This window comes from Cellulomonas sp. PhB143 (assembly GCF_003752595.1).
Lineage (GTDB): Bacteria > Actinomycetota > Actinomycetes > Actinomycetales > Cellulomonadaceae > Paraoerskovia.
The window spans coordinates 110,959-225,236 of sequence record NZ_RKIJ01000011.1; the positions used below are offsets into that span (position 1 = coordinate 110,959).

The 114,278-nt window shown below is 74.9% G+C and carries 103 protein-coding genes and 2 tRNA genes (1 of these 105 running past the window's edge); 67 read left to right on the forward strand and 38 right to left on the reverse strand.

Going from position 1 to position 114,278, the window contains the following annotated elements; all coding sequences use genetic code 11:
• Positions 1-26 precede the first annotated feature (26 nt).
• On the reverse strand, positions 27-809 hold the full coding sequence (locus EDF32_RS06795; protein WP_123307782.1) for a glycerophosphodiester phosphodiesterase family protein: 783 nt from the start codon (positions 807-809) through the stop codon (positions 27-29).
• A gap of 61 nt (positions 810-870) precedes the next feature.
• Here EDF32_RS06795 and wecB point away from each other — a divergent pair, with 61 nt between their 5' ends.
• Together wecB and EDF32_RS06805 are read left to right on the forward strand one after the other, a co-directional pair.
• Complete coding sequence (gene wecB / locus EDF32_RS06800) at positions 871-2,253, forward strand: non-hydrolyzing UDP-N-acetylglucosamine 2-epimerase (RefSeq protein WP_123307783.1); 1,383 nt, start codon at positions 871-873, stop codon at positions 2,251-2,253.
• Positions 2,250-3,659, forward strand: a complete 1,410-nt coding sequence (locus tag EDF32_RS06805; protein ID WP_148061570.1) for a glycosyltransferase family 2 protein — start codon at positions 2,250-2,252, stop codon at positions 3,657-3,659. The genes wecB and EDF32_RS06805 overlap by 4 nt, the downstream gene beginning before the upstream one ends.
• Here EDF32_RS06805 and EDF32_RS06810 read toward each other — a convergent pair.
• Together EDF32_RS06810 and EDF32_RS06815 are read right to left on the reverse strand one after the other, a co-directional pair.
• The gene (locus EDF32_RS06810) at positions 3,598-4,266 is read right to left on the reverse strand and encodes a DedA family protein (RefSeq protein ID WP_233565770.1); all 669 of its coding nucleotides are present in this window, start codon (positions 4,264-4,266) and stop codon (positions 3,598-3,600) included. The two genes, EDF32_RS06805 and EDF32_RS06810, sit on opposite strands and share 62 nt — an antisense overlap.
• 211 nt (positions 4,267-4,477) lie before the next feature.
• A tRNA-Lys gene (locus EDF32_RS06815) sits at positions 4,478-4,550 on the reverse strand.
• Between the two features lie 267 nt (positions 4,551-4,817).
• Here EDF32_RS06815 and EDF32_RS06820 point away from each other — a divergent pair.
• Positions 4,818-5,090, forward strand: coding sequence for an iron-sulfur cluster assembly accessory protein (locus EDF32_RS06820; protein WP_233565802.1), 273 nt, complete (start codon positions 4,818-4,820; stop codon positions 5,088-5,090).
• A gap of 95 nt (positions 5,091-5,185) precedes the next feature.
• Here EDF32_RS06820 and EDF32_RS06825 read toward each other — a convergent pair whose 3' ends face one another.
• Genes EDF32_RS06825 through EDF32_RS06835 form a run of 3 tightly spaced genes read right to left on the reverse strand, consistent with a single transcriptional unit; the run spans position 5,186 to position 7,170 of the window.
• On the reverse strand, positions 5,186-5,950 hold the full coding sequence (locus EDF32_RS06825) for a hypothetical protein (RefSeq protein WP_123307787.1): 765 nt from the start codon (positions 5,948-5,950) through the stop codon (positions 5,186-5,188).
• On the reverse strand, positions 5,947-6,378 hold the full coding sequence (locus EDF32_RS06830) for a hypothetical protein (RefSeq protein ID WP_370449935.1): 432 nt from the start codon (positions 6,376-6,378) through the stop codon (positions 5,947-5,949). The genes EDF32_RS06825 and EDF32_RS06830 overlap by 4 nt, the downstream gene beginning before the upstream one ends.
• Before the next feature lie 51 nt (positions 6,379-6,429).
• Entirely contained in the window at positions 6,430-7,170 is a 741-nt protein-coding gene (locus EDF32_RS06835) for a M50 family metallopeptidase (protein WP_233565771.1), read from the reverse strand.
• Positions 7,171-7,466: 296 nt separating this feature from the next.
• Between EDF32_RS06835 and EDF32_RS06840 the strand changes: the two genes are divergently transcribed.
• Positions 7,467-9,032 carry a DEAD/DEAH box helicase gene (locus EDF32_RS06840; RefSeq protein WP_123307789.1) on the forward strand — a complete coding sequence of 522 codons (1,566 nt, stop codon included), beginning with the start codon at positions 7,467-7,469 and terminating at the stop codon, positions 9,030-9,032.
• Positions 9,033-9,246: 214 nt separating this feature from the next.
• Here the strand turns inward: EDF32_RS06840 and EDF32_RS06845 are convergent, their stop codons facing one another.
• Positions 9,247-10,188 carry a hypothetical protein gene (locus tag EDF32_RS06845; RefSeq protein ID WP_123307790.1) on the reverse strand — a complete coding sequence of 314 codons (942 nt, stop codon included), beginning with the start codon at positions 10,186-10,188 and terminating at the stop codon, positions 9,247-9,249.
• 360 nt (positions 10,189-10,548) lie between these two features.
• Here EDF32_RS06845 and msrB point away from each other — a divergent pair, with 360 nt between their 5' ends.
• A complete protein-coding gene (gene msrB / locus EDF32_RS06850; RefSeq protein ID WP_123307791.1) occupies positions 10,549-10,944 on the forward strand; it encodes a peptide-methionine (R)-S-oxide reductase MsrB in 396 nt (131 codons plus the stop codon).
• An 80-nt stretch (positions 10,945-11,024) separates the two neighbouring features.
• Here msrB and EDF32_RS06855 read toward each other — a convergent pair whose 3' ends face one another.
• From EDF32_RS06855 to EDF32_RS06865, 3 genes are all read right to left on the reverse strand, one after another.
• Positions 11,025-11,441: a phage holin family protein gene (locus EDF32_RS06855; protein ID WP_123307792.1), complete on the reverse strand. Its 417-nt coding sequence runs from the start codon at positions 11,439-11,441 to the stop codon at positions 11,025-11,027.
• A gap of 91 nt (positions 11,442-11,532) precedes the next feature.
• Positions 11,533-11,994, reverse strand: coding sequence for a MarR family winged helix-turn-helix transcriptional regulator (locus EDF32_RS06860; protein ID WP_123307793.1), 462 nt, complete (start codon positions 11,992-11,994; stop codon positions 11,533-11,535).
• Positions 11,995-11,998: 4 nt separating this feature from the next.
• Entirely contained in the window at positions 11,999-13,618 is a 1,620-nt protein-coding gene (locus EDF32_RS06865; protein ID WP_233565803.1) for an MDR family MFS transporter, read from the reverse strand.
• Between the two features lie 333 nt (positions 13,619-13,951).
• Between EDF32_RS06865 and EDF32_RS06870 the strand changes: the two genes are divergently transcribed.
• The 3 genes from EDF32_RS06870 to EDF32_RS06880 all read left to right on the forward strand — a co-directional run bounded on the left by EDF32_RS06870 (position 13,952) and on the right by EDF32_RS06880 (position 16,506).
• Positions 13,952-14,578 (forward strand): hypothetical protein, encoded by a 627-nt coding sequence (locus EDF32_RS06870; protein WP_123307795.1) that lies wholly within the window; start codon positions 13,952-13,954, stop codon positions 14,576-14,578.
• A 298-nt stretch (positions 14,579-14,876) separates the two neighbouring features.
• Complete coding sequence (locus EDF32_RS06875) at positions 14,877-15,497, forward strand: DUF47 domain-containing protein (RefSeq protein WP_123307796.1); 621 nt, start codon at positions 14,877-14,879, stop codon at positions 15,495-15,497.
• A gap of 4 nt (positions 15,498-15,501) precedes the next feature.
• A complete protein-coding gene (locus tag EDF32_RS06880) occupies positions 15,502-16,506 on the forward strand; it encodes an inorganic phosphate transporter (RefSeq protein ID WP_123307797.1) in 1,005 nt (334 codons plus the stop codon).
• 21 nt (positions 16,507-16,527) lie between these two features.
• Here the strand turns inward: EDF32_RS06880 and EDF32_RS06885 are convergent, their stop codons facing one another.
• The 4 genes from EDF32_RS06885 to acs all read right to left on the reverse strand — a co-directional run bounded on the left by EDF32_RS06885 (position 16,528) and on the right by acs (position 22,968).
• Positions 16,528-17,544 carry an NUDIX hydrolase gene (locus EDF32_RS06885; protein WP_233565772.1) on the reverse strand — a complete coding sequence of 339 codons (1,017 nt, stop codon included), beginning with the start codon at positions 17,542-17,544 and terminating at the stop codon, positions 16,528-16,530.
• An 11-nt stretch (positions 17,545-17,555) separates the two neighbouring features.
• The gene (locus EDF32_RS06890; RefSeq protein ID WP_123307799.1) at positions 17,556-19,817 is read right to left on the reverse strand and encodes an RNA degradosome polyphosphate kinase; all 2,262 of its coding nucleotides are present in this window, start codon (positions 19,815-19,817) and stop codon (positions 17,556-17,558) included.
• The gene (gene mshD, locus EDF32_RS06895) at positions 19,814-20,827 is read right to left on the reverse strand and encodes a mycothiol synthase (protein ID WP_123307800.1); all 1,014 of its coding nucleotides are present in this window, start codon (positions 20,825-20,827) and stop codon (positions 19,814-19,816) included. Before mshD ends, EDF32_RS06890 begins: the two co-directional genes overlap by 4 nt.
• Before the next feature lie 80 nt (positions 20,828-20,907).
• Entirely contained in the window at positions 20,908-22,968 is a 2,061-nt protein-coding gene (acs, locus tag EDF32_RS06900; protein WP_123308042.1) for an acetate--CoA ligase, read from the reverse strand.
• Positions 22,969-23,107: 139 nt separating this feature from the next.
• Between acs and EDF32_RS06905 the strand changes: the two genes are divergently transcribed.
• Positions 23,108-24,196, forward strand: a complete 1,089-nt coding sequence (locus tag EDF32_RS06905) for an NADH:flavin oxidoreductase/NADH oxidase (protein ID WP_123307801.1) — start codon at positions 23,108-23,110, stop codon at positions 24,194-24,196.
• A 218-nt stretch (positions 24,197-24,414) separates the two neighbouring features.
• Here the strand turns inward: EDF32_RS06905 and EDF32_RS06910 are convergent, their stop codons facing one another.
• Positions 24,415-25,200: an HAD family phosphatase gene (locus tag EDF32_RS06910; protein WP_123307802.1), complete on the reverse strand. Its 786-nt coding sequence runs from the start codon at positions 25,198-25,200 to the stop codon at positions 24,415-24,417.
• Positions 25,201-25,335: 135 nt separating this feature from the next.
• Between EDF32_RS06910 and EDF32_RS06915 the strand changes: the two genes are divergently transcribed.
• From EDF32_RS06915 to EDF32_RS06945, 7 genes are all read left to right on the forward strand, one after another.
• Positions 25,336-26,127: a pilus assembly protein FlpE gene (locus tag EDF32_RS06915; protein WP_123307803.1), complete on the forward strand. Its 792-nt coding sequence runs from the start codon at positions 25,336-25,338 to the stop codon at positions 26,125-26,127.
• A complete protein-coding gene (locus EDF32_RS06920) occupies positions 26,124-27,287 on the forward strand; it encodes a TadA family conjugal transfer-associated ATPase (protein ID WP_233565773.1) in 1,164 nt (387 codons plus the stop codon). The genes EDF32_RS06915 and EDF32_RS06920 overlap by 4 nt, the downstream gene beginning before the upstream one ends.
• Complete coding sequence (locus tag EDF32_RS06925; RefSeq protein WP_233565774.1) at positions 27,284-28,018, forward strand: type II secretion system F family protein; 735 nt, start codon at positions 27,284-27,286, stop codon at positions 28,016-28,018. The genes EDF32_RS06920 and EDF32_RS06925 overlap by 4 nt, the downstream gene beginning before the upstream one ends.
• Entirely contained in the window at positions 28,015-28,620 is a 606-nt protein-coding gene (locus tag EDF32_RS06930; RefSeq protein ID WP_233565775.1) for a type II secretion system F family protein, read from the forward strand. Before EDF32_RS06925 ends, EDF32_RS06930 begins: the two co-directional genes overlap by 4 nt.
• A 188-nt stretch (positions 28,621-28,808) precedes the next feature.
• A complete protein-coding gene (locus tag EDF32_RS06935) occupies positions 28,809-29,051 on the forward strand; it encodes a DUF4244 domain-containing protein (RefSeq protein WP_123307804.1) in 243 nt (80 codons plus the stop codon).
• Positions 29,052-29,128: 77 nt separating this feature from the next.
• Positions 29,129-29,443, forward strand: a complete 315-nt coding sequence (locus EDF32_RS06940) for a TadE family type IV pilus minor pilin (RefSeq protein WP_233565776.1) — start codon at positions 29,129-29,131, stop codon at positions 29,441-29,443.
• Positions 29,440-29,862 carry an Rv3654c family TadE-like protein gene (locus tag EDF32_RS06945; RefSeq protein ID WP_123307805.1) on the forward strand — a complete coding sequence of 141 codons (423 nt, stop codon included), beginning with the start codon at positions 29,440-29,442 and terminating at the stop codon, positions 29,860-29,862. Before EDF32_RS06940 ends, EDF32_RS06945 begins: the two co-directional genes overlap by 4 nt.
• A 45-nt stretch (positions 29,863-29,907) precedes the next feature.
• On the opposite strand, the gene EDF32_RS06950 is transcribed toward EDF32_RS06945, so the two are convergent.
• Complete coding sequence (locus tag EDF32_RS06950) at positions 29,908-32,388, reverse strand: DEAD/DEAH box helicase (RefSeq protein WP_233565777.1); 2,481 nt, start codon at positions 32,386-32,388, stop codon at positions 29,908-29,910.
• Positions 32,389-32,436: 48 nt separating this feature from the next.
• A complete protein-coding gene (locus EDF32_RS06955) occupies positions 32,437-33,111 on the reverse strand; it encodes a molybdenum cofactor guanylyltransferase (protein WP_233565778.1) in 675 nt (224 codons plus the stop codon).
• A gap of 143 nt (positions 33,112-33,254) precedes the next feature.
• On the opposite strand from EDF32_RS06955, the gene EDF32_RS06960 reads away from it, so the two are divergent.
• The 8 genes from EDF32_RS06960 (at position 33,255) to EDF32_RS06995 (ending at position 43,629) form a co-directional block, all read left to right on the forward strand.
• Positions 33,255-34,655 carry an MFS transporter gene (locus EDF32_RS06960; RefSeq protein WP_123307806.1) on the forward strand — a complete coding sequence of 467 codons (1,401 nt, stop codon included), beginning with the start codon at positions 33,255-33,257 and terminating at the stop codon, positions 34,653-34,655.
• On the forward strand, positions 34,655-36,856 hold the full coding sequence (locus EDF32_RS06965) for a molybdopterin oxidoreductase family protein (protein WP_123307807.1): 2,202 nt from the start codon (positions 34,655-34,657) through the stop codon (positions 36,854-36,856). The genes EDF32_RS06960 and EDF32_RS06965 overlap by 1 nt, the downstream gene beginning before the upstream one ends.
• Positions 36,841-38,409, forward strand: a complete 1,569-nt coding sequence (locus tag EDF32_RS06970; protein WP_123307808.1) for an FAD-dependent oxidoreductase — start codon at positions 36,841-36,843, stop codon at positions 38,407-38,409. Before EDF32_RS06965 ends, EDF32_RS06970 begins: the two co-directional genes overlap by 16 nt.
• Before the next feature lie 43 nt (positions 38,410-38,452).
• The gene (locus tag EDF32_RS06975; RefSeq protein WP_123307809.1) at positions 38,453-38,659 is read left to right on the forward strand and encodes a hypothetical protein; all 207 of its coding nucleotides are present in this window, start codon (positions 38,453-38,455) and stop codon (positions 38,657-38,659) included.
• 96 nt (positions 38,660-38,755) lie between these two features.
• Positions 38,756-41,380: a nitrite reductase large subunit NirB gene (gene nirB, locus EDF32_RS06980; RefSeq protein WP_123307810.1), complete on the forward strand. Its 2,625-nt coding sequence runs from the start codon at positions 38,756-38,758 to the stop codon at positions 41,378-41,380.
• On the forward strand, positions 41,377-41,736 hold the full coding sequence (gene nirD / locus EDF32_RS06985) for a nitrite reductase small subunit NirD (protein WP_123307811.1): 360 nt from the start codon (positions 41,377-41,379) through the stop codon (positions 41,734-41,736). Before nirB ends, nirD begins: the two co-directional genes overlap by 4 nt.
• Complete coding sequence (gene cobA, locus EDF32_RS06990) at positions 41,733-42,482, forward strand: uroporphyrinogen-III C-methyltransferase (RefSeq protein WP_370449936.1); 750 nt, start codon at positions 41,733-41,735, stop codon at positions 42,480-42,482. The genes nirD and cobA overlap by 4 nt, the downstream gene beginning before the upstream one ends.
• Positions 42,483-42,531: 49 nt before the next feature.
• Positions 42,532-43,629, forward strand: coding sequence for a uroporphyrinogen-III synthase (locus tag EDF32_RS06995; RefSeq protein ID WP_123308049.1), 1,098 nt, complete (start codon positions 42,532-42,534; stop codon positions 43,627-43,629).
• A 9-nt stretch (positions 43,630-43,638) separates the two neighbouring features.
• Here the strand turns inward: EDF32_RS06995 and EDF32_RS07000 are convergent, their stop codons facing one another.
• Positions 43,639-44,994 carry a M18 family aminopeptidase gene (locus EDF32_RS07000; protein ID WP_123307813.1) on the reverse strand — a complete coding sequence of 452 codons (1,356 nt, stop codon included), beginning with the start codon at positions 44,992-44,994 and terminating at the stop codon, positions 43,639-43,641.
• Between the two features lie 80 nt (positions 44,995-45,074).
• On the opposite strand from EDF32_RS07000, the gene EDF32_RS07005 reads away from it, so the two are divergent.
• The 6 genes from EDF32_RS07005 (at position 45,075) to EDF32_RS07030 (ending at position 51,164) form a co-directional block, all read left to right on the forward strand.
• Positions 45,075-45,533, forward strand: a complete 459-nt coding sequence (locus EDF32_RS07005; protein WP_123307814.1) for a MarR family winged helix-turn-helix transcriptional regulator — start codon at positions 45,075-45,077, stop codon at positions 45,531-45,533.
• Entirely contained in the window at positions 45,530-46,927 is a 1,398-nt protein-coding gene (locus EDF32_RS07010) for an MFS transporter (RefSeq protein WP_123307815.1), read from the forward strand. Before EDF32_RS07005 ends, EDF32_RS07010 begins: the two co-directional genes overlap by 4 nt.
• Positions 46,928-47,092: 165 nt before the next feature.
• Complete coding sequence (locus EDF32_RS07015) at positions 47,093-47,893, forward strand: TetR/AcrR family transcriptional regulator (RefSeq protein ID WP_158614064.1); 801 nt, start codon at positions 47,093-47,095, stop codon at positions 47,891-47,893.
• A 9-nt stretch (positions 47,894-47,902) separates the two neighbouring features.
• Entirely contained in the window at positions 47,903-48,766 is an 864-nt protein-coding gene (locus tag EDF32_RS07020; protein ID WP_148061571.1) for an alpha/beta hydrolase, read from the forward strand.
• Positions 48,767-49,068: 302 nt separating this feature from the next.
• The gene (locus EDF32_RS07025; RefSeq protein WP_158614065.1) at positions 49,069-50,457 is read left to right on the forward strand and encodes an HNH endonuclease signature motif containing protein; all 1,389 of its coding nucleotides are present in this window, start codon (positions 49,069-49,071) and stop codon (positions 50,455-50,457) included.
• Between the two features lie 326 nt (positions 50,458-50,783).
• On the forward strand, positions 50,784-51,164 hold the full coding sequence (locus EDF32_RS07030; protein WP_123307819.1) for a VOC family protein: 381 nt from the start codon (positions 50,784-50,786) through the stop codon (positions 51,162-51,164).
• Positions 51,165-51,273: 109 nt separating this feature from the next.
• Here EDF32_RS07030 and EDF32_RS07035 read toward each other — a convergent pair whose 3' ends face one another.
• Positions 51,274-52,869 carry a hypothetical protein gene (locus EDF32_RS07035; protein WP_123307820.1) on the reverse strand — a complete coding sequence of 532 codons (1,596 nt, stop codon included), beginning with the start codon at positions 52,867-52,869 and terminating at the stop codon, positions 51,274-51,276.
• A gap of 232 nt (positions 52,870-53,101) precedes the next feature.
• Here EDF32_RS07035 and EDF32_RS07040 point away from each other — a divergent pair, with 232 nt between their 5' ends.
• Both EDF32_RS07040 and EDF32_RS07045 read left to right on the forward strand, forming a co-directional pair.
• On the forward strand, positions 53,102-55,420 hold the full coding sequence (locus EDF32_RS07040; protein WP_123307821.1) for a sodium-translocating pyrophosphatase: 2,319 nt from the start codon (positions 53,102-53,104) through the stop codon (positions 55,418-55,420).
• A gap of 40 nt (positions 55,421-55,460) precedes the next feature.
• Positions 55,461-57,026 carry a methyltransferase gene (locus EDF32_RS07045; RefSeq protein WP_123307822.1) on the forward strand — a complete coding sequence of 522 codons (1,566 nt, stop codon included), beginning with the start codon at positions 55,461-55,463 and terminating at the stop codon, positions 57,024-57,026.
• Positions 57,027-57,114: 88 nt separating this feature from the next.
• On the opposite strand, the gene EDF32_RS07050 is transcribed toward EDF32_RS07045, so the two are convergent.
• The 3 genes from EDF32_RS07050 to EDF32_RS07060 all read right to left on the reverse strand — a co-directional run bounded on the left by EDF32_RS07050 (position 57,115) and on the right by EDF32_RS07060 (position 60,312).
• Positions 57,115-58,803 carry a cell wall metabolism sensor histidine kinase WalK gene (locus EDF32_RS07050; RefSeq protein ID WP_233565780.1) on the reverse strand — a complete coding sequence of 563 codons (1,689 nt, stop codon included), beginning with the start codon at positions 58,801-58,803 and terminating at the stop codon, positions 57,115-57,117.
• 1 nt (position 58,804) lies between these two features.
• A complete protein-coding gene (locus EDF32_RS07055) occupies positions 58,805-59,524 on the reverse strand; it encodes a response regulator transcription factor (protein ID WP_123307823.1) in 720 nt (239 codons plus the stop codon).
• A gap of 77 nt (positions 59,525-59,601) precedes the next feature.
• The gene (locus EDF32_RS07060; RefSeq protein ID WP_370449937.1) at positions 59,602-60,312 is read right to left on the reverse strand and encodes a TetR/AcrR family transcriptional regulator; all 711 of its coding nucleotides are present in this window, start codon (positions 60,310-60,312) and stop codon (positions 59,602-59,604) included.
• 136 nt (positions 60,313-60,448) lie between these two features.
• On the opposite strand from EDF32_RS07060, the gene EDF32_RS07065 reads away from it, so the two are divergent.
• The 8 genes from EDF32_RS07065 (at position 60,449) to topA (ending at position 73,060) form a co-directional block, all read left to right on the forward strand.
• The gene (locus EDF32_RS07065) at positions 60,449-63,052 is read left to right on the forward strand and encodes a glycoside hydrolase family 3 protein (protein ID WP_123307824.1); all 2,604 of its coding nucleotides are present in this window, start codon (positions 60,449-60,451) and stop codon (positions 63,050-63,052) included.
• Entirely contained in the window at positions 63,049-64,740 is a 1,692-nt protein-coding gene (locus tag EDF32_RS07070) for an ABC transporter substrate-binding protein (protein ID WP_123307825.1), read from the forward strand. Before EDF32_RS07065 ends, EDF32_RS07070 begins: the two co-directional genes overlap by 4 nt.
• Before the next feature lie 84 nt (positions 64,741-64,824).
• Positions 64,825-65,973, forward strand: coding sequence for an ABC transporter ATP-binding protein (locus EDF32_RS07075; protein ID WP_123307826.1), 1,149 nt, complete (start codon positions 64,825-64,827; stop codon positions 65,971-65,973).
• Positions 65,970-66,950, forward strand: a complete 981-nt coding sequence (locus EDF32_RS07080; protein WP_123307827.1) for an ABC transporter permease — start codon at positions 65,970-65,972, stop codon at positions 66,948-66,950. The genes EDF32_RS07075 and EDF32_RS07080 overlap by 4 nt, the downstream gene beginning before the upstream one ends.
• Before the next feature lies 1 nt (position 66,951).
• A complete protein-coding gene (locus EDF32_RS07085) occupies positions 66,952-68,004 on the forward strand; it encodes an ABC transporter permease (RefSeq protein WP_199734849.1) in 1,053 nt (350 codons plus the stop codon).
• A complete protein-coding gene (locus EDF32_RS07090; protein ID WP_123307828.1) occupies positions 68,001-69,107 on the forward strand; it encodes an ABC transporter ATP-binding protein in 1,107 nt (368 codons plus the stop codon). Before EDF32_RS07085 ends, EDF32_RS07090 begins: the two co-directional genes overlap by 4 nt.
• Positions 69,108-69,216: 109 nt before the next feature.
• The gene (locus tag EDF32_RS07095; protein WP_233565781.1) at positions 69,217-70,125 is read left to right on the forward strand and encodes a phosphatase PAP2 family protein; all 909 of its coding nucleotides are present in this window, start codon (positions 69,217-69,219) and stop codon (positions 70,123-70,125) included.
• A 112-nt stretch (positions 70,126-70,237) separates the two neighbouring features.
• Positions 70,238-73,060: a type I DNA topoisomerase gene (gene topA / locus EDF32_RS07100; protein ID WP_123307829.1), complete on the forward strand. Its 2,823-nt coding sequence runs from the start codon at positions 70,238-70,240 to the stop codon at positions 73,058-73,060.
• Between the two features lie 4 nt (positions 73,061-73,064).
• On the opposite strand, the gene EDF32_RS07105 is transcribed toward topA, so the two are convergent.
• Together EDF32_RS07105 and EDF32_RS07110 are read right to left on the reverse strand one after the other, a co-directional pair.
• Positions 73,065-75,689: an ABC transporter permease gene (locus EDF32_RS07105; protein WP_123307830.1), complete on the reverse strand. Its 2,625-nt coding sequence runs from the start codon at positions 75,687-75,689 to the stop codon at positions 73,065-73,067.
• 30 nt (positions 75,690-75,719) lie between these two features.
• On the reverse strand, positions 75,720-76,445 hold the full coding sequence (locus EDF32_RS07110; protein ID WP_123307831.1) for an ABC transporter ATP-binding protein: 726 nt from the start codon (positions 76,443-76,445) through the stop codon (positions 75,720-75,722).
• Between the two features lie 70 nt (positions 76,446-76,515).
• Here EDF32_RS07110 and EDF32_RS07115 point away from each other — a divergent pair, with 70 nt between their 5' ends.
• The 3 genes from EDF32_RS07115 to EDF32_RS07125 are packed head-to-tail and all read left to right on the forward strand — an operon-like array spanning position 76,516 to position 79,023.
• Positions 76,516-77,541 (forward strand): Gfo/Idh/MocA family protein, encoded by a 1,026-nt coding sequence (locus EDF32_RS07115; protein ID WP_199734850.1) that lies wholly within the window; start codon positions 76,516-76,518, stop codon positions 77,539-77,541.
• Positions 77,542-77,566: 25 nt separating this feature from the next.
• Positions 77,567-78,628 carry a Gfo/Idh/MocA family protein gene (locus tag EDF32_RS07120; RefSeq protein WP_123307833.1) on the forward strand — a complete coding sequence of 354 codons (1,062 nt, stop codon included), beginning with the start codon at positions 77,567-77,569 and terminating at the stop codon, positions 78,626-78,628.
• Between the two features lie 32 nt (positions 78,629-78,660).
• Complete coding sequence (locus EDF32_RS07125; protein WP_123307834.1) at positions 78,661-79,023, forward strand: DUF2200 domain-containing protein; 363 nt, start codon at positions 78,661-78,663, stop codon at positions 79,021-79,023.
• Here EDF32_RS07125 and EDF32_RS07130 read toward each other — a convergent pair.
• Entirely contained in the window at positions 79,018-79,695 is a 678-nt protein-coding gene (locus EDF32_RS07130) for an HAD-IA family hydrolase (protein WP_123307835.1), read from the reverse strand. The genes EDF32_RS07125 and EDF32_RS07130 overlap by 6 nt on opposite strands.
• Positions 79,696-79,718: 23 nt before the next feature.
• On the reverse strand, positions 79,719-80,096 hold the full coding sequence (locus tag EDF32_RS07135) for a pyridoxamine 5'-phosphate oxidase family protein (RefSeq protein WP_123307836.1): 378 nt from the start codon (positions 80,094-80,096) through the stop codon (positions 79,719-79,721).
• A gap of 134 nt (positions 80,097-80,230) precedes the next feature.
• Between EDF32_RS07135 and tmk the strand changes: the two genes are divergently transcribed.
• The 16 genes from tmk to EDF32_RS07205 all read left to right on the forward strand — a co-directional run bounded on the left by tmk (position 80,231) and on the right by EDF32_RS07205 (position 94,496).
• Entirely contained in the window at positions 80,231-80,920 is a 690-nt protein-coding gene (gene tmk, locus EDF32_RS07140; RefSeq protein ID WP_370449946.1) for a dTMP kinase, read from the forward strand.
• Positions 80,917-82,053: a DNA polymerase III subunit delta' gene (locus tag EDF32_RS07145; RefSeq protein WP_123307838.1), complete on the forward strand. Its 1,137-nt coding sequence runs from the start codon at positions 80,917-80,919 to the stop codon at positions 82,051-82,053. Before tmk ends, EDF32_RS07145 begins: the two co-directional genes overlap by 4 nt.
• A gap of 46 nt (positions 82,054-82,099) precedes the next feature.
• On the forward strand, positions 82,100-83,656 hold the full coding sequence (locus EDF32_RS07150) for an alpha/beta hydrolase (RefSeq protein WP_123307840.1): 1,557 nt from the start codon (positions 82,100-82,102) through the stop codon (positions 83,654-83,656).
• A gap of 92 nt (positions 83,657-83,748) precedes the next feature.
• Positions 83,749-83,821: transfer RNA gene (locus tag EDF32_RS07155), tRNA-Thr, on the forward strand.
• 139 nt (positions 83,822-83,960) lie between these two features.
• The gene (locus EDF32_RS07160; RefSeq protein WP_123308054.1) at positions 83,961-84,146 is read left to right on the forward strand and encodes a DUF6440 family protein; all 186 of its coding nucleotides are present in this window, start codon (positions 83,961-83,963) and stop codon (positions 84,144-84,146) included.
• Positions 84,147-84,353: 207 nt separating this feature from the next.
• Positions 84,354-84,500: a hypothetical protein gene (locus tag EDF32_RS14670; protein ID WP_199734851.1), complete on the forward strand. Its 147-nt coding sequence runs from the start codon at positions 84,354-84,356 to the stop codon at positions 84,498-84,500.
• 46 nt (positions 84,501-84,546) lie between these two features.
• Positions 84,547-84,726 (forward strand): hypothetical protein, encoded by a 180-nt coding sequence (locus EDF32_RS07165; protein ID WP_123307841.1) that lies wholly within the window; start codon positions 84,547-84,549, stop codon positions 84,724-84,726.
• 116 nt (positions 84,727-84,842) lie between these two features.
• Complete coding sequence (locus tag EDF32_RS14460; RefSeq protein WP_148061572.1) at positions 84,843-85,043, forward strand: hypothetical protein; 201 nt, start codon at positions 84,843-84,845, stop codon at positions 85,041-85,043.
• 26 nt (positions 85,044-85,069) lie between these two features.
• Positions 85,070-85,762: an ABC transporter ATP-binding protein gene (locus EDF32_RS07175; protein WP_158614066.1), complete on the forward strand. Its 693-nt coding sequence runs from the start codon at positions 85,070-85,072 to the stop codon at positions 85,760-85,762.
• Entirely contained in the window at positions 85,762-86,505 is a 744-nt protein-coding gene (locus EDF32_RS07180; RefSeq protein ID WP_123307845.1) for a hypothetical protein, read from the forward strand. The genes EDF32_RS07175 and EDF32_RS07180 overlap by 1 nt, the downstream gene beginning before the upstream one ends.
• The gene (locus EDF32_RS14560) at positions 86,505-88,121 is read left to right on the forward strand and encodes a hypothetical protein (RefSeq protein ID WP_158614067.1); all 1,617 of its coding nucleotides are present in this window, start codon (positions 86,505-86,507) and stop codon (positions 88,119-88,121) included. Before EDF32_RS07180 ends, EDF32_RS14560 begins: the two co-directional genes overlap by 1 nt.
• Positions 88,118-89,170, forward strand: a complete 1,053-nt coding sequence (locus tag EDF32_RS07185) for a glycosyltransferase family 2 protein (RefSeq protein ID WP_158614068.1) — start codon at positions 88,118-88,120, stop codon at positions 89,168-89,170. Before EDF32_RS14560 ends, EDF32_RS07185 begins: the two co-directional genes overlap by 4 nt.
• A gap of 31 nt (positions 89,171-89,201) precedes the next feature.
• Positions 89,202-90,185 (forward strand): hypothetical protein, encoded by a 984-nt coding sequence (locus EDF32_RS07190; protein ID WP_148061573.1) that lies wholly within the window; start codon positions 89,202-89,204, stop codon positions 90,183-90,185.
• Complete coding sequence (locus tag EDF32_RS07195) at positions 90,185-92,158, forward strand: aminotransferase class III-fold pyridoxal phosphate-dependent enzyme (protein WP_123307847.1); 1,974 nt, start codon at positions 90,185-90,187, stop codon at positions 92,156-92,158. Before EDF32_RS07190 ends, EDF32_RS07195 begins: the two co-directional genes overlap by 1 nt.
• A 59-nt stretch (positions 92,159-92,217) precedes the next feature.
• Complete coding sequence (locus EDF32_RS07200) at positions 92,218-93,342, forward strand: iron-containing alcohol dehydrogenase (protein WP_158614069.1); 1,125 nt, start codon at positions 92,218-92,220, stop codon at positions 93,340-93,342.
• Complete coding sequence (locus tag EDF32_RS07205; RefSeq protein WP_148061575.1) at positions 93,342-94,496, forward strand: YcaO-like family protein; 1,155 nt, start codon at positions 93,342-93,344, stop codon at positions 94,494-94,496. Before EDF32_RS07200 ends, EDF32_RS07205 begins: the two co-directional genes overlap by 1 nt.
• Positions 94,497-94,521: 25 nt before the next feature.
• Here EDF32_RS07205 and EDF32_RS07210 read toward each other — a convergent pair whose 3' ends face one another.
• Genes EDF32_RS07210 through EDF32_RS07220 form a run of 3 tightly spaced genes read right to left on the reverse strand, consistent with a single transcriptional unit; the run spans position 94,522 to position 96,623 of the window.
• Entirely contained in the window at positions 94,522-95,289 is a 768-nt protein-coding gene (locus EDF32_RS07210; RefSeq protein ID WP_123307849.1) for a dienelactone hydrolase family protein, read from the reverse strand.
• 27 nt (positions 95,290-95,316) lie between these two features.
• Entirely contained in the window at positions 95,317-96,003 is a 687-nt protein-coding gene (locus EDF32_RS07215) for a hypothetical protein (protein ID WP_123307850.1), read from the reverse strand.
• The gene (locus EDF32_RS07220) at positions 96,000-96,623 is read right to left on the reverse strand and encodes an alpha/beta family hydrolase (RefSeq protein WP_123307851.1); all 624 of its coding nucleotides are present in this window, start codon (positions 96,621-96,623) and stop codon (positions 96,000-96,002) included. Before EDF32_RS07220 ends, EDF32_RS07215 begins: the two co-directional genes overlap by 4 nt.
• Before the next feature lie 65 nt (positions 96,624-96,688).
• Between EDF32_RS07220 and EDF32_RS14675 the strand changes: the two genes are divergently transcribed.
• Entirely contained in the window at positions 96,689-97,744 is a 1,056-nt protein-coding gene (locus tag EDF32_RS14675; RefSeq protein ID WP_199734852.1) for a hypothetical protein, read from the forward strand.
• Entirely contained in the window at positions 97,737-98,354 is a 618-nt protein-coding gene (locus EDF32_RS07230; RefSeq protein ID WP_123307852.1) for a pentapeptide repeat-containing protein, read from the forward strand. The genes EDF32_RS14675 and EDF32_RS07230 overlap by 8 nt, the downstream gene beginning before the upstream one ends.
• A 21-nt stretch (positions 98,355-98,375) precedes the next feature.
• Here the strand turns inward: EDF32_RS07230 and EDF32_RS07235 are convergent, their stop codons facing one another.
• Both EDF32_RS07235 and EDF32_RS07240 read right to left on the reverse strand, forming a co-directional pair.
• Entirely contained in the window at positions 98,376-98,705 is a 330-nt protein-coding gene (locus EDF32_RS07235) for a cupin (protein WP_123307853.1), read from the reverse strand.
• A gap of 16 nt (positions 98,706-98,721) precedes the next feature.
• On the reverse strand, positions 98,722-99,429 hold the full coding sequence (locus EDF32_RS07240; protein WP_233565782.1) for a hypothetical protein: 708 nt from the start codon (positions 99,427-99,429) through the stop codon (positions 98,722-98,724).
• A gap of 297 nt (positions 99,430-99,726) precedes the next feature.
• Here EDF32_RS07240 and EDF32_RS07245 point away from each other — a divergent pair, with 297 nt between their 5' ends.
• Positions 99,727-102,291 (forward strand): ATP-dependent Clp protease ATP-binding subunit, encoded by a 2,565-nt coding sequence (locus EDF32_RS07245; RefSeq protein ID WP_123307854.1) that lies wholly within the window; start codon positions 99,727-99,729, stop codon positions 102,289-102,291.
• Positions 102,292-102,470: 179 nt separating this feature from the next.
• Here EDF32_RS07245 and EDF32_RS07250 read toward each other — a convergent pair whose 3' ends face one another.
• The 6 genes from EDF32_RS07250 to EDF32_RS07275 all read right to left on the reverse strand — a co-directional run bounded on the left by EDF32_RS07250 (position 102,471) and on the right by EDF32_RS07275 (position 108,260).
• On the reverse strand, positions 102,471-103,355 hold the full coding sequence (locus EDF32_RS07250) for a hypothetical protein (RefSeq protein WP_123307855.1): 885 nt from the start codon (positions 103,353-103,355) through the stop codon (positions 102,471-102,473).
• Between the two features lie 195 nt (positions 103,356-103,550).
• The gene (locus EDF32_RS07255; protein ID WP_123307856.1) at positions 103,551-104,546 is read right to left on the reverse strand and encodes an NAD-dependent epimerase/dehydratase family protein; all 996 of its coding nucleotides are present in this window, start codon (positions 104,544-104,546) and stop codon (positions 103,551-103,553) included.
• Positions 104,543-105,781, reverse strand: coding sequence for a glycosyltransferase (locus tag EDF32_RS07260; RefSeq protein WP_123307857.1), 1,239 nt, complete (start codon positions 105,779-105,781; stop codon positions 104,543-104,545). Before EDF32_RS07260 ends, EDF32_RS07255 begins: the two co-directional genes overlap by 4 nt.
• 93 nt (positions 105,782-105,874) lie before the next feature.
• Positions 105,875-106,801, reverse strand: coding sequence for an NAD(P)-dependent oxidoreductase (locus EDF32_RS07265; RefSeq protein WP_123307858.1), 927 nt, complete (start codon positions 106,799-106,801; stop codon positions 105,875-105,877).
• A gap of 24 nt (positions 106,802-106,825) precedes the next feature.
• On the reverse strand, positions 106,826-107,464 hold the full coding sequence (locus EDF32_RS07270; protein ID WP_123307859.1) for a uridine kinase: 639 nt from the start codon (positions 107,462-107,464) through the stop codon (positions 106,826-106,828).
• A gap of 19 nt (positions 107,465-107,483) precedes the next feature.
• The gene (locus tag EDF32_RS07275) at positions 107,484-108,260 is read right to left on the reverse strand and encodes an ATP-binding cassette domain-containing protein (RefSeq protein ID WP_123307860.1); all 777 of its coding nucleotides are present in this window, start codon (positions 108,258-108,260) and stop codon (positions 107,484-107,486) included.
• 140 nt (positions 108,261-108,400) lie between these two features.
• Here EDF32_RS07275 and EDF32_RS07280 point away from each other — a divergent pair, with 140 nt between their 5' ends.
• Genes EDF32_RS07280 through EDF32_RS07290 form a run of 3 tightly spaced genes read left to right on the forward strand, consistent with a single transcriptional unit; the run spans position 108,401 to position 111,058 of the window.
• Positions 108,401-109,378: a beta-ketoacyl-ACP synthase 3 gene (locus tag EDF32_RS07280; protein WP_123307861.1), complete on the forward strand. Its 978-nt coding sequence runs from the start codon at positions 108,401-108,403 to the stop codon at positions 109,376-109,378.
• Between the two features lie 10 nt (positions 109,379-109,388).
• Positions 109,389-109,988 carry an SGNH/GDSL hydrolase family protein gene (locus EDF32_RS07285; RefSeq protein WP_199734853.1) on the forward strand — a complete coding sequence of 200 codons (600 nt, stop codon included), beginning with the start codon at positions 109,389-109,391 and terminating at the stop codon, positions 109,986-109,988.
• A gap of 8 nt (positions 109,989-109,996) precedes the next feature.
• Positions 109,997-111,058: an aldo/keto reductase gene (locus tag EDF32_RS07290; RefSeq protein WP_123308058.1), complete on the forward strand. Its 1,062-nt coding sequence runs from the start codon at positions 109,997-109,999 to the stop codon at positions 111,056-111,058.
• A 9-nt stretch (positions 111,059-111,067) separates the two neighbouring features.
• Here EDF32_RS07290 and EDF32_RS07295 read toward each other — a convergent pair whose 3' ends face one another.
• The gene (locus EDF32_RS07295; protein ID WP_123307863.1) at positions 111,068-112,279 is read right to left on the reverse strand and encodes an ROK family protein; all 1,212 of its coding nucleotides are present in this window, start codon (positions 112,277-112,279) and stop codon (positions 111,068-111,070) included.
• 47 nt (positions 112,280-112,326) lie between these two features.
• On the opposite strand from EDF32_RS07295, the gene xylA reads away from it, so the two are divergent.
• Both xylA and EDF32_RS07305 read left to right on the forward strand, forming a co-directional pair.
• Positions 112,327-113,553 carry a xylose isomerase gene (xylA, locus tag EDF32_RS07300; protein WP_123307864.1) on the forward strand — a complete coding sequence of 409 codons (1,227 nt, stop codon included), beginning with the start codon at positions 112,327-112,329 and terminating at the stop codon, positions 113,551-113,553.
• Positions 113,553-114,278, forward strand: the 5' end (the start) of a protein-coding gene (locus tag EDF32_RS07305; RefSeq protein ID WP_123307865.1) for a xylulokinase. Its footprint extends 765 nt past the window's final position; the window shows 726 of its 1,491 coding nt (coding positions 1-726); its start codon is at positions 113,553-113,555; the stop codon falls past the right edge of the window. The genes xylA and EDF32_RS07305 overlap by 1 nt, the downstream gene beginning before the upstream one ends.

Consider the following 114,278-nt stretch of genomic DNA (forward strand, 5'->3'; position numbering starts at 1 on the left):
GAGCGTAGGGGCAGGAGGCCCGGCTGTCACCGGGTGGGCTGCGGCGCCCCGCCCGCGGCGACGGCCCCGCCCGCGCCGCCGTCGAGCCACCCCAGAAGCCGGTCGGGACGGTCCGTCATGATCGCGTCGACGCCCAGCCCGACGACGCGTGACCAGTCCTCGGGCGCGTTCGGGGTCCAGGTCATGACCCGCAGGCCGGCGTCGTGCAGCGCGCCGACGAGCTCGGGGTGCTCGGCCAGCAGCACGTGGCTCGGGTTGCACGTCCACGCGCCGAGCTCGACGCACGTCCGGACCGTGTCCGGCGCGTGGTGCTCGACCAGGACGCCGCGGCGCAGGTGGGGCGCGGCGTCGCGCAGCGCGGCGACGGTCGCCAGGGAGAACGACTTCGGCACGGCGCGCCCGCCCAGCCCGGCCGCGTCGAGCGCCTCGACGACCGGGCGGACCTGCTCGACGGTCCACTCGCCCTTGAGCTCGAGGAGCATCTCGAACCCCGGCTGCTCGGCGAAGAAGCGCACGACGTCGTCGAACGTCGGGACGCGCTGGCCCGCGTAGGCCGCCGAGAAGCGCACCCCCGCGTCGAGCCGGCGGACCTCCGCCAGGGTGAGGTCGGCGACGGCGCCCGAGCCGTCGGTGCACACGTCGACCGTCCGGTCGTGGATCACCACGGGGTGCCCGTCGCGGGTGAGCCGCAGGTCGAGCTCGGTGCCCGCGGCGCCCGAGCGGTACGCCGACTCCAGGGCGGCGAGCGTGTTCTGCGGGGCGACCGACGCGTTGCCGCGGTGGCCGAGGACGAGGGGGCGCGAGGTCACCGGTCCAGTGAACCAGGCTCCCCGGCCTGCGCAGCGGGGAGCGCCCTCCTACAGTCGTGCCATGACGCCGCTGAGCGGGGCACCCCGGGTCGTCGACGGCGGGCGCGTGGCCCGCGTGCTGATCGTGGTCGGTACCCGGCCGGAGGCGATCAAGGTCGCCCCGCTGGCGCGCGCGCTGCTCGACCACCCGCGGCTCGTGCCGTTCGTGGTCTCCACGGGCCAGCACCCGGGGCTGGTCGAGGAGACCATGGCGGCGGTGGGCGTCCCCGTGGACGCGAACCTCGGGATCGGGCGTCCGGGGCTGACGCTCAACCACCTCCTCGGCGAGGTGGTCGAACGCCTCGAGGAGGTGCTCCAGGAGCGGTTCGGCCCACCGACGGAGTCCGTGAACGAGCGCCACGTGGACACCTACCCCGTCTCGTGCCTGGTGCACGGCGACACCACCAGCGCGGTGGCGGCCGCCTTCGCGGCGTTCCACCTGCGCATCCCCGTCACCCACCTCGAGGCCGGGCTGCGGACCGGGTCGACGCTCTCGCCGTACCCCGAGGAGCTCAACCGGCAGGTGATCGGCAGGATCGCCGCGTTCCACCTGGCCCCGACGGAGCGGAACGCGCAGAACCTGGTGCGCGAGGGCATCGACGTCGGGCGGATCTTCGTCACGGGCAACACCGCGATCGACGCGCTGCGCGCCGCGGCCGAGCAGGCGGTGCCCTATGCGACACCGGAGATCGCGGACCTCGAGCACGACGACGCGACCCGCGTCGTGGTCGTCACGGCGCACCGGCGCGAGAGCTGGGGCGCCGGCCTGGAGCGGGTGGCCGCGGCGGTCGCCGTCCTCGCGGGCCGGTACCCGGGCACGCGGTTCGTGCTGCCCCTGCACCCCAACCCCGCCGTCGCGGGGACCCTGCGCCGGGTGCTCGAGGGGTGCGCCAACGTCTCGCTGGTGGCACCCATGGGGTACCGGCCGTTCGCGCGGCTGCTCGGGCGGGCGTACCTGGCGATCACGGACTCGGGCGGCATCCAGGAGGAGGCGCCCGCGCTCGGCACCCCGGTCCTCGTCACGCGGGAGAGCACCGAGCGCACGGAGGGCGTCGAGGCGGGCACGCTCGAGCTCGTCGGCACCGACGTCGCGCGGATCGTCGACGCCGCGGCGCGTCTGCTCGACGACCCGGACCACTACGCCCGGGTCGTGGCCCGGCCCAACCCCTACGGCGACGGGCGCGCCGTCGAGCGCATCGTGGCGGCGTTCGAGGAGCTCCTCTTCGAGGGTCCGACGCCCGCGCCGTTCGGCGCGGGCTACACGCGGGCCGCCGTGCTGGACGCCGCGGGCTACGACCGGGAGGAGATCGTCGAGGTGCCGCGCGGGCTCGTCCCCGGGCGGCCGGACGAGCCCATCGAGGGCGTCCAGCCCGCCGCGGGCACGGCGCCCTGGGCGCGGCCGTGAGGCCCCCGTGGTGGCAGCCGTACTACGGGCTGCCGACGACCCTGCAGGTGGTCCTCTGGGCGCTGCTCGTCGTGGCGGTCCTCTCGATGCTGACGGTGGTGCTGCACGCGACCGCGGCTGCGCGCGAGCGGCGGCGTCGTCCCCGCGGACCGGTGCCGGACGAGGCGGACTTCCTGTGGGTGCTCGTCGTGCCCGCGCTCGACGAGGAGGTGACCATCGCCGACTCCGTGGCGCGGCTGCGGGCGGTGCGCGCCACGCACAAGGTCGTGCTCGTCGTCGACGACGGCTCGACGGACGCGACCCCGCAGATCCTCGCCGGTCTCGCCGGACCGGACCTGACGGTCCTGCGCCGCGACCTGCCGAACGCCCGCAACGGCAAGGCGGCAGGGCTCGACGACGCGTGGCGGTACGTCGGCGAGCACGTCCTCGCCTCAGGTGCCCACGCGGGGTTCCCGCGGGACCGGGTGGTGGTCGGGGTGGTCGACGCCGACGGCCGCCTCGGGCTCGACGCGCCGGCGGCGGTCGCCGAGCACCTCGGCGACCCCGCCGTCGGCGGGGTCCAGCTCCTCGTGCGGATCTACAACCGCAGCACGTACCTGACGTGGGCGCAGGACGTGGAGTTCTCGGTGTTCGGGCACGTGTTCCAGCTCGGGCGGTCGTGGTTCGGGACGGCGAACCTGGGCGGCAACGGCCAGTTCAACCGGCTCAGCGCCCTCGACTCCGTCGTGGTCACGCGGGACCTGCCGCTGGGCGTCGACCGGGGGCCGTGGCGGGACCGGCTCACCGAGGACCAGGACCTGGGGGTGCGCCTGCTCCAGGCCGGCTGGCAGGGGCGCCAGACCACCCGGGCCGCCGTCGAGCAGCAGGGCGTCCCCCGGCTCGGTCGCCTCTACCGGCAGCGGACCCGCTGGGCGCAGGGCGGCTGGCAGGCCCTGTCCCTGCTGCGCGGGGTGCGCCGCACGCCCGGGGGCGCGGTCGCGCGGCTGGACGCCGCCGTCTACCTCCTGACGCCGCTGGTCCAGCTGGCGCTCGGCCTGGGCCTGGTCCTGGCCGTGGTGCTCGTCGTCTACCGGGTCCCGCTCTACACCCGCTACTGGCCGGTGGTGGTGTTCTTCGTCGCGCTCTCCTTCGGCCCCGGGCTGCTCGGGCTGCTGGCGCGGGGCAGCGGGCTGCGCGGCGTGCTGGGGGCGGTGCTCGGCGTCCTGCCGTACACGCTGTACTCGTGGCTGGTGTATCCCGTCGTGGCGAGCGGGATGGTCCGCCAGGCCGTCGGGCGCACGAGCTGGGCGAAGACGGCGCGCGAGTCGATCCGGCCCGTGCCCTCGGGGGCCACGCCGTCGGGGGTTACGCCCCCGACGCGTCCTGGGCCTGCTGGCGCCGGTGACGGGCCACCAGGACCCGCGTGAGGACGGGCGCGGCGAACACCGCGATGACGGCGACGAGGATGACGTCGAGGTAGGAGTCGACGAACTCGGCGACGCCGGGGATCGAGCCGAGCAGGTAGCCGAGCACGATGAGCACGACCGTCCAGGAGACCGCCCCGACGGCGTTCCACGCGGAGAACGCCCCGCGGCGCATCCGTCCCACGCCGGCCGCGACGGGGGCGAAGGTGCGCACGACGGCGACGAAGCGTGCCACCGCGACCGTCGCCGCGCCGAACCGGTCGAAGAACTGCTGGGTCCGTTCGACGCTGTCGCGGCTGAAGAGGCCGGACTCGCGGCGCTCGAACACCGCGGGGCCGCCGCGCCTGCCGATCGTGTAGCCCAGCTCCCCGCCGAGCGTGGTGGCGAGCGCGACGACGAGCAGGACGAGCCACAGCGGCTGGCTGATCTTGCCGCTGACCGTCAGCACGCCGGTGAGGAACAGGAGCGTGTCGCCCGGCAGGAGGAAGCCGAGGAGCAGTCCGGTCTCGGCGAAGACGACGCCGCACACGATGGCGAGCGCTGCTACGCCGCCGCCGTCGAGCCAGGCCGCGGGGTCGAGCATTCCCGAGGTGGCGAGAGCGTGGTGCATGGCGTGTCCGTTCGAGGAGGGCGTGGCGCGCGCCCCGTCGCGCGGTGCGGCCGGTCCCGGCCACCGGCCCGGGACGGTTCACCGTCTTTCGGGCCTCGTCGAGTCTACGCCTCTGGTTCGTCCGGTGCTAACGAGTATTCGCGGAGGGCGAAACCGGCGAGGAGGGCCCGTCCCCGACGTCCGTGGCCGACGCCTGGGACCGAGACCAGGGTGGGCCCCCCGGGGCTCGAACCCGGAACCTACGGATTAAAAGTCCGCAGCTCTGCCAATTGAGCTAGAGGCCCAGGACCCGGCGCGCGCGGCGCGGGACCCGGCGATCAGGCTACGGGATCGCCCGTCGGGCCGGAGAGCGCCCGGGACCGGGCGGCGGGTCACCGTAGGCCCTCGCTCCCGGCCTGTCACGTGCGGTCTTGCTGGGCGAGAGACACACCGCGGATCGGTGTCCAGGCTTGCCTCGGCGGCGCCGGGTTGGTTGGTTGGAGACGTCCGAGAGACCAGCGGGTCCGCCCCGCACGACTCACCCGGCAACGAGAGGAGCACTCGTGCTCACCATGACCGACAGTGCCAGCACCGCCGTGAACGACCTCGCCGCGCAGGCCGGGGTGCCCGACGGCGGCGGCCTCCGCATCGCGGAGTCCACCCCCGAGTCGGGCAGCTTCGAGCTCGCGCTCGTCCCGAGCCCGCAGCCCGACGACGCCGTCGTCGAGAACGGCGACGCGAAGGTCTTCGTCGCGCCGGCCACGGTGCCGACGCTCGAGAACCTCACGCTCGACACGGACCCGAACGCGCAGGGCCCCGCCTTCGTGCTCACGCCCCAGGCGTAGCGCGCGCAGCGCACCCCAGAGGTCCCGACGGGCCGTCCGCCACCCGGCGGGCGGCCCGTCGTCGTGCCGGCGAGGGCCGGCCGGGCTCGGCCGGGCTACGGGTGCGTGACGACGAGCGACCCGAGCCCGGCCGCGCTGCGCAGGTCGTAGTAGGGGTCCGACGTGTCCAGCCCGGGCGTCGTCAGCTCGGTCCCGGAGGAGATCCCCTGCGAGGTGTCGCCGAGGATGTCCGCCGTCCCGGCCCCGGCGGACGTCGTCCACCGCAGCCCCGCGTCGTCGGGCACCTGGATCGCCAGCGAGCTCAGGCCGGCGGTCTGCTCGAGGGGGACGACGCCGTCCGGCTCGCCGAGCAGCAGGGTGCCCGACGACGCCCCGTTCGCCAGCCGGAACCCCTCCAGCGTCGTGCCGGTCAGGTCGGCCTCGAGCTGCTCGACGCCCGCCTCGATCTCGATCGTCCAGTCGACGTCCGCGTCCAGGCGCACCGCGACCTGCCCGCCGTCGACGTCGAGGGCGTGGGTGCTGCCGACCGCGCCGTCGTCGCCGTCGACGGTGCTGAACGCCGGGTCGGACCTCGAGGCGTGGGCGGTCGCCGAGACCAACGAGCCGTCGTCGGCGTCCGTGGTGAAGGCCAGGGCCTTCGCGCCCCCGCGCACGAGCAGGTGCGCCGCGGTCTGCGACCCCGCGTCGACGGAGGCGCTGACGGTGTCGCCGTCCGGCCCGGCGCCGGCGGTGCCCGACGGGTCCGTGGCCGTGCGGTCCGCGCCCGCCGGGGGACCGTCGTCGTCCGTGCATCCGGCGAGCAGCCCGGCGGCGAGGGCGGCGAGAGCCGCGCCCGTCGCGAGGGCGCTGCGGGTCCTCACGACTCGCGGCCCTCGGCGGCGCGCGCGACGCGCAGCGCCCACACGACGAGCGGGACCTGCAGCGGCAGGCGGCTCCAGGCGACGGCGGGGCGCATGGCGACCGAGCGCGCGTCGGGCCGGGACTTGAGGGCCATCGTCACGTTGCCCGGGAAGACGCCGACGAAGAGCGCGGCGGACGCGAGCCCGCCGAGCCGCCGGGTGCGGGGCAGTGCCACGGCGGCCGCGCAGGCGAGCTCCGCGACGCCGCTGCCGTAGACCCAGGGGCGCGCGGGTCCGAGCGCCTCGGGGATCAGCGGGTCGAACGTGCGGGGCCGGACGAGGTGCAGGATCCCGGTCGTCGTGAGGGCGCCGGCCATGGCGAGGGCGGAGGCGTGCGTGCCTGCGCCGGAGCGTGGGGCGCGCGTACGTGTGCGGGAGGTGTGCGGCATGGGGTGACGGTAGCCCGAGGGCGGCGCGCCCGCAGGCAGCGCTGCGTGCGGCTAGGCAGGGGCGGCGGGCTCGAGGATCCACCAGCCGCCGAGCACCGCGGCCCCGGCCGTGACGAGGAGGAAGACCCCGACCCAGACGATCGCGGGGACGTGGGTGAGGCGCGCGAGGGCGTCGGCGTCCGAGCCGGGGGCGCGTCCGCCGGCGCGCTCCGCCTGCAGCTCGAGCACGGGGCGCACGGCGCCGAGCAGGAGGAACCAGGTGACGGCGTACGCCACGGCCGACTGCGCGTCGTCGTCCAGGAACCACGAGACGAGGACGAGGGCGGTGCCGCTGACGAGCACGGACCACAGCCCGAACCAGTTGCGGATCTGCAGCAGCAGCAGCGCGAGCAGCGCGACGAGCAGCCACAGGAGCCCGACGGCGTAGCCCTGCCGCAGCAGGGCGGCCGCGCCGAGGCCGACCAGGCCGGGCGCGACATAGCCCACGAACGTCGTCACGACCATCCCGAGCCCGCGCGGCCGGCCGACCGAGACCGTCAGGCCCGACGTGTCCGAGTGCAGGCGGATGCCGCTCAGCCGGCGGCCGGTGAGCAGCGCGGCGACCCCGTGGCCGCCCTCGTGGGCGATGGTGACCAGGTGCCGTGCGACCCGCCAGACCGGGGTCACGAGCACGACGGCGGCGGCCACCGCGGCCGCGGTGAGGGCGACGGCGGACGAGGGCGGGGCCACCGGGGTCGTCGCCGCGGTCCACACCTGCCCGACGACGTCGGCCACGTTCTCGAGGAAGCTCACGCCGCCATGCAACCACGCCCGCGTCCGGACCCGGACCCGCCGAGACGTCGAATTCGGCCCCTGGGCCGAGCGGACCAGGGGCCGAATTCGACGTCTCGGCGGGCTGGCGGCGGGCTGGCGGCGGGTGGCCCTGGTCACATGGACGGTCCGCCGGGGCGCGTCCGTGAGAGGATGAAGACCTGGGGCAGCGCACCTGCGCGCCCCGCGTCGTGGAGATCCCCCCGGATTGTCGTGCGGCGGACCCCGACCCCCGAGCAGCAGCGTCTGCTCCCACTGCCCCGAGAGGCTCTCTACCTGTGACTTCCTTTGCCGACTTCGGCCTGCCCACACCCGTCGTGCGCGAGCTCTCGCGCCAGGGCATCGACTCGCCCTTCCCCATCCAGACCGCCACGCTGCCGGACTCCCTGAACGGCCGCGACGTCCTCGGCCGCGGCCGCACCGGCTCCGGCAAGACGCTCGCGTTCTCGCTGCCGCTGGTCACGCGGCTCGACCGCTCGTCGACGTCGCGCCAGCCGCGCCGCCCGCGCGCTCTCGTGCTGTGCCCGACGCGTGAGCTCGCCAACCAGATCAACGCCACGATGGAGCCGCTCGCGAAGACGCTCGGCCTGGTGACCACCACCATCTTCGGCGGCGTCGCCCAGTCGCGGCAGGTCACCGCCCTCAACGCGGGCGTCGACGTCGTCATCGCCTGCCCCGGACGGCTCGAGGACCTCCTCAACCAGAAGGTCCTCACGCTCGACGGCGTCGAGGTCACGGTGCTGGACGAGGCCGACCACATGGCCGACCTCGGGTTCCTCCCGGGCGTCAAGCGCATCATGGCGCGCACGCCGAAGGTCGGGCAGCGGATGCTCTTCTCCGCCACGCTGGACAACGGCGTCGACCAGCTCGTCAAGCTGTACCTGTCCAACCCGGTCCGCCACTCCGTGGACGACGCCGCCTCCGCCCCGCCGAAGATGACGCACCACATCCTGGCCGTCCGCGACGCGGACGCGAAGAAGCAGGTCGTCGAGGCCCTCGCCTCCGGCACGGGCCGGCGGATCCTCTTCATGCGCACCAAGCACCAGGCGAAGAAGCTCGCGAAGCAGCTCACGGCCGCCGGCATCCCCGCCGTCGACCTGCACGGGAACCTCGGCCAGGGCGCGCGCGAGCGCAACCTCGAGGCGTTCTCGAACGGCTCCGTGCGCGTCATGGTCGCCACCGACATCGCGGCGCGCGGCATCCACGTCGACGAGATCGAGCTCGTCGTGCACGTCGACCCGCCGGCCGAGCACAAGGCGTACCTGCACCGTTCCGGCCGCACGGCCCGCGCCGGCGAGGAGGGCGTCGTCGTCACCGTCATGCTCCCCGAGCAGCGCGGCGACGTCCGCGACCTGACGCGCAAGGCGCGCATCACGGCCCAGCCCGTGCCGGTCACGCCGGGTGACGAGCTCGTCACCTCGCTCGTGGGCGAGGTCGCCCCCTACGTCAAGCCCGAGCCCGTGCACACCCAGGTCCAGCCGGCGCGCGCGCCGAAGTCCTCGGGCGCCGGCCAGGGTCGTGCCCGGAGCGGCTCGCGCGGACAGGGCGGTCGCGGGCAGACCGCGGCGCAGGCCGCGGCGGGCGGATCGGCCGGCGGCCCCGCGTCGTCGGGCGGCCAGAAGCAGGGCGGCCGCGGGCGGCGCTCCACCGGTGGAGGCCAGGGTGCTCCGCGCGCCCCGCGGGCCGCCGGATCGCAGCTCGCGTGGTCGTCCAGCACGGGCGGCTCGAGCCACGGCCCCGCCACCCCGTCCCAGACCCGGGCCGACGACGCGGCGCAGCCGCGTTCGCGCCGCGGCGGCCGGGGTCGCGCGTCGCGCGGATCGGGCGCGCCCTCGGCGCGCTGACCGGTCTACCGCTCGACTGACCGACCGCTCCACCGCTCCACCGCTCCACCGCCGAACGCGTCATCCGTGGGTCCATTCATTGATTCGGGCCGACGGATGGCGCGTTCGGCGGTGTCGTCTCGTGCCGAGCGCGTCTTGAGTGGGTCCGTTTGCCGATGTCGGCCGACGGATGGCGCGTTCGGCGGTGGGCCCGTCGCCGCTGACGGGATCGCGCTCATCCGGTCCGGTGCCTGCGCAAGAGGTTGCCGACGGCCGCCGCGATGCGTTCGGGCGCGTCGCGGCTCGTGAAGCGCAGCACCTCGACCCGCCCCGTGGCGAGGAGCGCATTCTGCCGCTCCCGGTCGGCGAACACCGCCTCCGGCGTCCCGTGGATCTCACGGCCGTCCATCTCGACGACGAGCCAGCGCCCACCCCGGATCCGCCAGCCCATGTCGGCGCGGCCGACGAACCGCCCGGCCGCGTCGCGGACGACGAGCTGCAGGGTGTCGGGCGGCAGCCCCGCATCGACGCACGCGAGCCGGCCGTACGACTCCAGCGGCGACTGGGCGCGGCCGTCGGCGATCTCCCACAGCTCGTGGTGCGTCGCGACCCCGCGTCGCCCGCGGGCGACGGCATGGGCGAGATCCAGCCCGCGGGCGTCGATCACGCCGAGCGCGAGCGCCGAGTCGAGGACGGCGAGCGCGTGCGCCCGTGGCAGCTCCGGAACCGCCTGCGCGATCGCCCAGCGGGGCGCGGCCACGCGAGCGCCGCCGACCCGCACGACCTGCATGCCGTCGTCGAACCTCCGCACCGCGACCTGGCCCCGTGACCGCCGCGCCGCTGCACCGGGAAGGGACACCTGGGCCTCGATGCGCGAAGGGAGCCCTGCCACGCCGAGCATCGCCAGCGCGCAGGGCCCGACGGCGATCGCTCCGTCGCCGAGCGCAAGCAGCCCGGTCCATGCCGCCCGGCGACGTCCGCCGTCGAGGTCCGACGGCGGCTGGGCGGGCCGGACGTCGTAGACGCCCGTCGTGACCCGCTCCCACATGCCGCGGGCGGCACGGTGCGCGGCCGCGTCGCGGCTGACCCCCCAGCGGACGCACTGCGCGACCGAGACGAGTCCTTCCTGCTCGCGCGAGAGCCGGACCAGCGGTTCGGGGACGGCGTGCCAGGGCATGGCGGCACTCGACCAGAAGGCGGGGACCGTCGTCGGGCGCGGCGACGTGACGGTGGACCGCAGGTGCGGCGGCGGCGCCTGCGGACGGGCTCGACGCCGGTATCTCCTCCGGTGTCACCGCCCAACGCGCCATCCGTCGGCCCTGACTCGCGTGGCGGCCGACGGATGACGCGCTCGGCGGTGAGTTGCCAGGTCGAACGCGTCATCAGTGGGTCGGATCGGCCCGTTCGGCCGACGGATGACGCGTTCGGCGGTGGGGGCGGCGGTGGGGGCGGCGTGGGCGGGCACGGGAATGCCCGCCCCCGCGCCACGGTTTGCCCCGGTGCTGGTCGATGCTCGACGAGAGGTAGAGGTGACGGCATGACGTACGAGGTGACGTGGACCGACGCGCAGTGGCGCGAGAAGCTGTCCGCGCAGGAGTTCTCGGTGCTCCGGCAGGCGGCGACCGAGCGGCCGTGGACCGGTGAGCTGCTCGACGAGAAGCGCGAGGGGACCTACAGCTGTCGCGCGTGCGGCAACGTCCTGTTCGACGCCGGCACGAAGTTCGACTCCCGCTGCGGGTGGCCGAGCTTCTACCAGGCGAAGGAGGGGACCGTGGAGCTGATCGAGGACCGTGCCCTCGGCATGGTGCGCACCGAGGTGCGCTGCGCGCGCTGCGGCTCGCACCTCGGCCACGTGTTCGACGACGCGCCGCAGACGCCCACGGGCGACCGGTTCTGCATGAACTCTGTCAGTCTGGAGTTCACCCCCGCCTGACCGGGCTCGAGCAGGGACGGCGAACGACGAGCGAGGCCCGGACGGATGATCCGTCCGGGCCTCGCTCGTGCGCTCGTGCGTCAGTCGTTCTCGCGCGCCTTCTCGACGCCCTCCTTGATGAGGAGCATCGGCAGCAGCAGCGTGGCGAGCATCGTCACCAGCCACACGACGACGGACCCGAGGATCCAGCCGAGGACCGTGTCGACGACCAGCCCGTCGGTGACGAGGGTCGCCACGAGCAGGGCGACGATCGTGCTGATCAGGCCCGTCGCGCCGACGAGCGCGGGGGCGTTGCGGTTCGCCACGCGCAGGATGAAGGGCGAGATGATCGCCTGGACGGCGGCGAAGATCACGACGGCGAGGATGAAGCCCAGCGGCTCCGACCAGACGACGTCGAAGCCGTCGAGGTCGAACCCGTCGAAGATCCACGACGTGACGGCGATCCCCACCGCGGCGGAGAGCAGGAAGACGAGGGTCCTGAGCAGGAACTTGATCATGGCCGGAGCATAGCCACGCACCGACGCCCGCACACCTGCCACGGCCGTGTCGCGACCGTCCCGTGATGTTCGGGCCTCGAGGGACGGGCGGTCAGTCGCGGTCGGACTGGAGCCAGCGCGTGATGTCTTGCGAGTAGCGCCCGAGCAGCCCCGCGAGACGCGAGACGTCCGCCGGGCGCCAGCCGGCCAGCGCCTCGGCGAGCGCGTCGACCCGGCCGCTGCGCGCCTCCGCGACCCGGCGGCGCCCCTCCGGCGTCGGCACGAGGAGCTGCCCGCGCGAGTCGCTCGGGTCCGTCGTCCGTGCGATGAGCCCGAGCTCTTCCAGCCGGGAGAGCTGGCGGGAGACCGTCGCCGCTCCGATGCCGAAGTGCAGCGAGAGCTCGGTCGCCCGGACGCCGGGGTTCGCCTCGACGTGCGACAGGAGCGGGTAGGCGCTCGCGTCCAGGTCGGGGTGGACCCGTCGGGCGGTGACGGTGCCCGAGGACACCGCCCGCCGGACGAGCGTGGTGATCTCGTGCTCGAGGTCCTCGAACTCCGTCGGCCGCTGGTTCATGCGGTCATGATGCCGTACCGCGACGCCCCACGTCAGGTGCCTGGGCCAGCATGTCCTCGGGGACGACGTGGTTCTCGACGGCGCCCGCCTCGAACGACTCCGCGACGAGCTCGTCCTCGAGCAGCTGCTGCACGCCGGACTTGTCGCCGAGCGGCACCTCCTTGAGGAAGCAGACGGCCACGAAGGCGACGACCGCGAGCGGGACGGCGAACAGGAAGACGTCCGCGATCCCGTCGCCGTAGGACTGCTCGATCAACGTGCGCACGGCCGGAGGGACGGCCGACAGGTCGGGGATGGAGCTCGAGGAGCCGCCCAGCGCGTCGGCCGGGACGCCGAGGGCGGCGAGCCCGTCGGTGATCGACGTCGAGACGCGGTTGGCGAGGACCGCACCCAGCGCGGAGACGCCGATCGCGCCGCCGAGGGTGCGGAAGAACGCGACGGTCGCGGTGCCGGAGCCGATCTCGGTGATGCGCAGCGTGTTCTGCACCGCCAGGACGAGGTTCTGCATGAGCATCCCGACGCCCGCCCCGAGCACGAACAGGTACACGCTGACGATGACGAAGCTCGTCCGGTAGTCGATCGTCGACAGCAGCACGAGGCCGATCGTCAGCAGCACGCCGCCGACGACCATGTAGCGCTTGTACCGCCCGGTCCGCGAGATCACCTGTCCGATGAGCGAGGAGGTCAGGAAGAGGCCGACCACCATCGGGATCGTCAGGAGCCCGGACTGGGTGGGGGTCTTGCCGCGCGCGATCTGCATGTACTGGCTGAGGAAGACGGACGTGCCGAACATCGCCACGCCGACGGCCACGCTCGCGACGACGGCGAGGACGAGGGTGCGGTTGCGGAACAGGTGCATGGGGATCAACGGCTCGGCGGTGCGCAGCTCGACGAGGACCATGACCGCGAGCACGACGAGCGATCCGCCGACCATCGCGAACGTCTGCCAGGAGATCCAGTCGTACTTGTCCCCGGCGAACGTGATCCACACGAGGAGCGTCCCGATGCCGACGGCGATGAGGATCGCGCCCCAGTAGTCGATCCGCACCGAGCGTCGCTGCACGGTCGGCAGGTGCAGGGTGCGCTGCAGCACGAGGATCGCGGCGATCGCGAACGGCAGCCCGACGAAGAAGTTGTACCGCCAGCCGATCGAGTCGGTGAGGACGCCGCCGAGCAGCGGCCCGCCGACCATGCTCACGCCCATGATCGAGCCCATCAGCCCCATGTACTTGCCACGCTCGCGCGGCGAGATGATGTCGGCGATCAGCACCGTCGCCAGCGCCGTGAGGCCGCCGGCGCCCAGGCCCTGGAAGGCGCGGAACGTGATGAGGGTGGCGACGTTGTGCGAGAGCCCGGCCGCCGCCGCGGAGACCACGGAGATCACGAGCGCGACCTGGATCAGCGTCTTGCGGTTGGTCAGGTCGGCGAGCTTGCCCCAGATCGGGGTGGAGATGCACGTCGTGAGCAGCGTCGCCACGACGACCCAGGTGTAGGACGACTGCGACCCGTGCAGCTTGTTGACGATGACGGGCAGCGACGACGAGACGACCGACGTCGCGAGGACCGCGACGAACATGCCGAGCAGGATCCCCGACAGGGACTCGAGCACCTCGCGGCGGCTCATCGCGGGCGCGGTGGACGACGACGGGGCGGGGGTCGCGACGCGCGTCGCGTCGGGCGTGGCTCCCGTGGGCTGGTCGGGCGGTGTGGTGGTCATGGGGCTCTTCCGGTGCGGGCGGGTGCGGGCAGGGCGGGCAGGGGCGGGCGGTGTGCAGCCAGGTGACCCCAGGGTAAGCAGTTGCTCTTACCAACTATTCCCGCTCGTCCACAGGCGGACGGCGTGCGGACGGCGGGCGGACGGCGTGCGGGGGCGGGCGGAGGCCGGGTCAGGGCGCAGACTGGACGGATGAGTACGCAGTCCCAGAACCCGAACGGTCGCCCGCCCCGCCGGCCCGCGATGCTCGGCCCGGCCGCCGCCGAGGCGCTCCCGGGCGGGATCGACCCGGCGCAACGCGACGCCGTCGCGCACACGACCGCCGCGGCCCTGGTCCGCGGGGCGCGCGAGGCCGAGGACCCGGCGGTCATCGACCGGCTCGTGCGGCTCGTCGAGACCGAGGGCCTCGACGCCGTCGCGGCGCTCTGGGCCGACAGCCCCGCGACCTCGCTGCCGGGCGCGCTGTGGCGGCTCTATGTGCTGCGCGAGTGGGTGCGCCGGGACGCCGGGACGGTGAGCCTGCGCTACCGGCTCGGGCTCGACGCGGCTCCGGCCGGCGGCGGACCGGCCGGGCCCACGGTCAGCGAGGTCGTCGCGGGGCTGGGGGCGGGACCGGGCCCGGAGGAGGTCGGCCGGCTGGCGGACGCCGTGCTCTCCGGGGTCTTCGCGGGGGAGCTCGACGTCGCGCTCGACCGCGCCGGCTCGTTCTGCCGGATCCTCGCGCGCGGGGCCGCGCACGACGCCGACGCCCGCGAGGCCGCGGACGCCGACGCGGCGGTGCGGATGACCCGCGGCGCCTCCGCGCTGCAGCGCACGGCGGAGGAGCTCGAGCACGCGGCCGCGCTGTGGCGCGGCGGGCTCCTCGAGTAGCCGGACCCGTGCCACCCCGCCTTGGGTCGGGCGCGCGTCGCGCGTACGATGGTCGGGCGACGTCGGGCCGCGGTAGCCCCGGGCTCCATCATGAGCCGCTTCGAGCGGCCCCGCGCCGAGAGGCGCTCCCGGTCCGGCGTCGCACCTCTTCCCGGCGCGTCCCGCCCGGCCCGCCCGGAACCGGAGCCGGCCGCCGTGCCGGCGGGCCCCCGGGCGGCGCGCGACGACGAGATGTCTTCGCGGTGAATCCTGCCCTACGCTGGGCAGGTCCCGAGCCCCTGCTGACCGGAGCCTCCCCGTGCGCATGCGTCTGACACCGCGCGACACCTCGTTCTTCGACCTCCTCGCCGCCTCGGCCGAGCACCTGGTCTCCGGGTCCAAGCTGCTGGCCGAGCTGCTCGGCGCGGACCGCCCGGGCCGCAAGGCGCTCGCGAAGCAGCTCAGCGAGGTGGAGCACGCCGCCGACGACTCGACCCACGCGATCATGCGCCGGCTGAACCAGACGTTCGTCACGCCGTTCGACCGGGACGACATCTACGAGCTCGCCTCCGCGCTCGACGACTGCATGGACTTCATGGAGGAGGCCGCCGACCTCATCGTCCTGTACCGGGTCGAGGAGCTCCCGCGGCGCGTCTCCGAGCAGGTCCAGGTCCTCGAGCGGGCGGCGGAGCTGACCGCCGAGGCCATGCCGCGCCTGCGCGCGATGGACGGGCTGCAGGACTACTGGATCGAGGTCAACCGCCTCGAGAACCAGGCCGACAAGATCCACCGCAAGCTCCTCGCCCAGCTGTTCGACGAGATCTCGGACCCGATCCTGCTGATGAAGCTCAAGGAGATCGTGGAGATCCTCGAGGAGGCGGCGGACGCCTTCGAGAAGGTCGCCAACACGGTCGAGACGATCGCGCTCAAGGAGTCCTGAGGACGTGGAGGTCGCCCTCGTCGTCGTCGTCGTCGCCGTCGCGCTGTCGTTCGACTACACCAACGGGTTCCACGACGCCGCGAACGCCATCGCGACGTCGGTCTCGACGCGCGCCCTGACCCCGCGCGCGGCCCTCGGCATGGCCGCGTTCTTCAACCTGGTCGGCGCGCTCCTCGGGACGGAGGTCGCGACGACGATCGCGGACGAGATCATCGACATCAAGGACGCCCCGGCCCACCAGGGCCTGGTGATCGTGCTCGCGGCGCTGATCGGCGCGATCTCGTGGAACCTCATCACGTGGCGGCTCGGCCTCCCGTCGTCGTCCACCCACGCGATCATCGGCGGCCTGACGGGCGTGGGGCTCGCCTCCGGGGTCACCGTGTACTGGGGCGCGATCGTCGACAAGGTCGTGCTGCCGATGATCTTCTCGCCGCTCATTGGATTCCTCGGGGCGTTCCTCGTGATGGTCGCGGTGCTCTGGCTCTTCCGCCGCGCCTCGCCCGGCAAGACGTTCCGGCGCTTCCGCCTCGCGCAGACCGCCTCGGCCGCGGCGATGGCGCTCGGGCACGGCCTGCAGGACGCGCAGAAGACGATGGGCGTGATCCTGCTGGCGCTGGTCGCGGGCGGGTACCGCGACGAGGCGCAGGGCATCCCGCTGTGGGTCAAGATCTCCGCGGCCACCGCCATCTCGCTGGGCACGTACTCGGGCGGCTGGCGCATCATGCGCACCCTCGGACGCAAGATCATCGAGCTCGACCCGGCGCGCGGGTTCGTCGCCGAGTCCGTCTCCGCGCTGGTGCTCTACGTCAACGCCTTCATCCTGCACGCGCCCGTCTCCACCACGCACACGATCACCTCGGCGATCATGGGCGTCGGGGCCACCAAGCGGCTCTCGGCGGTGCGGTGGGGCGTGGCGAAGAACATCGGCGGGGCCTGGCTCCTGACGATCCCCGCCGCCGCCCTCGTGGGCGCCGTCATGTACTGGCTGCTCTGGGCGCTGCTCGGCTGAGGGCCCTGGTCGTCCCCTGACTCAGTACAGCGGCACGGCGACCCGCTCCGCGGCGACGACGCGCGGGCCCTTCGCGGTCTGCGCGACGTGCGCGACGATCAGCTCGCCGGGCTCGAGGAACGGGTCCGTCGTCGGCAGCGCGTTCGCCACGCTGCGGCGCGCGTGCTGGCCGAGGACGTCGAGCACCGTCGGCAGGACCGGGCGGTGCGTGCACATCACCGTCGAGGTCCCGGTCTCCAGCAGCTCGCGGACGGCGGCGCCGACGCGCCCGGGGGAGCGTTCGTGCTGGGCCTCCGTGAGCCGGTCGCTGGAGACGGTGGCGAGCCCGGCCGCGCGCGCGTACGGCTCGATGGTCGCCGCGCAGCGCTGCCACCGGCTCGTCACGATGCGCCGGACGCCGTACGCGGCGAGCACCGGGACCATCGCGGACGCCTGGGCGTGGCCGATCGGGGTCAGGGGCCGGTCGTTCTCGTCGCCGTACCAGCCGGAGCGGGACCTCGCCCGCCCGTGCCGGGCGATGACGACGGCGTGGGTCGCCAGGCGCCCGCGCTCGTGCTCGGCGACGAGCGCGTCGAGCGGCACCCGGTCCGCCGCGCGGGTCAGCCGGTCCGCGGCGCGCTCGGCCGGCAGCCACACCGCGTCGTCGATCTCCTGCGGCGAGACCGGGTGCACGGGCGAGCGTGCCGCGAGGGCGGCGGCGTCGTCGGACGGGGCCGCGCGCTGCGCCGCCCAGTAGTGCACGCGCTTCACGCGGCCCTCCGCGGTCAGGTACTGCAGGCCCGGCAGGGGGGTGCCGAGGACGACCTGGTGGCCGGTCTCCTCCGCGACCTCGCGGACCGCGGCGTCCTGGAACGCCTCGTCCGGGTCGAGCTTGCCCTTGGGCCACGACCAGTCGTCGTAGCGCGGGCGGTGGATGAGCCGGACCTCGAGCGACCCGTGGCGCACCCGCCACACGAGGGCGCCGGCGGTCTCGATCACCGGCGCGTGCTCGACGTGCGTCGCGCCGAGCACCGGCCGCAGCGGCGCGGCCCGCTGCACGGCCCCGACCATCAGCGTCCCGCGCTCATGCGCCGGCGCTGGCGGTTGACGAGGGAGGCCTGCAGGTCCAGGTAGGGCCCGGCGTCGTCCGCGTTGCGGCGCACCCACGTCGTGTCGTGCAGGTGCCAGGTGGCCGTGCGCTCGTCCATGGAGGTGTCGAGCAGGTCCATGAGCTCCGTGACCTGGTCGGGGTCGGCGATGCGGATGAGCGCCTCGACGCGCCGGTCGAGGTTGCGGTGCATGAGGTCGGCCGAGCCGATGAAGATCTCCGGGCCGTCGGTCGCGCCCTCGCCGATCTGCTCGCCCTGGCTGTTCGCGAACGCGTAGATGCGCGAGTGCTCCAGGAAGCGGCCGAGGATGGACCTGACGCGGATGTTGTCGCTGAGGCCGGGCACGCCGGGGCGCACGGCGCAGATGCCGCGCACGACCATGTCGACCTGCACGCCGTCCTGCGAGGCCCGGTAGAGCGCGTCGATCGTCTGCTCGTCGACCGCGGAGTTCACCTTGATCTTGACCCAGGCCTCCTTGCCGGCCCGCGCGGCCCGCGCCTCGCGCTCGATGCGCTCGATCAGGCCGGTGCGCACCGTCCGGGGCGCGACGAGGAGCCGGTGGAAGCGCGACTGCGGCGCGTACCCGGAGAGCTGGTTGAACAGCCGGGTCAGGTCCTGGCCCACGTCGGGGTCGCAGGTCAGCAGCCCGTGGTCGGTGTACAGGCGGGCCGTCTTGGGGTGGTAGTTGCCGGTGCCCACGTGGCAGTAGCGCCGCAGCCCGTCCGACTCCTGGCGCACGACCAGCGAGAGCTTGCAGTGCGTCTTGAGGCCGACGATCCCGTAGACGACGTGGACGCCGGCCTGCTCGAGCTTGCGCGCCCAGGAGATGTTCGCCTGCTCGTCGAACCGCGCCTTGATCTCCACCAGGGCCAGCACCTGCTTGCCGGCGTCGGCGGCGTCGATGAGGGCATCGACGATGGGGGAGTCGCCCGAGGTCCGGTAGAGCGTCTGCTTGATCGCGAGGACGGCCGGGTCGGCGGCGGCCTGCTCGAGGAACGTCTGCACGGACGTGGAGAAGGAGTCGTACGGGTGGTGCAGCAGGATGTCCCGCGAGCGGATCGCCGCGAACACGTCCGTCGGCTGGGCGCTCTCCACCTCGGCGAGGAACCGGTGCGTCGTCGGGACGAACGACGGGAAGTGCAGGTCGGAGCGCTCCAGGTCGGCGATCACGTTCAGCCCCGTGAGGTCGAGCGGCGCGGGCAGCTCGTACACCTCGGGCTCGGTGACGCCGAGCTCGCGGACGAGCAGCTCGCGGATGCGCGGGCTGATGCCGTGGGCGAGCTCGAGGCGGACCGGCGGGCCGAAGCGCCGCCGCAGCAGCTCCTTCTCCATGGCCTGCAGCAGGTTCTCGGCGTCGTCCTCCTCGACCTCGACGTCCTCGTTGCGCGTGACCCGGAAGGTGTGGTGCTCACGCACCTCCATGCCGGGGAAGAGCTGGTCGAGGTGCTGGGCGATGACCTCCTCGAGCGGGACGTACGACGTCGGCCCCTTGCGCGCCGTGCCCGACGTCGGGGTCGGGGAGGACGGCCGGCCCTTCGCGTCCACCGCGATGAACCGGGGCAGCAGCGGCGGCACCTTGACCCGGGCGAAGTGCTCCTTGCCCGTCGCGGGGTTCGCCACCACGACGGCGAGGTTGAGCGAGAGCCCGGAGATGTAGGGGAACGGGTGCGCCGGGTCGACCGCGAGGGGCGTGAGCACCGGGAAGATCTGCTTGCGGAAGTACTTGTGGATCCGCTCCTGCTCGCGCGTCTCGAGCTCGTCCCAGTGGACCAGCGTGATTCCCTCCTTGGCGAGGGCCGGCTGCACGTCGTCGCGGAACACCTCGGCGTGGCGCGCCATCAGCTCGTGGGCGCTCGCGCTGATCGCCGCCAGCACCTCGCGCGGGCTCAGGCCCGAGGCCGCCGTGACGGCGAGCCCCGTCGCGATGCGGCGCTTGAGGCCGGCGACCCGGACCATGAAGAACTCGTCGAGGTTCGAGGCGAAGATGGCGAGGAAGCGCACGCGCTCCAGCAGCGGCTGGCTTGGGTCCTCCGCCCACTCCAGCACGCGCTCGTTGAAGGCGAGCCAGCTGACCTCGCGGTCCGCGAAGCGGTCCGCGGGCAGCGGGGCGAGCGGGCGGTGCTCCTCCTCCGGCTCGACGTGTTCCGGCTCCTCGGCGATGTGCTCGGCGATGTGTGCCGCGAGGTCGGGCGGGAGCGGGCGCTGGGTGATCGACTCGGTCATCGGTCCATCGTGGCACCACTTGGTGAACTCGGGGTGACGGGCGTCGCGTACTGCACGTCGACCGCGTCGCGCCCGAACCCGGCGCGCTCGTAGGTGCGCACGGCGGGGGTGTTGTCGCCGTCCACGTACAGCACGGCGCGCGCGCACCCGGCGGCGGCCAGGTGCGCGAGACCGGCGGCCGTGAGCAGCGTGCCGAGGCCCTCGCCCTGGGCCGCAGGATCGATGCCGACGACGTAGATCTCGCCCTCGCGCGCCCCCGCGGGCTGGTCCGTGGGGATCTTCGTCCAGCAGGAGCCGACGAGCGCCGCGGCGGCGTCGTGGCTGCCGTTGCCGCCCCGCTCGCCGGTCCGCTCGAGGAGCAGCAGGCCGGCGGGGTCGAACCAGTCCTCGTCCTGGCGTGCGCGCAGGTCGCCGAGCGTCATCCGCCCCTGCTCGGGGTGCTGGGCGAAGGCCCGGGCGTTCAGCGCGAGCCAGGCGTCGTCGTCGTCCCCGGGGGAGAAGGCGCGCAGGACGAGGCCGTCGGGCAGGCGCGGCGGCGGGACGTGACTGGCGGGACCGTCGCCCAGGTCGAGACCGAGCCGCAGGAGCTCGCGGACCGCGACGAGGCCGGCGTCCTGTGCCAGCGCGCGGGCCGGCGGAAGGTCGCCGTGCGCCCACACCCGCAGCGGCTCGCGCCGCGCGGGCGCACCGGACCGGCTGGGGAGCGTCGCGTCGCGCTGGGCCGTCCGCAGCAGGATCCGCCCGACGCCGTGCCGCCGGGCGCCAGGCGCGACGACGATCTCGGCGGTCGCCGCCTCCCCGCGGCGGTCGACCTGGGCGTAGCCCACGACGCCCCGGTCCCCGTCGTGGGCGAGGACGTGGGTGAGGTCCGCGTCGTCGTCCCGCAGGTCGAGGAGGGTCTGCTCGGAGAGCGGCGCGACGCCGTCGGCCTCGCGCGCCGACCGCGCGAGGCCGCGGACGGCGTCGGCCGCCTCGTCGTCCGGGGTGCCGATGGCGAGGAGCGTGCGCATGGTCGTATCTCACCACGCCGCCCCGGCCGGCGGCCACGCCTGCGCGGGGCGGGCCGGGGCGGCGTGGAGTACCGGTGCGGTCAGTCCTCGGAGGAGGACGGCTTGGCCAGGCCGGTCTGGATGAGGTCCATCACGGAGGAGTCCGCGAGGGTCGTGGCGTCGCCGACGGCCCGGTTCTCGGCGACGTCGCGCAGGAGCCGCCGCATGATCTTGCCGGAGCGGGTCTTGGGCAGCTCGGGGACGACGAGGATCTTCTTCGGCTTGGCGATCGGCCCGATCTGCTGGGCGACGTGGTCGCGGAGCGTCTTCTCGATCGCGGCGGACCCCTCGTCCGTCTCGGCCTCGGACGCGTGCTCACCCCGGAGGATGACGAACGCGACGACGGCCTGGCCGGTCATATCATCTGCGGCGCCGACGACGGCGGCCTCGGCGACCAGCTCGTTCGACACGAGCGCCGACTCGATCTCGGTGGTCGAGAGGCGGTGGCCGGAGATGTTCATGACGTCGTCGACCCGGCCGAGGAGCCAGATGTCCCCGTCGTCGTCCTTCTTCGCCCCGTCGCCGGCGAAGTAGATGCCGGGGAACCGGGACCAGTAGGTGTCCTTGAACCGCTCGAGGTCGCCCCAGATGCCGCGCAGCATCGACGGCCACGGCTCGGAGAGCACGAGGTACCCGCCGCCGCCGTCGGGCACGGGGTGAGCATCGTCGTCGACCACGTCGGCGACGATGCCGGGCAGCGGCACCTGGGCGGAGCCGGGCTTGGCGGCCGTGACACCCGGCAGCGGCGAGATCATGATGGCACCCGTCTCGGTCTGCCACCAGGTGTCGACGATCGGGGCCGTGTCGCCGCCGATCACGCGGCGGTACCACATCCACGCCTCGGGGTTGATGGGCTCCCCGACCGACCCGAGCACGCGCAGCGACGACAGGTCGAACCGGTCGGGGATCTCCGAGCCCCACTTCATGCACGCGCGGATCGCGGTGGGCGCGGTGTAGAGGATCGAGACGCCGTACTTCTCGACGATCTCCCACCAGCGGCCCTGGTGCGGCGTGTCGGGGGTGCCCTCGTAGATCACCTGCGTCGCGCCGTTCACGAGCGGGCCGTAGGTGACGTACGTGTGGCCGGTGACCCAGCCGATGTCGGCGGTGCACCAGTACACGTCGTCCTCGGGCTTGAGGTCGAAGACGTTGCGGTGCGTGTACGCCGCCTGGGTGAGGTAGCCGCCCGTCGTGTGCAGGATGCCCTTGGGCTTCCCGGTGGTGCCGGACGTGTAGAGGATGAACAGCGGGTGCTCGGCGTCGACCCACACCGGCGTGTGCTGGACGTCGGCCGCCTCGACGGCCTCGTGCCACCAGACGTCCGTGTGGTCCGTCCAGGCCACGTCCTGGCCGGTGCGCCGCACGACGAGCACGTGCTCGACCGTGGTGGGCTTCGCGCCCTCCTTCGGCGCGATCGCGGCGTCGACGGCCGGCTTCAGCGCGGACGCCGCCCCCCGCCGGTAGCCCCCGTCGGCCGTGATGACGAGCTTCGCGCCGGCGTCGGCGATGCGGCTGCGCAGCGCGTCGGCGGAGAACCCGCCGAACACGACGGAGTGCGGCGCGCCGATGCGCGCGCAGGCGAGCATCGCGACGACGGCCTCGACGATCATCGGCAGGTAGACCACCACGCGGTCGCCGGTCTCGACGCCGAGCGCGGACAGGGCGTTGGCGGCGCGGGAGACCTCACGCTGCAGCTCGGCGTACGTCACCGTGCGCGTGTCGCCCGGCTCGCCCTCGAAGTGGATCGCGACGCGGTCGCCGTGCCCGGCCTCGACGTGCCGGTCCACCGCGTTGTACGCCGCGTTGAGCCGCCCGTCGCCGAACCAGCGGGCGACCGGGGCCTGCGACCAGTCGAGCACCTCGGTGAACGGGGTGCGCCACGAGACGAGGTCCGTCGCCTGCTGCGCCCAGAACCCGAGCCGGTCCTCGCGCGCCTGGTCGTACAGGCCGGGCTGCGCGTTGGCGTGCGCGGCGAAACCGCTGCTCGGCGGGAAGGCCCGCGTCTCGTGCAGGAGGTTCTCGAGACCCGCCGGAGCGTCGCCCGGACCCGTCCCACCCGTCCGTTCGCCCGTGGTCGCAGTGGTCGGCTCGTTCTGGGGCACGTGGTCCTCCGGTTCGCATCGGCTCTGGTGCGCCCCGGGCGGCCGGGAGCCGGCCGAGGTCGTGACGCGGGCCACTCTAGTCCCGCGGGCGAGGGCCGCAGGTCGGAATGTCGGTGCCGCGGGACGCGTTCGCCCCGGCGTGACCCACCTCTTCCAGCCGCTGACGCTGCGCGGCCTGACGATCCCCAACCGCATCTGGCTCGCGCCGATGTGCCAGTACTCCTCCGTCGACGGGCTGCCCGGCGACTGGCACCTCGTGCACCTCGGCGCCCGCGCCGGCGGGGGGTTCGGGCTGATCCTCACCGAGGCCGCCGCCGTCGTCCCGGAGGGCCGGATCTCGCCGCAGGACGCGGGGATCTGGGACGACGCGCAGCGCGACGCGTGGGCGCGCGTCGTGGCGTTCGTCCAGGAGCGCGGGTCGCGCATCGGCGTCCAGCTCGCGCACGCCGGCCGCAAGGCGTCCACGTACCGGCCCTGGGCGCAGCAGCGCGGCTCGGTCGCGCCCGACGACGGCGGGTGGGCGACGCAGGGGCCGTCGCCCGAGCCGTACCCCGGGTTCGCGGACCCGCAGGAGATGAGCCCGAAGGAGATCGCCGCGGTCCCGCGGCAGTTCGCGGACGCCGCCCGCCGGGCGGACGAGGCCGGGTTCGACGTCGTCGAGGTGCACGCCGCGCACGGATATCTCCTGCACCAGTTCCTCTCGCCGCTGTCGAACCTGCGCGAGGACGGGTACGGCGGGACGCTCGAGAACCGCTCCCGTCTCCTGGTCGAGGTCGTCGACGCGGTCCGCGCGGCGTGGCCCGAGGACAAGCCCCTGCTCGTGCGGCTCTCGGCCACCGAGTGGCGCGACGACGGCCTGGGCGTCGACGACGTCGCCGCCGTCTCGCGGGTGCTCGCTGAGCACGGGGTCGACCTCGTGGACGTCTCCTCCGGCGGGAACGTGCCGGCGCAGATCCCCGTCGGCCCGGGCTACCAGGTGCCGGCGGCGCGTCGCGTGCGCGAGGGCGCGGGCCTGCCCGTGAGCGCGGTGGGGCTGATCACGACGGCCGCGCAGGCGGAGCAGACGCTGGTGACGGGGGCGGCCGACGCGGTGATGATCGGCCGGGAGGGGCTGCGCGACCCGATGTGGCCGCTGCGGGCCGCGGCCGAGCTGGGGGTCGTGCCCGGGGACGGTGCCGGCGCACGGGTCCCCGTGCCGCAGCCGCAGTACGCGCGGGCGCCGTTCTAGCCGGACGCACCGACGGCGCCCCGCGCAGGGACGCCGTCGATACCGGCGGGACGGGGGATATCAGGCGTGCACTCTCGCTGCCGTCCCGGGACGAGCCCGCTCGGCAGGTCCTTGTCGTGGACCGGTCGCGCGTGGGTTCCCACCGTCGTGTCGTCCCTCCATGAGACGCCCGGGCCGGCGGGCGCGCAAGCGGCGTGCCACGCCCCCGGGCGTGTCGCTCAGCGCCGTCGGAGCAGGCGCCAGCCGAGCACGGCGGCGCCCAGGACGGCCAGGCCGGCACCGGCCGCGAGCACCGGCGTCGGCGGGACCAGGCGCGAGCGGAGGTGGACGGGCCGGGAGAACGTGAGCACGCCCCAGCCGCGCTCGACCGCGAGCCGCCGCAGCGCGCGGTCCGGGTTGACGACGAAGGAGTTGCCGACCGCCTCCAGCATCGGGGTGTCCGTCACCGAGTCGGAGTACGCGTAGGACGCCTCGAGGTCGTACCCCTGCTCCGCCGCGATCTCGCGGATGCCCGCCGCCTTGTTCTCGCCGTAGGCGTAGAAGTCGATCGCACCGGTGTAGGCGCCGTCGGCCACCGTCATCCGGGTCGCGATCGCGTGGTCCGCCCCGAGGACGGCCGCGATGGGCTCGACCAGCTCGGCCCCGGACGCGGAGACGACGACGACGTCGTGCCCCAGGCGGTGGTGGTGGTCGATGAGCTCCACGGCCTCGGAGTAGACGACGGGGTCGATGTGCTCGTGCAGGGTCTCCGCGACGATCTGCGAGACCGTCGCGACGTCCCAGCCCGTGACCATCGCCGACAGGTGCGCGCGCATGCGTTCCGTCTGGTCGGCGTCCGCGCTGCCGAGCATGAAGAGGAAGTGGGCGTACGCGCTGCGCAGCACGTCGCCGCGGGAGATGAGGCCGCCCGCGAAGAAGGGCCGCGAGAACGCGGCCGCGGAGGACGTGGCGATGATCGTCTTGTCGAGGTCGAAGAACGCCGCGGCGCGCGGGGGCTGGCTCACGCGGTGAGCCTAGTCACCCTCCGTGCTCGCCAGCACCTCCCGCGCGGCGGTCCACAGCCTCCGCATCGAGGAGCGGCGTGCACAGGTGCCCGGAGGACGCCGAGGTCGGGCCGCCCGGTCGTCGACCCTGGCGGCATGACGAGGAGCGAGGACGCGCGGTGCGTCGCGGTCGTGGGCGCGTGCGGAGGAGCCGGGACGAGCACGGTGGCGGCGCTGCTGGCGCACGCGGAGCACCGCGGAGCCCGCCCCGCGGTGCTCGTCGGGCTGGACCGAGGCGGGGGCGGGCTGGACGTGGTCCTCGGGATCGAGGACCTGCCGGGCGCGAGATGGCCGGACCTCGACGGGGTGCGGGGCGACATCGACGGGCGCGCCGTCCTCGCGGCGCTGCCGGTGTGGCGGGGGGTCGGCGTGGTCAGCGCGGACCGGACGCGGCCGGTGCGGTCCCCGGGGGAGCCGGGGGTCGTGGCGGACGTGCTGCGGGCGCTGCGCGGCGCCGCGGGCCTCGTCGTCCTCGACGCCGGGGTGGCGGGCGCCGCGGCCCCCGACCTCCTCGGCGCCTGCGACGCCGTCGTCCTCGTGGTCCCCCTCGAGGTGCGTGGGGTGGCCGGGGCGGTGGCCGCGCTGGCGGAGCGCGCCCAGGCCGGAGCCGCCGGCCCGGGCACCGTCGTCGTCGCCCGGGACGTGCCCGGCGGCGGCGTCGGGGAGCGGCTGCTCGCCGACGTCGTCGGCGCGCCGGTGCTCGACACGCTCCCGTGGCACCGGGTCTCGCGGCGCGAGGCCGACGCGGGGTACGGGCCGCCGACGGGGCGGCGCACGCCGACCGGGCGCTTCGCACGCCGGCTCGCCGACGCGCTCGCCGTGCTGCCGGCGGTGCCGGGCCCGGTGGCGCCGGCGGTGCCGGCCCGCGGCCGGGCGGAGCCCTGGTGAGGGGGCGGGTCGAGCCGCGCCCGGCGGCGGGGGACGGCCTGGTCGGGGACGTGCGGCGGCGCATCGCGTCGGGCGACGCGCAGGACGTCGGCGACGCCCTGCGCACGTCCGGGCGGCTGCTCGGCAGCGAGACCGTGGACGCGCTCGGGCGTCGCGCACGGGCCGAGCTCTTCGGCGCCGGCCCGCTGCAGCGGCTCGTGGAGACCGACGGCGTCACCGACGTCCTGGTCAACGGGCCGCAGGACGTGTGGATCGACCGCGGCGACGGCGTCGAGCGCGTCGCCGTGGGCTTCCCCGGGCCCGAGGCCGTGCGGGCGCTCGCCGTCCGCCTCGCCGCGGCCGGCGGCCAGAGGCTCGACGACGCCAGCCCGATGGTCGACGCCTGCCTCCCGGACGGGACTCGGCTGCACGCGGTGCTGCCGCCGGTCTGCGGCGAGGGCGCGGTGATCTCCCTGCGGGTGCTGCGGCGTCGGGCGTCCTCGCTCGAGGGCCTCGTCGCCGGGGGCAGCGTGCCGGCCGGCTGGGCACCGCTCGTACGGGGGCTCGTCTCCCGGCGCGCGAACGTCCTCGTCTCCGGTGGTACCGGCTCGGGCAAGACGACGCTGCTCGCGGCGCTGCTCTCGCTGGTCGGGCCGGACCAGCGGGTGGTGGTCGTCGAGGAGGCCCGCGAGCTCGTGCCCGACCACCCGCACGTCGTGCCGCTGACCGCCCGCCGGGCCAACGTCGAGGGGGCCGGCGAGGTCGACCTCGCGGCGCTCGTGCGCACCGCGCTGCGCATGCGCCCCGACCGCATCGTGCTCGGGGAGTGCCGCGGGGGCGAGGTGCGCGAGGTGCTGATGGCGATGAACACGGGCCACGACGGCGGGTTCGCCACCGTCCACGCGAACACCGCCGCGCACGTGCCTGCCCGGCTGGAGGCGCTCGGGGCCCTCGCCGGCATGTCGCGCGAGGCGGTCGCGGCCCAGACTGTCGGCGCCGTGCACGTGGTGCTGCACGTGCAGCGCCGGGGGAGCCGGCGCTGGGTCTCCCAGGTCGGGCAGGTCGTCCGCGCCGGTCCGGCAGGGCTCGCGGTCGAGGTCGTCGGGCGCTGGGACGGTACCGCCCCTCCGGAGGCCGGGCCGGGATGGGCGGCGCTCGCCGAACGGTGGGAGCAGCGGTGAGCGCGGCGGGCGTCGCCGCCGCGATGCTGGTCGGCTGGACCGTGTGGTGGCTCGGCCCCCGCCCGCCCCGGCGGCGCGTGCGGCGCCTCGGCGCGCCCGTCCCGCGGACCTCGCGGCGGGGTCTGACCCCGGCGGAGCGCACGGACGCGAGGGGCGGTGGGGCCGAGCCGGTCGCGGTCGTGGCCCGCGTGGCCTCGCTCGTGCGCGCGGGCGCGGCACCGGGGGACGCCTGGCAGCAGACCTGCGGGGTCGAGGTCGACGATCTCGGCGTGCCCGACGGCGCGCACCTCGCCGCGCGCTGGGGCGGCGCGCCCGGAGGTCGGCGCCGCGGGGCAGGGTGGGCACGGCGGGCCGGTGGCCGGGACGCGGCGGTCGCGGCGCGGTCCCGCGCCGCGGCGGTCGTCGCCGGCTCGGCGCTCGCCGTCGAGCTGGGCGCCCCGACGGCGACGGTGCTCGACGTGATCGGCGCGGCGCTGGTCGCCGAGGCCGAGGCGCGCGACGAGCGCGACGCGGCGTTCGCCGGGCCGCGGGCCACCGTGCGGCTCCTGCTGTGCCTGCCGCTCGTGGGCGTGCTGCTCGGCGCGGCGCTCGGCGCCTCGCCCTGGGGCACGCTCCTGGGCGGCGGCGTCGGCTCGGCGGCGCTCCTGCTCGGGGTGGGGTTCCTCGGCGCGGGCTGGTGGTGGACGCGCCGGCTGGTCGCGCGGGCGCGGGCGGAGGGGAGCCCGCCGTGAGCGGGGCGGACGCCTCGGCGCTGGCGCACGGGGCGGCGGTCGCCGCGCTGGTGCTCCTGGGCGCGGCGCCGTGGTCGTCCCGCGGGCGGGACGCGCGCGTGCGCGCGGTGGCGGCCCGGGGACCGGCGGGTCCGGGTGGCGCGGAGGGCGCGGGGCAGCCCGCCCTGGCCGCCGCGCCGGTCGACCTCACCGTGCTGCTCGAGCTGCTGGGCGCGGCGGTCCACGCCGGGGCGGGCGTCCCGCGCGCGCTGGGGGCCGTCGGCGCGGCGGTGGGCGGCCCCGACGGCACCGCGATGGTCCGTGCCGGCCGGGCCCTCGTGCTCGGCGCCCGCTGGGACGATGCGTGGGACGGCGCCCCCGAGCGCCTCGAGGTCGTCGCCGAGCCGCTGCGCGCGACCTGGGAGTCGGGATCCGCCCCCGCCGGCGCGCTGCACGTCGCCCTCACCGAGCTGCGCCGCGAGGTCCGGGCGCGGGCGCAGCGCGCAGCGGGGCGCCTGGGCGTGCGCCTCGTCGTGCCGCTCGGGCTCTGTTTCCTGCCCGCGTTCGTGCTCATCGGGATCGTCCCGGTGCTCATCTCGCTCGGGTCCGGGGTCCTGTCGTGAGCCGGGCGTCCAGCCGCCGCCCACGGCCGCGCGCCACCGCCCGCCGGGCGCGGCCGGTGCGGTCGTCCACAGCGTGCCCCTGCGGGCGCCGGTCCACGGCACGGCTCGAGGGGGCGGCGGGGGACCGCCGGAGCACGGGAGGCTCGCCGCGTGACCCGCACGGTGCGGGCACGAGAGAGGGGGCAACGATGACCAGGACGACCCACGACACGCACCCGGTGCAGGGGCCGGAGGACGTGTCCGGCGAGGCGACGACGTCGCGGTGGCAGCAGGTGCGGGCGACGGGCGACGCGGGCCTGGCGACCGCCGAGTACGCCGTCGCCACCGTGGCCGCGGTCGGGTTCGCCGGGCTGCTGATCGCGATCCTCAAGAGCGACGAGGTGCGCGAGCTGCTGCTCGGGATCATCCGCGGCGCGCTGTCGGTCGGCTGACCGTGCGGGTGCGGGGAGGGCGGCGGGCGCACGCCGGGCCGTCGGGAGGCCGGTACGGCCGGGGCGAGCGGGGCTCGGTGACCGCCGAGCTCGCCGTCGCGCTGCCCGCGGTCGTGGTGGTGCTCGTCGCCGTCCTCGCGCTCGGTGCGGGCGCGACCGCCCAGATGCGGTGCGCCGACGCGGCGCGCGCCGCGGCCCGGGCGGTCGCCGTCGGCGAGGACGCCGCGACGGTCGACGCCACGGTGTCCCGTCTCGCCGGGTCGGGGGCGAGCCGGCGGACGAGCGAGGACGGCGACTGGGTCACGGTGGTCGTGCGTGCGCCCGTCGTCGGCGGGATGGAGCTCGGGCCCCTGGAGGCCCGGGCGGAGGCCGTCGCGCGGGTCGAGCCGTGACGCCGCGGAGCGCGCGGCGCCCGCGGGCGGGAGCGCGGGCAGTCGCGGGTGGCGGCGCCGAACGGGGCGCGGGCACGGTCCTCGTCCTCGGCCTGGTGGCGGTCGTGGTGGTCCTGGGCCTGGCTCTCGGGGCCCTGGCGTCGGTCCAGGCGAGCCGGGGAGCGGCACAGACGGCGGCCGACCTCGCGGCGCTCGCCGGGGCGTCCGCGGCGCTCCGGGGCGCCGAGCCGTGCCCCGTCGCGGCCGAGACGGCCGAGCGCAACGGCGCGCGGCTCGTGCGCTGCGCGGCGGAGGGTGGCGGCGTCGTCCAGGTCGGGACCGAGCGCGCCCGCAGCGGTCCCGCGGCCCTGGTCGACGGCCTCGTCGGCCCGGCGAGCGCCCGCTCGCGTGCGGGACCGCGCTCCGCGCGCGGCGGATGACCCGAGTGACCCGAGCGACCGGGGTGGCCCGGCCGGGGCGGAGGCTCAGCGGCCGCGCGGCTCGCCGGGCGCGTGCGCCAGGACCGCGTCGAGCAGGCGCACCGCGGCCGCCTTGTCGAGCGGCGCGTTGAGGCTGCCGCACTTGGGCGACTGCACGCACGCCGGGCACCCGGACTCGCACGGGCACGCCGCGATCGCGGCACGCGTGGCACGCAGCCACGTCGCGCCGAGCTCGTAGCCGCGCTCGGCGAACCCGGCCCCGCCCGGGTAGGCGTCGTAGACGAACACGGTCGCCTGCCCCGTGTCCTCGTGCAGGGCCGTCGAGACCCCGCCGAGGTCCCACCGGTCGCACGTCGCCAGGAGAGGAAGGAGCCCGATGGAGGCGTGCTCGGCCGCGTGCAGGGCCCCGGGCGCGGTCTCCGCGTCGATGCCGGCCTCCTCGAGGACGCCGTCGGGCACGCTCCACCAGACCGCGACCGTCGGCAGCGCACGCTCGGGCATCTCCAGGGGCTCGGTCCCGAGCACCTGCATGTCGGGCAGGCGGCGGCGCTGGAACCCGACCACCTGCGAGCGGACCTCGACGCGACCCACGCCCCACGTGACCGGGCCCCACCGGCGCTCGGTGGGCGCCTCGGGACTCTCCTCGCCGGCCGTCTCGTGCAGCCCGACCACCTCGATGCTCGTCACGTCCCGCGACCAGGTGCCGTGGTCGACGGCGCGGCGCGTGGCGAGCGCGACGCCGTCGGTCAGGTCGAGGTGGTCGACGACGTACGTCGCGCCCTGGTGGACGTACACCGCGCCGTCGTGCACCTGCCCGTCCGCGGCGGCGGCGTCGACGGTCCCCAGGAGCCGGCCCGTCTCGGCCTCGACGACGCGGACCGGGGCGGCGCCGGAGCCGCGCAGGTCCGTGAGCCCGGCCGCGCCCTGCGCGTGCGTCCAGTACCAGCCGGACGCGCGTCGGCGCAGGGCGCCGCGGGCGACGAGGACGTCGAGCACCGACCGGACGTCCGCCGCCCGGCCGAACGCGTCGAGCTCCTCGGCGCGGACCGGCAGCTCCGCGGCTGCGGCGCACAGGTGCGGGGCGAGCACGTACGGGTTCGCCGGGTCGAAGACGGTCGCCTCGAGCGGGGCGTCGAAGACCGCCTCCGGATGGTGCACGAGGTACGTGTCCAGCGGGTCCTCGCGGGCCACGAAGACGACGAGCCCGTCGGCACCGGCCCGCCCCGCCCGCCCGGCCTGCTGCCACACGGACATCCGGGTGCCCGGCCACCCGGCGATCAGCACGGCGTCGAGCCCGGAGATGTCGACACCGAGCTCGAGGGCGTTGGTCGTGGCCAGCCCCGTGACCGTCCCGTCGCGGACCGCCTGCTCCAGCTCGCGGCGCTCCTCGGGCAGGTAGCCGCCGCGGTAGGCCGCGACCCGGCCCACCAGCGCCGGGTCGACCGGGCGCAGGTGCTCGCGCGTCGCGGTCGCGACGGACTCGGCGCCCCGACGGGAGCGCGTGAACGCGAGCGTGCGCGCCCCGTGCGCGACGAGGTCCGCCAGGAGGTCGGACGCCTCGGCCGTCGCGGTCCGGCGCGGGTGCTCGGGCCGGTCGGTCGGGACGGGGGCCTCGTCGACCGGACCGGCGTCGGCAGAGGTCGGGGCGCCGCGGTAGCCCGCGAGCTCGGGCGGCTCCCACAGGGCGAACGTGCGCGCGCCGGCGGGGGAGGCGTCGTCGGACACCACGAGCACCGACGCCGGGTCGACGCCGGCGAGCCGCCCGGCGCTCACGGCGGGCTCGGCCGTCGTGGCCGACGCGACGACGAACGTCAGCCCGCGCCGGGCCGCGCGGCGGGGCCGGTAGTGCTCGGCCAGGCGCGCCAGCCGCCGCAGCACGAGCGAGACGTGCGCGCCGAACACGCCGCGGTAGGCGTGGCCCTCGTCGACGACGACGTACCGCAGGCTGCGCAGCAGCCGCGCCCAGCGGCGGTGGTTCGGCAGGAGCGAGTAGTGCAGCATGTCGGGGTTGGTCAGCACCACGTCGGCGTGGTCCTGGACCCACTGCCGCTCCTCGAAGGAGGTGTCGCCGTCGCACGTGGCGACGCGCAGGTCGCGGGCGTCGGCGGCGCGCAGGAGGCGCTCGAGGCCCGCGAGCTGGTCGGCCGCCAGCGCCTTGGTGGGGCTGAGGTAGAGCACCGACCCGCGGCCCGCGGCGGACTCGACCCGGCCGGCGTCGAGCACCCCGCGTGCGGTGTCGACGCGCACGGAGGACAACGCGGGAAGCCAGAACGCGAGGGACTTGCCGGACCCGGTGGAGGTCGCGAGGGCCACGTGCCGGCCGGACCACGCGGCCTCGGCCGCGGCGACCTGGTGCCGCCACGGGCGCTCGACGCCGAGGGTGCGGTAGCCCGCGACGAGCGACGGGTCGGCCCATGCCGGCCAGTCGGCCCCCACGCCGGCCCGGGCCGGGATCTCGCGCACGTGCGTGAGCCGGTCCGCGCGGCGACCGCCCGCGAGCAGCACGTCGAGGAGCGGGTGGGCCACGGGCTCATCGTCCCACGCGGCCCGCACCCTCCACCGCCGAACGCGTCGTCAGTGGGTCGGATCGGCCTCGTCGGCCGACTCATGACGCGTTCGGCGGTGGAGGGCGGGGCGCGTCCCGCCGTGGAGGGCGAGGTCCGCCGGGGTGTCGATGTCGCGGCTCGCGCCCGTCGCGTCGTCGAGCCCCCGCAGCCGCAGGTGCCCGAGGAGCCCGCGCACGGACGCGCCCGTGAGCGTCCCCGCCCCGGCGCGCACCCGGTCCAGCGCGTCGCGCAGCGCGCCGCGGCGGTAGACGCCCACGAGCCACTGGTCGCGGCCCTCGAGCACGAGGTGCGCCCCGTCGTACCCCTCGGCCCCGGGCGACGCGGCCCACCCGAGCAGCCCCGGCACCGCGTCCGCCGCGTCGGGGACGTCGCACGCGAGCAGCAGCACCCAGGCTCGCGCGGCCCGGCCGTCCCTGCCGAGAGTCTCGAGCGACTCGAGCCCCGCCCCGGTCGCCGCGACCGGCCCGCCGAACGGCGGGTCCTCCCGGGCGACGAGCACGCCGGGCCGCGCCACGTCGTCGGGCCCGACGACGACGGTGCGCCCGGCCGCGGACGTCGCCCGCAGCACGTGGTCGAGCAGCGGCACGCCCGCGACGAGCAGGCCGGGCTTGGGGGTGCCGAGGCGCGTCGCGCGCCCGCCGGCCAGCACGACGGCGTCGTGCTCGGGGAGGTGGTCCGTCACCCGTCGGACGCTACGCGTGCTCACACGGGCCCCGCGCGGCGTGTGCGAACTTCCTTACGGTCGGGAAACCACGACCGCGCGGCACCGAAACACGCCGTCCCTAGCGTCGGGGGCACCTGCCCACCCGATCGCTGGAGGACCCGATGTCCGCTCCGACCACGCACGACGAGGGTTCCGCCGTCGTCCCCACCGACGACACGGCACCCGCGCGCCGCCGGCTCGGTGGCCGCTGGATCGACGACTGGGACCCGGAGGACGAGACCTTCTGGCACGACGGCGGGCGGCGCATCGCCCGCCGCAACCTGTGGGTCTCGATCTTCGCGGAGTTCCTCGGGTTCGCGGTGTGGGGGCTGTGGTCGATCGTCGTCCCGCAGCTCGCCGACGCCGGTTTCGCGTTCACGACCGACCAGCTCTTCTGGCTGATCGCGGCGCCGAGCCTCGTCGGCGCGACCCTGCGCATCCCGTACACCTTCGCTGTGCCCCTCCTCGGGGGCCGCAACTGGACCGTGGTCTCGGCGCTGCTGCTGCTGGTCCCCACGATCGCGCTGGCGCTCGCGGTGCAGGACCCGACGACGAGCTTCGGCGCCATGCTCGCGGTCGCGGCGCTCGCGGGCTTCGGCGGCGGCAACTTCGCGTCGTCGATGGCGAACATCTCGTTCTTCTTCCCGGAGCGGGAGAAGGGTCGGGCGCTCGGCATGAACGCGGCGGGCGGGAACCTCGGCTCGGCGGCCGTCCAGCTCGCGGTGCCGGTCGTCGTCACGGTCGGGGCCGGGGTGAGCCTGCAGCGGGCCGGCCTGATGCTGGTGCCGTTCGTCCTGCTGGCGGCGTTCCTCGCGTGGCGGTGCATGGACAACCTCGGCACCGCGAAGACCGACCCGCGCGCGTTCGCGGCCGCGACCCGCCAGCGGCACACGTGGGTCATCTCCTTCCTCTACATCGGCACGTTCGGCTCGTTCATCGGCTACGCCGGCGCGTTCCCGCTGCTGCTGAAGAACCAGTTCCCCGAGGTGACCCTGTCGATCGCGTTCCTGGGCGCCCTCGTCGGCTCGGTGACGCGCCCGCTCGGCGGCATCCTCGCCGACCGCGTCGGCGGCGCCCGGATCACCGTGGCGGCGTACGGCGCGATGGCGCTGGGCGCGGTCGGCGCGATCGCGGCGCTGCGCACCCACTCCTTCGGGCTGTTCTTCGGCTCGTTCCTGTTCCTGTTCGTCGCCACCGGCATCGGCAACGGCTCGGTGTACCGGATGATCCCGGCGGTCTTCCGCGTCACGGCGGACCGGCGCGCGCAGGGCCTGGGCGACGGCGCCGTCCGCGCCTCGCGGGCGGCGGCCGCGAAGGCGGCGGCCGGGTGCATCGGCATCGCGGGCTCGGTCGGTGCGTTCGGCGGTTTCCTCATCCCGCGCGGGTTCGCGGCGTCGACCTCGGCGGCGGGGAGCATCGTCCCGGCGCTGTGGGCCTTCATCGGGGTCTATGCCGTCATGGCGCTGGTGTGCTGGGCCGTGTACCAGCGCGGGTCCACCGTCATGGGCGCGGCGCGGGTCTGATGACCTCGCCCGCCGCACGGGCAGCGGCCCGCACGCACTGCCCGTACTGCGCCCTGCAGTGCGCCATGTCCCTCACACCGGTGATGGACGACGACGGCTCCCGCCCTCCCGTCGTCGTCTCCCCGCGGCAGTTCCCCACCAACCGGGGCGGGCTGTGCCAGAAGGGCTGGACGTCCGCCGAGCTGTTGCGGGCGCCGGACCGCCTCACGCACCCGTGGGTCCGTGACGACGGAGCCGACGACGGTGCGCTGCGCCCGGCGACCTGGGACGAGGCGCTGGACCGGGTCGTGGCGGGCGTGCGGTCCGCGCAGGCGGCGGGCGGCCCGGAGGCCGTGGCGGTCTTCGGCGGCGGCGGCCTGACGAACGAGAAGGCGTACGCGCTCGGCAAGTTCGCCCGCACCGTGCTGCGCACCCCGCACATCGACTACAACGGCCGGTTCTGCATGGCGAGCGCCGCGGCGGGCGCGAACCGGACGCTCGGCGTGGACCGCGGCCTGCCGTTCCCGCTGGCGGACCTCGGGGGTGCCGACGCGGTGCTCCTGCTGGGCAGCAACGTCGCCGAGACGATGCCGCCCGCCGTGGCGCACCTGGCCCGGGCGCGCGAGCGGGGCGGGCTGGTCGTCGTCGACCCGCGGCGCAGCGCGACGGCGCGCCTGACGGAGGACGGCGCCGGGACGCACCTCGCGCCGGTGCCGGGCACGGACCTGGCGGTCCTGCTCTCGCTGGCGCACGTCGTCCTCGCCGAGGGGCTCGCCGACGGGGACTACCTCGCGGCGCGCACCACGGGGCTCGACGACGTGCGCCGGGCCGTCGCGCCGTGGTGGCCGGAGCGCGCGGCCACGGTGTGCGGGGTCGGGGCGGACGAGGTGCGCCGCGTCGCGCGGCGCCTCGCGGCGGCGTCCCCCGCGCGGGGTGGGGCGGGCGCGTACGTGCTCACGGGGCGCGGCGTCGAGCAGTCGACGCAGGGCACGGACACGGTGACGGCGGCGATCGACCTGGCCCTCCTGCTGGGCCTGCCCGGCCGGCCCGGCGCGGGCTACGGCGCGATCACGGGCCAGGGCAACGGGCAGGGCGGCCGGGAGCACGGGCAGAAGGCCGACCAGCTGCCGGGGTACCGGTCGATCACCGACCCGGCGGCGCGCGAGCACGTGGCCGGGGTGTGGGGCGTGGACCCGGCGACGATCCCCGGTCCCGGGCGGCCCGCCATCGAGCTGCTGGGCTCGCTCGGGCGCCCGGGCGGCCCCCGGGCGCTGTTCGTGCACGGCAGCAACCTGCTGGTCTCGGCGCCGGACGCGGGCCGCGTCGCCGAGCGGCTCGCCGCGCTCGACCTCCTCGTGGTGTGCGACGTGGTGCCGTCCGAGACGGCCCGGCGCGCGGACGTGCTCCTGCCAGTGACGCAGTGGGCGGAGGAGGAGGGGACGACGACGTCCCTCGAGGGCCGGGTGATCAGGCGCCGCAGGGCGCTCGACCCGCCCGGCGGCGCGCGCTCCGAGCTGTGGCTGCTCGCGGAGCTCGCACGCCGCCTGGGCTCGGCCGTCGCGTTCGGCACGGACCCGGCCGCGGTCTTCGACGAGCTGGCCCGGGCGTCGGCGGGCGGGCGGGCGGACTACTCGGGCCTGAGCCACGCCCGTCTGGACGCCGACGAGGCCGCGGGCGGCGGGGGCCTGTTCTGGCCGGTCCCGGCGCCCGCCCGGCCGGGCGGCCCCGCGCACCCCGGCACGCCGCGGCTCTTCCTCGATGCCTTCCCGACCGCGGACGGCCGGGCGCGCCTGGTCGGCGTCGCCCACCGCGGCCCGTCGGACGACGTCCGCCCGGATGCCCCGACGTACCTCGTCACGGGCCGGGTGCTGCAGCACTACCAGTCGGGGGCGCAGACGCACCGGGTGCCCGAGCTCGAGGCGGCCCAGCCCGAGCCGTTCGTCGAGATCCACCCGCTGCTCGCCGGGCGCCTCGGGATCGAGGACGGCGCGCCGGCGCGGCTGAGCACCTTGCGGGGCACGGCGGTGCTCCGCGCCCGGGTGTCGGACGCCGTGCGCCCGGACACCGTGTTCGTCCCGTTCCACTGGTCGGGCGAGGGCAGCGTCAACCGGCTGACGACGGACGCCGTCGACCCCCTGTCGAAGATGCCCGAGCTCAAGGTGTGCGCCGTGCGCGTGGAGCCGGCGACAGCAGAGAAGGAGCCCGCATGGACGTCGTCGTGATCGGTCACGGGATGGTGGGGTCGCGGTTCGTCGACGATCTGCTCGCGCGCACCACCGAGGCGCGGGTCACGGTGCTCGGCGCCGAGCCGTACGAGCCGTACAACCGGGTGCTGCTCAGCGACGTGGTCGCCGGCCGCACGGGCGTCGCCGCGATCACGCTGCCCGCGCCCGACGACGGCCGGGCCCGCGTGCGCCGCGGCGTCGCCGCGGTCGCCATGGACCGCCGGGCCCGGACGGTGCTCGACGACGCGGGCGGCGCGCACCGCTACGACGCGCTGGTGCTCGCGACCGGCGCCCGTGCCCGGGTCCCGGACCTGCTGGGTCTCTCGACGGGGCCGGGCGCGGGGCTGCCGCCCGGCGTGCACGCCCTGCGGACGCTCGACGACGCGCGCGAGATCGTCGCGGCGGCGGCGAACGCGCCGCGCACCGTGGTGGTGGGCGGCGGGGTGCTCGGCGTCGAGGCGGCCCAGGGGCTCGCGGCGCGGGGGCTGGACGTCACCCTCGTGCACGGCGCGCCCGGGCTGATGGACCGCCAGCTCGACGCGGCGGCGGGCGCGGTGCTCGCCGGCACGCTCGAGCGCGCCGGCGTGCGTCCGCGCACCGGGGCGCGGCCGTCGCAGGTCCTGCTGGTCGACGGGCACGTCGTGGGGGTGCGGCTCGACGGGCGCACCGCCACCCCCGGCGAGGTGCTGCCCGCCGGGCTCGTCGTCCTCGCCGCGGGCGCGGTGCCGGAGACCGCCCTCGCCCGGGAGGCGGGGCTCGAGACCGACCGGGGCGTCGTCGTCGGGCACGACCTCGCGACCGGACGCGACCCGCGGGTCTTCGCGATCGGGGACTGCGCGCAGCCGCCGGACGGGTCCCGGGGCCTGGTGGCGGAGGGCTGGGACCACGCCCGCCGGCTCGCCGACCACCTCGCGGCCCTCGCGCACGAGCCGCCCGCGGCATGGCAGAACCGGCTGCCCGGCACGTGGGGGCGGCCCTCGGCGGCCCTGCGGCTCGGGGCGCCGCTGGCCTCCCGCGCGGCCGGCTCGGTCGGCGTGCGCGGCACCGACGTCGTCACGGTCAAGGGCCTGTCGGTCGTCGCGATGGGGGTGTGCGGGGCGCGCCGCGCGCCCGACCCGGCGCACCGGTCCGTGGTGCTGTCCGACCCGGCGTCCGGCCGGCACGTCGAGATCGTCGTCGCGGGCGACGTGCTGGTCGGGGCGACGTGCCTCGGCGACGCCCAGGTCGCGGCCGACCTGACCTCGGCGTACACGCGCCGCACCCCCGTGCCCGCCGACCCGGCGCACCTGCTCCTGACGTCCGTCACGCCGCACGCCGCGCACGCGTCGTCCCCCGAGCACATGCCGTCCGACGCCGTGGTGTGCCGGTGCAACACCGTCACGAAGGGGCAGATCGCCGACTGCTGCGCGGACGGCGCGACGGAGCTGGCCGACGTGGCGCGGGCCACCCGCGCCACGACCGGGTGCGGGAGCTGCACGAAGGCCGTGTGCGGGATCCTCGAGTGGGCCCGCGGGGGACGCGCGCCAGCCCTCGCCGCGCACGGCTCGTAGACTGCGGGGCCGGGAAGCCGTCGTCGTCGGAGGGAAGAGCCAGGTGTCGCAGAGCGCAGGTCCGTCGATCGTGTGGCCGGTCCTGGTCGTCGTCGCCCTCGCGACGATGCTGGTGAGCCTGGCGTTCGACAGCCGCCGCCGGGTGGACGAGGGCTCCGGCACCCCGGGGCGCAGCCGCGCCCGCGTCGTCGGCCTGGTCAGCGGCGCCGTCGGTATCCTCGCCCTCACCGCGTGGGTGCTGACGAAGTAGCTCTCACACCGCGGGCCGCGGCCCGGTGAGAAAAGCGTTACGGCCCGGGAACGGGGCACGCACCGAGGCGAAACCCGGGCTTCCTACCGTGCTGGCATGAGCACATCACCGCAGCACCTGGTCGTCGTCGGCGGCGGCATGGTCGCCCACCGGCTGGTCGAGGCGCTCCTCGCGCGGGACGCGGCGGGCGCCTGGCGGATCACCGTGCTCGCCGAGGAGCCGCGCCTGCCGTACGACCGCGTGGCCCTGACGTCGTACTTCTCCGCCCGGGACCCCGAGGAGCTCGTCCTCGGCGACCCGGCGATGTGGGACGACCCGCGCGTGACGCTGCACCGCGACTGCGCCGTCACGGCCCTCGACCGCGGGGCCCGGACCGTCACGGACCGCCTCGGGCGGGTCCACGGCTACGACGAGCTCGTGCTCGCGACCGGGTCGTCCGCGTTCGTCCCCCCGATCCCGGGGGCGGACCTGCCGGGCGTGTTCGTCTACCGGACGGTCGACGACGTCGCCGCCCTGCGCGGCTGGGTCGAGCAGGTCCGCGCGGAGCGGGGCCGGGGGACGGTCGCCCGGCCCGTGCGCGGCGCGGTGCTCGGCGGCGGGCTGCTCGGGCTCGAGGCGGCGGGGGCCCTGCGGGCGCTGGACGCGCAGGCCACGGTCCTGCAGTTCGGCACCCACCTGATGGACGTGCAGATCGACCTCGGCGGCGGGCAGGCGCTCAAGCGGCTGATCAACGACAGGGGGATCGCCGTGCGGTGCGGCACCGCGACCGAGCGGATGCGCGCGGACCGCCGCTCCGGGCGGGTCTCGCGGCTCGACTTCGCCGACGGCGGCCGGCTGGCCGTCGACATCGTCGTCCTGGCGACCGGGGTGCGCCCGCGCGACGCGCTCGCCCGGGAGTCCGGGCTGGAGATCGGCGAGCGCGGCGGCGTCGTCGTCGACCTCGCGTGCCGGACGGCCGACCCGGCGGTCTCCGCCGTGGGCGAGGTCGCCTGCATCGAGGGGCGCTGCCTCGGCCTGGTGGCCCCCGGCTACGCGATGGCGGAGGTCGTCGCGGACCGGCTGCTCGGCGGCGCGGCCACGTTCCCGGGCGCGGACACGGCCACGAGGCTCAAGTTGCAGGGCGTGGACGTCGCGAGCTTCGGCGACGCGCACGGCCGGACCGAGGGCGCGATGGAGCTCGTGCACGCGGACCCGGTGGCCGGCGTCTACAAGAAGCTCGTGCTCTCCGACGACGCGCGCACTCTGCTGGGCGGCGTGTTCGTCGGCGACGCGGCGCCGTACGCCTCGCTGCGGCCGATGCTCGGCAGCGAGCTGCCCGGCGACCCCGGCGCCTTCCTGCTCCCCGAGGGCGGGAGCGGCAACGGCCTGGCCGCGATCGAGCTGCCCGACGACGCGGGCGTGTGCTCGTGCAACAACGTCACCGCGGGCACGATCCGCGCGGCGGTGACCGAGCACGGCTGCACGGACGTCGCGGCGGTCAAGGGCTGTACCCGGGCCGGCACCACCTGCGGGGCCTGCCTGCCGCTCGTCACGAAGATCGCCACGACCGAGCTCGAGAAGGCCGGCATCGAGGTCTCGACCGCGCTGTGCGCGCACTTCGAGCTGTCCCGCGCCCAGCTGTTCGACGCCGTCCGGGTCGCCGAGCTGCACACGTTCACCGAGATCATCGAGCGTTTCGGGGCGGTGCCCGAGGGCGCGAGCGGCGCGGGCCGCGGCTGCGACGTCTGCAAGCCCGTGGTCGCCTCGATCCTCGCGAGCCAGGGCAACGGGCACATCCTGGCGGGCGAGCAGGCCACGCTGCAGGACACGAACGACCACATGCTCGCGAACATGCAGAAGGACGGCACCTACTCCGTGGTACCGCGCATGCCGGGCGGCGAGGTGACGCCGGAGGGGCTGATCGTCGTCGGGCAGGTCGCCAAGGACTTCGGGCTGTACACGAAGATCACGGGCGGGCAGCGGATCGACATGTTCGGGGCGCGGGTCGAGCAGCTGCCGCTGATCTGGGCGCGGCTCGTCGACGCGGGCTTCGAGTCCGGGCACGCGTACGGCAAGTCGCTGCGCACGGTGAAGTCGTGCGTGGGCTCGACATGGTGCCGCTACGGCGTCCAGGACTCGGTCGGCATGGCCGTCGAGCTGGAGCTGCGCTACCGCGGGCTGCGCAGCCCGCACAAGCTCAAGCTCGGCGTCTCGGGCTGCGCGCGCGAGTGCGCGGAGGCGCGCGGCAAGGACGTCGGGGTGATCGCGACGGACAAGGGCTGGAACATGTACGTCGGGGGCAACGGCGGGCAGACGCCCCGGCACGCGCGCCTGCTCGCCGAGGACCTCGACAGCGCGACCCTGCTCCGCACGATCGACCGCTTCCTCATGCTCTACGTCCGCACGGCGGACCGGCTGCAGCGCACCGCGCCGTGGGTCGAGGAGTACGAGGGCGGGCTGGACGCGGTCCGGGCCGTGGTGCTCGAGGACTCCCTCGGCATCGGCGCCGACCTCGACGCGGCGATGGCCCGGCACGTGGACGGGTACGAGGACGAGTGGAGGGCGGTGCTCGAGGACCCGGAGAAGCTCGCCCGGTTCGGGTCCTTCGTCAACGCGCCGACGACGCCCGACCCGACCCTCGCGTACGTCGCGGAGCGCGGTCAGAAGCGGCCCGCGACGCCCGACGAGATCGCCACCGGGCCCGTGCTGGTCTCCGGCCCGGCGATCGAGGTCCGGGCGTGAGCGCCGTGTGCCGGCTCGAGGAGCTCGTCCCCGAGCGCGGGTCCGCGGCCCTGCTCGAGGGGGCCGACGGCGCACCCGTGCAGGTCGCGCTCTTCCGGCTGCTCGACGGCACGGTGCACGCCGTGCAGCAGCTCGACCCCTACTCGGGCGCCCAGGTGATGTCCCGCGGGATCGTCGGCACGCGCGGCGACGAGCCCACGGTGGCGGCACCGGTCTACAAGCAGGTCTTCGCGCTGCGCACGGGGGAGTGCCTCGAGGCGGGCGGGCGCACCCCCCGCCCGGGCCTGGGCGTGCACCTGGCGACGTTCCCCGTCGAGGTGCGCGACGGCGTCGTGCACGTGGGCGCGGGCGGGTGACCACGCCCCCCGGCCCGGGGCGGGTGGTCCTGGTCGGCGGCGGCCCGGGCGCCGTCGACCTGCTCACCCTCCGCGGCCGCCGCGCCCTCACGGAGGCGGACGTCGTCGTCGCCGACCGGCTCGGGCCCGTGGCGGTGCTCGACGAGCTCGCGCCCGGCGTCGAGGTGATCGACGTCGGCAAGGCGCCGGGCCATCACACGGTGCCCCAGCACGAGATCAACGCCATCCTCGTCGAGCAGGCGCGGCGCGGGCGGCGCGTGGTGCGGCTCAAGGGCGGCGACCCGTTCGTCCTCGGCCGCGGCGGCGAGGAGGTCGAGGCGTGCCGCGCGGCCGGGGTCCCGGTCGAGGTGGTGCCCGGCGTCAGCAGCGCGCTGTCCGTCCCGGCGCTCGCGGGGATCCCCGTGACCCACCGCGGCACCGCGGCGGGGTTCCACGTGACCAGCGGCCACGACGGGCTCGACGCGCTCGCCGTCGCCTGCGCGCGCGACGGGGCCGCTACCCTGGTCGTCCTGATGGGGGTCGCCGTCCTCGGCCGGATCGTGGCGCAGGCCCTGGCCGCCGGTGCGGTGGCGGGGACGCCCGTCGCGATCGTCGAGAACGGCTCGACGGAGCGGCAGCGCACCGTCCGGGGGAGCCTCGGCGAGATCGTCGCCGCGGCGGCCGCGGCCGGCGTCCGGTCGCCCGCGGTGATCGTCATGGGCGGCGTCGCCGCCGAGGACCTGCTGGAGGGGGACGCGCGTGGCTGACGGCCCGCCCGTGACCGACGGCCCGGGCGTCCGCCCGCTGGGCCAGGTCATGGCCGGCTGCCGGGTGCTGATCACCGCGGACCGCCGGGCCTCGGAGCTCGCGTCGGCGCTGGAGCGCCGCGGCGCGGCGGTCATGCACGCCCCTGCGCTGAGCATGGTGCCGCACGCCGACGACGAGGCGCTGATCGCCGGGACCCGCGCGCTGGTGGAGAACCCGCCCGACGTCGTCGTCGTCACCACCGGGATCGGGTTCCGGGCCTGGGTCGAGGCGGCGGACGCCCACGGCCTGGCGGACCGGCTGCTCGAGGTGCTGACGGACTCGCGCATCGTGGCCCGCGGGCCCAAGGCGCGCGGCGCGATCCAGGCCGCCGGCCTCACGGCCGACTGGGTGGCGGAGTCCGAGACCTCGGGCGAGATCGCCGACGTCCTGCTCGGCGAGGGCGTCGCGGGCCTGCGCGTCGCGGTCCAGCACCACGGGGCGGGGGCGGACGGGCTCGACGTCGTCTTCGCCGAGGCGGGTGCCACGGTCTCGAGCCTCGTCGTCTACCGCTGGGGGCCGCCGCCGGACCCGGTGGCGCTGGCCGCGTCCGTCGAGGCCGCGGCCTCCGGGGACGTCGACGCGGTGGTGTTCACGTCCGCGCCGGGCGCGGAGGCGTGGCTGCGCGCCGTGGAGGACCAGGGGGTGCTCGAGGCGGTGGCCGGGCGGGTCCGCTCCGGCGGGATGGTCGCCGCCGCGGTCGGGCCGATCACCGCCAAGCCGCTCGAGCACCGGGGGATCGCCAGCCTGCAGCCCGAGCGCGGCCGGCTCGGGGCGCTCGTGCGGGCGCTCGTGGGCCACTACGAGCACGCGGAGACGCTCGCCCTGTCGACCGTGGCGGGGCGCCTGCTGATCCGCTCGCGGGTGGCGGTGCTGGACGGGCGCGTGCTGCCGCTCTCGCCGAGCGGGCTCGAGGTGCTGCGCGTGCTCGCGGCGGCGCGCGGCGACGTCGTCCCGCGCGACGCCGTCCTCGACGTGCTGCCGGGCGCGTCGAGCGACCCGCACACCGCGGAGGTCGCGGTCGCCCGGCTGCGGGAGGCCGCCGGGGACCGCTCGCTCGTCAAGACCGTCGTCAAGCGCGGCTACCGGATCGCGCTCGCCGAGGGCTGATCCGCCGGCTCAGTCGCGGGCGAACGCCGCCCGGACCGCCCGCGCGAGGTACCAGGGGTCCTCGACGGCGCACATCTCGCGGGCCGAGTGCATCGAGAGGATCGGCACGCCGACGTCGACGGTCCGGATGCCGAGGCGCGTCGCGGTGATCGGGCCGATGGTCGAGCCGCACGGCAGCGCGTTGTTCGAGACGAACTCCTGCGACGGGACGCCCGCGGCGGCGCAGGCCGCGGCCCAGGCGGCGGCGCCGACGGCGTCGGTCGCGTAGCGCTGGTTCGCGTTGATCTTGAGGATCGGGCCCTGCCCGGCGAGCGGGCGGACGGCGGGGTCGTGCCGCTCCGGGTAGTTCGGGTGCACGGAGTGGCCGACGTCGCTCGAGACGCACAGCGAGTCGGCGAACGCCCGCGCGCGGTCCTGCGGCGTCGCGCCGAGGCCGTCCGCGATCCGTCCGAGCACGTCCTGCAGGAACGGCCCGCCGGCGCCCGAGCGGCTGGCGCTGCCGATCTCCTCGTGGTCGAACGCGGCGAGGACCGCGGTGCGGCCGCCGGCGGCCGGGTCCTGCGCGTGCTCGAGCAGCGCGGTCAGCCCGGCGTGCACCGAGAGCAGGTTGTCGAGGCGGCCCGAGGCGAAGAGCCCGGCACCGGCGCCGAAGGTGCGGGGCTCCTGGGTGTCGGCGACGACGACGTCGTACCCCAGCACGTCCGCGCCGGTGACGCCGGCGAGCGCGGCGAGCTCGCCGACGAGGTCGGCCTGCTGGAGGTCGCCCAGGCCCCAGACGGGCTGGGTGTGCTTCTGCTTGTCCAGCGTCAGGCCGTCGTTGACCCCGCGGTCGAGGTGGATCGCGAGCTGCGGGATGCGCAGCAGCGGGCCGGTGCGCACGCGGTGCTCGGCCGTGCCGCCGTCCGGGGAGCGGACCACGACGCGGCCGGCGAGCTCCAGCTCGCGGTCGAGCCACGAGCTCAGCAGCGGGCCGCCGTAGACCTCGACGCCGGCCTGCCACCACCCGGCGCTCCCCGTCGTCGGCCGCGGCTTGAGCTTGAAGCCGGGGGAGTCGGTGTGCCCGCCGAGGATCGTGACGCCGGTGGTCGCGGTCGCGGCCTCGGGAACCACCCAGGCGATCGCGGCGCCGTCGCGCACGACGACGTAGCGGCCGGGTCCGGCGGCCGGGCCGGCGGCCGGGGCGGGCCACGCGGCACGCTCGTCGAGCCGGACGAACCCGGCGGCCTCCGCGCGGCGTGCGACCTCCTCGGCGGCGTGGAACGAGGAGGGCGAGGCCTGCACGAAGCGGGCGAGGTCGGCGACGTGGCGGTGCGCCGCGGAGGTGGGGGAGGAGCTCGGGGCGGGGGCGTGGTCGACGTCTGGCACGGGACCGATCCTCCCACCTCGGGGCCGGACCGGGCGAGAAAGTGAACAGTTACCTTCCTATTGGTGCTACCGTGGGACCCATGACCACCGAGCCTGCCCCGGCCGAGGGGCTGCCCGACGACCATGCCGTCGCCTCCGACCTGCGCGTCGTCCTGGGCCTGCTGACCCGCCGGCTGCGCGCGCAGAGCACGGTCCCCGACCTCACCCGGTCCCAGGCCTCCGTGCTGCGCCGCATCGAGCGCGAGGGCTCGCTCACCACGAGCGAGCTGGCGCGCGCCGAGGGGATCCGTCCCCAGTCGATGGGCGCCGTCGTCGCCGTGCTCGAGCAGGCCGGCCTCGTGCAGGGCGAGCGCGACCCGCGCGACGGGCGCAAGACGCTCCTGTCGCTCACCGCCGAGGCGCGGGAGATGTACGCGAGCGGGCGCATCGCCCGCGAGGACTGGCTGCTGCGGACCATGCGTGCCGAGCTGGACCCTGCCGAGAGGGCGGAGCTCGCGCGCGCCGTCGCGCTCCTGCGGCGGATCGCGGCGGCGCGATGACGGAGGGGACCACGAGCACGACCACGGACAAGCCCTTCGGTGCGCGGTTCCTCACCCCGCTCCTCCTCGGCTCCACGCTCAACCCGATCAACAGCTCGATGCTCGCGACGGGCCTGGTGGGGATCGGCGTCGACTTCCACAAGGGGCCGGGCGCGACGTCGGCGCTCGTGTCGGTCCTCTACCTGTGCAGCGCGGTGGCGCAACCCACGATGGGCAAGCTCGCCACGATCTTCGGGCCGCGCCGCGTCTTCGTCTCGGGCATCGTGATCCTGCTCGTCGCGGGGGTGGTCGGTGCCGCCGCACCGGCGTTCTGGATGCTCCTGGTCTCGCGCGCGCTGATCGGCATCGGCACCTCGGCGGCCTACCCCACGGCGATGGCTCTGGTCCGGCGCCGGGCCGACGAGCGCGGCGTCGGCGTGCCGAGCCGGGTGCTGGGCAACTTCTCCATCGCGGCGCAGATCACGTCCGTCGTCGGCCTCCCGCTCGGCGGCGTGCTCGCGGGGGCCTTCGGCTGGCGGGCGCTCTTCCTCGTCAACGTCCCGGTCGCCCTGGTCACCCTGGCGTTCACGTTCGCCGGCGTGGCGAAGGACGGGCCCCTCGAGAGCGGGGGGCACGAGGGCCGCCGTCGGACCCTGCGGGCGCTCGACCTGCCGGGCATCGTCGCCTTCGCCGGGGCGATCGTCACCCTGCTGCTCTTCCTCGGGGACCTGGGGGACCCGACGTGGTGGCTGCTGGCGGTCGCGGCGGTGCTCGGCGTGCTGCTCGTGCTGCGCGAGCTGCGGGCGAGCAGCCCGCTCGTGGACGTGCGCATGCTCGCGTCCAACGGCCCGCTGGTGCGCACCTACCTGCGCCAGCTGTTCGTCGGGCTCGGGATGTACACGTGCATGTACGGCGTGAGCCAGTGGATGGAGGAGGCCGCGGGCCTGACGGCCTCGCAGGTCGGTCTCGTGCTGATCCCGCTGTCGGGCGTGAGCATCGTCGTCGCGCGCGTGGTGTCGGTGCGCGGCGTGGTCCGGGTGCCGCTCGTGCTCACCGGCGTCGCCGTCCTGGCGGCGTCCGCGCTGACCCTGGCGCTGGACAGCGGCTCGAGCGTGTGGCTGATGATCGCGGCGACGTGCGCGATCGGCCTGGCCAACGGGCTCGGCGGGTTCGCGAACCAGGCGACGCTGTACGCCAACGCCGCGGCCGACCAGATCGCGGTGGCGTCCGGGCTGTACCGCACGGCCATGTACCTCGGGGCGATCTTCTCCTCCAGCCTGATCGCCGTCACGTTCGGGGACGAGGCCACGGACGCGGGCCTGCACGAGCTGGGCTGGGTGCTCGCCGGCATCGGCGCCGCCCTCGTGGTGCTCACGACGACCGACCGCAGGATCCCGCGCACGACGGTCCGCTGAGCGACCCGCCTGTCCCGCCTGACCCGCCTGTCCCGCCTGTCCCGCCTGACCCGCCTGACCCGCCTGTCCCGCCTGTCCGCCGAGAAGTCGAAAATCGCCCCTGATCCGTCCCGATCGGGGGCAGATCTCGACGTCTCGGCGGGGGAGTCTGCCAGCATGGGGCCCGTGCCCGACGCCGTCCCCCACCCCTCCCGCGACCCCGCCCGCACCCTCGGGCTGCTCTGGGGCGTGGACGCCCGGCGCCCGCCCCGCGGCCCCCGGCCCTCGCGCACCCCGGACGAGATCGCCGCCGCGGCCGTCGCCCTGGCCGACGACGGCGGCCTGGCCGCCCTCTCGATGCGCCGCCTCGCGCAGGCCCTGGGCCTCGGCACGATGTCGCTCTACACGTACGTCCAGAACAAGGACGACCTGGTGGACCTCGCCGTCGACCGCGCGTTCGCGCGCACCTACCCCGAGGGTCGTGCCGCCGGAGCGTCCTGGGACGAGCGGCTGCGCGCCGTCGGCCGGGAGAACTGGACGCTGCTGCTGCGCCACCCGTGGCTGCTCGACGTCGACCTCGCCCGCCCGGTGCTCGGCCCGGGCGAGACCCGCAAGTACGACATCGAGCTGGGGGCGGTCGACGGTGTCGGGCTGGACGACCTCGCCATGGACGCCACCGTCACGCTCGTGGTGAGCACGGCGGCCAGCGCCGCGCGGCGCTCGCGCGAGGCGCTCCGGGTCCGCGAGGCCAGCAGCCAGACCGACGACGCGTGGTGGTCGTCCAACGAGCAGGTCCTGCGGGCGGTCGGGCGCAAGGCCACCTACCCGCGCGCGGGGCGGGTCGGGCGGGCCGTGGGGGAGGCGCACGTCGAGGCGTGGTCGGGGTCGGCGGAGCTGGCGTTCGGGCTCGACCGGGTCGTGGACGGCGTCGCGGCGATGCTCGAGCGGCGGGCGGACGCGCACACCGCGGCTGGGCGCGCGGGTTAGCGTCGGGGGATGAGACTGCGAGACCCCTCGGCCGCCGCCCCGGCAGCCCCGCGCCCGACGACGTGGGTCGTGCTGCCCGGCCTGGCCCTCGCGCCGTCGGACTACGCGCGCCTGGCAGCGCTCCTCGCGGAGGACGACGTCGTCCCGGCCGACGACGTCCGCGTCCTCGACGCGTGGCGCGTCCCCACGACGGGGTCCGTCGACGACGTGCGGCGTGAGCTGGGCGTCGACGGGGGGCGGATCGGGCTGGTCGGGCACGCCGCCGGTGGGCTCACCGCGATCGAGTGGACGCTGCGGCACCCGGGCGAGGTCGCCGAGCTCGTGCTCCTGGACCCGATGACGCCGTTCGGCGGGCCGTCGCCCCTCTCGCCCGACAACCAGCTCGACCGGTTCGCGCGCGGAGCGGTGCCCGAGGGCGCGCCGCCGGCCGTGGGTCGCGTGGCCCGGCGCCTCGGCCACCACCGCGGGGCCGGCGCCTTCGACGACACCATGCCCGACGACGAGGTGCGTGCGCGCTACGGCGACGTCACGCGCTGGCCGGGGCTCTGGGGGCAGGTCTCGCAGAGCTGGGCGCACGAGCGCACCGTCGGCGAGCTGTGGGCGCAGAGCCCGGACCGTCTCGCGGGCCTCGACCGCGCGCCGCTGCTGCTCGTGGGGATGCAGGCGCTCGCGGGCACCTCGTTCCTGCGCGGGCAGCGCGAGCTCGCCCGGCGCACGGGCGCGCAGGTCTGGGCGCTGCCCCGTCGGGCCCACCTGTTCCCCCTGGTCGCACCCGAGCTCGTGGTCCAGGCGGTGCGCGGCCAGCGGCCCGACGGCGGCCACCGCCCGCGTTTCGCGGACCAGGAGGGGTTGCCGCGACGGATCGGCGGCTGAGGGCGCTTGGCACGTGCGTGCCCGGTCCTTGTGGAGGGGGCGCGATGAGTGTCGGTGGCTGGTTCTAGTCTGTACATATGTTCGAACAGGGCGGGGCGGTGGCCGACGGCGTGGAGCAGTCCGTGGTGGAGGTCGCCTTCGCGCGGATCGTGGCTGGGTGGCGGCCGTCGGGTGGCAGGGAGCCGGCTGCACCCTTCCCGCTGGAAGCGCCCGTGCCTGCCGCTGCAGCCGCCGCTGCGGGTGGCGACGCCGCAGTGCTTCTGTCCGCGCCCATGCCTGTCCTCGCACCCACACCCGTTCCGGTGCCTCTGCTGCCGGTGCACGAGGTGGCGCCGGGGCCAGAGCTCGCCGCCCGTCTCGCGGCCGGTGACGGGTCGGGATGCTCGGACGAGGAGGTCGTGGACCGGATCGTGGCGTGGCAGCGTCTGATCTCGTGGGCCACGGCGGCGCAGGCGGCGGACGTCGACGAGCTTCTGGGGCGCAGGCGCGGTTCGCGGGGGGCGGAGTTCGCGGTCGACGAGGTCGCTGCGGCCCTGACCACGACGCGGGCCGTGGCGGCCCGGAGCGTGGACCTGGCCGTGGGGTTGCGGGTCCACCCCAGTGTGGGCGCGGCCCTGTCCGCGGGGCGGATCTGCGAACGGCGCGCCCGGGTCCTGATCGAGGCGGCCCCGACCGTGCCGCAGGACGAGCGGGTGGCCCTGGTCGCGGCCCTGGTGGGTGAGGCCGAGTCCCTGACCGCACCCCGGTTGCGCGAGCGTGCCCGGCGGGTGGAGATCGAGCACGACCCGGGCGCGGCGCAGTCCCGCCGCGAGGGCGAGAAGCGGCGCCGCGGGGTGTTCTACGAACCGTTGCCCGACGCGATGGCCCGGATCAGCGCCTACCTGCCCGCCGAGGACGCCCAAGCCCTCTACGCCGCGGTCGACGACCTCGCCCGCACCCTGCCCGCCGACGCCCGCAGCGCCGACCAGCGCCGCGCGGACGCCCTGCTCGACCAGGTCTGCGGCACCCCGGACGCCGGTACCGATCACCGCCCCGACAGCGGCGCCCGTCGGGGTGCGGGGGTCCGTGGGCGGGCGCGGGTGCTGGTGACGGTGCCGTTCACCACCCTCGCGGGGCTGGACGACGCTCCCGGTCACATCGCCGGGTACGGGCCCGTGCCCGCGGACGTGGCACGGCAGATCGCGGCGGACGCGACCTGGCAACGGCTGCTGACCGACCCCGCCGACGGGCGCCTCCTGGACGCCGGGACCACGACCTACCGGCCCGCCCGGTCCCTGCGGGCCGCGGTCGAGGCCCGCGACGTCACGTGCTGCTTCCCCGGGTGCCGGGTCCCGGCCGACCGGTGCGACCTCGACCACATCGACCCCTACGAACCCGGCACCGGCCCGGGCACCGAGCCCCAGACGCGGGCGTCCAACCTCCAGGCCCTGTGCCGCCACCACCACCGCCTCAAGACCCACGGCGAGTGGACCGTGAGCACCCGCCCCGACGGGACCACGACCTGGACCGCGCCCACCGGCCACACCTACCACCGACCACCCGAACGCTACGACCACCGGCCACACCCCGACCGAGGGTCACCGACCGAGCCCGGGCAACCCCCCGAACGAGCCGCCGAACGCGCATCCGAGCGAGCCGCTGGACCACCCGACCCCGGACCGCCCGACCCCGGACCACCACCACCCTTCTGAGCCGGGGAAGTGCTGCCCCGCTGGGTGCTGCCCACTATTCGCCTCCAGCCTCCAGCCTCCAGCCTCCAGCTGTCGGTGCTCGGTTGTCGGTGCTCGGTGCTCGGTGCTCGGTGCCCTCTGCCAGCTGCGCGGGCGTCCGGTGCCCGCGGCATCCTGCTGCCCTGGCCCCCGTACCCCGCGACGCGCAGGTCAGCCAGGCGCCCGGTGCCGCCCCCGAGTCCTGTGCCGCAGTCCGAGCCCAGCGCCGCACGACCCGCACGACCGTCCCGGGTGTGCGGCCGCGAGACCAGGGGCGACCCGAGCTCCGGCGCCCTATCCTCAGGCGCATGGGACTGAGACTGCGAGAGATCTGCCTGGACTGCCCCGACCCCGAGGCCTCGGCAGCGTTCTGGTCGGCGGCACTGGGCTACCGCGTGACCGAGCGGGACGAGGAGGGCGTCGCGCTCGCCGGTGCCCCCGGGACCCCCGCACTCCTTCTCCTGCGGACCGCCGACGTCAAGACCACGAAGACGCCCGTGCACATCGACGTGTCCCCGGTCGGGACGACGCAGGCGGAGGAGGTCGCGCGGCTCGAGGCGCTGGGCGCTCGCCGGGTCGACATCGGCCAGGGAGACGCGTCCTGGGTCGTGCTCGCGGACCCCGCGGGTCTGGAGTTCTGCGTCCTTTCCCGGACCCACCCGCCCGAGCCCGAGCCGTTCGACGACTGACGCGCCCCCGGTCCCAGCAGCCCCCGGTCCCAGCAGCCCCCGGTCCCAGCAGCCCCCGGTCCCAGCAGCCCCCGGTCGCGATTGCCCCCGGTCCCGGCGGCCGACGGCGTCAGCGGCCGGCTGCGGCATCCATCACCGCGGACATCTGGTCCAGCGGCGCGAGGACGGCGACGCCCCGGGTGCTCCCGACGGCGCCGTCGACGAACGACCCGCCGAGGTTCGTGCGCGGGTCGAGCGTCCCGACGTCCGCGATGGACACGGTGCCGTCGCAGCGCGTCGCCGAGGCGCTGAGCGGTGTCCCGCCGTCGACACCTGCGGGGAACGCCTCGACCTCGACGGGCAGCTCCCCGGTGGCGTCGGTGCTCGAGCACCAGGTGGCGAGCGCGTAGCGCGTCCCGGGCACGACCTGGCCGACCGACGTGACCCGCACGTCCGGCTGGATCCCGTCGTCGACCACCGTGGCGCGCAGCACCTCGCCGGGGACGGGGCCCGGTCCGGGCTCGGCGACCTCCCGGATCGTCAGGTCCCCGTCGGGCGAGAGCGTGACGGGCGACGCCGCGCTCCGCACCCAGGTGACGGTGGACGGGTCGTCGGCCGGTGCGACCGGCAGGAATGCGACGAGCGAGTAGGCCCCGGCCGGCATCGGGGTCGGGTGCGCCTTGCTGCTCCCGGGCACGCAGAGGTCCGTCAGTGTCGTGGCCGCCGCGAGCTCGACGCCGTCCTCGCCCGGGTCGTCGATCGGGCGCGACTCACCGGGGGCGCCGAGGCCGACGACCCGTCCCGAGCTCACCCACGCGACGGCGGCGTCACGGGGCGCGAGCAGGGGACCGCCGAGCGAGCTCGCCAGCGTCCCCTCGAGGATCACCCGCGCGTCCGCCGCGACGTTCGTCCCGCCCGCGCCGGGCCCGTCGATCGCTCCCGTGAGGTCGAGCGCGACGCCGTCGTCCTCCAGCGTCGTCGGCGCAAGGGCGACGGCGGGGGCCCCGCACACGACCCCGGCCGGCAGCTGCCCGTCGAGCCCGGCAGGGACATGGCCGTCGACGAACCCCGCCGGCAACGGCTCCGGCTCCGGGACGGCCTCGAGCCCGCCCCGCGCAGCGTCCGTGGCCTCCCTGGGGGCGAGGGTGGCGGACAAGGACGACGCCGACGACGACGTCGCCCCGCCCGCGGGGACCGCGCCGGTGCCGCTCCCGGCGAGGGAGGGCGCGACGAGGACCAGCGCGACCACCGCGACCGCGACGAGCGACGTGGCGCCGAGCCGGCCCCTGCGCGTCGCCCGACGGCGCCGCACGCGCCGGCGGACCTCCGGCACCAGCGCGCCGAGCGTCAGGTGCAGGACGTCGTCGGGCCCGCCGTGCTGCCCCTCGCCGCGCCCGCCCGCCCCTGCGACCGGTCGCCCGGCGCGGTCCAGGACCGCGCGGCGCACCTGCGCCTCGAGGAGGTCGAGGTCGTAGCGCCCGGTCTCGGCCGCCGGGCGTCGCGACGCGCCGGTCGTGCGCGCCCCGTAGACCGGACCGACGACGACCTCTTCCGCCGGCGGGGGCGCCGGCGGTGGCGGACGCAGCCGCGAGAACGCGTCGACGAGGGCGTCGGCGACGATCCCCGGGGCGGCCGCGGCGTCCCCGCAGGCGTCGGTCGCGAACGTCACGAGCGCCTCGCCGCGCGCCTCGACGAGCGCGTCGAGCGCACCTTCCCAGCTCGCCATCCCTGTCCTTCCGACGGTCCCCCCGACGGTCAACCCGCGGCCGCTCGCAGCAGCCCCGTGGCCGCACGCAGACAGTGTGACGTGCCAGGGTCTCGGTCCGGTGACGATCCGCCGACGGTCCGTGCAGCGTTCGTGGCCCCGGTCACGTTCCGCGTACACTCGCGGCGTGCGTCGGCAGCGTGGCCGGCGCACGCTCCGGTCCGGAAGTGGCTGCACTCGTCAAGGAGGACGGATGCTCGAGCTCGGCTCCACCAGCATGACGATCGTCGGCGTGATCGCGGTGATCGCGGTCCTCTCGCTCGTCGTCGCGATGGTGCTGCGGCGCCAGGTGCTCGCGGAACGCGAGGGCACCGAGAAGATGCGGGACATCGGCGACGCCGTCCAGGAGGGCGCGTCGGCGTACCTGAGCCGGCAGTTCCGCACCCTCGCCCTGTTCGCCGTCGTGGTCTTCGGCCTGCTGTTCCTGCTGCCCGGCGACGGGGGCGTCCGCGTGGGGCGCTCGGTCGCCTTCCTCGTCGGCGCCGGTTTCTCCGCAGCCATCGGCTACCTCGGCATGTGGCTCGCGGTGCGCGCGAACGTCCGCGTCGCGGCCGCCGCGACCCGCCCGGGCGGCCGGACGGAGGGGGCCCGGATCGCGTTCCGCACCGGCGGCGTCGTCGGCATGTCCGTCGTCGGCCTGGGCCTGCTGGGCGCCGCGGGCGTCGTGCTGGTCTTCCAGGGCGACGCGCCGTCGGTCCTCGAGGGCTTCGGGTTCGGCGCCGCGCTCCTCGCGATGTTCATGCGGGTCGGCGGCGGCATCTTCACCAAGGCGGCCGACGTCGGGGCGGACCTGGTCGGCAAGGTCGAGCAGGGCATCCCGGAGGACGACCCGCGCAACGCCGCCACGATCGCGGACAACGTCGGCGACAACGTCGGCGACTGCGCGGGCATGGCCGCCGACCTCTTCGAGTCGTACGCGGTGACGCTGGTCGCCGCGCTCATCCTGGGCAAGGCGGTCATGGGCGAGGACGGCCTCGTCTTCCCGCTCATCGTCACGGCCGTCGGCGCGATCGTCGCCCTGATCGGCGTCGCGATCACCCGGGTCCGCGGCGAGGAGAGCGGGCTCACCGCGATCTACCGCGGGTTCTACGTCTCCGCGCTGGTCGGCGCCGTCCTCGCCGCCGTCGCCGCCTTCCTCTACCTCCCGTCGTCGTTCGACGGCCTCGGCGGCACCGCCGACCTGGGCGACGTCACGGCGGACCCGCGGGTCGTGGCGAGCCTCGCCGTCGTCATCGGCGTGGTGCTCGCCGGGATCATCCTCGCGGTGACCGGCTACTTCACGGGGACGACGTCGAAGCCGACGCTGCACGTGGCCGCGACGTCCCGCACGGGGGCGGCGACCGTCGTCCTCTCGGGCATCGGCGTCGGCTTCGAGTCGGCGGTGTACACGGCCGGGATCATCGCCGCCGCGATCTGCGGGGTGTTCCTGCTGGCCGGCGGGTCCGTGTGGCTGTCGCTGTTCCTCATCGCCCTCGCCGGGTGCGGCCTGCTGACCACGGTCGGCGTCATCGTCGCGATGGACACCTTCGGGCCCGTCTCGGACAACGCCCAGGGGATCTACGAGATGGCCGGCGGCGCGTCGGGAGACGTCGAGTCCGTCGGGGCGGGGGACGACGAGGGGGCCAAGATCCTCACCGACCTCGACGCCGTGGGCAACACGACGAAGGCGATCACCAAGGGCATCGCGATCGCGACCGCCGTGCTCGCGGCGACCGCGCTCTTCGGCTCGTACGCGGACGCCGTCGAGAAGGCACTGGCCGACGTCGACGACGTCGGCTCCGGGCTCGTCACCTCGATGCTCGACTACCAGATCATCTCGCCGGTCACGCTCGTCGGGGTGATCCTCGGGGCCGCGACCGTGTTCCTGTTCTCCGGCCTGGCGGTCGACGCCGTGACCCGCGCCGCCGGCGCGATCGTCTACGAGGTGCGCCGCCAGTTCCGTGAGCACCCCGGGATCATGACATACGACGAGCGTCCCGAGTACGGCCGCGTGGTGGACATCTGCACCCGCGACTCCCTGCGCGAGCTCGCGACGCCGGGGCTGCTCGCGGCCTTCGCGCCCATCGCCGTCGGCTTCGGTCTCGGCGTCGGGCCGCTGGCCGGCTTCCTCGCCGGCGCCATCGCCTCGGGCGTGCTCATGGCCGTGTTCCTCGCGAACTCCGGCGGCGCCTGGGACAACGCGAAGAAGATCGTCGAGGACGGCGCATACGGCGGCAAGGGCTCCCCGGCGCACGAGGCGACGATCATCGGCGACACGGTGGGCGACCCCTTCAAGGACACCGCGGGCCCCGCGATCAACCCGCTCATCAAGGTGATGAACCTGGTCTCGGTGCTCATCGCGCCTGCCGTGGTCATGCTCAGCGCGCCCGCCGACGCCAACCCCGCGATCCGCGTGGGCATCGCGATCGTCGCGGCCGCCGTCGCCTTCGGTGCCGTGGTCGCCTCACGGCTGCGTGCCTCCCGCGTGGACCGCGAGCAGGAGGACGAGGTCCCGGCGGCGTCCGTCGTGTGACGGGAGTGGCCGGGCGCCGCGGCCGGGGGAGGATGGCCGCATGGCACCCGACGGTCGTGACCCTGCACTCCTCGCCGCGCTGCGCGACGACCTGACCTCGGCGGCATACACCGTCGACGGGGTCGAGCAGGTGCTCGGCCCGCTGGCCTCCGCCGCGCTCCACCGCGAGCAGTCCGTCCCGGCGCGCAGGGTGCTGGCCGACGCGCTCGCCGGGCCCGGCACCCCCGAGCCCGCCGCCGTGCTCGCCGAGCTCTTCCTCGTGGGCGGCGACGTCCCGGCGTCGGCGCTGGACCGTGCCCTCCCCGCCGTCGGCGCGGACGGCGCGGTGCGCCTCGGCCTCGTCGCCCGGGCGGGCGCGGCGCCCGACGACGCGGTGCGGGCCTCGGTGGACCTGCGTCCCTACGCCGCGGCCGACGCCGCGGGCGAGGTGTCCTGGTGGCTCGCGTCGGACCTGGGCGAGCTGGTCACGGGGGCGCGGCTGCCCCCCGCCCACGTGCTCGGCGCCGGGGGCGCCTCCACGACGCTCGCGCAGGTGACGGTCCGCACGCCCGTGGACCGGGTGCTGGACCTGGGCACGGGCTGCGGCATCCAGGCCCTGCACGCGGCGCGGCACGCGCGCGCGGTCGTGGCGACGGACATCTCGGAGCGGGCGCTCGGGTTCGCGGCGTTCAACCTCGCGCTCGACGGCCTCGCCGGGTCCGCCGAGCTGCGCCGCGGCTCGATGCTCGAGCCCGTCGCGGGCGAGCTGTTCGACCTCGTCGTGTCCAACCCGCCGTTCGTCATCACCCCGCGGCGGGCGGAGGGCCGGGGCGTGCCCGACTACGAGTACCGCGACGGCGGAAGGGCGGGGGACGACGTCGTCCGCGACCTGGTCACCGGCGTCGGGTCGGTCCTCGCCCCCGGCGGGGTCGCGCAGCTGCTCGGCAACTGGGAGCACCGGCGCGGTGAGCCGTGGACCGAGCGGGTGGGCCGGTGGCTCGACGAGTCCGGGCTCGACGGCTGGGTGGTCCAGCGCGAGGTGCTCGACCCGGCCGAGTACGCCGAGACCTGGGTCCGGGACGGCGGGACGACGCCCGGCCGCGAGCCCGGCGCGTGGGAGGCCGCGTACGGCGCATGGCTGGACGACTTCGCGAGCCGGGACGTCGAGGCGGTGGGTCTCGGGATCGTCACGCTGCGGCGCCCCGCGGACGGTTCCGCGCCGAGCCTGCACCGCCTCGAGGAGCACACCGGCGCGGTGCGCCAGCCGCTCGGGGCGCACGTCGCGGCGTCCCTCGCGGCGCACGACTGGCTCCGGGCCCGGGACGACGCGGCGCTCGCCGGCGAGCGGCTCGCCGTCGCGCCCGACGTCACGGAGGAGCGGTTCCACACGCCGGGTCTCGGCGACCCGAACGTCGTCGTCGTCCGGCAGGGAGACGGCCTCGGCCGGGGCGTGCACGCGTCCTCGCCCCTCGCGGCGCTCGTCGGCGCGTGCGACGGCGAGCTCACCGTGGGGCAGATCCTCGGGGCGCTCGCGTCGCTCTTCGAGGTGCCGGGCGACGCCCTCGCCGGTGAGCTGCTCCCCGCGGTGCGCGGGCTGGTCCGCGACGGCTTCCTCGCCCCCGCCTGACCGCCGAGAAGTCGATTCTGGCCCCTGATCCGCTCGGATCAGGGGCCAGAATCGACTTCTCGGCGGGGCGGTGCGGCGGGCGGGGCAGTCAGGCCCCGGGCGCGGTGCCCGGCAGCCTGACCTCGAACACCGTGCCCTCGAACACCGTGCCCTCGACCACTGTGCCCGCCGACACCGTGCCCGCCGACACCGTGCCCGCCGACCCCGTGCCCGCCGACACCGTGCCCTCCTCGGCCTCCCCGCCGTTGCTTCGCACCGCGATCGTCCCGCCGTGCGCCTGCACCACGGCCTGCACGATCGCGAGCCCCAGCCCCGTCGACCCGCCGGTGCGGTTGCGCGCCGAGTCGCCGCGGCTGAACCGCTGGAACAGCGTCGGGGCGAGCGCCGCCGGGACGCCGGGGCCGTCGTCGGACACCGTGACGACCGCCTCGGGACCCTCGCGGCGGACCCCGACGACCACGCGCGTGCCCGCGGGGGTGTGCACGCGCGCGTTGCCGACGAGGTTCGCGAAGACCTGGCGCAGGCGCATCTCGTCCCCGGGCACGACGACGTCGTCCCCACCGCGCCCCGCGCCGTTTCCGCCTGCGCCGTCCCCGCCCGCGCCGTCCCCGTCGTCCCCGCCCGGCAGGTCGAGCTCCCAGACGTGGTCCGGTCCTGCGGCGTGGGCGTCGGTCACCGCGTCGACCGCGAGTCCCGCCAGGTCGACGGGCGCCCGCTCGAGGGGGCGTCCCGCGTCCAGCCGCGCGAGGAGGAGGAGGTCCTCGACGAGGGCGCCCATGCGCTTCGACTCGGACTCGATGCGGTCGAGCGAGCGCAGCGTGCCGGGTGCGACGTCGTCGGGCGAGCGGCGCACGAGCTCCGCGTACCCCCGGATCGAGGCGAGCGGGGTGCGCAGCTCGTGCGAGGCGTCGGCGACGAACCGGCGCACCTGGGTCTCCGACTCGTGCCGCGCGCCCAGCGCCGACTCGACGTGCCCGAGCAGCCGGTTCAGCGCGGCGCCGACCTGGCCCACCTCGGTGCGCGGGTCCGTGAGGGCAGCGTCCACCCGGGGGATCTCGGCGACCTCGCCGCGGTCGAGGGGCAGGCCGGCGACGTGCGTCGCGGCGTCGGCGACCGCGTCGAGCGGGCGCAGGGAACGGCGGACCAGCCACGTGCCCGCGACCCCGGCGAGGGCGATCCCCGCGACCGCGAGCCCGATCTCGACCATCACGTAGCGCTGCAGCGTCGCCTGGAGGTCCGCGGTGCTCATCGCGGTGACGGACGTGGTGCCGTCCGGCCGGTCGGCGGCGATGGCGCGGTAGGTGCCGAGCCCGGGGACGTCCACGGTCCGCACCGCGCCGTCCGCCGGTAGGCCGGTGAGCGCCTCGGCCTGCGGGTCGCTGAGCGCCTGCCAGGCGCCGTCGTCGTCGATGTACCCGGCGACCGCGGTGGTCCCGTCGCCGCGGACCTCGATGCCGATGGTCCCGGCCGCCTGGCCGGGCGGGGGCGAGACGTCGTCGGGGATCTCCTGCGGGGACGGGACCTGGTCCTGCGTGCCTCCCGGGTCGAGCCCCTGCGCGCCGCCCTGCTGCTCACCGCCCTGCTGCTCGCCGCGGTGCGCCGGGAAGCGGGAGGTCCGCTCGCTGGCCGCGTGCAGGGAGTCGTCGAGCTGGTCGGTCAGGCTCGTGCGGATCGCGAGCGTCGACGTCGTGCCCAGGGCCGCCGAGAACAGGACCAGGACCGCGACGAGGACGAGCACGAGCCGACGCCGCAGCGTCCGCGGCGCGCGGGCCCGCACGTCAGCCCGCCGCCGGCTTGAGGACGTACCCGACACCGCGCAGCGTGTGGATCATCGGCTCGCGCCCCGCGTCGATCTTGCGGCGCAGGTAGGAGATGTACAGCTCGACGATGTTGGCCTGCCCGCCGAAGTCGTAGCTCCAGACCCGGTCGAGGATCTGGGGCTTGGACAGCACCCGGCGCTCGTTGCGCATGAGGTAGCGCAGCAGCTCGAACTCCGTCGCGGTGAGCCGGACCTCCTCGCCGCCGCGGGTGACCTCGTGCGAGTCCTCGTCGAGCACCAGGTCGCCGACGACGACGGTCGCGCCCCCGCGCTCGGCGGCGGCACCCGCGCGCCGCATCAGCCCGCGCAGCCGCGCCACGACCTCCTCGAGGCTGAACGGCTTGGTTACGTAGTCGTCGCCGCCGGCGGTCAGCCCCGCGACCCGGTCCTCGACGGCGTCGCGGGCGGTGAGGAACAGGACCGGCACCTCGGGCCGGTGGGCGCGCACGCGGCGCAGGACGGAGATCCCGTCGAGGTCGGGGAGCATGACGTCCAGGACGATGACGTCGGGGTCCACGTCGCGGGCCAGGCGGATGGCGCTGCGGCCGTCGAGGGCGGTGCTGATGTCCCAGCCCTCGTAGCGCAGCGCCGCGGTGAGCAGCTCCGCGAGGTTCGGCTCGTCGTCGACGACGAGGACGCGCAGGGGGCTGCCGTCCGGGCGGGTCAGGGAGTCGGGCATGGCTCCATCGTGGCGCGCGGCGGTGGGGCGCGCCTGTGGTGCACCTGTGCGGCGGCTGTGCCGACTGCCGAGCGGGGTCAGCCGAGCGGGGCCGGGCGCTCCGCGCCGGCGAGCACGGACGCGACGATCGCCTCGATGGCGAAGCCGGTGGTCCCCGCCAGGTCGACGGCGTCCGGGTCCAGCAGCCACTGCGTCTGCAGCCCGTCCATCACGCCGATGATCGCGCTCGCGGCGCGGTCGAGGGCGGCGTCGGACTGCTCCGGCCTGGCCGGGTCAGGCGGCGCGTCCGCCGCACCGCGCAGGATCTCGCGGAACGCGTCCGCGAGCTCGTCGCGCAGCCCGGCGAAGCGCCGCGTCACCCAGTCGCCCGCGGGGTGGTCGTCCGTGACCGACTCCGCCGTGATCACGGTGTAGGCCTGGACGATGCCGCGCCGGTGGGCGTTCATGGCGGCGGTGCGCACGAGGTGCCGGAAGAGCTCGAGCCCTCCCGGGATGTGCTGGCCCTCGAGGTGCTGGACGTCCTCGCGGTCGCGGAACTCGAGGACGGCGATGAGCAGCTGGTCCTTGGAGCCGAAGTGGTGCAGGACCCCGGCGTGGGTGATGCCGACCTGCTCCGCGACCTCGGACAGGGACCCGTTGTGGTAGCCCTTCGAGCCGAAGGTCCGCATCGCGGCGCGCAGGATCTCCTCGCGACGCTCGGCGGTCGCCTTGCGCGGCCGGCGGGCGCGCGAGGTCCCGCTCATGCCGGCGGTCCGGGAGTCGGCACCCGGCACGATCACGTCGCTCATGCCGCAACCATACTGTGACCTCGCGACACTTACTGACTCGTCAGTAAGTGTGGTTGCATAGGCACGCACAGCAACTTACTGACCTGTCAGTAAGCGCACCTGATCCGAAGACGACGACGTCGAATGGAGCCCGAGCGTGTCACTGGAGACAACCGCCCGGACCGAGGGCGCGGCCCTGGGCCACCTCGCGGCCCGCCTGACCCTCGAGGAGAAGGTCGCCCTCGTGGTGGGCGCCGGCACGTGGGAGACCACGGGGATCGAGCGCATCGGCCTGCGGCCCATGGTCCTGTCCGACGGGCCCGTCGGGGTCCGCGGCGGAACCGGTTCGCCGGCCGCGACGGCCGCGATGTTCCCCGCGCCGAGCGCGCTCGCCGCCACCTGGGACCTCGACCTCGCACGGCGCGCCGGCGCGCTGTTCGCCACCGAGGCCCGCCGGCACGGCGTCGACGTGGTGCTCGCCCCGCAGGTGAACCTCCAGCGCACCCCGGTGGGCGGGCGCCACTTCGAGTGCTACTCCGAGGACCCTGTGCTCACGGCCGACGTCGCCGTCGCGCTCGTCGGCGCGGCGCAGGAGCGGGGCGTGGGCATGTGCGTCAAGCACTACGTCGCCAACGACTCCGAGACGGACCGCACGCGCTACGTCGCGCGGGTCGACGAGCGCACGCTGCGCGAGGTCTACCTCGCGCCGTTCGAGCGGCTGGTCGCGGACGCCGACGCGTGGAGCGTGATGGGCGCCTACAGCGGCGTCGACGACGGCCACGAGTCGGCGCCCGCGCTCGAGCACCGCGGTCTCCTGACCGGGGTCCTCAAGGACGAGTGGGGCTTCGACGGCGTCGTGGTCAGCGACTGGGTCGCGACCCGCTCCGTCGCGGGCGCCGTCCGCGGCGGCCTGGACCTGCAGATGCCCGGGCCCGACGGCGTCTGGGGCGACGGGCTGCTCGAGGCGGTCCGGTCGGGGGAGGTCGCCGAGGGCGAGCTCGACGACAAGGTGGAACGGCTGCTGCGCCTGGCGGTCCGCGTCGGGGCGCTGCGCCTCGACGGGTCGGCGCCGGAGGGCCCGACCTCGGGCGCGTCCGCGGTCGGGCACGGCACCCCGGAGGACGCAGCAGCCCTCCTGCGCGAGCTCACCGCGCGGTCGATGGTCGTGCTGAAGGACGAGGCGGGCCTGCTGCCGCTCGCCTCGGCGGCGCGGGTCGCGCTGGTCGGGCCCGGCGCCGTCGACCTCTTCCTCCTGGGCGGCGGGTCCTCGTTCGTGGTCCCCGACCGGGTGACCTGCGTCGTGGACGAGCTCCGCACGGCCTTCCCCGCCACCGAGGTGAGCGTGCACGCCGGCGCCCGCCCGCGGCGCAACCCGCCGCTGCTCGACGTCGCGGCCCTGTGCACCGACCCCGTCACGGGGGCCGTCGGCGTCCGCGTCGAGCTGCTCGGCGTCGACGGCACGGTCCTCGAGGTGGAGGCCGGCCAGCCGTGGGACGGCTGGCGCCAGGACGTGCTCGCCGACGCGGCCACCCTGCGCCTGACCGCGGACGTGCGGCTCACCGAGCCCGGAGTGCACGGGCTCGGGCTCGGTACGGTCGGCGTGCACGACGTGCGCGTGGACGGTGCGCCGGTCGCGAGTGGCGAGACGGTCGCCGACACGGGGATCGTGCTCAGCTCCGGCCACAACCACCCGTTCGCCGTGGTCCACGAGGTCACGGTCGGTCCGGACGCACCGCGCACCGTGCGGCTCGCCGCCGACCTGCAGGTGGTCCACCCCGTCGGGTACGCCTCGTTCGTCCGCGCCGAGCTGGTGCATGCGCTGCCCGGGCCCAGCGCCGAGGACGAGCTGAGCGAGGCGGTCGAGGCGGCGCGTGCCGCGGACGTCGCCGTCGTCGTCGTCGGCACGACGGAGGAGGTCGAGTCGGAGGGCTACGACCGCCCCGACCTGGCGCTCCCGGGCAACCAGGACGAGCTCGTCGCGCGGGTGCTCGCGGCGAACCCGCGCACCGTCGTCGTCGTCAACGCGGGCGCGCCCGTCCTCCTGCCGTGGCTGGCGGACGCCCCCACGGTGCTGTGGGCCTGGCTTCCCGGCCAGGAGGGCGGCACGGCCCTGGCCGACGTCCTCGCCGGGGTCACCGAACCCTCGGGGCGGCTCCCGTGGACGCTGCCCGCCAGGGCGCAGGACGTGCCCGTCCCGGACGCGATCCCGGTCGACGGCGTCGTCGACTACGCCGAGGGCGTGCACGTCGGGTACCGGGCCTGGGAGCGGGACGGGCTCGAGCCGGCCGCGCCGTTCGGGCACGGGCTCGGCTGGACCACGTGGTCCTACGACGCCCTCGAGGTCGCGCCGGGCGGCGACGCAGCGCCGGACGAACCCGCCGGCGTCGTCGTCACGGTGACGCTCACCAACACCGGGCCGCGGGCCGGGCGCGAGGTCGTCCAGGCCTACGTCGAACCGCCCGCCCCGGACGCCGACCGCCCGCGGCGCTGGCTCGGCGGGTTCACCACGGTCGACGCCGCGCCGGGCGAGACCGTCACCGCCCGCGTGCCCGTGCGGCGGCGGGCCTTCCAGATCTGGGACACCGGCGCGCGCCGGTGGGCCACACCCCCGGGCGACCACGCGGTGCGCGTGGGCCGCTCGGTGCGCGACCTGCGGCTCGACGCCGTGGCGTCGCTGACCGCGTCACCCCTCGAGCTTTCCCCGACCACCCGGTCACACGGCGTCTCGGCGCCGTCCAACAGTGCAAGGAGGCACCCGTGAAGAATCGCAGACTCACCTCTGTGCTCGTCGGTCTCGCGTCGCTCGCTCTCGTGGCAGGCTGCAGCTCCGGCAGCGACTCGGACACGTCCGACACGAGCTCGTCGTCGAGCGACGGCGGCAGCGCGGTCGGCACCCAGCCGCTGACCATCGGCATGCCGAACCAGACCCAGACGAACAACTCGAACCCGTTCCTCAACACGTCCGCGGCCCGCTCGCTCGGGTACGCGTTCGCGATCTACGAGCCGCTCGCGCAGGTCAACGACACGCGCCCGGCGCAGGACCCGGTGCCGTGGCTCGCGAAGTCGTTCACGTGGAACGAGGACTACACGCAGCTCACCCTCACGGTGCGCGACGGCGTGAAGTGGTCCGACGGCGAGCCCCTCACCGCCGACGACGTCGCCTACTCGCTCCAGCTGCGCAAGGACAACGACGCGCTCAACGTCGAGGGCCTGCCCTACGGCGACATCACCCAGGACGGTGACGACGTGACGGTGACCTTCACCACGGGGCAGTTCGTCAACCAGATCAAGGTCCTGCAGATGTTCGTGGTGCCCAAGCACGTCTGGGAGAAGATCGCCGACCCGACGCAGGACACCAACCAGAAGCCCGTCGGCACCGGCCCGTACGTCCTCAAGACCTGGACCCAGCAGGCCGTCACGCTCGACGCCAACCCCGACTACTGGGGCGGCAAGCTGGCGGCGCCGTCGCTGCAGTACACCTCGTACAGCGGCAACGACACCCTGACGCCGGCGCTCGCCACCGGGAAGGCCCAGTGGGGCTGGACGTTCATCTCGGACATCGAGAAGGTGTACGAGTCCAAGGACCCCGAGCACAACAAGTCCTACTTCCCCGCCGGGCTCGGCATCGACATGCTCGTGCTGAACACGACCAAGGCGCCGTTCGACGACGTCGCGGTGCGCAAGGCGGTCGACATGGTCGTCGACCGCGAGAAGGCCTCGAAGATCGCCGAGTCCGGCATCTTCCCCGAGCTCACGTCGGTCACGGCGATCCCGACGCCGGCCGGCGACGACTTCATCGCCGACGAGTTCAAGGACAAGAGCTACGCGGTCGACGTCGCGGGCGCCAAGAAGGTGCTCACCGACGCGGGGTACACCTACGACGGGGACACCCTCAAGGACCAGGACGGCAAGGCCGTCAAGGTCACCCTGTCGGACCCCTCGGGCTGGAACGACTACATCACCTCGCTGCAGCTCATCGCCGACTCGCTGAAGTCGATCGGGATCGAGGCCGACGTCCAGACGCCGAACGCGGACGCCTGGACCGCCAGCCTCAACAGCGGTGACTTCGAGGCGGCGCTGCACTGGACCAACGGTGGCGTCACGCCGTACGAGATGTACTCGAACATGTTCGACCCGGCGTACTACGTGGCACCCGGCGAGACCGCCGCGTGGAACTTCGGCCGCTACCAGAACGACGACGCGGCCGCACAGTTCACGGCGTACACGGACGCGACGGACGACGCCGGCCGCAAGGCCGCGCTCGACGCGCTCCAGAAGATCTACGTCGACGAGGTCCCCGTCCTGGGCATCGACGCTCGCCCGGCGGGCGCCGAGTACTCCACCAAGTACTACGTCGGCTGGCCGTCGGACGACGACGACTACGCCAACCCGCAGCCGACCACGCCCGGCGTGTCGCTGATCCTCACGAAGCTGAAGCCGGCTTCCTGACCGGACCGTGCCGGGCGGCGCACCACGCGCCGCCCGGCACGCCCTGCCCGCACGCCACACCGCACGCCCTACCCCCAGGTGACCATGAGCGACGTCGTCGTCGACCGGCCCGTCGAGGCCCGACCTTCTTCCGAACCTTCCCCGCCCCCCGTCCTCGAGGCGGTCGGCCTGACCAAGCACTTCCCGCAGCGCGGCCTCGGCCGCTCGGGCGCGGTGCACGCCGTGGACGGCGTCGACGTGGCGCTCCACGGCGGCCAGGTCGTCGCGCTCGTCGGCGAGTCGGGCTCGGGCAAGTCCACCGTCGCGCGGCTCCTCGCGCGCCTCTACGTGCAGACCGACGGCACGGTGCTGCTGCACGGCACGCCTGTCACCGCCCACCGCGGCCGTGCGTTCCGGGCATACTGCCGGCGGGTCCAGATGATCTTCCAGGACCCGTTCGCATCGCTGAACCCGGTGCACACCGTGCGCTACGTCCTGACCCGTTCGCTGCGCATCCACCAGCCCCGGCTCCGCGGTGCCGCCCTCGAGCAGGCCCTGCGGGAGCTGCTCGAGCGGGTCCAGCTCGCCCCCGACCGATACATCGACACGTTCCCGCACGAGCTCTCCGGCGGCCAGCGCCAGCGCGTCGCCATCGCCCGCGCGCTCGCGGCCGACCCGGAGGCCCTGCTGGCCGACGAGCCGATCTCCATGCTCGACGTCTCGATCCGGGTGGGCATCCTCAACCTGCTGCGCGACCTGCGCGACCGCCTCGGCATCGCGATCCTCTACATCACGCACGACATCGCCTCGGCCCGGTACTTCGCCGACCGCACGCACGTGATGTACGCCGGCCGGACGGTCGAGACGGGGGACAGCGAGTCGGTCACGCAGACACCTGCCCACCCCTACACGCAGCTGCTGGTGCGTTCGGCACCGGACCCGGACAACCTCGGCGGCCTGTCGCGCACCGACGCCCGCGGCGAGCCGCCGAACATGGTCGACCCGCCGCCGGGTTGCCGGTTCAGCCCGCGGTGCCCGTTCGCGACAGAGCTGTGCCGCACGGTGCAGCCGGAGCTCCTCCCGATCGGCGCGGGCCGGTCGGTCGAGTGCTGGGGCTACGCGGACCAGGTGCCCGGTGCGCGCGACCGGCTCCCCGCCGACGCGCAGCTGCCGGACCTGGGCGACCACGCGGTCGCCGTCGTCCCCGTCGCCGTCGTCCCCGTCGCCGTCGTCCCCGAGGAGGTCGACCGATGAGGTTCCTCGTCCGCCGCGGCATCTTCTACGTGATCACGGCATGGGCCGCGGTCACGCTCAACTTCCTCATCCCCCGCGCACAGCAGGGCGACCCGGTCCAGGCGCTGATCAACCGCTACCAGGGTTCGCTGAGCACCGACGCAGTGCAGTCCCTGTACGTGCTGTTCGGGCTCGACAAGCAGACCAGCCTCTGGGACCAGTACGTGCAGTACTGGGACCAGATCCTGCACGGGGACCTGGGGACGTCGTTCGCCTTCTTCCCCACGCCGGTCACCACGGTCATCGCCCAGGGGCTGCCCTGGACCATCGGGCTCGTGGGCGCCGCGACGGTGATCGCCGTCGTGCTCGGCACCCTCGTCGGTGTCCTCATCGGCTGGCGCCGTGGCACGTGGGCCGACGGCGTCCTGCCCGTGACGACGTTCTTCTCGGCGGTGCCGTACTTCTGGCTCGGGCTGATCGCGATCGCGATCTTCGCGATCGCCTGGCCGGTCTTCCCGCTCGGGGGCGCCTACGACAACGCGCTCGTCCCGACGTGGTCGTGGGACTTCGTCGGGTCCGTGCTCTACCACGCGATCCTGCCCGCGGCGACGATCGTGCTGGCGTCCGTCTCCGGCTGGATCCTCGGCATGCGCAACATGATGGTCACGGTCACCTCCGAGGACTACGTGACGGTGGCGCAGGCCAAGGGGCTGCCCGAGAGGCTGGTGATGTTCGGCTACGCCGCCCGCAACGCCGTGCTCCCGCAGGTCTCCGGGTTCGCGCTGTCCCTCGGGTTCGTGGTCTCGGGAACGCTCGTCATGGAGCTGGTCTTCTCCTACCCCGGCGTCGGCCTCGAGCTCTTCCAGGCGATCGGCGGCCACGACTACCCGCTCATGCAGGGCATCTTCCTCGTGATCACGTTCGCCGTCCTGCTCGCCAACATCCTCGCGGACCTGGCCTACGTGCTCCTCGATCCGCGCACCCGACAGGAGGCCTGAGATGTCCACCATGCCCGTCGGCGCCGCCGACTCGGCCGCCGAGGCCGCCGCGGCGGACGTCCCCGGCTCCGAGGGCGACGGCTCCTCCGCACCTCGGGCCGCCACGCGCCAGCGCCTCGCGTTCGTCCGCAGCGGCAAGGCGATGACCGGTCTGGTCATCCTCGTCGTGTTCGCGGTCCTCGCCGTGGTCGGCCCGTGGATCGCCCCCCAGGACCCCGACGAGATCACGGCCGACCTGCTCCTCGGTCCCTCCGGCGCGCACTGGCTCGGGACCGACCAGCTCGGGCGCGACGTCTTCTCCCAGCTCCTGGTGGGGACGCGCAGCGTCCTGCTCGTCGGCGTGCTCGCCGGCGTGATCGCCACGGTGCTGGCGATCCTCGTCGGCGTGAGCGCCGGATTCCTGGGCGGCGTCGCGGACGAGGTCCTCTCGGCGCTGTCCAACATCTTCCTCGTGATCCCGGCCCTGCCGCTGATGATCATCATCGTCGGGCAGGCGCCGCACGCGGGGAACCTGCTCGTCGCGGCCATCCTCGCCCTGACCGGGTGGGCGTGGGGAGCGCGCGTGCTGCGTGCCCAGACCATGTCCCTCCGCCGGCGCGACTTCGTCGAGGCCGCGCGGGCGAACGGGGAGCGGACGGCGCGCATCGTCTGGTTCGAGACGTTGCCGAACCTGACGGCGATCATCGCGTCGAGCTTCGTCAGCACGGTCACGTTCGCCGTGCTCTCCCAGGTCACGCTCGCGTTCATCGGTGTCACGCCGGTCGACGACTGGAGCTGGGGGACCGTCCTGTACTGGGCGCAGGCGAACCAGGCGCTCTCGCTCGGCGCCTGGTGGTGGTTCGTCCCGGCCGGTCTGCTGATCGCCCTGCTCGGCATGGCGCTCACGCTGATCAACTTCGGCATCGACGAGTTCGTGAACCCGCGGCTGCGCTCGGCGGGCGTCTCCGCCCGCTCGATGCGCCGGCGCGAGATCCGTCCGCGGATCGGCTTCACCGCCGTCGTCAAGGACGCCCCCCGCAGCATGCGGGAACACCACCAGGAGGCACAGCGATGAGCGCGCGAACCCAGACCCTCGAGCCCGTCGCGACGCCGCCGTCCCGGGGCGGGCGGCGACCGGTCCTCGAGATCAAGGACCTGCACGTGTCCTACGGGTACGGCGAGGATCCCGTGCAGGCGCTGCGCGGGGTCGACCTGACCCTGCACGAGGGCGAGGTGCTCGGGCTCGCCGGGGAGTCCGGCTGCGGCAAGTCGACGCTCGTCTACGCGGCGACGCGGCTGCTGCCGCCGCCCGGTCTGATCACCGCGGGCGAGGTGCTGTTCCACGGGGCCGACGGTCCCGTGGACATCCTGCGGATGCCCGAGCCCGCGCTGCGGGCCTCGCGCTGGCAGGACACCGCGATCGTGTTCCAGGGGGCGATGAACTCGCTCAACCCGGTGCACCGGGTGGGTCGCCAGATCATGGACGTGATCCAGGCGCACCGGCCACGCTCGACGCGGGCCGAGCGCCTGGACCGCGCGCGCGAGCTCATGGAGATGGTCGGCATCGCGGCCGACCGGGTGAGCGCCTATCCCCACCAGCTCTCCGGCGGCATGCGCCAGCGCGTGATGATCGCGATGGCGCTCGCGCTCGAGCCGCGCGTGCTCATCATGGACGAGCCCACGACCGCCCTGGACGTCGTGATGCAGCGGCAGATCGTCGAGCAGATCGTGGACCTGCGGGACCGCCTCGGGTTCTCGGTCGTCTTCATCACGCACGACGTCTCCCTGCTGGTGGAGATCGCCGACCGCATCGCGATCATGTACGCCGGCGAGATCGTCGAGGAGGCGACGGCGGACGAGGTCTACCGCCGCCCGCGCCACCCGTACTCGCACGGTCTGCTCAGCTCGTTCCCCGCGCTGCGTGGTCCCAAGCGGCCGCTGACGGGCATCCCGGGCTCGCCCCCGGACCTGCGGGCGCTGCCGAGCGGGTGCCCGTTCCGGGACCGGTGCGCGTTCGCGTTCGACGCCTGCGCGGTGGTGCGGCCCGAGCTGGGCCCCCCGGCCGTCCCGGGCGACGGGCCGGAGCGGTCCGTGGCGTGCCTGCGGCACGACGCGGCCGCGGTCGCGGCGGCGGGTCTCGAGCCGCAGCCCGTCCCGGAGGAGCTCGCGGTGCGGTGAGCCTGTGCCGGGGCCGGGGAGGTCCGGCACCGACGACCCTCGCACCCGCTCCGGTGGCCTACCGTGATGCCATGACCTGCGACGTCCCTCTCCGGCACGGGGTGCCGACGTGATCTCGGCCCCCGCCGGGCCGTCGGAGACGTCCCTCGTGCGGCGCCCGGAGGTGGCGCGCGGGCCGCGCGTCGTCGCGGCCGTCGTCGCGCTCGCGGCGCTCGTGGGCGTCTGGCTGGTCTGGCGCTACTTCGTGGAGACGTACGCCGGTCAGCGCCTCGACCAGATGGCGTTCGACGGCGCCACGTACGGCCAGGGCCGGCTGTGGTCGTACGCCGAGCCGGTGCTGGACGTCGTGTCCGTCTCGTTCGTGGTCGTGGGCATCGCCGCGGCGATGGGCATCGCGCTGCTGCGCCGCCGCTGGGGCCTCGCGCTCCAGGTCGCGTTCCTCGTCGCCGGGGCGAACGTGACCACGCAGGTGCTCAAGCACACGGTCCTGCACCGGGACAACCTGGTGGGCGGGTACTCCTACGAGAACACGCTGCCGAGCGGGCACACGACGGTCGCGGCGTCCGTCGCCGTGGCGCTGCTGGTCGTGGTCCCGCGCGGGGTGCGCCCGCTCGTGGCGACGCTCGGCGCCGCCTACGCCGCGCTGACCGGCGTCTCGACGCTGGTCGGCCAGTGGCACCGCCCGAGCGACGCGGTCGCGGCGGTCCTCGTGGTGGTGGCGTGGGGCGGGATCGTGCTCGCCTGCACACCACGCTCGGGCCTCGACCCGGTGCCGCCGCACCAGGGCCGGGTGGGTCCCGTGTCGTGGGCGACGGCGGGCCTGCTCACCATCGCCGGGGTCGTGGCCCTGGCGGCCGCGCGCTGGTCGGCGGTCCAGGTGCTGGGCTCCTCGGACGCGGCCCGCCCGACGGTGACGGCCTACGTCGGGGGCGCGTTCGGCGTCGTCGGCGCGACCGCGCTGGCCTTCGCCGTGCTGCTCGTGCTGCGCCAGGCGACCGCCTGTCCGCGCGTGGGGTAGCGTCACCGGTCCACAGGGCGGCCGCGAGGCGGTCCGCCGCTTGCGGCCGTGGCGTAACGTCGTTGACTGCCGCGCGCCGACCGCGCGCCGAACGTGAGGGAAGCAGGTACGGATGTCCGCAGGACGCAAGCTCGTGATCGTGGAGTCGCCGACCAAGGCGCGCAAGATCCAGGGCTATCTCGGCGACGACTACGTGGTCGAGGCGAGCGTCGGGCACATCCGCGACCTGCCCCAGCCGTCCGAGCTGCCCGCGGACATGAAGAAGGGCCCGTACGGGAAGTTCGCGGTCGACGTCGACAACGGGTTCGACCCGTACTACGAGGTCTACGGCGACAAGAAGAAGAAGGTCGCCGAGCTGCGGCGCGAGCTCAAGGACGCCGACGAGCTCTACCTCGCCACCGACGAGGACCGCGAGGGCGAGGCCATCGCGTGGCACCTCATCGAGGCGCTCAAGCCCAAGGTCCCGGTCAAGCGGATGGTCTTCCACGAGATCACCCGCGAGGCCATCGCCCGCGCGCTGGAGAACACCCGCGAGCTCGACACGGACCTCGTCGACGCCCAGGAGACGCGGCGCATCCTCGACCGGCTCTACGGCTACGAGGTCTCCCCGGTGCTGTGGCGCAAGGTCCGTCAGGGCCTGTCCGCCGGGCGCGTGCAGTCCGTGGCGACGCGGCTCGTGGTCGAGCGCGAGCGCGAGCGGATGGCGTTCGTCGCGGCGGAGTACTGGGACGTCACCGGGACCTTCGAGCTCGCGGACCCGGGGCACGACGACGCGGGCAAGGCGTTCGGCGCGCGGCTCGTCGAGCTGGGGGGATCGCGCGTGGCCGCGGGCCGCGACTTCGACGACCGCGGGCAGCTCAAGGCGGCCGCGAAGGGCGTCGTGCACCTCGACGAGGCGACGGCCCACGGCGTCGTCTCCGGGCTCGCCGACGCGACGTTCACGGTGCGCAGCCTCGAGACCAAGCCGTACACGCGCCGCCCGGCCGCGCCGTTCACGACGTCGACCCTCCAGCAGGAGGCGAGCCGCAAGCTGCGCATGTCGTCGCGCCAGGCGATGCGCACGGCGCAGGCGCTGTACGAGAACGGGTACATCACCTACATGCGCACCGACTCGCCGTCGCTGTCGAGCGAGGCGACGGACGCCGCGCGCCGGCAGGCCGCCGAGCTCTACGGGGCGGACTTCGTCCCGCAGAAGCCCCGCGCCTACGCCTCGAAGAGCAAGGGCGCCCAGGAGGCGCACGAGGCGATCCGCCCCGCCGGGGACTCGTTCCGCACCCCGGCCCAGGTGGCGCGCGAGATCAGCGGCGACCAGTTCCGGCTCTACGAGCTGATCTGGAAGCGGACCGTCGCCTCCCAGATGGCCGACGCGAAGGGTTCGACGGCGTCGGTCCGGGTCGTGGCGCCCGTCGCAGGACCGGACGCGCGCGGCGACGCGGTCTTCGCGGCGTCGGGCACCGTCATCACGTTCCGCGGCTTCCTCGCCGCGTACGAGGAGTCCTCGGACGTGGACCGCTACGCGCAGGACGCGCCCGCGGCGTCGGGCGGGAGCGGCGCGGCCGGGAACGGCAAGGGCGGCGGCGAGCAGGCCGAGGCGCGCCTGCCCCGGATGGCCGAGGGCGACGCCCTCGCGGCCGACGGGCTGAGCGCGGACGGCCACTCGACGTCCGCTCCGCCGCGCTACACCGAGGCGAGCATCGTCAAGGCGCTCGAGGAGCTCGGGATCGGACGCCCGTCGACGTACGCGTCGACGATCTCGACGATCATGGACCGCGGGTACGTCCTCACCCGCGGGCAGGCCCTCGTGCCGAGCTGGGTCGCCTTCGCCGTGGTGCGCCTGCTCGAGGAGCACTTCGGACGGCTCATCGACTACGACTTCACCGCGGCGATGGAGGCCGACCTCGACGAGATCGCGGCCGGCGCCAAGGACCGCGTCGAGTGGCTCGACCAGTTCTACCGGGGCGACGGCAGCGGCACGGCCGCCACCGGGGGCCTGCGCGGGCTGCTCGAGGGCCTCGGCGACATCGACGCGCGCGGCATCAACTCCATCCCGCTCGGCGAGGGCATCCAGCTGCGGGTCGGCCGGTACGGCCCGTACGTGGAGGACCTCTCGGTCGAGGTGAAGGAGGGCGAGAACCCTCCGCGCGCCACGGTGCCCGACGACGTCGCGCCGGACGAGCTGACCCTCGCCAAGGCCCGCGAGCTCCTCGCCGCGGGGGCCGACGACGGCAAGGAGCTGGGCACCGACCCGGCGACGGGCACGACGATCGTCGCGCGCTCGGGCCGCTACGGCCCGTACGTGACCGAGCTGCTCGACCTCCCGCCCGTCGACCCGAGCCTGTCGGCCGCCGCGCAGAAGCGGGCCAAGGCGGCCCAGCCGAAGCCCCGCACGGGCTCGCTGCTGTCCACCATGACGCTGGAGTCCGTCACCCTCGAGGACGCGCTGAGGATCCTCTCCCTGCCCCGGGTCGTCGGGACGGACCCGGAGACCGGCACCGAGATCACCGCGCAGAACGGGCGCTACGGGCCGTACCTGAAGAAGGGCACCGACTCGCGCACGCTGCCGGACGAGGAGTCGCTGTTCACCGTGACCCTCGACGAGGCGCTCGAGCTGTACAAGCAGCCCAAGCGCGGCCGCGGGCGCACGGCGGCGCCGCCGCTGCGCGAGCTCGGCCAGGACCCGGAGACGGACCAGCCGGTGGTCATCAAGGAGGGCCGCTTCGGCGCGTACATCACCGACGGCGAGACGAACCGGACGCTGCCGCGCGAGCTGACGCCCGACTCGGTCACACCGGAGCGCGCGTTCGAGCTGCTCGCGGAGAAGCGCGCGCAGGGGCCCAAGAAGAAGCCGGCGCGCAAGGCCCCGGCCACGAAGCCCGCGGCCAAGAAGCCGGCGGCCAAGAAGCCCGCCGCGACGAAGGCGGCCGCGAAGAAGTAGCGGCTCAGTCGGTCGTCACCGCGTCGAGCACGGGCAGGCGGGCGGCCCGGATCCCGGGCCAAACGCTCGCCACGAGGCCGATGACGACCGCGCCGCCGAGCACGGCGAGGACCTGGCCCCAGGGCACGGCGAGCGTCGTCAGGCCCTGGTCGGCGAGCACGCCGGGCAGGGCCGCGCCGATCCCGATCCCCACGGCCGTGCCCAGCGCGGTGCCGTACACCGAGATGAGCACCGCCTCGATCGCGATGGTCCCGGCGAGCTGGAGCCGGCCCAGCCCGACGGCGCGCAGGAGCCCGATCTCGCGCGTGCGCTCGATGATCGACAGCGCGAGGGTGTTGACGATGCCGAGGAGCGCGATGACGACCGAGAGGGCGAGCAGCGCGTAGAGGATGTTCAGCACGCGCGTGACCTGGTCGGCGAACGAGGACGCGACCTCCTCCGGGTCGAGCACGGAGAGCACGAGGTACGGCTGCACGGCGGCGACGAGCCCGTCGCGCAGCGCCTCCGGCCGGGTGCCGTCGGCCGCGGTCACGTACACGACCCGGAGCGACTGCTGACGCTCGGGGACCAGGGCGTCGAGCACGTCCTGGGGCACGACGACGTCGGACGTGACGACCTGGCTGTCGATCACCGCGCCGACGACGAGGTCCCGCGTGCCGCCGCGCAGGGAGACGGTGTCGCCGACCGCCCAGCCGTGGTCGCGCGCCGCGAGGCGGCGGACCACGGCCTGCCCGTCGGCGAGGGCCGCCGCGGGGTCCCCCTCGACGGTCACCGGGTCCAGCGCGCGGCCGAAGAAGCCGGGCCGCACGCCGGCGGCCGAGACGCCCGCGGGAGAGGCGCCTGCCCCGCCAGACCCGTCAGATCGGCTCCTGAGCTCGAGCGTCGCCAGCCTCACCGGGTCGGTCTCCCCGACGCCGGGCACGGCCGCGACGGCGTCCGCGGCGCCGGCGGGCACGGTGAAGGTCGCGGAGTCCACGAGGTAGTCCGCGGCCATCTCCTGGTCCACGATGGACCGGACCGAGGCGTCCGCGGACGCGGCGATCACCCCCGTGACGCTGACCAGCGCCATGCCGATCATCAGGGCGCCGGCGGTGTTCGCGGTGCGGCGCGGCATGCGGGTGACGTTGCCGCGGGCGAGGCGCCCGAGCGGGCGCAGCGGCAGGACCGGCCACGCGAGCACCGCGAGGACGGGCCGCGCGAGCGCGGGGGAGAGCACCAGCGCGCCGACGAGCACGCCCGCCGCGCCCGCCGCGAGCACCCAGCGCGGGTCGAGGTCGTCGAGGAGGCCCAGGCCGGTGGGCGTCTCGTCGGTCGAGGAGCCGAGGGCGGCGGCGAGGACGAGCAGGGCGGCGCCGAGGAGGGTGACCGCGGCACCGACGACGGCGGGGGTGGCGACGGAGCGCTCCGGGCGGACGTCGTCCCGCATCGCCTGGACCGGCGGGACCGTCGCGGCGCGCCGGGCCGGGACGCTCGCGGCCGCCAGGCTCACCCCGACCCCGCCCGCCACCGCGACGGCGAGCGGCACCGCGCCGAGCGGCACGCTCCCGGCGAGCTCCATGCCGCGGGCGGCGAGCACCCGCTGGATCAGGACGACCAGGCCCGCGCCGGAGACGATGCCGAGCGCGGAGCCGAGGACCCCGACGACCACGGCCTGCGCGAGGATCGAGCGGAACACCTGCTGCGGCGAGGCGCCCAGGGCGCGCAGGAGCGCGAGCTCGCGCATCCGCTCGCGCACGGACATCGCGAACGTGTTGGTGATGATGAAGGCGCCGACGAACAGCGAGATCGCGGCGAAGACCAGCAGGAACGTCTCCACGAAGCCGAGGATCTGCTCGACGCCCTCGCTCGCCTCGTCCCGGGCCTCGTCCCCGGTGACGACCTGGGCGTCGTCGGGCAGCGTGGGCGCGAGCGCGGCCACGAGCTGCTGCTGGCTCGTGCCCGGGTCCGCGTAGACGGAGACCGACGGCACCAGGCCGTCGGGCGCGAAGGTGTCGAGGGCGGTGCGCTCGTCGACCCCCACGAGGATCGCCCCCGCGGGCGACGCCTCGATCGCGAAGGTCCCGGAGACGACGACGTCGCGCGGCTCGTCGCCCAGCACCACCTGCGTCCGGGCGCCGGTGGCGAGGCCGGAGGTCCGCGCGGCGGAGTCCTCGAGCGCGATCCGGTGGGGGCCGGACGGCCAGGTGCCGCTCGTCAGGCGGACTCCCGGGTCGCCGTCCTGCACGGCGAACGCGGTGCTCGGCGGCCCGGAGGTGATCACCGCGGTCCCGTCGGCGCCGACGAGGACGACGGAGCCCGAGACGTCGGGCTCGGCGCGGGCGACGCCGTCCGTGCGGGCCACGTCGTCGGCCAGGGCGACCGGGACGGGGGTGCGCGGCGTGCCGAACCCCGTGGCGGTGCCTCCGCCGCCCGTGCCGCCCTGCGCGGGCGCGTCCGCGAGCTCGTCGGCGCCGCGGACGTAGGCGTCGGCGCCGAGCGTGGTGGCGATGATGTCGTCGAACGTCGAGGAGAGCATCGAGCGGAAGGCGAACGCGCCCGTGACGAAGGCGACCCCCAGGGTGACGGCCAGGACGGAGAGCACGAACCGGACGAGGTGCGCGCGCACGCCGCGCAGCGCGACGCGGGTCACTGTGCGGCCGGGTTCACGGCACGGCCCGGCTCACAGGGCGAGCCCGCCGAGCGCGTCGAGGACGTCCTGCTGGGTCGGGTCCCGGAGGTCGCCCGCGAGGCGGCCGTCCGCCAGGAACACGACGCGGTGGGCGTAGGAGGCGGCCCGCGGGTCGTGGGTGACCATGACGACGCATCGGCCGAGCTCGTCGACGGAGCGGCGCAGGAACGCGAGGACCTCGGCCGAGGACGTCGAGTCGAGGTTGCCGGTCGGCTCGTCGGCGAAGACCACGGACGGGCGCGAGACCAGCGCCCGCGCGCACGCGACCCGCTGCTGCTGGCCGCCGGAGAGCTCGGCGGGGCGGTGGTGCAGGCGGTCGCGCAGGCCGACGGCGTCGACCACCTCGTCGAACCAGTCGCGGTCCACCGGGGCGCGGGCGATGTCGAGGGGGAGCGTGATGTTCTCCTCGGCCGTGAGCGTCGGCACGAGGTTGTAGGACTGGAAGACGAACCCGACGCGGGTGCGGCGCAGGGCGGTCAGGCGGCGCTGGGACATGCGGCTGATGTCCTGGCCGTCGACGACGATCGTGCCCTCCGTCGCGGTGTCGAGCCCCGCGAGGCAGTGCATGAGCGTGGACTTGCCCGAGCCCGAGGGGCCCATGACGGCGGTCAGGTGCGCGGCGTCGAGGTCGAGGTCGACACCGTCCAGCGCGCGCACGCGCGTGTCTCCTCGGCCGTAGACCTTGACGAGGCCGCGGGCGCTGGCACGGACGGTCATGGGTCATGGTCACCCGGCCGGGTCCCGCCCGCCAGGCGCGGGGCGCCGGCACGGGTCTAGCGTGAGACGCATGTCCGTCGTCTCCGTGCTCGATGCCGTGCCCGACCCGATGTCCGCGCCCCCGGTGCGCTGGGGGATCCTCGGGGCAGGCGCCATCGCGGGCTCGTTCGCGGAGGCGGTGCGCACCTCGACGGCGGGGAGCGTCGCAGCCGTCGGTTCCCGGAGCGCGGCGCGCGCGGCGGCCTTCGCCGAGCGGCACGCCCCCGGCGCCCGCGCGCACGGCTCCTACGAGGACCTGGTCGCGGACCCGGACGTCGAGGTCGTCTACGTCGCCACGCCCCACTCGCACCACCGCGACCACGCGCTGCTCGCGGTCCGGGCGGGCCGGCACGCGCTCGTGGAGAAGGCGTTCACCCGCAACGAGGCCGAGGCGGTCGAGGTGCTCGAGGCCGCGCGCGCGGCCGGGGTGTTCGTCATGGAGGCGATGAAGACCCGCCACCTGCCGCACGTCGCCGCGATCCGCACGATGGTCGCGCGCGGGGAGATCGGCGACGTCGTCTCCGTCTCGGGGAGCCGGGAGGCGGCGTTCGCCCACGACCCGGCCTCGCGGCTGTTCGACCCGGGGCTCGCGGGCGGCGCCCTGCTCGACGTCGGGGTGTACCCCCTCGCGTTCGCCCTCGACCTGCTGGGCGTGCCCGACGAGGTCGCGGCGACCGGCTTCCTCACGGACACGGGCGTCGACGCGCAGTCCACCGTGACGCTGCGGTACGGGACGCGCGCCGTCGCGACGGCGACGTCCTCGCTCCTGACCCGTACCCCGGCGTCGGTCACGATCGGGGGGACCTCCGGGTTCGTGCACGTGCCCGAGCACGCCTACGGCCCGACGGGGTTCACGGTGGAGTGGCACGACGGCGGGCGCAAGGAGTTCGACGGGTTCGCCCCGGACGGCAAGCAGTACGAGGCCGCGGAGGTGGCGCGGTGCGTCGCCGCGGGGGACCACGAGAGCACGCGCATGCCGTGGCAGGAGACGCTCGACCTGCTGCGGGTCCTCGACGCGGCCCGCGCCCGCCTCGGGGTGGTCTACCCCGGGGAGTGACGGGGGCGCGCGCTAGCGTGTCGCCATGACCGCCAGCCACAGCACCCCGAGCACACCCACCGCCGAGCGCGACGAGCTCCTGGGCTCCGTCCCCGACCCCGCGTCCGCGCCCCCGGTCCGCTGGGGGGTGCTGGGCGCCGGCTGGATCGCCGGGGTGTTCGCCGGATCGGTGCGCGAGGGGACGGCGTCGAGCGTCGTCGCGGTCGGCTCGCGCGACGCCGACAAGGCGCAGGCCTTCGCCGACGAGCACGCCCCGGGTGCGCGGGCGCACGGCTCCTACGAGGACCTGGTCGCCGACCCGGAGGTCGACGTCGTCTACGTCGCCTCGCCGCACTCGCACCACCACGAGCACGCGCTGCTCGCGGTCCGGGCCGGCAAGCACGTGCTCGTGGAGAAGGCGTTCACCCGCAACGAGGCCGAGGCCCGCGAGGTCCTCGACGCCGCCCGCGAGGCGGGCGTCTTCGTCATGGAGGCGATGTGGACCCGCTTCCTGCCCCACGTCGCCGCGATCCGCGCCGCGATCGCGCGCGGCGAGATCGGTGACGTCGTCAACGTCAGCGCCGCCCACGGTCAGGCCTTCCCGCTCGACCCGGGCCACCGCCTGTACGCGCCGGAGCTCGCCGGCGGCGCGCTCCTCGACCTCGGCGTGTACCCGATCGCCTTCGCCCACGACCTGCTCGGGGCGCCCGACGCCGTCACGGCCGTCGGCGCCCTGACGGAGACCGGGGTGGACGGGCAGGTGAGCATCGTGCTCTCCCACGGGCCGCGGGCGCAGTCGACGCTGCAGACCTCGCTCTGGGCGGTGGGGGAGAACGGCGCGGTGGTCACCGGTTCGCGCGGCCGCATCGAGGTCGACGGCTGGTTCTACACGCCGACCGGGTTCCGCGTGGTGCGCGACGACGGCGTGAGCTGGACCTACGAGGGCTTCGCGGGCGAGGGCAAGGAGTACGAGGCCGCCGAGGTCGCGCGCTGCGTCGCGGCCGGCCTCACCGAGAGCCCGCGGATGACGTGGGACGACACCCTCGCGATCATACGCACCATGGACGAGGTGCGCCGCCAGGTCGGGGTCGCCTACCCGGGGGAGTGAGCGGCCCGGCAGCACGAGAAGGAGGGGACGCCGTGGCGGGTCATCGGATCTTCGGCACGAGCTTCGCGAGCATCTACGCGCTCTACGCGGCGAAGGTCGAGCGCAAGGACCGCAGCAGGGAGGACCTCGACCGTGTCATCACGTGGCTCACGGGGTACGACGATGCCGGGCTGCGGCGCGCCATCGACGACGGGGCGGACCTCGAGGCCTTCTTCGCGCGGGCTCCGCGGATGAACCCGAACACGTCGCTCATCACCGGCGTGATCTGCGGCGTCCGCGTGGAGGACGTCGAGGACCCGCACATGCAGCAGATCCGCTTCATGGACAAGCTCGTCGACGAGGTGGCCCGCGGCAAGAAGATGGCGTCGATCCTGCGGGGGTCTGACCCGCTATGAGGCCGCGGAGGCCGCGGTGAGGCGGACGCCGTCGGGCCCGACGGCGAACCGGACGTGCGAGAGGTCCGGCACGACGGCGTCGGCGTCGAGCTCGTCGGCGGCGTGGGTGCCCAGCACGGCGAGCGTCGCGCACCCGGCCGCGCGCGCCGCGGCGAGCCCGGCGGGCGCGTCCTCGACGACGAGGCAGCGGCCGGGGTCGGCCCCGAGCGCCTCGGCGCCCCGCCGGAACGGCTCCGGGTCGGGCTTGCCGTGCACGACGTCGTCGGCGGTCACGACCCGCGCGGGTCGCGCGAGCCCCGAGGCGCGGAACCGCAGGGCGGCGAGCTCGCCCGTCGCGGAGGTGACGATCGCGGCACGCGCGTCGCCGAGGGCGGCGAGCGCCGCCGCGGCGCCGGGGCGCCCGGCGATGCCGCCGTCGTCCTCGAGCTCGATCCGGACGAGGCGCGCCACGGCGGGCTCGACCTGCTCGGCGGGCAGGAGCTGCGCGACGACCTGCCGCGCGGGGATCCCGTGCGGCACACGGAAGCCCGCCTCGTCGGGGACGTCGTGCTCGAGCACCCACTGCCGCCAGCTGCGCTCGACCGCGGGGACGGAGTCGACGAGCGTGCCGTCGAGGTCGAAGAGGATCGCGTCGAAGGTGCGCCCGGCGAGCGCGGAGAGGTCTGCAGGCATGCCCCCGAGCCTACGGGCGACGCTCAGCGCTCGAGATGGCGCCCGCTGACGACCTCCGGCGTGAGGCGCAGCCACACGGTCGTCGGCGCGTCCGACCACGTGCGCAGCCCGAGGTTCTCCGCCCGCGCGATCTCGTCGTCGTGGGTCAGCCGGCGGGCGCGACCCTTGACGACCACGCTCCATGCGTCGGTCTCGTCCCAGGAGTCGCACTCGAACGCGACGCGCTCGTTGATGGTCAGCTCGACGAGCTTGCTGCCCTCGGTGGTGCCGATGACGACGTCGCCCGCGTCGAGGACGAAGTTCACGGGGAAGATGTCCACGACCCCGGCGGCGCTGACGGCGAGGCGTCCGACCTCCTGCGTCGCGAGGAGCGTGAGGGGATCGGTGGTGACGGTGTCCATGGTTCCTCCGCCCGCGGGGCCCGGCGGTGGGCCCGGTCCGGGCCCCAGGTCCCGTCGGTCCTCGGGGTTCCCAGCCTAGCGGCGCTTGTGAAGGTTGTCACTAGGTGCCGGGTGTCGGACGCCGCGGCTATCGTGTGCGCGTGGACGCTGCCGGGTACTTCATCTCCTTCGAGGGCGGCGACGGCGTCGGTAAGTCGACGCAGCTGCGCCTGCTCGGCCGGTGGATCGGCGCCGTCACCGGCCGCGAGGTCGTGCTCACCCGCGAGCCGGGCGGCACGTCGCTGGGGCGCGTGCTGCGCGAGGCGGTGCTGCACGGCGAGCACGTGGACGCGCGCGCGGAGGCCCTGCTCTACGCGGCCGACCGCGCCCACCACGTCGCGACCCTCGTGCGTCCCGCGATCGAGCGCGGCGCCGTCGTGCTCACCGACCGCTACCTCGACTCGTCCATCGCCTACCAGGCCGCCGGCCGCGGGCTGGGTGACGACGGGGTCGAGCTGATCAACCGCTGGGCGGTCCAGGACCTCATGCCGCAGGCCACGGTCCTGCTCGACCTCGACCCCGCGGTCGCCGCCGCGCGGCGCACCGCCGCCCCCGACCGGCTCGAGCGCGCCGGCGCGGAGTTCCACCGCCGCACCCGCGAGGCGTTCCTGTCCCGTGCGGCGGCCGACCCGCGGCGCTGGCTCGTCGTGGACGCCGCCGGCGACGTCGAGGACATCCAGTCCCAGATCCGTGTGGACCTCGCCGCACGCCTGGACCTGACCCCGGTCGTGGACGAGGCCGTGCATGCCGGCCCGGACGAGCAGCGCGAGCAGGTCGAGCCGTGAGCGTCTGGGACGAGGTCGTCGGCCAGGAGCACGTCATCGACGTGCTGCGCGGCGCGGTCGCCGAGCCGCGCGCGATGACCCACTCGTGGCTCTTCACGGGCCCGCCGGGGTCGGGGCGCTCGGTCGCGGCGCGCGCGTTCGCCGCCGCGCTGCAGTGCGAGGCCGGCGGCTGCGGCGTCTGCCGGGCGTGCACGACGACGCTCGGCGGCTCCCACGCGGACGTCACGGTCGTCGCGACGGACAAGGTGACCATCGGCATCGACGAGGTCCGCGACCTCGTCGGGCGCGCCGCGCGCCGCCCGTCGTCGGGCCGGTGGCAGATCATCATCGTCGAGGACGCCGACCGCATGCTCGAGCGCACCACCAACGTGCTGCTCAAGTCGATCGAGGAGCCGCCCGCCCACACGGTCTGGATCCTGTGCGCCCCGAGCACCCAGGACGTGCTGCCCACCATCCGCTCGCGCTGCCGCTCCGTCGTCCTGCGCGTGCCGCCGGTCGAGGCGGTCGCGGGGCTGATCGAGCGCCGCGACGGCGCCGAGCCGCAGGTCGCGCTCGAGGCGGCGCGCGCCGCGCAGAGCCACATCGGGATCGCCCGCCGACTCGCCCGCGACCCCGAGGCGCGCGCCCGGCGCACCCAGATCCTCGAGATCGCCCGGGACATCCGCGGTGTGGGGGACGCCGTCGTCGCCGCCGGGCGGCTCGTCGCGGTCGCCCAGGCGGAGGCGAGGGCGGCGACCCAGGAGCGCGACGCCGCGGAGAAGGCCGAGCTCTTGCGGGCGCTCGGCGCCGATGCCGGGCAGACCCTGCCGCCCCGCCTGCGCTCGCAGGTCAGCGAGCTCGAGCGCGACCAGAAGCGCCGCGCCACGCGGTACCAGCGCGACGTCCTCGACCGCGCGATGCTCGACCTGCTCTCGCTCTACCGCGACGTCCTGCTCCTGCAGCTCGGCTCGGACGTCGAGCCCGTGAACACGGCGATGAGCGGGACGGTCCGGGCGCTCGCGGCCGACTCCGAGCCGCTGCAGACGCTGCGGCGCATGGACGCCGTCGGGCAGGCGCGCGAGCGCCTCGACGCGAACGTCGCGCCGCTCCTCGCGGTCGAGGCGATGACCGTGGCGCTGCGCCCCCAGGGGTGACGCGCGCAGGTGACGAGGCGTCGCCGGGAGCGGATACCGTGGCGCCGTGACACCACGCCGACTCCGTCCTGCTGCTGGCGCGCTCGCGGCGCTCCTCGTCGTCGTCCTCGCCGGGTGCACGCCCGCCGGCAAGGACCAGAACCCCGTCGACCCGTCGTCGGGCACCGCCTCGAGCGCCCCGGGGAGCGATGCCGCCCCGGCCGGCGACGGCGCCCCGACGGGCTTCGAGAGCTACTACACGCAGGACCTCGCGTGGAAGAAGTGCGGCGGCGGCTTCGAGTGCGCGACGGCGGCGGCGCCCATCTCGTGGGACGACGCGGACTCCGGGAGCATCGACCTCGCGCTCAAGCGCCTGCCCGCGTCGGGCGACCGCAAGGGCTCGCTGCTCACCGACCCGGGCGGCCCGGGCGCGTCCGGCGTCGAGTTCGTCGGCGACGCGAAGTCCCTGTTCGGCGACCCGGTGCGCGAGAGCTACGACATCGTCGGGTTCGACCCGCGCGGCGTGTCGGGCTCGTCGCCCGTGCGGTGCTTCGACGACGCCCGCAAGGACGAGTCGCTGTCCAAGGACTTCCCCGAGACCGACGCCGGCCTGGCCGACCTGCGCACGGAGCTCAAGGCGTGGGCCGACGCGTGCCAGAAGAACACGGGCCCGCAGCTCGCCACCGTCGACACCCAGAGCGCGGCCCGCGACATGGACATGCTGCGCGCGGCGCTCGGCGACGGGACGCTGACCTACGTCGGCTTCTCCTACGGCACCCAGCTGGGCGCGACGTACGCGGGGCTGTTCCCGGACCGGGTGGGCCGCATGGTCCTCGACGGCGCGATCGACACGTCGCTCGACGCCGACGAGATCAGCGCGCAGCAGGCGGTCGGTTTCGAGAACGCGCTGCGCGCCTACGTCAAGGACTGCCAGACGGGCAAGTGCCCGCTCACCGGCTCCGTCGACGACGGCATGGCGCAGATCAAGGACCTGCTCGACGGCGCCCTCGACGACCCGCTGCCGACGGACTCCGACCGCGACCTCACCCAGACGCTGATGTTCTACGGCATCGCGCTGCCGCTCTACAGCAAGGCGAACTGGCCGCTGCTGACGCAGGCGCTGACCGAGGCGATCGACAAGGGCACCGGCACGACGTTCCTGCTGCTCTCCGACTACTACAACGACCGCAACCCGGACGGCTCGTACACCGGCAACTCCGCGGAGGCATTCCGGGCGGTCAACTGCCTCGACGACCCGGGCAACCCCGACATGGCGTTCATGGACGCCCAGGCGAAGCAGATCGAGGCCGCGGCGCCCACCATGGGTGAGTTCTTCACCTACAACGGCCTGACCTGCGCCGACTGGCCCGAGGCCCCGGTGAAGAAGGACTTCGACCTGCACGCCAAGGGCGCGGCGCCGATCGTCGTCGTCGGCACCACGAACGACCCCGCGACGCCGTACGTGTGGGCGCAGGGCCTCGCCAAGACCCTCGACTCGGGCCGCCTGCTGACCTACCAGGGGGAGGGGCACACCGCCTACGGCAGCTCGAACTCCTGCATCGGGGACTCCGTCGACGACTACCTCGTGGACGGGACGCTGCCCGCCGAGGGCAAGACCTGCTGACTCGCGACCGGCCGCTTTGGAGTCTCGGCCGGTCGTTGGGTACAGTTGGCTCGCTCGCTGCGGCGGTCCCTCGTGACCGCGTCGGTGTGCACGCCGCCTTAGCTCAGTCGGTAGAGCGATTCACTCGTAATGAATAGGTCATCAGTTCGATTCTGATAGGCGGCTCCGACACGGAAGCCCCCGCTGACCTGGACCAACGGTCCGGGACGGCGGGGGCTTTCCGCATGCGCGATCTCGACCCGGCGACTCTCCGGCACGGGAGAGATGGTCACCGCGGGACGGGCCCGCGGCTAGCATGCCCGGCATGGACACGACGAACGAGCGCTTCGACGTGGTCTTCGAGACGCGGACGTTGTCCGAGCTCACGAGGATCCTCCGTGATCGGCAGACGGGTGTCTGCTATCTCTTCCACCAGGTCGGTGCGGTCGGGGGGCTGACCGTTCTCCTCGACGCCGAGGGACGACCGATGCTCGACGCACCCTCCCGCTGACAGGTCTTCGGCCTCTTTTCCCGGTCTGACCTGGTCCGACGTGGTCTCTCCGTCGGGCTGCGACGTCGCTGCGCCACGGGCGCGCGAGAGCCGGTCGCGACGCGTGCGGTCTGCCGCGAGCGAAGTGGGACATATCACTATCTGGTCACTCCTGCGCGCCGAATTCCGGCTGTGATGACCTGCGGGGGCGTTGAGAGGGGGTGAAAAATGATCAACGAACTTGCAGAGATCGAGCAGCTGGAAGCGCTCGAGGCTCCCGGGTGGGGCGAGTGGGTCGCCGGCATCGGTGCCGGCGCCATCGTCGGCGGCGGGCTGCTCTACGGCGGCATCGCCGTGGGAGTGGCGATCACCTGACGAGTAGCGGAGCGATCGACCGTACGGCTGAGCGAGGGGGTGAAACATGGAATCGCAGACACAGGACACGGATCAGGCGTTCGCGGCGCTCGTCGCGGACATCGAGCCGCTCGAGTCGCTCGAAGCGGCCTGGAACTGGGGTGAGTTCTTCGGCGGTGTCGCCATCGGCGTCGGTGGTGCCGGCGTCGTCGGCGGAGGGATCGCCATCGGCGTCGCCATCACCTGAGGCGCAGAGTCCCGGCCGCGCCGTTCGTGGTGCGGCCGGGGAGCGCCCTCGGTGCCTGGTCATCACCGGCGCAGCGCTCTCCGCAACCGGAGAGGTAATCCAGAAAGTAGGCAAGCATGAATCCTGACAAGAGCAACACCCCCCTCGTCGCCGCGATCGGATCCTTGGCCGCTGTCATCGCAGCCCTCGTCGTCACCCTGAGCCTGGCGGGCACGTCGGCCGTCGTGACCGGCGTCGGGATCGGTGTCGTCGCCATCCTCATCGTCGTGGTCGGCATCCTGATCGGCCTCAGCACCCATAGTCGGCGGCAGCGTTGATCCTCGAGGGCCGACCAGCCGTCGAGGTGGTCGGATTCTCGAAGAGCTACAAGTCCGTGAGCGCGGTCGACGACCTCTCGTTCGCTGTCGGCTCGGGTGAGTGCATCGGTCTCCTCGGCCCGAACGGGGCGGGAAAGACATCGCTCATGTCGTGCCTGGTGGGCCTGCGTCTTCCGACCTCGGGAACGGTCCGGGTCCTGGGGTGCGATCCCGCAGGAGCGGGGCAGACCGGTCACCGGATCGCGTACGTCTTCGACCCTCCCGGCCTCTCCGCGGACTTCACCGCCGTGGACTGCCTCCGTTGGGAGGCGCTCGCTCAGGGCCTCCCGCCGGAGACGGCGACCAGCGCGGTCGAGGAGTACGGCATCGCAGGCTTCGCGAAGCGCCGAGTCTCGCGGATGTCCACCGGTCAGCGTCAGAGAGTCGCGATCGCCGCGAGCCTCGTGGGCGACCCCGACGTGCTGATCCTGGACGAACCGTCCAACGGGCTCGATGTCGAGGCGGCGCGGTGGCTCCGCGAGCTCGTGCGAGCCCGCACGCGGGCCGGTCGCACGACGATCGTCTCGAGCCACCAGCTCAACGAGGTCAGGCGCGTCACCGATCGCGTCGTCGTGATCAACCGCACGCTTCGCTTCGACGGGCAGCTCCCCGACCTGGCGGACGACGAGCTCGACGACTGGTACCTCGACACCATCGACCGGAAGGAGGTGCTCGCGTGATGATCCTGCGTGCAGAGCTCCTGCGCTTCAGCCGCAGCGCGGCGCTTCCTTCCCTTCTCTTCATCGCGGTCGGGCTCAACGTCCTGTCGGTCTACGGGACCTCGGTCCAGATGGGCGACGCGGCGTCGAGCGCGGTGTCCGACCAGGCTCAGACCATCAAGCTCGTCGGGCTGGGGTTCGGAGCGAGCCTGTTCGCGATGATCTTCGGTGCGCTGTCGGTCACCCGAGACTTCACGAGCCGTGCTGTCGGGCGGGTCCAGCTCCTGGTCGGGAGCAGCAACCGCCTCCTCGGGTCGAGAGCGACCGTCGTCGCTCCCGCCATGCTCGCGTTCGGCGTCCTCGGCGCCGCGTCCGCTGTCATCACGGCATGGCTCGCGCTCCCCGGCGCGGGAAGCCGGTTCGTCTGGAGCCACGACGCCACGGTCATCACGCTGGGGATCGTCTTCTCGACCGTGTTCGCGGGATATCTCGGCCAGCTCGTCGCGTGGCAGGTGCGCCGCTCTCTCGTCGCCGTGATCGTCCTCGTCGCCTGGACGCTCCTGCTCGAGACCTATCTCATCCAGCTGATCCCCTCCGTAGGCCGCTTCCTGCCCGGTGGGCTGGGACAGGCGATGCTGGAGGACACCTCCGGAACCGACGAGATCCTCTCGGCCGGCTGGGGGTACGTCGGGTACGTCGTCTGGTTGGTCGTGCTGTCCGGGCTGGCGGTCTGGCGCCTGCGCAAGACCGACCTCGCGCAGTGATGAGCGGCGACACCGCGCTCGCCCCCGACCGGGCCTGGCTGCAGCGGGTCACGCTCTCGTCGTCCGACGGCGAAGGGCGCGTCCTCCTGTCGACGACCGAGGGGCCCGTTCTCCGGGTTCCGTCAGCGGTGGGGACCGTGCTCGCAGAGATCCAGCGGGCCCCTGACGAGAGCCTGGGCGAGCTGTCCGGACGTCTCGAGGTCTCCGAGGCCAACCTCCGCACGACCCTGGTCACGATCGGTGGGATCCCCGCGATCGCGGGCGCTCCCGCTCGCCTGCGGCGCCTCCAGGTGCGGCCGCCCGCGACCGTCCAGCTCACGCTCTTCGACCCGTCTCGCCTCGTCGCGGCCGACGGTCGCGTCGCCCGCGCCCTTCGAGCGCGGTCGACCTGGACCGTGGTCGCCGCCGCCAACGGCTTCGGCGCGCTCGCGGTGGCGATGCTGTTCGCCGACACGGACGGGCCTCTCTACTCCCGGCTGTCGGTCGGAGGTTACGCGTGGCTGCTTGTGGGGCTGCTGGTCTCGATGTTCGTGCACGAGCTGTCGCACGCTGCCGTGCTCATCGCGCACGGAGGAAAGACCCACCGGTTGGGGTTCATGTTCTTCTACCTCGCGCCGGCGTTCTTCTGCGACGTGCGCGACAGCTGGTCGATCGAGCGGCACGCTCGCGTGCGGGTCGCTCTCGCGGGCGTGATGTCGCAGGGCGTGCTCGCCGCCTGTGCCGCCCTGGCGTCCTTCGCCCTCGACGGCGACCCGTCCGTGGTCCTCGCCGTCCTCGCGCTCTTCAACATCCTCTACTGGGTGTTCAACCTGATCCCGTTCGTCAAGCTCGACGGCTACGTCGCGCTCGCCGGCTACCTCGACCGTCCTCATCTGCGCGACCGGTCGATCGCGGCCTTCCGTGAGTGGCTGGCCGCGGTGCTGTACGGACGTCGACGCCCCGCGGCGTCGCGGTCCCTGGGCCCGGGCGGCCTCCTCTTCGGTGCGGCGTGCGTCGTGTTCCCGCTCGTGCTCGTGGTCGGCGCGATCGGCGCGATCGGCATGTACCTGAGCTCGCTGGGCGCGGTCGCGCTGTGGGCGGAGATCGCCCTCGGAGCGACGGTGCTCGCATGGCTCGCGGTGCGCTCCTGGGCCCACGTCAGGGCCGTCTGGCGGTCCGAGGTGCGTCGTCCGCGGGCGCTCGCGGTGTGGTCTGTCGCGGCGGTCGCCCTCGTCGCCGTGCTCACGCTCGTCCAGATCCCACGCCACGTGAGCGGTGGGGTGTTCGCGCAGCCGGGCCGGATCACCGTGGGAGTGCTGGCTCACGACGTGCCGCAAGCCTCCGACGGTCTGGCAGCCACGATCCGGCGGACCGGCGTCGTGAGCGGTCCCCGGCTCGCGGACGCCACGACCCTGGGCCCGACGAGTCCGTGCGAGATCCCGCTCGCCGCCGTCGTCCCCGTCGAGGGCACCGATCTGACCATCGACGGGCTGTGCGTCGACACCGTGCCGTCGGACACGCTCCGCGGCGCCCTCGCGGGGACGCCGACCGGGTCCGCGACGGCCGTGCTGGACCTGCCGGCGCAGACCGTCGTCGAGCGGGTCGTCGACATCTGGGAGGGGGCGTTCTCGTCATGACGCCGGAACGGTCGGCGGGAGGCGGGAGCGTCTCGGTCCTGTGCCCGACGTACAACGGCACCTCGACCCTGGCGGCGACCATCGAGAGCGTGCTCGCACAGTCGCACGGAGACCTCGAGCTCCTCGTCGGCGACGACGGCTCCACCGACGGCACGGGCGAGCTGGTCGAGGGATATGCCCGCTCCGATCGCCGTGTCCGCCTGGTCCGGCTGGAGCACACGGGTGATCCCGGGACGGTGCGGCGCGCGCTGATGCGACGGTCGGGGGGCCGGGCGATCGCCTATGTGGACCACGACGACGTGTGGCGGCCCGCCCACCTCGAGGTCGCCCTGCGGTCCCTGGTCGACACGTCGACGGTGGTCGTCGCGGGCGCGGACTACCACCGGCCGGGAGACGCCGAGCCGGCGATGTCCCGCTCCGGTGAGATCTGGAACCCGGAGATCGCGACGATCGACCCGTTCGCAGAGCCGACGCGCGTCGTCCACCTGCGTGCTCTCGTCGGGCCCCGGACGAACTGGCGTGCCGCGAGGGGCGGCCTGGAGGACTGGGACCTCTGGTGGCGGCTCGCGTCGCAACGAGCGCGGTTCCGCCCGCTCCGGACCATCACGACGTCGATCCGGCTCGCACCGGGGACCCGTCGGGGCTCCCTGCGCCACCGGGTCGCTCTGCCGCTAGCCCGGATGCCGTCGAGCGAGGCAGCAGCAGAGCTCGCGAGGGAGGCGAGGAGCGGTGCCGAGGAGAGCTTCGCCGAGGATCTCGGGCGGTGGGGCGACGAGCTCGAGGGCTGCGGCCGGGCCACCCCCGCACGGGTGCCGATGACCGGCGGGTCGGGCCCGGTGCCTTCGTGGCTCGTCCCGTGCGCCGTGCCGGGAGGCACGGCCGGATGGATCGTCGGGTTCGCTGCGCCGTTCGTCGATCGGCGCCACGGTGCCGCGATCGGCGACGTCGTGCGTCGTCGGTTCGGCACGGTGGTGCGTCGCGCGACCGAGCTCGCGTGCCGGACGCCCGGAGCAGAGCCGGTCGGACGGATCGGAGAACGTCAGGAATGAGCAGGGTTCACATGTCAGGAGAGGTGCAGCAGTGGATGTCGAAGTGCAGGAGAAGGACGCGGTGAAGAGCGCGAGCGGCGATGCCGACCGGCTGCGGTTGTGGCTGGAGGGCGAACGCGCCGTCGCGGGGGCGAGGGACCTCCTGCTCGAGACGGGAGCAGATGTCGAGCTCGCCTCTCGGGTCTCTCTGGGAATCGACGCGGCGGTCTTCGTGTCGGAGGACGACGTCGAGGGGACGGTCTCGCAGATCGGTGGCCACCGCGTCGTCCGCTACGACGGGGCGCTCGAGATCGCGGGCGGCGAGCTCTGCCTGTTCGACGACATGATCGTCCAGACGGAGGGTTACGCGACCGCTCCGTACGTCTCGATCTCCGTGCCGACCGCGTTCGCCGTCGTCGACGAGCTCGACCTGGCGGCTCTGCGGGCCGATCTCGCCGCAGCACGTGCGACGGGCGTGCTGCCGGCGTACCTCACGACGGCCTTGGCCACCGTCGTCGACCAGCGCCGGTGGCTCGAACCGCTGCTGCCGGACGACGACGCGCCCCGTCGACTGCTCCTGTGCGCCGACGGGACGCTCCGGGACGGCCCCGGGGGGCGGGTCGTCTCGGCCGACGGCTCCATCGACCCGTCCCACCACGTTCCCCCTGCCGAGGACGCCGGCGAGATCGCGCGCTTCCTCGGCGCTGCGAAGGTGGTGCGGGCGCTCCGGGCGCGGCTCGGGCGCGAGGTCTCCGTCGCGGGCTACGACGGGAAGGTCGGGTCGGTGGGTGCGGGGCGGACGGACTCCGTGTTCGTCGCCTCGGACGACGCGTCGAGCTATGTGGTCGACATCGCGACCAGCAGGATCGATCGAGTCCCGGACGCCGTCGCCACGGTCGTGGAGCAGACGCTCTGTGCCCGCGCCGGCACGGGCGACGGTGGAGACGCCGGCCGGGCGCCGGAAGGCTCCGAGCGGGTGCTCGAGGCTCTGGCCCTGGAACGGTTCCTCCCGGCGTCGGCGGACCGGGCGCTGTGATGGCTCAGCCCGCAGCGCTGGCGACCATGTACAGCGGCCGAGGTGCCGAGCTCTACGACCGCGTCGTGCAGAGCGACCGGTCGGAGCTGCGCGAGATCCTGCGGACCGTCCGCCGTGGGCAGGACCGGGTGCTGGAGCTCGCGTGCGGCTCCGGGCGTATCACCCGGCCCCTGCTGGCCGTCAGCGCGTCGGTCGTCGCCGTCGACAACTCGGCGGCACTGCTCTCGCTGCTCGACGAGCGTGCCGGTGGGGACGAGCGACTGACGACCGTCTGCGCCGACCTCCGGGACTGGGCCCCGGGCGAGACGTTCGACAAGGTCGTCCTCGGGACGACGTCGATCAGCCTGTTCGACGCTGCTGAGCGCGCAGCGCTCTTCGCCCGGGTGCGCCGGTGGCTCGAACCCGGAGGGCAGTTCCTCGTCACCCTGCGCGTGCCGCCGACAGCGGACGAGGCCGGGGCGTACCACCAGGTCTTCGAGGACCTCGGGCTGCGCGAGGACTTCGACGCCGCGGCCGGCATGCTGACCTCCACGCTGATCGAGCTGCGCGACGGGAGACCTGTCGGGGAGCACGCGGTAGCGACGAACCTCCTCCGTCACGAGACGCTGCTGGGTGAGCTGGGAGACGCGGGCTTCGACGTCATGGACGAGCTGGAGATCGACCCGCGCACGCGCGACGCCCGGATCGGAGACCACCGGCTCGTCGTCGCTGCCCCCAGGCCCGCACGAGGCCGCTCGCCCTACTTCGAGTTCTTCCTGCCACCTCGCCAGTGGGGGGAGGCCGAAGCGGTCGGCGCCAGGGGGACGACCGTCGACTTCGCGGACGGGACGTCCGCGATCTGCGGGATCAGCGGAATCTGGAACGCGAGCCTGGGCTACGGGAACGCCGCGGTGGCCGAGGCCATCGACCGCGCGAACCGTGCCGCCTCCGCGCTCCCGATCTTCCGGCGGGGAAGCTCCTACGCCCGCGAGGCCGCGGAACGCCTCCTGGACCTGGCGGGTACCGAGAGGTACGCCTCCGTCTTCTACTCGACGTCGGGCAGCGCGGCGCTCGATGCCGTCGTCAAGCTCAGCCGGCAGGTCGCGAAGCACGAGCGCGGGCTGCGGGCGCGGCGCGTGGTGAGCCTCGTCGGCAGCTATCACGGGATCACGAGCAGCTCGATGGCGCTGAGCGGGGCCTACCTCTTCCAGGACGTCTACGACGTGGACGAGCGGTTGCACATCAAGGTTCCGCACGACGACCCGCAGGCCCTCGAGATCGTGATGCGGAGGTTCGGTCCCGAGATCGCCGCGGTGGTGGTCGAACCGGTGCTCGGGTCCGGTGCCCTGCCGTTGTCGGACGAGATGCTCGAGCGGCTCTTCGCCTTCCGGCGCCAGCATCGCTTCCTCCTCGTCGCCGACGAGGTCGCGACCGGCTTCTACCGCACGGGTGATCGCTTCAGCAGCGGGACCTGGGCTCAGGCGGCGGACATGATGGTCCTGAGCAAGGCGCTGACCAACGGAACGTGCGCCGCCTCGGCGGTGCTCGTCTCGGACCGGATCCTCGGCGTCCTCGCGACGCACGACGAGATCTTCTGGCACGGAGAGACGCAAGCCGGCTCTCCGCAGTCGTGCGCAGCGATGCTCGCGACGATCGACGAGTTCGAGCGCCTCGACGTGGCGAGCACCGTCCGCGACCTGGCGGTCCGACTCGAGGCCGGGGTCGGTGAGATCGCAGCGGCCTCGCCTCGGCTCAGCGCGAGCGGCCGTGGGGCGATGTGGGCGGTGCACATCGACGGGCCGGACGGCCGTCCGGTGAGCTCCGACGACGTCTACCAGCTCGTGCGGGCCTGTCGACGCGACGGGGTGATCGTCCAACCCTCGCCGTCGGCGATCCAGATCATGCCGGCGTTCACGATGGAGCAGTCGACCGTGGACGACCTTCTGGCACGCGTCGACGGGACGATCGGCGAGCTCCTCGCGGCCACGTCGTGACCGGACCGTCGGTCGTCGACCGTTCGCGGCCTCCGGGGCAGTCCGTCGGGAGCGGGTCGTTGCCGTGGGCCATCGGCCAGCACGCCGGGGACCGGCCCGTCGTGATCCTCGACCACGCCGTCGCGGTGACGGCTCGCGAACGGTTCTCGGTCGATGCGGTGGCCGAGGTCGTCGTGCGGGCCGCTGTCGGCTGGGACGAGGTCCGGAGGATCACCCGCCTCGTCCGCGAGAAGGGCGCCGACTCGATCATCGTCGTCGGAGGCGGTAACGCGATCGACGCGGCCAAGCTGGCGTCGGCCTGCGCCCCGCAGGAGCACCTGCTCGAGCTTCTGCTCGCGCGTGCGCGCCTCGGCGGCTTGTGCGCGATCCCCGAACAGCTCTGGTCGCCGATGCCCGTCGTCTGCGCACCCACCACGTTCGGCACCGGAGCCGAGGTCTCGGCGGTCGCGTGCTGCGAGCTGAGCGAAGGAGGCGGCGCGGCGTACAAGTGCTTGGTCGGGATGCCGAGCTCGCCGGTCGTCGCAGCAGCCTACGAACCGTCGATGCTCGTCGCCCCGCGTCCCCTGGTGCTCGCCGGCGCGGCGGAGTCCTGGACCCGCGTGCTCGGGGCCGCGATCGCGTCGGACTCGCGGATCGGCTGGGCGAACGACGAAGCGCGACACCTCGTCGCGCGCACCGGCCAGGTCGCCGCTGCTGCGCTGCGTGCGGGATCCCCGAGCGAGGACACCCTCGTCAGCTGGGCACTGGCCAGCGCGAGCAGCCACCTCGGCTGGGCGCTCCGTGGCCGGGGTGTTGCGCCGTTCCCCCTGTGGTTCGTCGCCAACGAGCTGTCGATGGAGCTGGGTGTCACGAAGATGGAAGCCCTGTCTGCGCTCTGGCCCGGATGGGTCGGGGCCGTGCTGGAGGGTCGCGACGAGTGGGGCGACCGGGCCCGCATGGACGAGATGCTCGAGATCTCCGGGGTCTGCGGTGTCGTCGACCTCGTCGACCGGGTCCGGGCGCTCGTCCCGGCGCGCCGTGCCCGCGCGGCCCTCGCGCAGGGGAGCGACGTGGCAGACGTCGTCGCCGCGCGGGTCGTCGCCAGGTTCGGCAACCGTCGACCTTTGTCGCGTCGGTTCACCCGGGAGTCCGTCGGCGCGGTGCTCCGGGGCGCGGCACGCCGCACGGACGAGGTGGCGGCATAGTGGGTATCACCAGCTTCGCCGCGACCCTGAGTCCTGACATGGGCATCGCCCGGGAGGTGCGGGTCTTCCCGCCGGACGGCGACGGGCGTCCCCTGTGGACGGTCGCGGTCGACATCGGGATGAAGGACCGCCGTGACGATCGTGCGGCGCTCGACATCACCTGGGTCGGCGCGGCAGGCGCGCGCCGTGCCGGGACGGTGGTCCGTGCCGCGGGCGAGAGCGTCGAGCGGGCAGCGCTGCTCGGCACCGGCGCGCTCGATCCGGGAGACGATCTGCCGTGGGCGCCGCGCGGGATGTCCTGGCCCGAGGACGCCGAGGGGGGAGCCGGCTACGCGGCGACCTGGATCGACGGCCCGACGCGCCGTGCGGTGCGAGTGCCTGCGACAGCCGTCGACTACCCGCCGCGTGGCACGGGCGACGACTCCGACCCGGGGCCGTCCGGGACGGCCTCGGGTGGCGGTCTCGCGATGGCGACGGGCAACGCGTGCAAGGAGTGCATCGAGCGTGACGCAGCGATGCGGGGGTGGTACCGGCCCGAGAGCGCGCGGCGTATCGACGCGTCGAACCTCGCTGCCGCGGGCGCCGCAGAGGCTCTTCGCCTCGTCCGGAAGCTCTCGGTCGCCGGTGTCGAGTTCCATCTGGTGGCGCTCGACGCCCGTGGCGGCCCGGACGTCGTCCTCGCTCTCGCGCTCGATCGTGAGTCCGGCGTCGTCGGTGCGGGCCTCGGCCTCGAGGCGCATCCCGGTCAGGCAGCGCTGCGAGCGGTCCAGGAGGCCCTGCAGATCCGGACCCTGCTGCTCGACCTGAAGGGCGTCGGTCCCTGTGCGGCGCCCGCGCTACCGATCCAGCGGGAGATCGATCGGGCAGGCTACTGGGCGTCCGAGGCCGCGGTCCCCGCAGCGGACGAATGGTTGTCGCACGTCGGCGGGTACGCCGCGTCGCGGACGGACCGGTCGCCGAGCGACTGGACCCGCCTCGTCGGCCGCTTCGCGGTCGTGGACCTCACGCCGCGGCTCCCGGCGCCCGCGCGCAGCCTCGGGTGGGCGGTGGCCCGTGTGTTTGCCCCCGAGCTTCGTCCGCTGCGGATGTCCGAAGCGCCGCGATGGAACGGTGCCGACGATGCGACGCACGACATCCCGCACCCGTTCGTCTGATCGCCGGCGACCCGCGTGCCGGAGGTCAGGGCGTCTGCCCGCCCGCGACGCCGAGCTTCTCGTCGAAGAAGTCCAGCACCCGCTCGACGGCGCCGTCGTCGCGGTGCGCGGTCAGGGTGCTGTGCTTCGCGCCCGGCGGCTCGACCGTGAGGAAGCTCTCGCCGAGCGCCCGGCGCAGCGTCTCGAAGCGCGTGCCGACCGCCCGGTCGCCCGCGTAGCGCACGCCGAGCACCTGGCAGCCGCCGGCGACCTTGGCGCGGACGGCCGCGACGTCGTCGGCCCCCAGCCCCAGGTCGGCCGCCCGCCGCCGCCCGAGCGGGAACGGCGTGCTCGGCTGGGCGAGGACCGGCGCGGCGATCGGCGCGTCCGCGAGCATCGCGAGCGCGAAGCCGCCGGTGAAGCACATGCCGACGGCGCCGACGCCCGGCCCGCCCAGCTCGTCGTGCAGGTCCCGGGCGAGCGACCGGAGCCAGCCGGCGACGGGGCTGGTGCGCCGCAGCGCGAAGGCGTGGAACTCCCGGCTGACGCAGAGGTCCCGCACGGCACCGCGGAAGGCCTTGCCCGACGCCGGCGCCCCCGCCTCGCCGAACAGCACCGGCATGACGACGGTGTGCCCGCGCGCCACGATCTCCTCGCCGAACCGGATGCACTCCGGCGTCAGGCCCGGCAGCTCGTGGATCATCACGACGCCCGGCCCGGTGCCCTTGCGGTAGGTGGTGTGCGCGACGCCGTCGGCGGTGTGCTCGCCGCGCGCCCAGCCGTCGAGGGGGTCGCGGGTCTCCGGGGTGTCCATGCGCCCGAGCCTAGGCACGGGCGGTGCTCACCGGCGCGTGGGCGCCGCCAGCGCGCCGAGCAGCTCGCGGTCCTGAGCGCGCCGCGCGTCGGCGAGCGGGACGTCGGCCGGCACCACCTCGTGCCCCGGCAGCAGGCCGTCGTCGCCGCGCAGCTCGTCGACGAGGGCGTCGGCGTCCGGCGTCCGCCAGGCGGAGACGTCCATCGGCCGGCCCTGCCACGACGCCGGCCCGCGGTCGGCCTTGCCGAGGTAGGTCAGCGGGGCCGGCCACCGCAGGCCGCCCACCTGCACGACGACGTCGTCCAACCGGGCCAGGTCGTAGTGCTGGATCTCGCGCCCCTCGGAGACGTCCATCGCGTGCCCGAGCCGGGCCGGCACGACGACGACGTGCGCGGCCTCCCGGTGGGCCGGCGCGTCCCGCAGCGTGTAGGGCAGCGTGCCGCGGTGCGGCAGGTGCGCGTAGACGCGGCGGGCGCCGTGCAGCGCGGCGGGCAGGACGACGATGCCGTCGGCCCCCGAGCCGAACTTCTCGGCCAGGCGCCCGGGGCAGGCGTTGGACCCGTACGCCAGCAGCGCCACGGGGTCCTGCGGCAGCGGCACCCGCGCGGCGGGCCAGCGCAGGGGCGCGACGCGGCCGCCGACCACCACGTACGGGTGCTCCGGGATCGTCCCGGGGTACGGGCGGCTCGCGTAGCGCTCGAGCGGGCGGGTCATCCCTCCAGGCTAGCGAGCCAGTCGCGGACCGCCGCCGCGACCTCCGCGTCCTTGCCCTTGACGTCGTGCGCGCCGGGAAGCGTGACCCGGCTGACCGGACCGCGGATCGCCCCGACGTGGGCGTCGAGCTCCTCGGGCCGCCCGAACGGGTCGGACCGGCCCGAGACGAACAGGACGGGGCAGGTGATGCGGGGCAGGTGCTCGACGCGCAGCCGCTCGGGCCGCCCGGGCGGGTGCAGCGGGTAGCTGAGCAGCACGAGCCCGGCGGCGGGCAGCCCGTCGGCCACGGACATCGAGCACATGCGCCCGCCGAAGGAGCGGCCGCCGAGCACGAGCGCCTCGGGCGCGATCGCGTGCTCGGCGCAGAAGTCGGCCGCCTGCGCGCGCAGGTGCGCGAGCGCGGCGTCGGGGCGGTCCGGCGCGCGCCTGCCGGCCGTGCGGTTCGGGAACTCCACGCGGCGCACGGGCACGGGCCGCTCGCCGTGGCGGACGGCGTCCTCGACCGCGACGAGCGTGCGGTGCTCACGCCCGGCGCCGGCGCCGGGGGTGAGGATCAGCCCGCCCGGCGGCGTGCGCCGGCCCTGCGGGGCGGGCGCGGCGGGGGTCTCGGACGACGGCACGCCCCCAGTCTGCCCGCCCGGGCCACCCGTTTGCCTCGGGAGGGCCGGCGGGCAAGGGTGGTCCCATGAGCGGACCCATCGGGCGCGGCCTCGTCGCCGGCGCAGCAGGCACCACCGTCCTCAGCACCGTCACCTACCTCGACATGGCCCTGCGCGGCCGGGACGCCTCGACCGTCCCCGCGCAGACGGTCTCCGCCCTGGCGGAGCGGGCCGACGCCGCCCTGCGCGGCAGCACGCTGCCCTCGCCCGGCGACCTCCTCGGCTCGGGCCGCGCGGCGCAGAACCGGCTGGACGCCGTCGGCGCGGTCGCCGGGACCAAGGTCGGGCTCGCGATCGGCGTTCTCGCCTCGTGCGCGCGCGCCGCCGGGTTCCGCACGGGCCCGGTCGCCGGCGCCGTCCTGATCGGGGCCGGCGCCATGGCCGCCACGGACGCCGCGACCGCGGCGACGGGCGTGAGTGACCCGCGCACCTGGTCGCGCCAGGACTGGGTGGCCGACGCCGTCCCGCACCTCGCGTACGGGCTGACGACGCACCTCGTGCTGGACTCCCTCGGGGCCGACGACGAGCCGGAGGCCGCGCGCCCGACGCTCGGGCTCCTGCTGCGCTCCGGGATGCTGGGCCTCGCGGCCGGGGCGCGCGCCTCCCTCGGGCTCGCCGGGCCGGTCGTGTCCTCGCGCGGTCGCGGGCGGGCGCGCGGCGCGGCCCGCCTGGCGGCGCTCGCCGGGGTGGCGGGCGAGCTGATCGGCGACAAGCAGCCCTCGACGCCGAGCCGGCTCGAGGCGCCCGGCCCGCTGGTGCGTGTGGTCTCCGGGGCGCTCGGGGCCGCCGCGCTCGCGCGGCGCGTCGCCGCGCGCCCGCTCGTGCCGATGGTCGTCGGCGGGTACGGGGCCTCGGTGGGGACCGCCGCGGGCGCGGCCTGGCGCGCGCACACCGTCGGCAAGGTGCCCGACCTGCGCGCGGCGCTCGCCGAGGACGCCGTCGCGCTCGGCCTGACGGTCCTGGCCTGCGCGGTCGGGCGGGGAGAGGCGGAGCACGACGTGGAGGTGACCGTCGTCGTCCGCCACGGCGACGAGTCGGGCGACGCCGTTGCGACGGACACGCTGCCGCACGCGCGTGGCTGAGCCCGCCGCTCCCCGCGCGGTCGAGCCGGGCAGCGTGCTGCGCGACGAGGACTGGGGTGGGCGTGACGTCGTCGGCGAGGTCTTCGAGGGCGTCGAGCTGCGGGACTGCGACCTGACGGAGATCACCACGCGGGGTGCCCGTTTCGACGCGTGCACCTTCCGCGGGGTCCGCCTCAACGCCTCGCGGCACACCGGTACGGCGTTCGTGAACTGCACGTTCGACCGCTGCGTCCTGTTCGACACGACGTTCTCGGGGTGCAAGCTCACCGGCTCGACGTTCGACGCCTGCCGGCTCGAGCTGCTGAAGGTCGACGGCGGCGACTGGTCGTTCGTCTCGCTCGGCGGCGCCGACCTGCGCCAGGTCTCGATCGTCGGGGCGCGGATGCGCGAGGCCGACCTCTCGGGCGCCCGGTGCGGCGACGCCACGCTGCGCGACCTCGACCTCGCGGGCGCCTCGCTCGGCCGGATCGACCTGACGGGCGCGGACCTGCGGGGCAGCGACCTGTCCGCGCTCGACCCGCTGGGCGCGCGGCTGCGCGGCGCGGTCCTCACGATCGATCAGGCGGTCACGGTCGCCGAGGCGCTCGGGACGGTCGTCCGCGCCGAGTGAGGCCGGCGGCCCGGCCGAGCCTCAGTCCTTGGGCACGCTGGTGACGGTGGTCAGGAGGAAGACGCAGTCCTCGAGCGCCTCCACGCCGTGGCGTTCGTGGGTGATCGGCACGAGCTCGTCCGCTCCGACCTCCACATCGCCCGAGGCGGCCGTGACGCGGACCCGGCCCTCGATCACGTAGAGGCTCGCGGCGGGCGGCGCATTGTGCTCGCCGAGGACGGTCCCGGCGGCGAGCGCGAGCACCGACTGCCGCAGCGGGCCGTCGTGCACGACGATCTCCGAGCTGCGCCCGTGCGCGTCGACCAGGGCCTGCTCGAGGTGGTCGGCCGCGCTGCGGTCCAGTCTGGTCATGGGTGGGTCCTTTCCCTCAGAATCGCGGGCCGTCCTCGTCGTGCAGCAGGTTGCGGATCGGGCGCATGGCCACCTGCACGCGCTCGACCAGGTCGGTCGGCCCGGTGACGATCAGGGCCCGGCCCGCGACCTCGACGTACTGGGCGGTGGTGCCGCGGGCGGTAACCCGCGCCGCCGGCCCGACGCCGGAGTCGCTCGTCGCGGGGGACGTCTCCACGGTCGCGCGCGCCACGTCGTCGAACACCGCCCGCATCGCGGAGCGGTAGTCCTGGTAGGCGTCAGCGAAGTCCTCGGTCGGGACGGGGTCCGAGCCGTCGTGCTCCGTCGGCACGCCCGGGCGGATGTCCGTGTGCAGCGGCGCGGCGATCGCGGAGCTCAGCGCGGCCCGCACGACGTCGTCGCGCTCGTCGGCCGGGGCGGACTCGCGCAGGGTCTCCACGCCGAACGGCTCCCCGGCGAAGGTCACGTAGCCCCGGGTGAAGCGCTCGGTCGACGGGTCCTCTCCGTCGGCGTCCGAGAGCGTCTCCTCGATCAGGTCCATGCCCCACTCGAGCGGGTCCGAGACCTCGCCGACCAGGCCGCTGAACGCCGCGAAGCGGCGGACGAGGCTCTGCCACGAGGCGTCGGGGGAGCCGTGGGCCCCGGGGGCGCGAGCCGTGTCCTCGCCGCGGCCGTCCGCGGGCAGGGGCTCGGGCTGGGTGGGCGGTTCAGGCGTGGCGTCCATGGTTCTCCCCGTGTCCGGTCGCGGACGGCTCTGCTGCCGAGCCTGCCGCCTCGCCGTGGCGGGGTCAACGAGGTCGGGTGCGTGTCGGCGACCCCGGCGGTGCGGCCGGCCCGTGGCTAGAAGAATCCTCCTCCGGCCGCCGCGGCGCAGCCCGGGACGGTCACGGATCGGCCACAGGTATGCCGCTGGCGAACATCGGCATACGGAGGGGGTGCGGCCCGTTGTGCGCCTATAGAGTCGTTGCGGTCAGGCCTGAGCACCACCGGTGCGGGTGTACGCCGCTCGTGAGGAGCAGCCATGTTCGAGAGATTCACCGACCGTGCCCGTCGGGTCGTCGTCCTCGCCCAGGAAGAGGCGCGGATGCTCAACCACAACTACATCGGGACGGAGCACATCCTGCTCGGCCTCATCCACGAGGGAGAAGGGGTCGCGGCGAAGGCGCTCGAGTCCCTGAACATCTCGCTCGACGGCGTGCGCTCGCAGGTCACCGAGATCATCGGCGAGGGCCAGCAGGCGCCGAGCGGGCACATCCCGTTCACGCCGCGCGCCAAGAAGGTGCTCGAGCTCTCGCTGCGCGAGGCCCTGCAGCTCGGCCACAACTACATCGGCACCGAGCACATCCTGCTCGGCCTGATCCGCGAGGGCGAGGGCGTCGCCGCCCAGGTCCTGACGCAGATGGGTGCCGACCTGAACAAGGTCCGCCAGCAGGTCATCCAGCTGCTCTCGGGCTACCAGGGCAAGGAGCCCGTCGCCGCCGGCGGCCCGGCCGAGGGCCAGCCCTCCGGCTCGGCCGTCCTCGACCAGTTCGGCCGCAACCTCACGCAGGCGGCCCGCGAGGGCAAGCTCGACCCCGTGATCGGGCGTCCGCTCGAGATCGAGCGCGTCATGCAGGTGCTCAGCCGCCGGACCAAGAACAACCCGGTGCTGATCGGCGAGCCCGGCGTCGGCAAGACGGCGGTCGTCGAGGGCCTCGCCCAGGACATCGTGCGTGGCGACGTCCCGGAGACGCTCAAGGACAAGCAGCTGTACACGCTCGACCTCGGCGCGCTCGTGGCCGGCTCGCGCTACCGCGGTGACTTCGAGGAGCGCCTGAAGAAGGTCCTCAAGGAGATCCGCACCCGCGGCGACATCATCCTGTTCATCGACGAGATCCACACGCTCGTCGGGGCGGGTGCCGCCGAGGGCGCGATCGACGCGGCGTCGATCCTCAAGCCGATGCTCGCCCGCGGCGAGCTCCAGACCATCGGCGCGACGACGCTCGACGAGTACCGCAAGCACATCGAGAAGGACGCGGCGCTCGAGCGCCGGTTCCAGCCGATCCAGGTCAACGAGCCCTCGCTGCAGCACGCCATCGAGATCCTCAAGGGCCTGCGCGACCGCTACGAGGCGCACCACCGCGTCTCGATCACGGACGGCGCGCTCGTCGCCGCCGCGACGCTGGCGGACCGGTACATCAACGACCGGTTCCTGCCCGACAAGGCGATCGACCTGATCGACGAGGCCGGGGCGCGCCTGCGCATCCGCCGCATGACGGCACCGCCGGAACTCAAGGAGCTCGACGAGCAGATCGCTGACGCGCGCCGCGACAAGGAGTCCGCGATCGACGAGCAGGACTTCGAGCGTGCCGCCGGCCTGCGCGACACCGAGAAGCAGCTCACCGCGCAGCGCGCCGAGCGGGAGAAGGCCTGGAAGTCGGGCGACCTCGACACCGTCTCCGAGGTGGACGAGGACCTGATCGCCGAGGTCCTGGCGATGTCGACCGGCATCCCCGTCGTCAAGCTCACCGAGCAGGAGTCCACGCGGCTGCTGCACATGGAGGACGAGCTGCACAAGCGCGTCGTCGGCCAGAACACCGCCATCAAGGCGCTGTCCCAGGCGATCCGGCGCACCCGCGCCGGGCTCAAGGACCCGAAGCGCCCGGGCGGCTCGTTCATCTTCGCCGGCCCCACCGGCGTCGGGAAGACGGAGCTGGCCAAGGCGCTCGCGGAGTTCCTGTTCGACGACGAGGACGCGCTGATCCAGCTCGACATGTCCGAGTTCTCGGAGAAGCACACCGTCTCGCGGCTGTTCGGCTCGCCCCCCGGGTACGTCGGCTACGACGAGGGCGGCCAGCTCACGGAGAAGGTGCGGCGCAAGCCGTTCTCGGTGGTCCTGTTCGACGAGGTGGAGAAGGCGCACGCCGACATCTTCAACTCGCTCCTGCAGATCCTCGAGGACGGTCGCCTGACCGACTCCCAGGGGCGCGTGGTCGACTTCAAGAACACCGTGATCATCATGACCACGAACCTCGGCACGCGGGACATCGCCAAGGGCGTCCAGACCGGCTTCAACGCCGGCGGCGACCTGGTGACCTCCTACGACCGCATGAAGGCCAAGGTCAACGACGAGCTCAAGCAGCACTTCCGCCCCGAGTTCCTCAACCGCGTGGACGACACGATCGTCTTCCCGCAGCTCACCCAGTCGGAGATCGTGCAGATCGTCGACCTCATGGTCGCGCGGCTCGACGCGCGGCTGCGGGACCGGGACATGGCCATCGAGCTCACGCAGGCGGCCAAGGAGCTGCTCGCGGAGAAGGGCTACGACCCGGTGCTCGGCGCCCGGCCCCTGCGCCGCGCGCTGCAGCGGGACATCGAGGACGTGCTGTCCGAGAAGATCCTGTTCGGCGAGCTCGGCGCAGGCCAGGTCGTCATGGTCGACGCGCAGGGCGAGGGCCTGCTCGGCGAGTTCACGTTCCGCGGCGTCCCCAAGGGCGACAAGGACCGCGGGCCCGTGAGCGTGGGCGCCGCGGCGGCGCTCGAGGCCCCGAGCGGCGTGCACGTGCGTGACCTGCCCCCGACGGGCGGCATGCAGGCCGGCGCCTGACCGACCCTGGTCCGGTCGCCGACCGACCGCACGCCGACGGCCCCGTCCCTCCTCGCGGAGGGGCGGGGCCGTCGGCGTGCGTCGGTGGCGTCGGCGCGCGCCGAGCGTCACGTCCCGCGTCCCCTGAGTGGCTCCGGCCGCGCGGAACGTGACGTTCGGCGGTCGACGCGCCCGGCCGCTCAGCCCTGCGCGTCCCGCAGCGCCGCGCCGACCATCGCCACGACGGCCGACGGCGCGCGCATCTGGTGGCGGTCGACCACGAGGACCGTCCACCCGACGAGGCGGAGCCGGTTCAGGCGGTCGCGGTCGCGCCGGATCTGCTCGGGGGAGTCGTGATGCGCACCGTCGTACTCCACGGCGACGCGGAGCAGAGGCCACGCGAGGTCGACGCGCGCGACGAAGGCGCCGTCGGTGGTGCACACGACGTGCTGGGTCCGGGGGTGCGGCAGGCCGGCGTGCCGCAGGAGCAGGCGCAGCCGGGTCTCCTGCGGTGACTCGCTGCCGCGGTCGGCGAGGTCCAGGACCTGCTGCACGGCGCGGACGCCCCGCGCTCCGCGGAGGCGATCGACGGCACGGGCCACCTCGGACGCCGAGATCGCGCAGGCCTGCAGCAGGGAGTCCACGGCCACGACGGCCTCGACACCGCTGCCTCGACGGGCCAGGTCGACGACGGTCCGCGCGGGGGACGTGATCAACCCGAACCGCGGATGGTCGGTGCGGTCGCTCGGTCCGACCGTCTCGCGCCGGACGACCAGCTCCGGACGGTTGCGCACGTGTCGCGTCGCGAGCGCGCACTCGGCGGGGTCCTCGGCGCCGGCGAGCCGGGAGCCGAGGGCCCATGCGGCCGATGCGCCGGTGAGCACCGCGTCGGGTCCGAGAGCGAGCCGCACGGCGGCGAGCCGGGTCCCGTGGTCGGCCGGGAGGTCGGCCGGCGCCCACACGCCGCGGGTGACCCGCCGGTAGGCGGGTCCCTCCAGCGCCCCGCGCGTGACGTGCTCGAGGGCCTGGTCCCGGGGCACGGGCCGGCCCTGGAGCGCGGGCGGTACGGCGCGGGCTCGTGGCATGCCCCGATCCTCGGTGCGGCGCTGGTGCCGGTGGGCCGGGGGAGCCCGCACGGGGACGGGCGGGCCGCTGGCACGCACGGTGGACGACGTCGGCGGTGGCGCGCGGGGCGACGAGCGTCACGTCCCGCGTCCCCTGAGTGGCTCCGGCCGCGCGGAACGTGACGCTCGGCGGTCGGCGCGCCCGGGAGCGCCGCGTCAGACGGAACGCGCGTGCGCCACGAGCCGGTCGAACAGGGCGTCGAGGCCCGGGTCGACGACCTGGGCGTCCGGGTGCGCGTCGAACCAGGCGACCTGCTCCGCGGCGGCGTCGGCGTAGCCCACCGTGGTGCGGAACTCCGGGACCAGGGCCCGGAGCTTCGAGCAGTCGAAGAGCATCGTGTGGGCCTTGTCGCCCAGGAGACCGTCGCCGACGTCGGGTTCCGCGGCCGCGACGGTCTCGGACGCGACGTGCACCAGCTCGGGCTCGGCCACCCCCGCGGCCCGTGCGAGCCACCGGTAGACCTGGTCCCACGTGGGCGCGTCGTCGCCCGTGATCGTGAACGCCTCGCCCACCGCGAGCGGGTTGCCCAGGAGGCCGACGAACCCGACCGCGAAGTCGTCGGTGTGGGTCAGGGTCCAGCGCGACGTGCCGTCCCCGTGCACGACGACGGGTCGCCCCGACCGCATCCGGGCGACGTCGGTCCACCCGCCGGTGGTCGGCAGCAGGGTGCGGTCGTACGTGTGCGACGGGCGCACGACGGTCGCCGGGAAGCCGGTGCGGCGGTAGGCCTCGACGAGCACGTCCTCGCAGGCGGCCTTGTCGCGCGAGTACTTCCAGAAGGGGTTGCGCAGCGGGGTGCTCTCGGTGACCGGCAGCCGCGCCGGCGGCTTCTGGTAGGCGGAGGCGGAGCTGATGAACACGTACTGGCCGGTCCGGTCCGTGAACCGCACGACGTCCTCGGAGACGTGCCCGGGCGCGAACGCCCGGAACTGCGCGACGACGTCGAACTCGCGCGAGCCGAGGGCGGCGTCCACGGCCGCGCCGTCCTCCGCGTCCGCGCGCAGGGTCTCGACCTCCGGGGGCAGCGGCCTGGTGGTCGACTCGCCGCGGTTCAGGACCGTGACCCGGTGACCGAGCCGCGCGGCCCGGGTGACGCTCGCCGCGCTGATGACACCGCTGCCGCCGATGAAGAGGATCGTCCTCGCGCTCATGTCTCCATCGTGGCACGGACGGCGGCGCGGGACCGGGCCGTGGCGCTCCGGCGGCCCTGGCGCGCGACGACCGACTCGAGCAGGAGCGCGTACGCCGACGTCATGCGGGTCCGGCTGAACCGCGGGCGGCTCGTCTCGAGCGCGCGGGCGAGCCCGTCGCGTCGCGCGGCGGCCTGCGCCCACGCCGCCGCGACCTCCGCGGGGTCGCGCCCGACCACGAGGCCGATGCCGTCGACGAGCGAGGCGCAGTCGCCGACGTCCGTGGTCACGGGCACGGCCCCGGACATCGCGCCCTCGATGAGGCACAGCGGTGCGGCCTCCCCGAACGCCGAGGTGAGCGCGACGACGTCGGCCGCCGCGTAGACGGACTCCATGTCGTGCCGGACCCCGAGCAGGTGCAGGCGCCCGAGCAGGTCGGGGCGGTCACCGAAGGCGACGCCCAGGTCGGCGACCAGTGCGGGGTTGGCGGTGCTCATCCCGGCGCCGCAGGCCAGCACGTGCGCCCGCGGGTCGGCGCCCAGCAGGACTCGCGCGGCACGCAGGAACAGCCCCACGTCCTTCATCGTGTCGTACCGCGCGCTGAAGGCGACGACGACGCCGTCCTGCTCCGTCCGGAAGGCGCCGCGCAGCGCGGCGCGGCGTGCCGCGGACACCGGCGCGAACCGGGCCAGGTCGACGCCGTTGGGCACGACGCGCAGGAGCCGGCGCGGGACGCCGGCCGCCGCGTAGGCCTCGCGGGTGGACTCCGCGCAGCACACGGCCGCCGCGAGCCGCCCCGACGCTGCGGCGGCGAGCAGGTCGTCCAGGGCGGGGCCCTGGTGCTCGGGGTCGGAGCGGTGCAGGCAGGCGACGACGGGCCGGTCCGGGAACCCCGCGTGGTTCACCAGCCGCAGCGGCTGCTCCTTGAGGGTCAGGACGACGTCGGCGCCCTCGACGGCGCGCGCGGCGACCGCCATCTCCGTGTCGGTGAACGTGCGCGGGTCGTGGCCGCCGTCGGGCACGCGGCCCAGCGTGGTGACGGGGACGCCCGCGGCGACGAGCATGCGGTAGCGCGGGTCGTCGACCATGCGCTGGCGCAGGCTCTCGCGCAGGACCTCCTCGTGGATCGACAGCGCGGCGTGGCGCTGCCCGTCCTGGTGCAGCCCCGCGACGACGGTGCTGTGCAGCACCCGCGCCCCGCCGCTGAAGAACCCCTCGTAGACCGATACCGCCCGGAGCGCGACCTGTGCGACCACGGCAACCACCTCCCACGGCGATCGTCAGACGCGATCGTGCCGGTGGCGTGACGGCTCTGTTACTTCTGCATGACGTTCCGCCGAAGAGCAGGGTCAGCCGGTCGTGCGCCGCGCGCCGGAGGCGTCGAGCACGTCCCGCCAGGAGCGGCGCGGCGTCCACCCGAGCAGGCGGGCGGCCTTGGCGCTGCTGACCCCGGCGGCGTCGGGGCGGTCCACGGGCCGCAGCTCGGTCGGCGCGTCAGGGTAGACGCGGCGCCAGGCGGCGTGCAGGTCGCGACCGCCGACGGTGTCTGCCGCCGAGACGTAGAACGCCTCGTGCCCGGGCAGGTCGCACTCGACCGCGAGGCGGATCGCCTCGGCGAGGTCGCGGACGTCGACGTACGACCAGCCGTTGGTCACGCCCGCGTCCGGGTCGGCGACCAGAGGCCCGAGGAACGGCTCGTAGGTCGACTCCTCCTGGACCCACGTCGGCCGGAGCGAGACGACGCGCAGGTCCGAGCGCCGCACCGCCGCGTCGCAGATCTCCTCCCCGACGACCTTGCCGAGGCCGTAGGGGTCCTGCGGCTCCAGGGGGTGCTCCTCGTCGAGCGGGAGGTAGTGCGGGAGGGTCGGCCGCTCGGAGAACGCGAACCCCGCGACGGTCTCGCTCGAGACGTTCACGAGCCGCGGCACGCCCCAGCGCACGCACGCCTCGACGACGTCGAACACGCCCATGACGTTGTTGCGGAACAGGGTGTGCGGGGCGTGGCGGCCCGGTGCGGGGATCGCGCCCGCGTGCACGACGGCGTCGAACGGCCCCTGCTTGGGGCCGCCCTCGCGCCCGGTCCAGCCGCCGACGAGCGAGAAGACCTCGCCCGCGTCGGTCAGGTCGGCCTGGACGTAGGGGACGTCCGGCGCGTCGGGCGGGGCGGGCCGTTCCGGGGCGAGGTCGGTCGCCGTGACGTCGTGACCGGCGTCGGCCAGGTGGGCCACGGTGTACCGGCCGACGCGGCCACGGGCTCCGGTGACGAGGATGCGCATGCGCGCGAGGCTACCGCTGCGCGGTCACAGCAGGGCGCGGATGTCCCGCTCCGCCTGCTCCGGGGTGACGGGCCGGCAGCCGCGACGCACCCACCCGCGCACGAGGCGGGGCTCGTCGCGCATCAGGCCGATCCCGCGGCGGACGAGGGTCAGCGGCGGCTTGCGGCGCTCGCCCATGTCGCGCAGGAACCGGAACCACGCGGAGACCACGGCGGGCCGGGCCAGGCACACGGCGTCCGCGAGGATGCCCTCGGCCCGCGCGCTCGCGACGAGCTCGGCGGCGAAGATGCCCTCCGCGACGACGACCGGCGCGCCCTCGGCGTCCAGCCGGGCGGTGCCCGTGCGCCGCGACGTCGGGATGTCGTACACCGGGACCTCGGCGTGCCCGGTCCGGCAGAGCTCGACCAGCGCCTCGAGCGCGGCGCCGGAGTCCCAGCTCTCCGGGTCGTCCCAGTCGACGATCCCGAAGCGCATCGGCATCCGCGGGTGGTCGACGTCGCGGTAGAAGTCGTCGAGGTGCACGACCGGCAGGCCGAGGCGCCGGCACAGCGCGGTCTTGCCGGAGCCCGAGGGGCCCGTGAGCAGCACGACGCGCACGGGCGTCGAGCGGGCTCCCGGGGGGACGTCGAAGAGCGTGTCGTCGGGGGACGCGTCGTCGGTCATGGCGTGCTCCGGGCCCCGGTCAGCGGAACCGCTGCGCGGCGAGCGGCGCGGCCTCGGCGAGCCCGCGCACCTCGGGGTGCTCGGCGTCGGCGAAGATCTCCCGCAGCGGGCCCGAGGCGACGAACGTGCCGTCGGCGAGGACGTGCACGGTGGGGCACAGGCGCTCGACGAGCTCGAGGTCGTGCGTGACGAGCAGGACCGCCGTGCCCTCGGCCGCGGCGGTGTCGGCCAGGCGTCGCGCGACCTCGCCGCGCATCGCCGGGTCGACGGCGGACAGCGGCTCGTCCAGGAGCAGCAGCTCGGGGCGGGACGCCAGGGCGACGGCGATCGCGAGGCGCTGCTTCTCGCCGCCGGAGAGGGTGTGCACGCGCCGGCTCGCGTGGCGGGGCTCGAGCGCCGCGGCCTCGAGGAGGTCCTGCGGCGTGCGGCTGCTCGGGCGGCCCGCCCTGCGGGCGTCGGCCAGCGCCCTGTTCAGCACCTTGCCGACGCCCTCGCGGGGGTCGATCCCGACGAGGCCGTTCTGCGCCACGTGGCGCACCGCGCTGCGGAACGCCTTCTTGTCCCGGCGCCCGATCCGCGAGACGGTCCGGCCGCCCCACACGACGGTGCCGCGGCTCGGCGTGAGCTCGCCGAGCAGCGCCTGGACGAGGGTCGACTTGCCGGCCCCCGAGGAGCCCACGATCCCGACCGGCGGCTGCCCGGGCACCAGCTCGAGGTCGACGCCGCGGACCACGTCGTGCGCCGACGGGCCCACCCACAGGTCGCTCGCGCGGAGCGTGGCGGGGTTCTTGGACATGCGGGTCCTTCCGGTCGGCGGCGGTCTGGGCGGTCGCGCGCAGGCGCGGGGCCGCTTCCGGAGACGACGGTACGGGAGGTGCGGCGCGCGACGAACCTGCGCGTTTGGACCTGGCCCGGTTGGAGGGAATGATTCAGGTCATGCTGATCCCCACGGGAGCACCCGGTTCGCGCATCGTCGGCCTCGGTCACCACCAGCCCGAGCGCATCATGACGAACGACGACGTCGCCCAGCTCGTCGAGACGAACGACGAGTGGATCCAGTCCCGCACCGGGATCGTCACCCGCCACGTCGCGGCCGACGACGTCACGGTCGCCGACATGGCGACCGACGCCGGGCGCATGGCGCTCGCCGACGCCGGCGTCGATGCCTCGTCCGTCGACCTCGTGGTGGTCGCGACGGCGACGGCACGCGACCGCTCGCCCAACACGGCGGGTCGCGTCGCCTACGCGCTCGAGCTGGGGGACACGGCGTCGGGCTCCCCGGCCATCATCGACATCAACACCGCGTGCTCCGGCTTCGCCCACGCCGTCGGGATCGCGGACCAGGCGATCCGCGGGGGCTCCGCCACCACCGCGCTGGTGATCGGCGCCGAGAAGCTCACCTCGGTCACGGACTGGACGGACCGCTCGACGTGCATCCTCACCGCGGACGGGGCGGGGGCCGCCGTCGTGCAGGCCGCCGACGAGCCGGCCGTCGGCCCGGTCGTGTGGGGCTCCGAGCGCGACCTGACGCCCGCGGTCCTCATCGAGGCGCCCACCGACACGTTCTCCCAGGACGGGCGCGCGGTGTTCCGCTGGGCGATCACCCGCGCGGCCGACCGCGCCCGCCAGATCGTGGAGCGCAGCGGCCTCGACCTCGACGACATCGAGGTGCTGGTCGCGCACCAGGCGAACCTGCGGATCATCGAGCCGATGGCCAAGGCGCTCGGCCTCGACGGCAAGGTCGTCGTCACCGACATCACCGAGTCCGGCAACACCTCCGCCGCGAGCATCCCGCTCGGCCTGTCCAAGTGGTGGCACGCGGGCAAGATCCCCGCCGACGTCCCGGCGCTGCTGTTCGGGTTCGGCGGCGGGTTCGCCTGGGGCGGGCAGGTCGTGCACACCCCGCGCCGCTGAGGTGGGTGCCGTGCAGCGGCCGACGCACCTCTTCGTCGGCGACAGCATCACCGACTGCGGCCGGCGTGACGACGCCGACGGTCTGGGCGACGGGTACGTCCGGATGGTCGCCCGGGACCTCGCGGGCGCGGGGGCGCAGGTCGTCAACCGCGGCGTGGGTGGCGACCGGGCGCGCGACCTGCGCGCCCGGTGGCGCGCCGACGTCGCGGTCCACGCCCCCACGACGCTCACGGTGCTGGTTGGCGTCAACGACACGTGGCGGCGCTACGACCGGGACGACCCGACGACGACGGCCTCGTTCGAGTCCGACTACCGAGCGGTGCTCGCGTCCGTCGGGCCAGAGGTCCGGCTCGTGCTCATGGAGCCCTTCCTCGTGCCGGTCACGCCCGAGCAGGCTCGCTGGCGCGAGGACCTGGACCCGAAGATCGCGGTCGTGCAGGCCCTCGCCGCGGAGCACGGCGCCCGTCTGGTGCCGCTGGACGGCCTGATGACCGAGGCTGCCGAGCGCCACGGCGCGGCGGCGACGGCCGCGGACGGCGTGCACCCCACCCCGCTCGGCCACCGGTTGGTCGCGGACGCCTGGCTGGAGCACGGCGGCGTGCTGGCATGATGGCCGGCATGCCTGCTGCCACCCGCTACCTCGCCGCCGACGACCGCTACGACTCGATGACCTACCGCCGCTGCGGCCGCTCGGGGCTCGACCTGCCGGCGCTCTCCCTGGGGCTGTGGCACAACTTCGGGGACGTGAACCCCCTGGAGACCCAGCGCGCGACGCTGCGCCGGGCGTTCGACCTCGGCGTCACGCACTTCGACCTGGCGAACAACTACGGGCCACCCGCCGGCTCCGCCGAGGAGAACTTCGGGCGCGTGCTCGCCCAGGATCTCGCGCCCTACCGCGACGAGCTGATCGTCTCCTCGAAGGCCGGCTACGGGATGTGGCCCGGCCCGTACGGCGACCACGGCTCGAAGAAGTATCTCGTCTCGTCGCTGGACCAGTCGCTGCAGCGGACGGGCCTCGACTACGTCGACATCTTCTACCACCACCGTCCCGACCCGGCCACGCCGCTGGAGGAGTCGATGGGCGCGCTGCACCAGGTGGTCCAGCAGGGCAAGGCCCTGTACGTCGGCGTCTCGAACTACTCGCCGGCGCGCACGCGCGAGGCCGCCGCGATCCTCGCGGACCTCGGGACGCCGCTGACCATCCACCAGCCCTCGTACTCGATGTTCAACCGGCACGTCGAGGACCCCGCCCACGAGGACGGGTACGACGGCACGCAGTCGGAGTCGCTGCTCGACGTCGTGGGCGACCTCGGGATCGGCGTCATCGCGTTCTCCCCGCTGCAGCAGGGCCTGCTGACGAACCGCTACCTCTCGGGCGAGGCGCCCGCGGGCTCGCGCGCGGCGTCGTCCGACTCGCCGTTCCTCAGCTCGGACAACCTCTCCGCGACCTATCTCGAGCGGGTGCGGGCGCTCGACGAGATCGCCTCGGGACGCGGCCAGAGCCTGGCGCAGCTCGCGCTGAGCTGGCTGCGGCGCGACGACCGGGTGACCTCGACGCTCGTGGGCGCCTCGAGCGTGCGTCAGCTCGAGGACACCGTCGCCTCGCTCGATGCGCCGGCCCTGACGGAGGACGAGATCGCGGCGATCGAGCCGTTTGCCGTGGACGGCACCGGGCGCTGAGCGGGCCGCTCAGGCCTCGCAGAACCGCGCCGGGTCGTCGACGACGCCGCGCAGGACCACCTGGGCCGCGCCGGTGAGCGCGGCGCGGTCCGCCACGGGCGCGGCGCGCAGGTCCGTCGGGGACCACGGCGTGGCGAGCACGCGCGCGTCGAGCTCGTCGCGCACGGCCGGGCGCAGGTCCTCGGCGAGATCGGTGTAGATCCCGCCGAGCAGCACGGTGTCGAGGTCGAGCAGGTTGATCGTCGCGGCGAGCGCGCGCCCGAGTGCGCGCCCCGCAGCGCCGACGGCGGCGAGGGCGGGCGCGTCGCCGTCGTCCAGCAGGTCGCGCAGCGCGGCGAGGGGGTCGGACGGCGCGAGCCCGGCGGCGCGCAGGATCGCGTCCTTGCCCGCGTACTGCTCGAGGCAGCCGGTGGCCCCGCAGCGGCAGCGCGGCCCGTTCGGGTCGACGGGGAGGTGCCCGATCTCCCCGCTCCATCCGTGCAGGCCGAGGTAGAGCTCGCGGTCGAGGACGACGGCGGCGCCGATCCCGACCTCGCCCGAGACGTAGAGGAACGACGACGCCGTGGTGGACCGGTCGGCGGGTCGCAGCTGCGCCAGCCCGGCGAGGTTCGCCTCGTTCGCGACGCCGACGTCGAGGCTCGACGGCAGGCCGAGCAGCGGGACGGGGTCGAGGCTCGACCACCCGAGGTTCGGCGCGACCTGCAGGCGGCGGCGGTGCACGTCGACGAGGCCGGGGAGCGCGAGCTGGGCGCCGGCGAGCGTCATCCCGGCCCGGACGACGTCGTCGGTCAGGCGGCGGGCGATCTCGCCGAGCCGGGCGAGCGTCTCCTGCGGCGGTGCGTCGTGGAGCTGGCCGGGGTCGATCCGCTCGGCGACGACGTTCCCCGCCAGGTCGAGCACCCGGGCGCCGACGAAGTCGACGTCCACCTCGAGCCCCATCCCGACGAGGGTGCGCGCGGCGGGCACCAGCGGGACCGCGGGCCGGCCCGCGGTGCGCCGCTGCTCGGGCGGCAGCTCGTCGAGGACGCGGGCGCGCAGGAGCCGGTCGACCAGCGTCGAGACCGTGGGCCGGGTGAGCCCGGTGGCCTGGGCGACGGCGGCCCGCGAGGGCGGGGCGGCGGCGTCGAGCACCGCGCGGGCGACGAGCGCGAGGTTGTGCTCGCGCAGCGACGCCTGGCGCGCGGCGGGCGCCGCGGGTCGGGGTCGCGTCGGGTGCTCCACGGGGTTGACCCTACCCGTGCGGCGGCATAAGTTATTCCATACAACTAATGCGACCCGACGACGAGCGCACGCCGGGCCCACTCGATGAGGAGCACCCCGTGGCGAACACCCAGGACATCAAGTACTCGTTCGGACTCTGGACCGTGGGCTGGCCGGCGGCCGACCCGTTCGGCACGGCGACCCGACCCGAGCTGGACCCGGCCGAGTCGGTGCGCCGGCTCGCGGACCTCGGCGCGTGGGGCTTCACGTTCCACGACAACGACGTCTTCCCCTTCGGCAGCGACGACACCGAGCGGCTCGCGCACATCGACTCCGTGAAGAAGGCCGCCGCCGACACCGGCATGGTGTGCGAGATGGTCACGACCAACACCTTCACGCACCCGGTCTTCAAGGACGGCGCGTTCACCTCGAACAACCGCGACGTGCGCCGCTTCGGGCTGCGCAAGGTGCTGCGCAACGTCGACCTCGCCGCCGACATGGGCGCGAGCACGTTCGTCATGTGGGGCGGGCGCGAGGGCACCGAGTACGACAACTCGAAGGACCTGCACGCCGCGCACGCCCGGTACGCCGAGGGCATCGACACCGTCGCCGCGTACATCAAGTCCCAGGGCTACGACCTGCGCATCGGTCTCGAGCCCAAGCCCAACGAGCCGCGCGGCGACATCTTCGTCCCGACGATCGGGCATGCGATCGCCCTCATCGACACGCTCGACAACGGCGACATCGTCGGCCTGAACCCCGAGACGGGCCACGAGCAGATGGCCGGCCTGAACTACACCCACGGCCTCGCGCTCGCGCTCTACGCGGGCAAGCTCTTCCACATCGACCTCAACGGCCAGCACGGCCCTCGCTTCGACCAGGACCTCGTGTTCGGCCACGGCGACCTGATCTCCGCGTTCTTCACGGTGGACCTGCTCGAGAACGGTTTCCCCAACGGCGGCCCGCGCTACGAGGGCCCCCGCCACTTCGACTACAAGCCCTCGCGCACCGAGCACCTCGACGGCGTGTGGCAGTCGGCCGCCGCCAACATGGAGACCTACTCGATGCTGGCGCGCAAGGCCGCCGAGTACCGCGCGGACCCCGAGGTCCAGGCGGCGTTCGAGCACGCGGGCATCTTCGAGCTCGGCGAGCCGACGCTCGCCGAGGGCGAGACGCTCGAGTCTTTCCTCGCCGACCCGAGCGTCGAGGACGACTTCGACATCACCGCGGCCGCCGAGCGCGGCTACGGGCTCGTGCGCCTGCACCAGCTCGCGGTCAAGCACCTCATCGGCTGATGGCGCGCGCACTCGTCGCGGGCGTCGACAGCTCGACGCAGTCCTGCAAGATCGTCGTCCGCGACGCCGCGACCGGGGCGCTCGTGCGCTCCGGGGCGGCGTCGCACCCCGACGGGACGGAGGTCGACCCGGCCGCGTGGTGGGTGGCGTTCGGCGAGGCGGCGCGGGCCGCGGGCGGTCTGGACGACGTCGCGGCCCTCGCCGTGGGCGGCCAGCAGCACGGTCTGGTGGCGCTCGACGCGGACGGCGAGGTGATCCGTCCCGCGCTGCTGTGGAACGACACGCGGTCGGCAGGCGCCGCTCGCGACCTCGTGCGCGAGCTCGGGGAGACGGCCGGTGTGCCGGGCGCGAAGGCGTGGGCGGACGCCGTCGGCTCCGTGCCCGTCGCCTCGTTCACGGTGACCAAGCTGCGCTGGCTCGCGGACGCGGAACCGGAGAACGCCGCGCGCGTGGCCGCCGTGGCGCTGCCGCACGACTGGCTGACGTGGCGGATCGCCGGCTTCGGACCACGCAGCGAGGGCCTGGAGCCGGACCTCTCGGCGCTGGTCACCGACCGGTCGGACGCCTCGGGGACCGGGTACTTCGACGCGTCCGCCGACGGCGGGGCCGGGGCATACCGGCGCGACCTCCTCGCGCTGGCGCTGCGGTGCGAGGCGTCCGCGGCCGACGGCCTCGTGCTGCCTCGGGTGCTCGGGCCGGGCGAGGCGGGCGGCCTCGCCGACCCG

Bases quoted from the DNA above. Each gene is read 5' to 3' on its own strand.
- EDF32_RS06970 (WP_123307808.1), top strand. From the start codon at position 36,841: ATGGACGTCGTCGTGATCGGTCACGGGATGGTGGGGTCGCGGTTCGTC.
- EDF32_RS07115 (WP_199734850.1), top strand. From the start codon at position 76,516: ATGTCCGTCGTCTCCGTGCTCGATGCCGTGCCCGACCCGATGTCCGCG.
- EDF32_RS06995 (WP_123308049.1), top strand. From the start codon at position 42,532: ATGGCCGGCTGCCGGGTGCTGATCACCGCGGACCGCCGGGCCTCGGAG.
- EDF32_RS07265 (WP_123307858.1), bottom strand. From the start codon at position 106,801: ATGCGCATCCTCGTCACCGGAGCCCGTGGCCGCGTCGGCCGGTACACC.
- EDF32_RS07270 (WP_123307859.1), bottom strand. From the start codon at position 107,464: ATGACCGACGACGCGTCCCCCGACGACACGCTCTTCGACGTCCCCCCG.
- topA (WP_123307829.1), top strand. From the start codon at position 70,238: ATGTCCGCAGGACGCAAGCTCGTGATCGTGGAGTCGCCGACCAAGGCG.
- EDF32_RS06890 (WP_123307799.1), bottom strand. From the start codon at position 19,817: ATGACCGAGTCGATCACCCAGCGCCCGCTCCCGCCCGACCTCGCGGCA.
- EDF32_RS07280 (WP_123307861.1), top strand. From the start codon at position 108,401: ATGCTGATCCCCACGGGAGCACCCGGTTCGCGCATCGTCGGCCTCGGT.
- EDF32_RS07185 (WP_158614068.1), top strand. From the start codon at position 88,118: ATGACGCCGGAACGGTCGGCGGGAGGCGGGAGCGTCTCGGTCCTGTGC.
- EDF32_RS07055 (WP_123307823.1), bottom strand. From the start codon at position 59,524: ATGCCCGACTCCCTGACCCGCCCGGACGGCAGCCCCCTGCGCGTCCTC.
- msrB (WP_123307791.1), top strand. From the start codon at position 10,549: ATGACGTACGAGGTGACGTGGACCGACGCGCAGTGGCGCGAGAAGCTG.
- EDF32_RS07130 (WP_123307835.1), bottom strand. From the start codon at position 79,695: ATGCCTGCAGACCTCTCCGCGCTCGCCGGGCGCACCTTCGACGCGATC.
- EDF32_RS07240 (WP_233565782.1), bottom strand. From the start codon at position 99,429: ATGGACGCCACGCCTGAACCGCCCACCCAGCCCGAGCCCCTGCCCGCG.
- xylA (WP_123307864.1), top strand. From the start codon at position 112,327: ATGCGACCCGACGACGAGCGCACGCCGGGCCCACTCGATGAGGAGCAC.
- EDF32_RS06960 (WP_123307806.1), top strand. From the start codon at position 33,255: ATGTCCGCTCCGACCACGCACGACGAGGGTTCCGCCGTCGTCCCCACC.
- EDF32_RS07005 (WP_123307814.1), top strand. From the start codon at position 45,075: ATGACCACCGAGCCTGCCCCGGCCGAGGGGCTGCCCGACGACCATGCC.
- EDF32_RS07210 (WP_123307849.1), bottom strand. From the start codon at position 95,289: ATGGACACCCCGGAGACCCGCGACCCCCTCGACGGCTGGGCGCGCGGC.
- EDF32_RS06810 (WP_233565770.1), bottom strand. From the start codon at position 4,266: ATGCACCACGCTCTCGCCACCTCGGGAATGCTCGACCCCGCGGCCTGG.
- EDF32_RS07060 (WP_370449937.1), bottom strand. From the start codon at position 60,312: ATGAGCGACGTGATCGTGCCGGGTGCCGACTCCCGGACCGCCGGCATG.
- EDF32_RS06855 (WP_123307792.1), bottom strand. From the start codon at position 11,441: ATGATCAAGTTCCTGCTCAGGACCCTCGTCTTCCTGCTCTCCGCCGCG.
- EDF32_RS07045 (WP_123307822.1), top strand. From the start codon at position 55,461: ATGGCACCCGACGGTCGTGACCCTGCACTCCTCGCCGCGCTGCGCGAC.
- EDF32_RS14460 (WP_148061572.1), top strand. From the start codon at position 84,843: ATGAATCCTGACAAGAGCAACACCCCCCTCGTCGCCGCGATCGGATCC.
- EDF32_RS06865 (WP_233565803.1), bottom strand. From the start codon at position 13,618: ATGAGCCGCCGCGAGGTGCTCGAGTCCCTGTCGGGGATCCTGCTCGGC.
- EDF32_RS14670 (WP_199734851.1), top strand. From the start codon at position 84,354: ATGATCAACGAACTTGCAGAGATCGAGCAGCTGGAAGCGCTCGAGGCT.
- EDF32_RS07180 (WP_123307845.1), top strand. From the start codon at position 85,762: ATGATCCTGCGTGCAGAGCTCCTGCGCTTCAGCCGCAGCGCGGCGCTT.
- EDF32_RS07235 (WP_123307853.1), bottom strand. From the start codon at position 98,705: ATGACCAGACTGGACCGCAGCGCGGCCGACCACCTCGAGCAGGCCCTG.
- EDF32_RS14675 (WP_199734852.1), top strand. From the start codon at position 96,689: ATGAGCGGACCCATCGGGCGCGGCCTCGTCGCCGGCGCAGCAGGCACC.
- EDF32_RS07275 (WP_123307860.1), bottom strand. From the start codon at position 108,260: ATGTCCAAGAACCCCGCCACGCTCCGCGCGAGCGACCTGTGGGTGGGC.
- EDF32_RS07030 (WP_123307819.1), top strand. From the start codon at position 50,784: ATGGGACTGAGACTGCGAGAGATCTGCCTGGACTGCCCCGACCCCGAG.
- EDF32_RS06830 (WP_370449935.1), bottom strand. From the start codon at position 6,378: ATGCCGCACACCTCCCGCACACGTACGCGCGCCCCACGCTCCGGCGCA.
- EDF32_RS06965 (WP_123307807.1), top strand. From the start codon at position 34,655: ATGACCTCGCCCGCCGCACGGGCAGCGGCCCGCACGCACTGCCCGTAC.
- EDF32_RS14560 (WP_158614067.1), top strand. From the start codon at position 86,505: ATGAGCGGCGACACCGCGCTCGCCCCCGACCGGGCCTGGCTGCAGCGG.
- EDF32_RS06935 (WP_123307804.1), top strand. From the start codon at position 28,809: ATGACCAGGACGACCCACGACACGCACCCGGTGCAGGGGCCGGAGGAC.
- EDF32_RS07245 (WP_123307854.1), top strand. From the start codon at position 99,727: ATGTTCGAGAGATTCACCGACCGTGCCCGTCGGGTCGTCGTCCTCGCC.
- mshD (WP_123307800.1), bottom strand. From the start codon at position 20,827: ATGCGCACGCTCCTCGCCATCGGCACCCCGGACGACGAGGCGGCCGAC.
- EDF32_RS07135 (WP_123307836.1), bottom strand. From the start codon at position 80,096: ATGGACACCGTCACCACCGATCCCCTCACGCTCCTCGCGACGCAGGAG.
- EDF32_RS07165 (WP_123307841.1), top strand. From the start codon at position 84,547: ATGGAATCGCAGACACAGGACACGGATCAGGCGTTCGCGGCGCTCGTC.
- nirB (WP_123307810.1), top strand. From the start codon at position 38,756: ATGAGCACATCACCGCAGCACCTGGTCGTCGTCGGCGGCGGCATGGTC.
- EDF32_RS07020 (WP_148061571.1), top strand. From the start codon at position 47,903: ATGAGACTGCGAGACCCCTCGGCCGCCGCCCCGGCAGCCCCGCGCCCG.
- EDF32_RS07195 (WP_123307847.1), top strand. From the start codon at position 90,185: ATGGCTCAGCCCGCAGCGCTGGCGACCATGTACAGCGGCCGAGGTGCC.
- EDF32_RS07160 (WP_123308054.1), top strand. From the start codon at position 83,961: ATGGACACGACGAACGAGCGCTTCGACGTGGTCTTCGAGACGCGGACG.
- EDF32_RS07250 (WP_123307855.1), bottom strand. From the start codon at position 103,355: ATGCCACGAGCCCGCGCCGTACCGCCCGCGCTCCAGGGCCGGCCCGTG.
- EDF32_RS07080 (WP_123307827.1), top strand. From the start codon at position 65,970: ATGAGGTTCCTCGTCCGCCGCGGCATCTTCTACGTGATCACGGCATGG.
- EDF32_RS07255 (WP_123307856.1), bottom strand. From the start codon at position 104,546: ATGAGCGCGAGGACGATCCTCTTCATCGGCGGCAGCGGTGTCATCAGC.
- EDF32_RS07035 (WP_123307820.1), bottom strand. From the start codon at position 52,869: ATGGCGAGCTGGGAAGGTGCGCTCGACGCGCTCGTCGAGGCGCGCGGC.
- EDF32_RS06845 (WP_123307790.1), bottom strand. From the start codon at position 10,188: ATGCCCTGGCACGCCGTCCCCGAACCGCTGGTCCGGCTCTCGCGCGAG.
- EDF32_RS07110 (WP_123307831.1), bottom strand. From the start codon at position 76,445: ATGACCGTCCGTGCCAGCGCCCGCGGCCTCGTCAAGGTCTACGGCCGA.
- EDF32_RS06860 (WP_123307793.1), bottom strand. From the start codon at position 11,994: ATGAACCAGCGGCCGACGGAGTTCGAGGACCTCGAGCACGAGATCACC.
- EDF32_RS07290 (WP_123308058.1), top strand. From the start codon at position 109,997: ATGCCTGCTGCCACCCGCTACCTCGCCGCCGACGACCGCTACGACTCG.
- EDF32_RS07215 (WP_123307850.1), bottom strand. From the start codon at position 96,003: ATGACCCGCCCGCTCGAGCGCTACGCGAGCCGCCCGTACCCCGGGACG.
- wecB (WP_123307783.1), top strand. From the start codon at position 871: ATGACGCCGCTGAGCGGGGCACCCCGGGTCGTCGACGGCGGGCGCGTG.
- EDF32_RS06915 (WP_123307803.1), top strand. From the start codon at position 25,336: ATGACGAGGAGCGAGGACGCGCGGTGCGTCGCGGTCGTGGGCGCGTGC.
- EDF32_RS06820 (WP_233565802.1), top strand. From the start codon at position 4,818: ATGACCGACAGTGCCAGCACCGCCGTGAACGACCTCGCCGCGCAGGCC.
- EDF32_RS06870 (WP_123307795.1), top strand. From the start codon at position 13,952: ATGCTCGGCCCGGCCGCCGCCGAGGCGCTCCCGGGCGGGATCGACCCG.
- EDF32_RS07010 (WP_123307815.1), top strand. From the start codon at position 45,530: ATGACGGAGGGGACCACGAGCACGACCACGGACAAGCCCTTCGGTGCG.
- EDF32_RS07120 (WP_123307833.1), top strand. From the start codon at position 77,567: ATGACCGCCAGCCACAGCACCCCGAGCACACCCACCGCCGAGCGCGAC.
- EDF32_RS07040 (WP_123307821.1), top strand. From the start codon at position 53,102: ATGCTCGAGCTCGGCTCCACCAGCATGACGATCGTCGGCGTGATCGCG.
- EDF32_RS07075 (WP_123307826.1), top strand. From the start codon at position 64,825: ATGAGCGACGTCGTCGTCGACCGGCCCGTCGAGGCCCGACCTTCTTCC.
- EDF32_RS07085 (WP_199734849.1), top strand. From the start codon at position 66,952: ATGTCCACCATGCCCGTCGGCGCCGCCGACTCGGCCGCCGAGGCCGCC.
- EDF32_RS07090 (WP_123307828.1), top strand. From the start codon at position 68,001: ATGAGCGCGCGAACCCAGACCCTCGAGCCCGTCGCGACGCCGCCGTCC.